Origin of the sequence: Halomonas pelophila (assembly GCF_040196315.1) — a bacterium.
Classification (GTDB): domain Bacteria; phylum Pseudomonadota; class Gammaproteobacteria; order Pseudomonadales; family Halomonadaceae; genus Halomonas; species Halomonas pelophila.
Genome location: NZ_JBEGCI010000012.1, coordinates 1 through 111,168, shown reverse-complemented (window position 1 = coordinate 111,168; position 111,168 = coordinate 1). Strand labels below are relative to the sequence as shown.

At 68.0% G+C, this 111,168-nt stretch carries 105 protein-coding genes and 1 tRNA gene (1 of these 106 only partly in view); 58 read left to right on the top strand and 48 right to left on the bottom strand.

The features are described 5' to 3' along the window. The 8 genes from rplO to rplQ all read left to right on the top strand — a co-directional run. Positions 1-354, top strand: partial view of a 50S ribosomal protein L15 gene (gene rplO, locus ABE957_RS13950; protein ID WP_349759283.1) — the 3' portion only. Its footprint begins 81 nt before the window's first position; the window shows 354 of its 435 coding nt (coding positions 82-435); its start codon lies off the left edge, out of view; it ends in the stop codon at positions 352-354. Next, on the top strand, positions 355-1,686 hold the full coding sequence (gene secY, locus ABE957_RS13945) for a preprotein translocase subunit SecY (protein ID WP_071943836.1): 1,332 nt from the start codon (positions 355-357) through the stop codon (positions 1,684-1,686). Between the two features lie 29 nt (positions 1,687-1,715). Continuing rightward, complete coding sequence (gene rpmJ, locus ABE957_RS13940; RefSeq protein ID WP_008959154.1) at positions 1,716-1,829, top strand: 50S ribosomal protein L36; 114 nt, start codon at positions 1,716-1,718, stop codon at positions 1,827-1,829. 124 nt (positions 1,830-1,953) lie between these two features. Then, a complete protein-coding gene (gene rpsM, locus ABE957_RS13935) occupies positions 1,954-2,310 on the top strand; it encodes a 30S ribosomal protein S13 (RefSeq protein ID WP_089714381.1) in 357 nt (118 codons plus the stop codon). Between the two features lie 39 nt (positions 2,311-2,349). Continuing rightward, positions 2,350-2,736, top strand: a complete 387-nt coding sequence (gene rpsK / locus ABE957_RS13930) for a 30S ribosomal protein S11 (RefSeq protein WP_013331014.1) — start codon at positions 2,350-2,352, stop codon at positions 2,734-2,736. A gap of 12 nt (positions 2,737-2,748) precedes the next feature. Beyond that, on the top strand, positions 2,749-3,369 hold the full coding sequence (rpsD, locus tag ABE957_RS13925; RefSeq protein WP_089848224.1) for a 30S ribosomal protein S4: 621 nt from the start codon (positions 2,749-2,751) through the stop codon (positions 3,367-3,369). Positions 3,370-3,452: 83 nt separating this feature from the next. After that, the gene (locus ABE957_RS13920) at positions 3,453-4,451 is read left to right on the top strand and encodes a DNA-directed RNA polymerase subunit alpha (protein WP_138181610.1); all 999 of its coding nucleotides are present in this window, start codon (positions 3,453-3,455) and stop codon (positions 4,449-4,451) included. 39 nt (positions 4,452-4,490) lie between these two features. Then, a complete protein-coding gene (rplQ, locus tag ABE957_RS13915; RefSeq protein WP_349759282.1) occupies positions 4,491-4,874 on the top strand; it encodes a 50S ribosomal protein L17 in 384 nt (127 codons plus the stop codon). Between the two features lie 85 nt (positions 4,875-4,959). On the opposite strand, the gene ABE957_RS13910 is transcribed toward rplQ, so the two are convergent. Further along, on the bottom strand, positions 4,960-5,739 hold the full coding sequence (locus ABE957_RS13910) for a hypothetical protein (RefSeq protein ID WP_349759281.1): 780 nt from the start codon (positions 5,737-5,739) through the stop codon (positions 4,960-4,962). Between the two features lie 155 nt (positions 5,740-5,894). After that, positions 5,895-8,750: an excinuclease ABC subunit UvrA gene (uvrA, locus tag ABE957_RS13905; protein WP_349759280.1), complete on the bottom strand. Its 2,856-nt coding sequence runs from the start codon at positions 8,748-8,750 to the stop codon at positions 5,895-5,897. Positions 8,751-8,909: 159 nt separating this feature from the next. Between uvrA and ABE957_RS13900 the strand changes: the two genes are divergently transcribed. The 4 genes from ABE957_RS13900 to ABE957_RS13885 all read left to right on the top strand — a co-directional run bounded on the left by ABE957_RS13900 (position 8,910) and on the right by ABE957_RS13885 (position 12,648). Beyond that, on the top strand, positions 8,910-10,304 hold the full coding sequence (locus ABE957_RS13900) for an MFS transporter (protein ID WP_349759279.1): 1,395 nt from the start codon (positions 8,910-8,912) through the stop codon (positions 10,302-10,304). 80 nt (positions 10,305-10,384) lie between these two features. Further along, positions 10,385-10,996, top strand: coding sequence for a single-stranded DNA-binding protein (gene ssb / locus ABE957_RS13895; protein ID WP_349759278.1), 612 nt, complete (start codon positions 10,385-10,387; stop codon positions 10,994-10,996). 24 nt (positions 10,997-11,020) lie between these two features. Next, the gene (locus ABE957_RS13890) at positions 11,021-11,896 is read left to right on the top strand and encodes a sugar nucleotide-binding protein (RefSeq protein ID WP_349759277.1); all 876 of its coding nucleotides are present in this window, start codon (positions 11,021-11,023) and stop codon (positions 11,894-11,896) included. Beyond that, the gene (locus ABE957_RS13885; protein WP_349759276.1) at positions 11,893-12,648 is read left to right on the top strand and encodes a lysophospholipid acyltransferase family protein; all 756 of its coding nucleotides are present in this window, start codon (positions 11,893-11,895) and stop codon (positions 12,646-12,648) included. The genes ABE957_RS13890 and ABE957_RS13885 overlap by 4 nt, the downstream gene beginning before the upstream one ends. 114 nt (positions 12,649-12,762) lie before the next feature. On the opposite strand, the gene fabB is transcribed toward ABE957_RS13885, so the two are convergent. Then, the gene (fabB, locus tag ABE957_RS13880; RefSeq protein ID WP_349759275.1) at positions 12,763-13,980 is read right to left on the bottom strand and encodes a beta-ketoacyl-ACP synthase I; all 1,218 of its coding nucleotides are present in this window, start codon (positions 13,978-13,980) and stop codon (positions 12,763-12,765) included. Between the two features lie 13 nt (positions 13,981-13,993). Continuing rightward, entirely contained in the window at positions 13,994-14,509 is a 516-nt protein-coding gene (fabA, locus tag ABE957_RS13875; protein ID WP_089848204.1) for a 3-hydroxyacyl-[acyl-carrier-protein] dehydratase FabA, read from the bottom strand. A gap of 329 nt (positions 14,510-14,838) precedes the next feature. Here fabA and ABE957_RS13870 point away from each other — a divergent pair, with 329 nt between their 5' ends. Continuing rightward, positions 14,839-16,707 carry a putative bifunctional diguanylate cyclase/phosphodiesterase gene (locus ABE957_RS13870; RefSeq protein WP_349759274.1) on the top strand — a complete coding sequence of 623 codons (1,869 nt, stop codon included), beginning with the start codon at positions 14,839-14,841 and terminating at the stop codon, positions 16,705-16,707. Here the strand turns inward: ABE957_RS13870 and ABE957_RS13865 are convergent. The 10 genes from ABE957_RS13865 to ABE957_RS13820 all read right to left on the bottom strand — a co-directional run bounded on the left by ABE957_RS13865 (position 16,657) and on the right by ABE957_RS13820 (position 25,705). Then, the gene (locus tag ABE957_RS13865; RefSeq protein ID WP_349759273.1) at positions 16,657-17,187 is read right to left on the bottom strand and encodes a DUF2878 domain-containing protein; all 531 of its coding nucleotides are present in this window, start codon (positions 17,185-17,187) and stop codon (positions 16,657-16,659) included. The two genes, ABE957_RS13870 and ABE957_RS13865, sit on opposite strands and share 51 nt — an antisense overlap. Further along, positions 17,184-18,371 (bottom strand): class I SAM-dependent methyltransferase, encoded by a 1,188-nt coding sequence (locus ABE957_RS13860; protein WP_349759299.1) that lies wholly within the window; start codon positions 18,369-18,371, stop codon positions 17,184-17,186. The genes ABE957_RS13865 and ABE957_RS13860 overlap by 4 nt, the downstream gene beginning before the upstream one ends. A 77-nt stretch (positions 18,372-18,448) precedes the next feature. Continuing rightward, positions 18,449-19,228 carry a DUF1365 domain-containing protein gene (locus ABE957_RS13855; protein WP_349759272.1) on the bottom strand — a complete coding sequence of 260 codons (780 nt, stop codon included), beginning with the start codon at positions 19,226-19,228 and terminating at the stop codon, positions 18,449-18,451. Beyond that, positions 19,225-20,619, bottom strand: a complete 1,395-nt coding sequence (locus ABE957_RS13850; RefSeq protein ID WP_349759271.1) for an NAD(P)/FAD-dependent oxidoreductase — start codon at positions 20,617-20,619, stop codon at positions 19,225-19,227. Before ABE957_RS13850 ends, ABE957_RS13855 begins: the two co-directional genes overlap by 4 nt. After that, positions 20,616-21,410, bottom strand: a complete 795-nt coding sequence (locus ABE957_RS13845) for an SDR family NAD(P)-dependent oxidoreductase (RefSeq protein ID WP_349759270.1) — start codon at positions 21,408-21,410, stop codon at positions 20,616-20,618. The genes ABE957_RS13850 and ABE957_RS13845 overlap by 4 nt, the downstream gene beginning before the upstream one ends. Before the next feature lie 25 nt (positions 21,411-21,435). Continuing rightward, a complete protein-coding gene (locus ABE957_RS13840) occupies positions 21,436-21,870 on the bottom strand; it encodes a nuclear transport factor 2 family protein (RefSeq protein ID WP_349759269.1) in 435 nt (144 codons plus the stop codon). A gap of 27 nt (positions 21,871-21,897) precedes the next feature. Beyond that, on the bottom strand, positions 21,898-23,316 hold the full coding sequence (phrB, locus tag ABE957_RS13835; RefSeq protein WP_349759268.1) for a deoxyribodipyrimidine photo-lyase: 1,419 nt from the start codon (positions 23,314-23,316) through the stop codon (positions 21,898-21,900). A 13-nt stretch (positions 23,317-23,329) separates the two neighbouring features. Next, a complete protein-coding gene (locus ABE957_RS13830; protein ID WP_349759267.1) occupies positions 23,330-24,244 on the bottom strand; it encodes a MerR family transcriptional regulator in 915 nt (304 codons plus the stop codon). Continuing rightward, entirely contained in the window at positions 24,241-24,621 is a 381-nt protein-coding gene (locus ABE957_RS13825; protein ID WP_349759266.1) for a sirohydrochlorin chelatase, read from the bottom strand. The genes ABE957_RS13830 and ABE957_RS13825 overlap by 4 nt, the downstream gene beginning before the upstream one ends. Before the next feature lie 25 nt (positions 24,622-24,646). Then, complete coding sequence (locus tag ABE957_RS13820; protein WP_349759264.1) at positions 24,647-25,705, bottom strand: NAD(P)/FAD-dependent oxidoreductase; 1,059 nt, start codon at positions 25,703-25,705, stop codon at positions 24,647-24,649. A gap of 119 nt (positions 25,706-25,824) precedes the next feature. On the opposite strand from ABE957_RS13820, the gene ABE957_RS13815 reads away from it, so the two are divergent. Continuing rightward, positions 25,825-26,730: a TIGR01777 family oxidoreductase gene (locus ABE957_RS13815; RefSeq protein WP_349759263.1), complete on the top strand. Its 906-nt coding sequence runs from the start codon at positions 25,825-25,827 to the stop codon at positions 26,728-26,730. A 156-nt stretch (positions 26,731-26,886) separates the two neighbouring features. On the opposite strand, the gene rapA is transcribed toward ABE957_RS13815, so the two are convergent. Both rapA and ABE957_RS13805 read right to left on the bottom strand, forming a co-directional pair. Beyond that, positions 26,887-29,835, bottom strand: a complete 2,949-nt coding sequence (gene rapA, locus ABE957_RS13810) for an RNA polymerase-associated protein RapA (RefSeq protein WP_349759262.1) — start codon at positions 29,833-29,835, stop codon at positions 26,887-26,889. A 424-nt stretch (positions 29,836-30,259) separates the two neighbouring features. Continuing rightward, positions 30,260-31,060, bottom strand: coding sequence for a TlpA family protein disulfide reductase (locus tag ABE957_RS13805; protein ID WP_349759261.1), 801 nt, complete (start codon positions 31,058-31,060; stop codon positions 30,260-30,262). 115 nt (positions 31,061-31,175) lie between these two features. On the opposite strand from ABE957_RS13805, the gene ABE957_RS13800 reads away from it, so the two are divergent. The 14 genes from ABE957_RS13800 to phnP all read left to right on the top strand — a co-directional run bounded on the left by ABE957_RS13800 (position 31,176) and on the right by phnP (position 42,202). Then, a complete protein-coding gene (locus ABE957_RS13800) occupies positions 31,176-31,403 on the top strand; it encodes a hypothetical protein (protein ID WP_349759260.1) in 228 nt (75 codons plus the stop codon). 288 nt (positions 31,404-31,691) lie between these two features. Then, complete coding sequence (gene phnC, locus ABE957_RS13795; protein WP_349759259.1) at positions 31,692-32,516, top strand: phosphonate ABC transporter ATP-binding protein; 825 nt, start codon at positions 31,692-31,694, stop codon at positions 32,514-32,516. A 35-nt stretch (positions 32,517-32,551) separates the two neighbouring features. Beyond that, positions 32,552-33,571 (top strand): phosphonate ABC transporter substrate-binding protein, encoded by a 1,020-nt coding sequence (gene phnD, locus ABE957_RS13790; RefSeq protein WP_349759258.1) that lies wholly within the window; start codon positions 32,552-32,554, stop codon positions 33,569-33,571. Positions 33,572-33,624: 53 nt separating this feature from the next. Next, the gene (phnE, locus tag ABE957_RS13785; RefSeq protein ID WP_349759257.1) at positions 33,625-34,416 is read left to right on the top strand and encodes a phosphonate ABC transporter, permease protein PhnE; all 792 of its coding nucleotides are present in this window, start codon (positions 33,625-33,627) and stop codon (positions 34,414-34,416) included. 23 nt (positions 34,417-34,439) lie between these two features. Beyond that, positions 34,440-35,195 carry a phosphonate metabolism transcriptional regulator PhnF gene (phnF, locus tag ABE957_RS13780; RefSeq protein WP_349759256.1) on the top strand — a complete coding sequence of 252 codons (756 nt, stop codon included), beginning with the start codon at positions 34,440-34,442 and terminating at the stop codon, positions 35,193-35,195. Further along, entirely contained in the window at positions 35,192-35,659 is a 468-nt protein-coding gene (gene phnG / locus ABE957_RS13775; protein WP_349759255.1) for a phosphonate C-P lyase system protein PhnG, read from the top strand. Before phnF ends, phnG begins: the two co-directional genes overlap by 4 nt. A gap of 2 nt (positions 35,660-35,661) precedes the next feature. Next, positions 35,662-36,288 (top strand): phosphonate C-P lyase system protein PhnH, encoded by a 627-nt coding sequence (gene phnH, locus ABE957_RS13770; RefSeq protein ID WP_349759254.1) that lies wholly within the window; start codon positions 35,662-35,664, stop codon positions 36,286-36,288. After that, a complete protein-coding gene (locus ABE957_RS13765) occupies positions 36,273-37,394 on the top strand; it encodes a carbon-phosphorus lyase complex subunit (RefSeq protein WP_349759253.1) in 1,122 nt (373 codons plus the stop codon). The genes phnH and ABE957_RS13765 overlap by 16 nt, the downstream gene beginning before the upstream one ends. Further along, positions 37,391-38,224, top strand: coding sequence for an alpha-D-ribose 1-methylphosphonate 5-phosphate C-P-lyase PhnJ (locus tag ABE957_RS13760; protein WP_349759252.1), 834 nt, complete (start codon positions 37,391-37,393; stop codon positions 38,222-38,224). Before ABE957_RS13765 ends, ABE957_RS13760 begins: the two co-directional genes overlap by 4 nt. Then, positions 38,221-39,009 carry a phosphonate C-P lyase system protein PhnK gene (gene phnK, locus ABE957_RS13755; protein WP_349759251.1) on the top strand — a complete coding sequence of 263 codons (789 nt, stop codon included), beginning with the start codon at positions 38,221-38,223 and terminating at the stop codon, positions 39,007-39,009. The genes ABE957_RS13760 and phnK overlap by 4 nt, the downstream gene beginning before the upstream one ends. 10 nt (positions 39,010-39,019) lie before the next feature. After that, positions 39,020-39,766 carry a phosphonate C-P lyase system protein PhnL gene (gene phnL / locus ABE957_RS13750; RefSeq protein ID WP_349759250.1) on the top strand — a complete coding sequence of 249 codons (747 nt, stop codon included), beginning with the start codon at positions 39,020-39,022 and terminating at the stop codon, positions 39,764-39,766. Next, the gene (locus tag ABE957_RS13745) at positions 39,766-40,914 is read left to right on the top strand and encodes an alpha-D-ribose 1-methylphosphonate 5-triphosphate diphosphatase (protein WP_349759249.1); all 1,149 of its coding nucleotides are present in this window, start codon (positions 39,766-39,768) and stop codon (positions 40,912-40,914) included. Before phnL ends, ABE957_RS13745 begins: the two co-directional genes overlap by 1 nt. After that, a complete protein-coding gene (gene phnN / locus ABE957_RS13740; protein ID WP_349759248.1) occupies positions 40,914-41,456 on the top strand; it encodes a ribose 1,5-bisphosphokinase in 543 nt (180 codons plus the stop codon). The genes ABE957_RS13745 and phnN overlap by 1 nt, the downstream gene beginning before the upstream one ends. After that, entirely contained in the window at positions 41,453-42,202 is a 750-nt protein-coding gene (phnP, locus tag ABE957_RS13735; RefSeq protein ID WP_349759247.1) for a phosphonate metabolism protein PhnP, read from the top strand. The genes phnN and phnP overlap by 4 nt, the downstream gene beginning before the upstream one ends. A gap of 107 nt (positions 42,203-42,309) precedes the next feature. Here phnP and ABE957_RS13730 read toward each other — a convergent pair whose 3' ends face one another. Both ABE957_RS13730 and aptA read right to left on the bottom strand, forming a co-directional pair. Beyond that, positions 42,310-43,800, bottom strand: a complete 1,491-nt coding sequence (locus ABE957_RS13730) for a CoA-acylating methylmalonate-semialdehyde dehydrogenase (RefSeq protein WP_349759246.1) — start codon at positions 43,798-43,800, stop codon at positions 42,310-42,312. Positions 43,801-43,995: 195 nt separating this feature from the next. Further along, positions 43,996-45,339: an omega-aminotransferase AptA gene (aptA, locus tag ABE957_RS13725; protein ID WP_349759245.1), complete on the bottom strand. Its 1,344-nt coding sequence runs from the start codon at positions 45,337-45,339 to the stop codon at positions 43,996-43,998. A 171-nt stretch (positions 45,340-45,510) separates the two neighbouring features. Here aptA and ABE957_RS13720 point away from each other — a divergent pair, with 171 nt between their 5' ends. Then, positions 45,511-46,431, top strand: coding sequence for a LysR family transcriptional regulator (locus ABE957_RS13720; RefSeq protein ID WP_349759244.1), 921 nt, complete (start codon positions 45,511-45,513; stop codon positions 46,429-46,431). Positions 46,432-46,474: 43 nt separating this feature from the next. Here ABE957_RS13720 and ABE957_RS13715 read toward each other — a convergent pair whose 3' ends face one another. The 6 genes from ABE957_RS13715 to ABE957_RS13690 form a co-directional block, all read right to left on the bottom strand. After that, positions 46,475-46,861, bottom strand: coding sequence for a RidA family protein (locus ABE957_RS13715; protein ID WP_349759243.1), 387 nt, complete (start codon positions 46,859-46,861; stop codon positions 46,475-46,477). A gap of 27 nt (positions 46,862-46,888) precedes the next feature. Next, complete coding sequence (locus ABE957_RS13710) at positions 46,889-47,656, bottom strand: DUF3726 domain-containing protein (protein WP_349759242.1); 768 nt, start codon at positions 47,654-47,656, stop codon at positions 46,889-46,891. After that, positions 47,653-49,404, bottom strand: a complete 1,752-nt coding sequence (locus tag ABE957_RS13705; RefSeq protein ID WP_349759241.1) for a hypothetical protein — start codon at positions 49,402-49,404, stop codon at positions 47,653-47,655. The genes ABE957_RS13710 and ABE957_RS13705 overlap by 4 nt, the downstream gene beginning before the upstream one ends. Continuing rightward, complete coding sequence (locus tag ABE957_RS13700) at positions 49,397-50,986, bottom strand: BCCT family transporter (RefSeq protein WP_349759240.1); 1,590 nt, start codon at positions 50,984-50,986, stop codon at positions 49,397-49,399. Before ABE957_RS13700 ends, ABE957_RS13705 begins: the two co-directional genes overlap by 8 nt. A gap of 65 nt (positions 50,987-51,051) precedes the next feature. Next, positions 51,052-52,059: a dipeptidase gene (locus ABE957_RS13695; RefSeq protein WP_349759239.1), complete on the bottom strand. Its 1,008-nt coding sequence runs from the start codon at positions 52,057-52,059 to the stop codon at positions 51,052-51,054. A 22-nt stretch (positions 52,060-52,081) separates the two neighbouring features. Then, on the bottom strand, positions 52,082-53,524 hold the full coding sequence (locus ABE957_RS13690; RefSeq protein WP_349759238.1) for an aldehyde dehydrogenase family protein: 1,443 nt from the start codon (positions 53,522-53,524) through the stop codon (positions 52,082-52,084). A 112-nt stretch (positions 53,525-53,636) separates the two neighbouring features. Here ABE957_RS13690 and ABE957_RS13685 point away from each other — a divergent pair, with 112 nt between their 5' ends. The 3 genes from ABE957_RS13685 (at position 53,637) to ABE957_RS13675 (ending at position 56,279) form a co-directional block, all read left to right on the top strand. Continuing rightward, the gene (locus tag ABE957_RS13685) at positions 53,637-54,530 is read left to right on the top strand and encodes a LysR family transcriptional regulator (protein ID WP_349759237.1); all 894 of its coding nucleotides are present in this window, start codon (positions 53,637-53,639) and stop codon (positions 54,528-54,530) included. A 217-nt stretch (positions 54,531-54,747) separates the two neighbouring features. Further along, a complete protein-coding gene (locus ABE957_RS13680) occupies positions 54,748-55,200 on the top strand; it encodes a universal stress protein (protein ID WP_349759236.1) in 453 nt (150 codons plus the stop codon). A 149-nt stretch (positions 55,201-55,349) separates the two neighbouring features. Next, on the top strand, positions 55,350-56,279 hold the full coding sequence (locus ABE957_RS13675; protein WP_349759235.1) for a DUF808 domain-containing protein: 930 nt from the start codon (positions 55,350-55,352) through the stop codon (positions 56,277-56,279). Positions 56,280-56,328: 49 nt separating this feature from the next. On the opposite strand, the gene ABE957_RS13670 is transcribed toward ABE957_RS13675, so the two are convergent. The 10 genes from ABE957_RS13670 to ABE957_RS13625 all read right to left on the bottom strand — a co-directional run bounded on the left by ABE957_RS13670 (position 56,329) and on the right by ABE957_RS13625 (position 67,446). Then, the gene (locus ABE957_RS13670; RefSeq protein ID WP_349759234.1) at positions 56,329-57,288 is read right to left on the bottom strand and encodes a LysR substrate-binding domain-containing protein; all 960 of its coding nucleotides are present in this window, start codon (positions 57,286-57,288) and stop codon (positions 56,329-56,331) included. A gap of 77 nt (positions 57,289-57,365) precedes the next feature. Continuing rightward, positions 57,366-59,387, bottom strand: coding sequence for a CocE/NonD family hydrolase (locus tag ABE957_RS13665; RefSeq protein ID WP_349759233.1), 2,022 nt, complete (start codon positions 59,385-59,387; stop codon positions 57,366-57,368). A gap of 2 nt (positions 59,388-59,389) precedes the next feature. Beyond that, a complete protein-coding gene (locus ABE957_RS13660; protein WP_349759232.1) occupies positions 59,390-60,967 on the bottom strand; it encodes a BCCT family transporter in 1,578 nt (525 codons plus the stop codon). 342 nt (positions 60,968-61,309) lie between these two features. After that, on the bottom strand, positions 61,310-61,663 hold the full coding sequence (locus ABE957_RS13655) for a RidA family protein (protein WP_349759231.1): 354 nt from the start codon (positions 61,661-61,663) through the stop codon (positions 61,310-61,312). A gap of 1 nt (position 61,664) precedes the next feature. Beyond that, positions 61,665-63,074 carry an FAD/NAD(P)-dependent oxidoreductase gene (locus ABE957_RS13650; RefSeq protein WP_349759230.1) on the bottom strand — a complete coding sequence of 470 codons (1,410 nt, stop codon included), beginning with the start codon at positions 63,072-63,074 and terminating at the stop codon, positions 61,665-61,667. Continuing rightward, entirely contained in the window at positions 63,061-63,393 is a 333-nt protein-coding gene (locus ABE957_RS13645) for a (2Fe-2S)-binding protein (protein WP_349759229.1), read from the bottom strand. The genes ABE957_RS13650 and ABE957_RS13645 overlap by 14 nt, the downstream gene beginning before the upstream one ends. Next, entirely contained in the window at positions 63,371-64,495 is a 1,125-nt protein-coding gene (locus ABE957_RS13640; RefSeq protein WP_349759228.1) for an NAD(P)/FAD-dependent oxidoreductase, read from the bottom strand. The genes ABE957_RS13645 and ABE957_RS13640 overlap by 23 nt, the downstream gene beginning before the upstream one ends. 64 nt (positions 64,496-64,559) lie before the next feature. Continuing rightward, positions 64,560-65,558, bottom strand: a complete 999-nt coding sequence (gene dctP, locus ABE957_RS13635; protein ID WP_349759227.1) for a TRAP transporter substrate-binding protein DctP — start codon at positions 65,556-65,558, stop codon at positions 64,560-64,562. A 30-nt stretch (positions 65,559-65,588) separates the two neighbouring features. Continuing rightward, positions 65,589-66,887, bottom strand: a complete 1,299-nt coding sequence (locus ABE957_RS13630) for a TRAP transporter large permease (RefSeq protein WP_349759226.1) — start codon at positions 66,885-66,887, stop codon at positions 65,589-65,591. After that, positions 66,880-67,446, bottom strand: a complete 567-nt coding sequence (locus ABE957_RS13625; protein ID WP_349759225.1) for a TRAP transporter small permease — start codon at positions 67,444-67,446, stop codon at positions 66,880-66,882. Before ABE957_RS13625 ends, ABE957_RS13630 begins: the two co-directional genes overlap by 8 nt. 136 nt (positions 67,447-67,582) lie before the next feature. On the opposite strand from ABE957_RS13625, the gene ABE957_RS13620 reads away from it, so the two are divergent. Then, positions 67,583-68,521, top strand: a complete 939-nt coding sequence (locus ABE957_RS13620; protein WP_349759224.1) for a LysR substrate-binding domain-containing protein — start codon at positions 67,583-67,585, stop codon at positions 68,519-68,521. Positions 68,522-68,632: 111 nt separating this feature from the next. On the opposite strand, the gene hdhA is transcribed toward ABE957_RS13620, so the two are convergent. The 8 genes from hdhA to speB form a co-directional block, all read right to left on the bottom strand. Further along, positions 68,633-69,400 (bottom strand): 7-alpha-hydroxysteroid dehydrogenase, encoded by a 768-nt coding sequence (gene hdhA, locus ABE957_RS13615; RefSeq protein WP_349759223.1) that lies wholly within the window; start codon positions 69,398-69,400, stop codon positions 68,633-68,635. Positions 69,401-69,506: 106 nt separating this feature from the next. Then, positions 69,507-70,958 (bottom strand): aldehyde dehydrogenase family protein, encoded by a 1,452-nt coding sequence (locus ABE957_RS13610; protein WP_349759222.1) that lies wholly within the window; start codon positions 70,956-70,958, stop codon positions 69,507-69,509. Between the two features lie 31 nt (positions 70,959-70,989). Beyond that, positions 70,990-71,733 (bottom strand): MBL fold metallo-hydrolase, encoded by a 744-nt coding sequence (locus ABE957_RS13605; RefSeq protein WP_349759221.1) that lies wholly within the window; start codon positions 71,731-71,733, stop codon positions 70,990-70,992. Continuing rightward, the gene (locus ABE957_RS13600; protein WP_349759220.1) at positions 71,730-72,512 is read right to left on the bottom strand and encodes a carbon-nitrogen hydrolase family protein; all 783 of its coding nucleotides are present in this window, start codon (positions 72,510-72,512) and stop codon (positions 71,730-71,732) included. The genes ABE957_RS13605 and ABE957_RS13600 overlap by 4 nt, the downstream gene beginning before the upstream one ends. A 5-nt stretch (positions 72,513-72,517) precedes the next feature. Continuing rightward, a complete protein-coding gene (locus ABE957_RS13595; RefSeq protein WP_349759219.1) occupies positions 72,518-73,852 on the bottom strand; it encodes a purine-cytosine permease family protein in 1,335 nt (444 codons plus the stop codon). Between the two features lie 53 nt (positions 73,853-73,905). Further along, on the bottom strand, positions 73,906-75,543 hold the full coding sequence (locus ABE957_RS13590; protein WP_349759218.1) for a 5-guanidino-2-oxopentanoate decarboxylase: 1,638 nt from the start codon (positions 75,541-75,543) through the stop codon (positions 73,906-73,908). A gap of 10 nt (positions 75,544-75,553) precedes the next feature. Beyond that, positions 75,554-76,939, bottom strand: a complete 1,386-nt coding sequence (locus ABE957_RS13585) for a YjiH family protein (RefSeq protein WP_349759217.1) — start codon at positions 76,937-76,939, stop codon at positions 75,554-75,556. Between the two features lie 93 nt (positions 76,940-77,032). Continuing rightward, positions 77,033-77,983 (bottom strand): agmatinase, encoded by a 951-nt coding sequence (gene speB, locus ABE957_RS13580; protein ID WP_349759216.1) that lies wholly within the window; start codon positions 77,981-77,983, stop codon positions 77,033-77,035. 173 nt (positions 77,984-78,156) lie between these two features. On the opposite strand from speB, the gene ABE957_RS13575 reads away from it, so the two are divergent. Then, the gene (locus ABE957_RS13575; protein WP_349759215.1) at positions 78,157-79,596 is read left to right on the top strand and encodes a sigma-54 interaction domain-containing protein; all 1,440 of its coding nucleotides are present in this window, start codon (positions 78,157-78,159) and stop codon (positions 79,594-79,596) included. Between the two features lie 121 nt (positions 79,597-79,717). Here ABE957_RS13575 and ABE957_RS13570 read toward each other — a convergent pair. Next, positions 79,718-79,794: transfer RNA gene (locus tag ABE957_RS13570), tRNA-Pro, on the bottom strand. Between the two features lie 93 nt (positions 79,795-79,887). Then, a complete protein-coding gene (ispB, locus tag ABE957_RS13565; RefSeq protein WP_349759214.1) occupies positions 79,888-80,892 on the bottom strand; it encodes an octaprenyl diphosphate synthase in 1,005 nt (334 codons plus the stop codon). Positions 80,893-81,184: 292 nt separating this feature from the next. Between ispB and rplU the strand changes: the two genes are divergently transcribed. The 16 genes from rplU to ABE957_RS13485 all read left to right on the top strand — a co-directional run bounded on the left by rplU (position 81,185) and on the right by ABE957_RS13485 (position 96,333). Beyond that, positions 81,185-81,496, top strand: coding sequence for a 50S ribosomal protein L21 (rplU, locus tag ABE957_RS13560; protein ID WP_349759213.1), 312 nt, complete (start codon positions 81,185-81,187; stop codon positions 81,494-81,496). A gap of 34 nt (positions 81,497-81,530) precedes the next feature. Then, entirely contained in the window at positions 81,531-81,788 is a 258-nt protein-coding gene (gene rpmA, locus ABE957_RS13555) for a 50S ribosomal protein L27 (protein WP_089714316.1), read from the top strand. An 85-nt stretch (positions 81,789-81,873) separates the two neighbouring features. Next, entirely contained in the window at positions 81,874-83,061 is a 1,188-nt protein-coding gene (gene cgtA, locus ABE957_RS13550) for an Obg family GTPase CgtA (RefSeq protein WP_349759212.1), read from the top strand. A 47-nt stretch (positions 83,062-83,108) separates the two neighbouring features. Then, positions 83,109-84,248 (top strand): glutamate 5-kinase, encoded by a 1,140-nt coding sequence (gene proB, locus ABE957_RS13545; RefSeq protein WP_349759211.1) that lies wholly within the window; start codon positions 83,109-83,111, stop codon positions 84,246-84,248. A 280-nt stretch (positions 84,249-84,528) separates the two neighbouring features. Further along, positions 84,529-84,795, top strand: coding sequence for a 30S ribosomal protein S20 (gene rpsT, locus ABE957_RS13540; protein WP_349759210.1), 267 nt, complete (start codon positions 84,529-84,531; stop codon positions 84,793-84,795). 91 nt (positions 84,796-84,886) lie between these two features. Next, the gene (murJ, locus tag ABE957_RS13535; RefSeq protein WP_432765421.1) at positions 84,887-86,512 is read left to right on the top strand and encodes a murein biosynthesis integral membrane protein MurJ; all 1,626 of its coding nucleotides are present in this window, start codon (positions 84,887-84,889) and stop codon (positions 86,510-86,512) included. A gap of 148 nt (positions 86,513-86,660) precedes the next feature. Then, the gene (gene ribF, locus ABE957_RS13530) at positions 86,661-87,776 is read left to right on the top strand and encodes a bifunctional riboflavin kinase/FAD synthetase (protein ID WP_349759209.1); all 1,116 of its coding nucleotides are present in this window, start codon (positions 86,661-86,663) and stop codon (positions 87,774-87,776) included. Positions 87,777-87,786: 10 nt separating this feature from the next. Further along, positions 87,787-90,648 (top strand): isoleucine--tRNA ligase, encoded by a 2,862-nt coding sequence (gene ileS, locus ABE957_RS13525; RefSeq protein WP_349759208.1) that lies wholly within the window; start codon positions 87,787-87,789, stop codon positions 90,646-90,648. A 21-nt stretch (positions 90,649-90,669) separates the two neighbouring features. Then, positions 90,670-91,221: a signal peptidase II gene (gene lspA, locus ABE957_RS13520; RefSeq protein WP_349759207.1), complete on the top strand. Its 552-nt coding sequence runs from the start codon at positions 90,670-90,672 to the stop codon at positions 91,219-91,221. Between the two features lie 102 nt (positions 91,222-91,323). Continuing rightward, positions 91,324-91,785 (top strand): FKBP-type peptidyl-prolyl cis-trans isomerase, encoded by a 462-nt coding sequence (gene fkpB / locus ABE957_RS13515; RefSeq protein WP_349759206.1) that lies wholly within the window; start codon positions 91,324-91,326, stop codon positions 91,783-91,785. Between the two features lie 99 nt (positions 91,786-91,884). Next, on the top strand, positions 91,885-92,853 hold the full coding sequence (ispH, locus tag ABE957_RS13510) for a 4-hydroxy-3-methylbut-2-enyl diphosphate reductase (RefSeq protein WP_349759205.1): 969 nt from the start codon (positions 91,885-91,887) through the stop codon (positions 92,851-92,853). A 264-nt stretch (positions 92,854-93,117) separates the two neighbouring features. Beyond that, positions 93,118-93,573: a type IV pilin protein gene (locus ABE957_RS13505; RefSeq protein ID WP_349759204.1), complete on the top strand. Its 456-nt coding sequence runs from the start codon at positions 93,118-93,120 to the stop codon at positions 93,571-93,573. Continuing rightward, entirely contained in the window at positions 93,560-94,054 is a 495-nt protein-coding gene (locus ABE957_RS13500) for a GspH/FimT family pseudopilin (RefSeq protein ID WP_349759203.1), read from the top strand. Before ABE957_RS13505 ends, ABE957_RS13500 begins: the two co-directional genes overlap by 14 nt. Continuing rightward, on the top strand, positions 94,041-94,520 hold the full coding sequence (pilV, locus tag ABE957_RS13495; protein ID WP_349759202.1) for a type IV pilus modification protein PilV: 480 nt from the start codon (positions 94,041-94,043) through the stop codon (positions 94,518-94,520). The genes ABE957_RS13500 and pilV overlap by 14 nt, the downstream gene beginning before the upstream one ends. Further along, positions 94,517-95,059: a PilW family protein gene (locus ABE957_RS13490; RefSeq protein ID WP_349759201.1), complete on the top strand. Its 543-nt coding sequence runs from the start codon at positions 94,517-94,519 to the stop codon at positions 95,057-95,059. The genes pilV and ABE957_RS13490 overlap by 4 nt, the downstream gene beginning before the upstream one ends. A gap of 20 nt (positions 95,060-95,079) precedes the next feature. Beyond that, a complete protein-coding gene (locus tag ABE957_RS13485; RefSeq protein WP_349759200.1) occupies positions 95,080-96,333 on the top strand; it encodes a PilX N-terminal domain-containing pilus assembly protein in 1,254 nt (417 codons plus the stop codon). Between the two features lie 11 nt (positions 96,334-96,344). Here the strand turns inward: ABE957_RS13485 and ABE957_RS13480 are convergent, their stop codons facing one another. Both ABE957_RS13480 and ABE957_RS13475 read right to left on the bottom strand, forming a co-directional pair. Further along, positions 96,345-96,893: a GspH/FimT family pseudopilin gene (locus tag ABE957_RS13480; protein WP_349759199.1), complete on the bottom strand. Its 549-nt coding sequence runs from the start codon at positions 96,891-96,893 to the stop codon at positions 96,345-96,347. A gap of 207 nt (positions 96,894-97,100) precedes the next feature. Continuing rightward, positions 97,101-97,373, bottom strand: coding sequence for a PP0621 family protein (locus ABE957_RS13475; RefSeq protein ID WP_349759198.1), 273 nt, complete (start codon positions 97,371-97,373; stop codon positions 97,101-97,103). Positions 97,374-97,474: 101 nt separating this feature from the next. Here ABE957_RS13475 and ABE957_RS13470 point away from each other — a divergent pair, with 101 nt between their 5' ends. Beyond that, a complete protein-coding gene (locus ABE957_RS13470) occupies positions 97,475-99,106 on the top strand; it encodes an NAD+ synthase (protein WP_349759197.1) in 1,632 nt (543 codons plus the stop codon). Positions 99,107-99,223: 117 nt separating this feature from the next. Here ABE957_RS13470 and ABE957_RS13465 read toward each other — a convergent pair whose 3' ends face one another. Further along, positions 99,224-100,036 (bottom strand): outer membrane protein assembly factor BamD, encoded by an 813-nt coding sequence (locus ABE957_RS13465; protein ID WP_349759196.1) that lies wholly within the window; start codon positions 100,034-100,036, stop codon positions 99,224-99,226. Positions 100,037-100,161: 125 nt separating this feature from the next. Between ABE957_RS13465 and rluD the strand changes: the two genes are divergently transcribed. The 5 genes from rluD to ilvN all read left to right on the top strand — a co-directional run bounded on the left by rluD (position 100,162) and on the right by ilvN (position 107,655). Next, entirely contained in the window at positions 100,162-101,121 is a 960-nt protein-coding gene (gene rluD / locus ABE957_RS13460) for a 23S rRNA pseudouridine(1911/1915/1917) synthase RluD (RefSeq protein ID WP_349759195.1), read from the top strand. A gap of 23 nt (positions 101,122-101,144) precedes the next feature. Then, positions 101,145-101,900 carry a peptidoglycan editing factor PgeF gene (pgeF, locus tag ABE957_RS13455; protein WP_349759194.1) on the top strand — a complete coding sequence of 252 codons (756 nt, stop codon included), beginning with the start codon at positions 101,145-101,147 and terminating at the stop codon, positions 101,898-101,900. A 355-nt stretch (positions 101,901-102,255) separates the two neighbouring features. Continuing rightward, positions 102,256-104,838: an ATP-dependent chaperone ClpB gene (gene clpB / locus ABE957_RS13450; RefSeq protein WP_349759193.1), complete on the top strand. Its 2,583-nt coding sequence runs from the start codon at positions 102,256-102,258 to the stop codon at positions 104,836-104,838. 601 nt (positions 104,839-105,439) lie between these two features. Then, on the top strand, positions 105,440-107,164 hold the full coding sequence (locus ABE957_RS13445; protein ID WP_349759192.1) for an acetolactate synthase 3 large subunit: 1,725 nt from the start codon (positions 105,440-105,442) through the stop codon (positions 107,162-107,164). Next, positions 107,164-107,655, top strand: coding sequence for an acetolactate synthase small subunit (ilvN, locus tag ABE957_RS13440; RefSeq protein ID WP_089852090.1), 492 nt, complete (start codon positions 107,164-107,166; stop codon positions 107,653-107,655). Before ABE957_RS13445 ends, ilvN begins: the two co-directional genes overlap by 1 nt. 131 nt (positions 107,656-107,786) lie before the next feature. On the opposite strand, the gene ilvY is transcribed toward ilvN, so the two are convergent. After that, positions 107,787-108,677, bottom strand: coding sequence for an HTH-type transcriptional activator IlvY (gene ilvY / locus ABE957_RS13435; RefSeq protein ID WP_349759191.1), 891 nt, complete (start codon positions 108,675-108,677; stop codon positions 107,787-107,789). Between the two features lie 137 nt (positions 108,678-108,814). Here ilvY and ilvC point away from each other — a divergent pair, with 137 nt between their 5' ends. Both ilvC and pssA read left to right on the top strand, forming a co-directional pair. Continuing rightward, positions 108,815-109,885 (top strand): ketol-acid reductoisomerase, encoded by a 1,071-nt coding sequence (ilvC, locus tag ABE957_RS13430; protein ID WP_349759297.1) that lies wholly within the window; start codon positions 108,815-108,817, stop codon positions 109,883-109,885. Positions 109,886-110,023: 138 nt separating this feature from the next. Beyond that, entirely contained in the window at positions 110,024-110,860 is an 837-nt protein-coding gene (gene pssA, locus ABE957_RS13425) for a CDP-diacylglycerol--serine O-phosphatidyltransferase (protein WP_349759190.1), read from the top strand. The last annotated feature ends 308 nt before the right edge of the window (positions 110,861-111,168 follow it).

Below are 111,168 nucleotides of genomic sequence, written 5' to 3'. Positions count from 1 at the left end.
GGCAAGACCGGCGGCCGTGGCCACAAGGGCCTGAAGTCGCGCAGCGGCGGCAGCGTGAAGCCCGGTTTCGAGGGCGGTCAGATGCCGCTGCAGCGGCGCCTGCCGAAGTTCGGCTTCACCTCCGCGAAGTCGCTGGTTTCCGAGGAAGTCCGCCTGGCCGAACTGGCCCGGGTCGCGGGTGACGACGTCACCCTGGACACCCTCAAGGAAGCCAACGTGCTCAAGGATGCCACCAAGCATGCCAAGGTGATCCTTTCCGGCGAACTGAACAAGGCGGTCACGGTCCGCGGCATCAAGGTCACCAAGGGTGCCCGTGCCGCAATCGAAGCCGCCGGCGGCAAGGTAGAGGACTAAATGGCTAAGTCAGGAAACATGCCGGCGATGGGTAGCGGTCTGGGTGAACTCTGGGCGCGTCTGCGCTTCGTGCTCCTCGCCATCGTGGTCTACCGTATCGGTGCCCACATCCCCGTTCCCGGTATCAATCCTGACCAGCTTGCTGCCTTGTTCAGGGAGCAGCAGGGCACCATCCTGGGCATGTTCAACATGTTCTCGGGCGGTGCCCTGGAGCGCATGAGTATCATGGCGCTGGGCATCATGCCCTACATCTCGGCGTCGATCATCATGCAGCTGATGACTGCGGTCTCGCCTCAGCTCGAGCAGCTGAAGAAGGAGGGTGAGGCCGGCCGTCGCAAGATCAGCCAGTACACCCGCTACGGTACGGTACTGCTGGCTCTGGTCCAGGCCACCGGCATGTCGGTGGGTCTCGCCAGCCAGGGGATCGCCTACTCGGCCGACTTCAGCTTCTATTTCACCGCCATCGTGACCTTCGTCACCGGGGCGGTGTTCCTGATGTGGCTGGGTGAGCAGATCACCGAGAAGGGCATCGGCAACGGCATTTCGCTGCTGATCTTCTCGGGGATCGTCGCCGGCCTTCCGGGCGCCGTGGGGCAGGCCTTCGAGCTGGCCCGCAACGAGGGTGCCTGGAACGTCCTGCCGCTGCTGGCCCTGACCGTGCTGGGCATCGCCACCGTGGCCTTCGTGGTGTTCATCGAGCGCGGCCAGCGTCGCCTCACCGTGAACTATCCGCGTCGCCAGGTGGGCAACAAGATGTATGCCGGCCAGAGCAGCTACCTGCCGCTCAAGGTCAACATGGCGGGCGTGATCCCGGCGATCTTCGCCTCGAGCATCCTGCTGTTCCCGGCCTCGCTCGGGCAGTGGGTCGGGGCCGGTGATGGCATGGAATGGCTGCAGAGCGCCTCTCAGGCCCTGGGCCCGGGGCAGCCGCTCTACATCTTGCTTTTCGCCGCGGCGGTGGTATTCTTCTGCTTCTTTTACACAGCGCTGGTCTTCAACCCCAAGGATGTCGCTGACAACCTCAAGAAGTCAGGGGCCTTCCTGCCGGGCATCCGCCCCGGCGAGCAGACCGCTCGCTACATCGACAAGGTCATGACCCGCTTGACCCTGTTCGGCGCGCTTTACATCACTGCGGTTTCCCTGATGCCCCAGTTCCTGATCGTGGCCTGGAACGTGCCGTTCTTCTTCGGCGGTACCTCGCTGCTGATCGTGGTGGTGGTCATCATGGATTTCATGGCCCAGGTGCAGTCGCACCTCATGTCGCACCAGTACGAGTCGGTGATGAAGAAGTCCAACCTGAAAGGCTACGGTAGCGGCGGCATCATGCGCTGAGGCGCGCCGCTGGCGATTTGGAGAGAACGATGAAAGTTCGAGCTTCCGTGAAGAAAATGTGCCGCAACTGCAAGATCATTCGTCGCAATGGCGCCGTGCGCGTCATCTGCAGCGAGCCGCGGCACAAGCAGCGCCAGGGTTAATACCCGACGCTGCACTGAACCGGGTGCCGGCATGCCCCTTGTCCTCGAGCGAGGAAAGGGGTATGCTGTTGCGCCTTTTGTAGATGATTAATCGAGCAAGCCGCTCAAATTTCGGAGTAAGCTGATGGCCCGTATTGCAGGCGTCAATATCCCGGACAACAAGCATGCGGCGATCTCGCTGACCTATATCTTCGGGATTGGCCGTACTCGCGCACAGGAAATCTGTGCCGCGACCGGCATCGCGCCGACCACCAAGGTCCAGGAACTGTCCAGTGAAGATCTGGATAGCCTGCGGTCTGAAGTCGGCAAGTACACCGTGGAAGGCGACCTTCGTCGTGATGTGACGCTGAACATCAAGCGTCTCATGGACCTGGGTTGCTATCGTGGTCTGCGTCATCGTCGTGGTCTTCCGCTGCGTGGTCAGCGTACCAAGACCAATGCGCGTACCCGCAAGGGCCCGCGCAAGCCGATCCGCAAATAACACGCACGTTCTGGCGTAAAGACAGGAATAGACATCAACATGGCTAACCCGCGTAGCAACCGTAAAAAGGTTAAAAAGCAGGTTGTGGATGCCGTTGCGCATATCCATGCCTCTTTTAACAACACGATCATTACGATCACAGACCGCCAGGGCAACGCCCTTTCCTGGGCGACTGCCGGTGGTTCGGGTTTTCGTGGTTCTCGCAAGAGCACCCCGTTCGCTGCTCAAGTGGCAAGCGAGCGTGCAGCGACCGCTGCAGCCGAGTATGGTGTGAAAAACGTCGACGTGCTGGTCAAGGGCCCCGGTCCTGGCCGTGAATCTGCCGTGCGCGCGCTTAATGCCGCCGGCTTCCGCGTGCAGAGCATCACCGACGCGACGCCCATTCCCCACAATGGCTGCCGTCCGCCGAAGAAACGCCGCGTTTAAGGAGACAGATTCATGGCTCGTTACATTGGACCGAAGTGCAAACTGTCTCGTCGTGAGGGGACCGACCTCTTCCTCAAGAGCGGTGTCACTCCCTTCGAGAAGAAGTGCAAATCCGAGCAGATCCCGGGTGTGCACGGCCAGCGCCGTCAGCGTCTTTCCGACTACGGCTTGCAGCTTCGCGAGAAGCAGAAAGTACGTCGCATGTACGGCGTACTCGAGAAGCAGTTCCGCAACTACTACAAGGAAGCGGCCCGCCTGAAGGGCGCGACCGGCGAGTTGTTGCTGCAGCTTCTCGAATCCCGACTGGACAACGTCGTCTACCGCATGGGCTTCGGCTCCACGCGTTCGGAGTCACGTCAGCTGGTCAGCCACAAGGCGATCTCCGTCAACGGCAAGACCGTCAACGTGGCGTCCTACCAGGTCAAGCCGGGTGACGTGGTCTCCGTCCGTGAGAAGGCGAAGAACCAGGCGCGCATCCAGACTTCCCTGGCCATCGCCGCCAACCGCGGCGACGTGGTCTGGGTCGAGACCGATGCCAAGAAGATGGAAGGCACTTTCAAGGCCCTGCCTGAACGCGGTGACCTGTCTGCCGACATCAACGAAAACCTGATCGTCGAGCTGTACTCCAAGTAAGCGGCGCCCGCGTCGTGCCGCCCTCGTCCGCGGGGGCGGCCTGGAGTACCGACAATCCGTTTGGCAGCCTGATAGGTGTTCATATGCAGCGTTCAGTGACAGAGTTTCTCCGTCCTCGCGACATCAAGGTCGAAGAGATCAGCGCACACCACGCGAAGATCGTGCTCGAGCCCTTCGAGCGTGGCTTCGGCCACACGCTGGGGAATGCCCTGCGTCGCATCCTGCTCTCGTCCATGCCCGGCTGTGCCGTGGTGGAAGCCGAGATCGCCGGCGTCGAGCATGAGTACAGCGCGATCGAGGGCGTCCAGGAAGATGTCATCGAAATCCTCCTGAACCTCAAGGACGTGGCGCTCCGGATGCATAGCCGCGACGAGGCAGTGCTCTCGCTGAACAAGCAGGGGCCGGCCGTCGTGACGGCAGGGGACATCGCGCTCGACCACGACGTCGAGATCGTCAACCCCGAGCATGTCATCGCCCACGTCAACGAGGGATCCGAGCTGAAGATGCAGCTCAAGGTCGCTCGCGGCCGCGGCTATGAGCCCGCGGACGCCCGTGGCGAGGCCGACGACGAGTCCCGCGCCATCGGTCGCCTGCAGCTGGATGCTACCTTCAGCCCCGTGCGCCGGGTTTCCTACTCGGTCGAGGCCGCGCGTGTCGAACAGCGCACCGACCTCGACAAGTTGATCATCAACCTGGAAACCGACGGCACCCTGGATCCGGAAGAGGCGATCCGTCGCAGCGCCACCATCCTGCAAGAGCAGCTGGCCGCGTTCGTCGACCTGGAAGCCGACAAGGAACAGGAAGTGGTGGAGGAAGAGGATCATATCGATCCGATCCTGCTGCGCCCCGTAGACGATCTCGAGTTGACCGTTCGCAGCGCCAACTGCCTGAAGGCCGAGAACATCTACTACATCGGGGATCTGATCCAGCGCACCGAGGTGGAGCTGCTGAAGACCCCCAATCTCGGCAAGAAGTCCCTGAATGAGATCAAGGACGTGTTGGCCGCCCGCGGGCTTTCTCTGGGCATGCGGCTGGAGAACTGGCCGCCGGCAAGCCTGAAGGACGACAAGGCCTCCGCGTGAGCCTCGACTCGAGTCCCAGTTTGGTAAGGAATCACAACCATGCGTCATCGTAAGAGTGGTCGTCACCTGAATCGTACCAGCACGCATCGTCAGGCCATGTTCAAGAACATGTCTGTCTCGCTGGTCGAGCACGAAGTGATCAAGACAACCCTGCCCAAGGCCAAGGAGCTGCGTCGCGTCATCGAGCCGCTGATCACCCTGGCCAAGCAGGATAGCGTCGCCAACCGTCGTCTGGCCTTCAGCCGCACCCGCTCCAAAGAAGCGGTCGGCAAGCTCTTCAACGAGCTGGGTCCGCGTTACGCCGAGCGTCCGGGCGGTTACGTCCGTATCCTCAAGTGCGGTTTCCGCACCGGCGACAACGCCCCCATGGCCTTCGTCGAACTGGTCGACCGTCCGGTCGTCGAGGAAGCCGCCGAGGAGTGATCCTCGTCCGGTGATCCTCGCGTCCCGAGACCCAAACCGGCTCCCCCAGGGAGCCGGTTTTTTTGTGCCTGGGTATCGGCAGGCCTCAGAAGCGGTAGCTGAAGGCCAGCAGCGGCCCCTCGTAGATGACCTGATCGAGATAGTCGCTGTCTTCGAGCTTCCACTTCATGTAGCGATAGGCCGCGGTCACGCTGCTGGGCCCCCAGTCGTACGAGAGGCCGGTGAAGGCGTGCAGGGTGGCCTCGGTGCTGCCGGTGCCGACATCGAGGATGAACGGCGAGGACCAGTGCGGGGTATAGGCATAATGCCCGCGCACGCCGAGGGTGGCATCGGTGAGGTTCTCCTCGGTCTCGAAGCGCTTGGCGAACCCGGTGTCGGTGTCCACGGTGAGCTCGGTCTCGAAGCGCGTGTAGCGAACGCCGCCCGTGGCGTAGATGGCCCAGTTGGGGTCGCGGTGCCACTCATGGCCGACGTAGGCGTGGACCAGGGTCGTCTTGCTGGTGAAGTCCAGCGCCGTGCCGATGCTGTCGGGCCCGTCGGGCTCGTCGTTCTGCACCGGCACGTCCACGTCACCGTCCTTGCCGACGTCGGCATAGAGCGCGTCGAAGCCGTAAAGCCATGGGCCGCGGCGATGCACCAGGGCGCCCATCAGGCCGAATTCCAGGTTCTCGATCAGCGTCTTGCTGCTGGTCTCGAGCCGCGTGCCGCCCACGAGCTTCTGGTCGACATCGTTGGCCCAGAGGAAGAACGTGGCCGTCGTCTCGGCGGCGGCGACCTGGGTGGCCGGCAGGGCCAGGCAGAGAGCCGTCCCGGCGAGCAGTCGCGAGGCTGGAGCGAAGCGGGAGAGGAAGGCGGCGGGGGGCATGAGCATTCTCCAGGAGCGCGCAGGACAGGCGGTGACCGCGTCTGACCTCAAGCTAGCACATCCTGGCGCTTTCGCCGCGGGGCGGGGCCTGCGGCGGGTACCCGGGGCGCGACCACCCGTCGCGAGGGGCGATGGGCGGCCGCGCGAGGCCGGGGTCAGGCCGGGACGGTGTCGTCGCCGGCCTTGCTGCGCTCGAGCAGCGGCTTCAGGAAGCGGCCGGTATGTGACGCCTCGTGGCGCGCCACCTGCTCCGGCGTGCCCTCGGCGACGATCCGCCCGCCGCCGGAGCCGCCCTCGGGACCGAGGTCGATCAGCCAGTCCGCGGTCTTGATCACGTCCAGGTTGTGCTCGATCACCACGATGGTGTTGCCGTGGTCGCGCAGGCGGTGCAGCACCGTGAGCAGCTGGCGGATGTCCTCGAAGTGCAGGCCGGTGGTCGGCTCGTCGAGGATGTATAGCGTCTTGCCGGTATCGCGCTTGGCCAGCTCGCGGGCCAGCTTGACCCGCTGGGCCTCGCCGCCGGAGAGCGTGGTGGCGCTCTGCCCCAGGCGGATGTAGGAGAGCCCGACGTCGAGCAGGGTCTGCAGGCGGCGCGCGATGGCCGGCACCGGCGAGAAGAACGCCAGCGCCTCCTCGACGGTCATCTCCAGCACCTCGTGGATGCTCTTGCCCTTGTAGGCGATCTCCAGGGTCTCGCGGTTGTAGCGCTTGCCCTTGCAGACGTCGCAGGGCACGTAGATGTCCGGCAGGAAGTGCATCTCCACCTTGATCATCCCCTCGCCCTGGCACGCCTCGCAGCGACCGCCCTTGACGTTGAAGGAGAAGCGGCCGGGCTTGTAGCCCCGGGATCGCGCCTCCTGGGTGCCGGCGAACAGTTCGCGGATCGGCGTGAAGATGCCGGTGTAGGTGGCCGGGTTCGAGCGCGGCGTGCGCCCGATGGGGCTCTGGTCGATGTCGATGACCTTGTCGAGATGCTCGAGACCCTCGAGGCGATCGTGGTCCGCCGGGCTCAGCGAGGTGGCGCGGTTGAGCTCCCGGGCGGCGATGGGCATCAGCGTCGCGTTGATCAGCGTCGACTTGCCGGAACCCGAGACGCCGGTGATGCAGACGAACAGCCCCAGCGGCAGCGTCAGGGTGACCTCCTGGAGGTTGTTGCCCCGCGCGCCGGAGAGGCGCACCACCTTCTCCGGGTTGCCGGGAATGCGCCACGGCGGCACCTCGATGCGCCGGCTGCCGGCGAGGTACTGGCCGGTGAGCGAGCCGGGGGTCGCCATGATGTCCTGGGGCGTGCCCTGGGCGACGATCTGCCCGCCGTGGACCCCGGCCCCGGGGCCGATGTCGAGCACGTGGTCGGCGGCGCGAATGGCATCCTCGTCGTGCTCGACCACGATCACGGTGTTGCCCAGGTCGCGCAGCCGCTCCAGGGTCTGCAGCAGGCGGTCGTTGTCGCGCTGGTGCAGGCCGATGGAGGGTTCGTCGAGGATGTACATCACGCCGACCAGGCCGGCGCCGATCTGGCTGGCCAGGCGGATGCGCTGGGCCTCGCCGCCGGAGAGCGTCTCGGCGCTGCGCTCGAGATTCAGGTAGTCGAGCCCGACGTTGACCAGGAACTCCAGGCGCGCGTGGATCTCGTTGACGATCTTCACGGCGATCTCGCCGCGGCGCCCCGGCAGGCTGAGCGCACCGAAGTAGGCCAGCGCCTCGCCGATGGGCAGTCGGACGAGCTGTGGCAGGGTGTTGTCGTCGATGTAGACGTGTCGCGATTCCCGGCGCAGCCGCGAGCCGTGGCAGGTCGGGCAGGGCTGCACGGCGATGTGGCGGGCCAGGTCCTCGCGCACCATGCTCGACTCGGTCTCGCGATAGCGGCGCTGCATGTTGGGCAGCACGCCCTCGAAGGGGTGCTCGCGGGTGACCTTGCGGCCGCGGTCGTTGACGTAGTGGAAGGCGATGTCGTCGCTGCCGCTGCCGTGGAGAATGACCTCGCGCTCGTGGCGGGCCAGGTCCTGCCAGGGCGTCTCCAGGGTGAAGCGATAGTGGTCGGCGACGGCCTGCAGCTGGTTGAAGTAGTAGACGCTGCGCCGATCCCAGCCCTTGATCACGCCCTCGGCCAGGGAGAGCTCGGGGTGGCTGATCAGCTTGTCGGGATCGAAGAACTGTTGCACGCCCAGGCCGTCGCAGGTCGGGCAGGCACCGGCCGGGTTGTTGAAGGAGAACATGCGCGGCTCGAGCTCGGCGATGGAGTAGCCGCACACCGGGCAGGCGAAGCGTGCCGAGAAGGCCAGGTCCTCCGCCTCGCCGTCCATGAAGTGGATCATGGCGGTGCCGTCGGCGAGGTTCAGCGCCGTCTCGAAGGATTCCGCCAGGCGCTGGGCCAGTCCCTCACGGACCTTGATGCGATCGACCACCACGCTGATGTCGTGCTTCTTGTTCTTGTCCAGCGGGGCGATGTCGTCGAGCTCCAGCACCTGGCCGTCGACCATGGCGCGCACGAAGCCCTGGGCGCGCAGCTCGGCCAGCAGCTGCAGGTGTTCCCCCTTGCGCCCCTTGACCACCGGGGCCAGCAGCATCAGCTTGCTGCCCTCGGGCAGGGCCAGCACCTGGTCGACCATCTGCGAGACGGTCTGCGCCTCGAGGTCCTCGCCGTGCTCGGGGCAGCGCGGGGTGCCGGCCCGGGCGAACAGCAGGCGCAGGTAGTCGTAGATCTCGGTGATGGTGCCCACGGTGGAGCGCGGGTTGTGGGAGGTGGACTTTTGCTCGATGGAGATCGCCGGCGACAGCCCTTCGATGTGGTCGACGTCGGGCTTCTCCATCATCGACAGGAACTGGCGCGCGTAGGTGGAGAGCGACTCCACGTAGCGGCGCTGGCCCTCGGCATAGAGGGTGTCGAAGGCCAGCGACGACTTGCCCGAACCGGACAGCCCGGTGACCACGATCAGCCTGTCACGGGGCAGTTCGACGTCGATGTTCTTCAGGTTGTGGGTGCGCGCACCCCTGACCAGAATTGTGTCCATTCCCACCTCGCCGGACGCGGCAAAACCTCGATTATACGGGGCGGGTCGCACCGGCGGCAAAGCGCCTCCGCCCTCGGCTTTCCCTGGGGGGTGGCGAGCCGCTAGAATATGCGGTCCACCTCCGGGCCCCAGGGCCCGCCCACGGAATATCGAATCGCTATGCGAAAGGTCTCAGGACTGCTGTTAGCCACCGAGCGTCGAGCCATCACCGGGCTGGCCGGGCTCTACGCCACGCGCATGCTCGGACTGTTCATGGTGCTGCCGGTGCTGGCCCTGTATGCCGACGACCTCGCGGGGGCCACGCCGCTGCTGGTCGGTCTGGCGCTGGGCATCTACGGCCTCACCCAGGCCATACTGCAGATCCCCTTCGGACTGCTCTCCGACCGCCTGGGGCGCAAGCCGGTGATCGCCGTCGGCCTGCTACTGTTCATGCTCGGCAGCCTGGTGGCCGCCCAGGCCGACTCCATCGGCGTGGTGATCCTGGGGCGCTGCCTGCAGGGCAGCGGTGCCGTGGCGGCGGCCATCATGGCGCTGCTCGCCGACCAGACCCGCGAGGAGGTGCGCACCGCCGCCATGGCCACCATCGGGCTCTCCATCGGCGTGGCCTTCGCCGTGGCCATGGTGCTGGGGCCCTGGATCGCCGCGGATTACGGCCTGTCGGGCGTCTTCTGGTTTACCGCCGCCCTGGCCCTGCTGGGGCTTTTCGTGCTGTGGAAGCTGGTGCCGCCGGCGCCGCGCCGCGTGCGTCACCGCGATGTCGGCATGGACCGCGAGCAGCTGCGCGGCATCCTCGCGCGCAGCGACCTGTGGCGCATGGATCTCTCGATCTTCGCCCTGCACCTGGTGCTGATGGCGATCTTCGTCGCCGTGCCCTTCCGGCTGGTGGAGGCGGGGATCGCCGTCGAGCAGCACGGCCTGACCTATCTCGGCGTCATGCTGCTGGCCTTCGTGGCCATGGTGCCGCTGGTGATCGTCGCCGAGAAGCGGCGCCGCATGAAGACCATGTGCCTGTCCGCGATCACCGGCATCACCCTGAGCCTGTTCGGGCTGGCCGGCCTCGGCGAGGGGATCTGGGCGCTGTTCGGCTGGCTGCTGCTGTTCTTCATCGCCTTCAATCTGCTCGAGGCCACGTTGCCCTCGATGCTCAGCAAGCTGGCCCCGGCCGGCGCCAAGGGCACCGCCATGGGCGTCTACTCCACCAGCCAGTTCCTGGGCGCCTTCCTCGGCGGCGTGCTCGGCGGCTGGCTCGCCCAGCAGTGGGGCCTCTCCGCGGTCTTCATCGGCTGCGGCCTGCTGGGCCTGGCCTGGCTGGCAGCGATGGCCGGCATGACGCCGCCTCGGCATCTTTCCAGCGAGGTGGTGGCGCTCGATGACAACGAACAGGATGACGCCCTGGAGACGCTGATGGCGCGCTTCGCCGACGTGGCCGGGGTAGAGGACGTGCTGGTCGTTCCCGAGGAGCGCCTGGCCTACCTGAAGGTCGACCGGCAGCGCCTCGACGAGCAGGCCCTGGCGCGTCTCACCGGGTCCGGTAATCCCCACAGCGGCGGCTGAGCCGCGTATGATCCGGAAAGGGCGCCCTGGGTGCCGCTCGATCGCCGTATAACGCATTTCATGACAGCAAGGAGTTCCCCATGGCCCGTGGCATCAACAAGGTCATCCTCATCGGCAACCTCGGCCAGGACCCGGAAGTGCGCTTCACGCCCTCCGGCACCGCCGTTGCCAACCTCAACCTGGCCACCACGGACACCTGGATGGACCGCCAGAGCGGCCAGCGCCAGGAGCGCACCGAGTGGCACCGGATCGTGCTGTTCAACAAGACCGCCGAGATCGCCCAGCAGTACCTCAAGAAGGGCAGCAAGGTCTACATCGAGGGCCGCCTGCAGACCCGCAAGTGGCAGGACCAGAACGGCCAGGACAAGTACAGCACCGAGATCGTCGCCAACGACATGCAGATGCTCGACGGTCGCGGCGACGGCGGCCAGGGCGGCGGCTTCGGCGGCGGGCAGCAGGGCGGCGGTCGTCCCCCGCAGGGTGGCCAGTATGGCGGCCAGCCCCCGCAGCAGGGCGGCAACTTCGGCGGCGGCCAGCAGCCGCCTCAGCAGGGCGGTCAGTACGGGGGCGGTCAGCCCCAGCGTCCGGCCCCGCAGCCGGCCCCTCCCCAGCAGGGTGGCCAGCAGGGCGGTAACTACGGCGCCCCGGATCCGGGCAGCTTCGACGATTTCGACGACGAGATCCCGTTCTGATCGGGCGTTAGCCGAGGAGATGCCGTGAAGCTGCTGATTCTGGAAGCCGGGCACTGCCTGAGCCTGGCGATGGCTCGCGAGGCCAACCGGCGCAGCGACACCGAGCTCACCATCGAGCCGGCGTTGCAGACCACGCCGGCGCGGCTCGAGACGCTGCGCCCGGATGCGCTGGTGATCCCGCCGCTGTCCCGGCCGCTCAGCGCCGAGCCGGCGGCCGTCACGGCGCACGCCGAGGCGGTCGAGGCCTGCATGGAGACCTGCCGCGAGGCGGACATCCCGCTGGTGTGGTGCGTCTCCGACCAGCTCTACGAGGACGGCTTCGACGTCCCCATCGACGAGCACGTGATCCCCGAGCCCCGGGACGACGGCCTGCGACGGCTGGTGCGCACCGGCGATCGCATCCGCGCCGAGCTGCCGCACCATCTGATCGTGCGCCTGGGGCCGCTGTTCGCCCTGGAAGGCAGTCATGCCTGGCTCGGCGAGCTGCTCGATACCTTCATCGGGGGCGGCGAGGTGCGCGCGGAGTCCGACGTGATCTTCTGTCCGACCTCGGCGGATGCCGTGGCCATGGCGCTGATCGGCATGCTCCAGCAGCAGCACTGCGGCGCCGACGCCTGGGGCAGCTACCACCTGGCCGGCACCGAGCCGGTGAGCGCCTACACCTTCGTCTCGATGGTGCGCACCCAGCTCGACACGCGCCTCGAGGGGCGCGGCGAGCGGGTCGCGCTGGGCACTGCCAAGGCGCTCAATCACCACCACGACCAGCCGCTGCGCCGGGTGCTGAACTGCCGGCGGGTGCTGGACGTGTTCGGGGTCCATCAGAAGCCCTGGCGCCTGGAGGTCGGCCGCATGCTGGATGCCTGGTGCCTGGTCAGGGCCGAGGAGTCCACGCCGCAATGAACGTGATCCGCAGCCTGATCTTCTACGTCGGCTATGTCCTGGCCATGCTGGTCTGCGGGGTGCTCTTCCTGCCCCCGGCTCCCTTCCTGCCGCTGCAGTCCCGCTATCGGCTGCTCAACCTCTATAACCACTTCATCATCGCCTGGTTCCGCCTGATCTGCGGCGTGCGTTACGAGTTCCGCGGCTTCGAGCGCCTGCCGGACGGCCCCTGCGTGATCCTCTCCAACCACCAGTCCGAGTGGGAGACGGTCTACCTGCAGCTGCTGCATCCGCCGGTCTGCACGGTGCTCAAGCGCGAGCTGCTGAACATCCCGATCTTCGGCTGGGCGCTGCGCCTGCTGCACCCCATCGCCCTGGACCGCTCGCGGCCCGCCCGGGCCATGAAGCAGGTGCTCACCCAGGGCAAGGCGCGCCTCGAGGAAGGGCTCTCGGTGCTGATCTTCCCCGAGGGGACCCGCGTCTCGCCGGGGACGCGCGTGCGCTACAACAAGAGCGGCGCGGTGATCGCCTGTCGCGCCGGGATGCCGGTGGTGCCGGTGGCTCACAACGCCGGGGAGCGCTGGCCGGGACGCCACTGGGTCAAGAAGCCGGGACGCCTGACGCTGGAGGTCGGTCCGCCGATCGAGACCGAGGGGCGCACGGCGGAAGAGGTGATGGCGGAGGCGGAGGCCTGGATCGAGGCGCGCCTGGCCGAGATCTCCGAGGTGCCGCGGCCCGAGGCGGCCGCCGAGCCGGTGAAGCGCCCGGCCTGAGCCGGGCTCGCACCCGCGTGTCTAGCGCACCTAGCAACGCAAGAAGGCGCCCCTCGGGGCGCCTTCTTGCGTTCTTGCGTCGTTCGATGTGCCGCGCTGGATCAGTGACTGAGCTCAGTCCTTGAACTTCTCCAGCACCAGGCAGGCGTTGGTGCCGCCGAAGCCGAAGCTGTTGGACAGCACGCGATCGACCGTCACGCCATCGCGGCGCTCGGTGACGATGTCGAAGCCGGCCGCCTGCTCGTCCAGGTGCTCGATGTTGGCCGAGGCGGTGATGAAGTCGTTCTCCATCATCAGCAGCGAGTAGATCGCCTCCTGCACGCCGGTGGCGCCCAGCGAGTGACCGGTCAGCGACTTGGTCGAACTCATCGCCGGAGTCTGGTCGCCAAACACCTCACGGATCGCCTTCAGCTCCGCGACATCGCCCACCGGGGTGGAGGTGCCGTGGGTGTTGACGTAGTCGATGTCGCCATCGACCGTGGCCATGGCCTGACGCATGCAGCGCGCCGCGCCCTCGCCGGACGGGGCGACCATGTCGTAGCCGTCGGAGGTGGCGCCGTAGCCGACGACCTCGGCGTAGATCTTGGCGCCGCGGGCCTTGGCGTGCTCCAGGTCCTCGAGCACCAGCATGCCGCCGCCGCCGGCGATGACGAAGCCGTCGCGGGCCTGGTCATAGGGGCGCGAGGCCTTGTCCGGCGTCTCGTTGTACTGAGTCGAGAGCGCGCCCATGGCGTCGAACAGGCAGGAGAGGGTCCAGTGCTCTTCCTCGCCGCCGCCGGCGAACACCACGTCCTGCTTGCCCAGCTGGATCTGCTCGACGGCGCTGCCGATGCAGTGCGCCGAGGTGGCGCAGGCCGAGGAGATCGAGTAGTTGACGCCCTTGATCTTGAACGGCGTCGCCAGGCAGGCCGAGACGGTGCTGCCCATGGTGCGCGTGACCCGGTAGGGACCCACGCGGCGCAGGCCCTTCTCGCGCATGACGTCGGCGGCCTCGACCTGGTTGGCGCTGGAAGCGCCGCCGGAGCCGGCGATCAGGCCGGTACGCTCGTTGGAGACCTGCTCCGGCGTGAGGCCGGCATCCTCGATGGCCTGGGCCATGGAGACATAGGCGTAGGCCGCGGCGTCGCCCATGAAGCGGCGCAGCTTGCGGTCGATCAGGGTGTCCAGGTCGATGTCGACGCTGCCGGCTATCTGGCTGCGGAAGCCGCGCTCGGCATACTCTTCCTTGAAGCGAATGCCCGAGCGCCCGTTCCTGAGCGCTTCCAGAACCTGCTGTGCGTCGTTGCCCAGGCAGGACACGATGCCCAGGCCGGTGACTACCACTCGTCGCATGGGAGCCTCCTGTTCAGAAATTCGCGGTGGAGGTGAACAGGCCGACGCGAAGGTCGTTGGCCTGATAGATGTCGCGGCCGTCGACGCACACGGTGCCGTCGGCAATGCCCAGGATCAGGCGCCGGGTAATGATGCGCTTGATGTTGATGCGGTAGGTGACCTTCTCGGCCTCGGGCAGGATCTGGCCGGAGAACTTGACCTCGCCGCAGCCCAGGGCACGGCCGCGACCGGGGTGGCCGAGCCAGCCCAGGTAGAAGCCGACCAGCTGCCACATGGCATCCAGGCCCAGACAGCCCGGCATCACCGGATCTCCGGGGAAGTGGCAGTCGAAGAACCACAGGTCGGGGCGGATATCCAGCTCGGCGATCAACTCGCCCTTGCCGTGATCCCCACCTTCCTCGTGGATGTGCATGATGCGATCGAGCATCAGCATGTTGGGGGCCGGCAATTGCGCATTGCCCGGACCGAACAGCTCGCCGCGCGAGCAGGCCAGCAGTTCTTCGCGATCAAAGGAGTGTTGCTTGGTCACTGAATCGTTCCGAGTGTCGGGATTATTGTCTGCCGAAAGCGGCCTGAGGCCGCCGGGCGGCTGTGCCTAGTCTACTGTCCACACTCGACGAATGCACGCCGAGCGGGTCGCCAGGCCGCCTCGGGGCCCGAGGCAGCGCCGCGCGCGGCCGGCCCAGGAGCGAGGCGCGTCGCGGCGGGCTTGCCCGCAGGGAGGCGTGGCGATCGCCGCCGGCCCGGGGGCATCGCCCGTCGAGGAGGGGTTCAGCTCCCGCCAGAACGGCCGATAACTCCTTCAAAGCCCCGGCGCGCGCCGCGGCGTCACTCCATCCACCCAGTGAGCGTCCGCCCATGTGGCCAGCCTTCTCTCTCAACCGACCGATGATCTGGATGGCCCTCTCGGCCTTCTCGGCCAGCATCTGGCTGCCCGGCATTCCGCTGCGCCTGGCCGCGGCCGTGCTGGTGGCGCTCGGTCTGCTGGATGCCTGGCGCCAGGTGCGCCTGGAGCACCAGCGCTCACGCCTGGGGGAGGAGGCGCTCTCGCTCTCGGACGAGGGCGTCATCATCACCGACGCCACCAACCGCATTCAGGCCGTCAATCCGTCGTTCACCCGCATCACCGGCTACACCCTCGAAGAGGTGCGCGGCCGCGTCGCCAGCTCCCTGTCGGCCCCGCGCCACGACAAGGCGTTCTACGAGCACTACTGGCAGGTCCTGCACAGCACCGGCCGCTGGGAGGGGGAGATCTGGAGCCGGCGCAAGCAGGGCGACGAGTATCCCGAATGGCTGCGGGCCCGGGTCGTGGCGGACGAGGGGGGGCGCATCACCCACCACGTCTGCCTGTTCACCGATATCTCCGTCCACAAGGCCCGCGAGCGGGACCTGCAGCGCATCGGCTTCGAGGACCCGCTGACCGGCCTGCCCAACCGTCGGCGGCTGAACGACCTGCTAGGCTCGCGGCTTCGTCACCTGCGGGCGGGCGAGAACCTCGACATGGCGCTGATCGACATCGACGGCTTCAAGGAGATCAACGACGGCATCGGGGTGGAGCTCGGGGATCGGCTGCTCGCGCGCTTCGGTCAGCGGCTGGCCCGGCACGTGGCGGGGGGCGTGGTCGGGCGACTGGGCGGCGACGAGTTCATGGTGATCCGCATCACGACCCACGACGACCACGACCATTGGATCAAGGGGCTGCAGGAGCATCTCGGGCAGCCCTTCGAGATCGACCGGCACAGCCTGCGCCTGGGGCTGACCATCGGCAGCTGTCGCTGCCCGGAGGACGGCCGGCAGTCCGGGGAGCTCTTCCAGCGGCTGGAATCGGCGCTGTTCAGCGCCAAGCGCAACGGTCGCAACCACAGCCAGCGCTTCCGGCCCGCCCTCGACGTCCAGGGCAGTCCACAGCTGGGCCTGCTCAACGACCTGCGCCAGGCGCTGGCCGTCGGCGGTCAGCTGGAGCTGCACTACCAGCCGCAGTACCGGCTGGCGGACGGCCGCCTGGTCGGGCTGGAGGCCCTGCTGCGCTGGCGCCACCCCCGGGACGGCATGATCTCGCCCGGCGATTTCATCCCGCTGGCCGAACGCCACGGCCTGATGTCGACGCTCGGCGACTGGGTGATCGACCAGGCGCTGGCCCAGCTGGCCCACTGGCAGCGCAAGGGGCTGCCGGAGGCGGTGGTATGGATCAACATCTCGGCCATGCAGCTGTTCCAGGGCGACCTGGAGACGGCGCTCGCCTCCGGGCTCGCCCGGCATCGAGTGCCGGCGCGGCGGCTGGGGCTTGAGCTGACCGAATCGGTGCTGCTCGACGAGCGGGCCGGTGACGTCGCCCCGCGGCTGGAGCGCCTGCGCGGCCAGGGCCATCGCGTGGCCATCGACGACTTCGGCACCGGTTACTCGTCGCTGGGCTACCTCAAGCACCTGCCGCTGGACAAGCTCAAGCTCGATCGCGCCTTCATCCGCGCGTTGCCCGACGACCGCGCCGATGCTGCCATCGTCTGTGCCGTGCTGGCCATGGCCGAGGGGCTGGGGCTTACGGTCGTGGCGGAGGGCGTGGAGACCGAGGCGCAGCGCGACTTCCTGCTGGCTCAGGGCTGCGCCGAGGTGCAGGGCTTCCTCTATGCCAGGCCCCGGCCGGCGGCGCGGCTGGAGGCCGAATGGCAGGCCGAGGCCTCAGCGGGGGCGCTCCTCCAGGGCCAGCGCGTGGCCGAGGCGACGGCTTAGCGTCAGGCAGATCAGCGCCCAGGCCATCGCCTCGACGGGCAGCAGCCAGGGAGCCAGCTCGACCCCGGCGAGTCGGGCGCCGGCGTAGTAGGAGAGTGGGCCGCTGGTCGCGCCGCCGAGCGCGGCCAGCCAGGGGAGCGACCAGAGCCAGGCCAGCGAGTGGTGGATCAGGGTGGCGAACAGCGGCCAGAGCAGCCACAGCCAGGGTGGCATGCCGGCGATGGCGAACGTGCCGTCGGGAAAGGCGAAGCCGCCGGCCAGCGCCAGGGTGCCGTCGATGGCGAGCCCCAGCGCGGCGAAGGCCGCCAGCCAGCGCCACTCCCCGGGGCGACCCAGCCAGGCGAGGTGCAGCGTGACGATCAGCGCCACCACGAGCCCCCCGATCAGCGAGCCGCCCAGCACGCAGGCGAACCAGCCCGCCTGGAAGGCGGCCAGGTTGTAAAGCAGCCGGCCGGCGCCGTCGGGCAGGTTGAGCCTCACAGGTCCCCCGTCAGCGGCGCCGGCCGAGCGCCGGGCTTGGCCAGCAGCAGCTGGCAGGTGCCGATGCTGCGCTCCATGAAGCCGCCCTCGCAGTAGCAGAGGTAGTAGCGCCACATGCGGATGAAGCGCTCGTCGTAGCCGAGCTTGCGCACGGTATCGAGGCTCGCCTCGAAGCGGTGGCGCCACTCGCGCAGGGTGCGGGCGTAGTGCAGGCCGATCTCGTCCAGGTCGGTCAGGTTGAGCGAGGTGTAGCGGGTCACGCCGTCGAGGATGGCGCGATGCGAGGGCAGGAAGCCGCCGGGGAAGATGTAGCGCTTGATGAAGTCCATCTCGCGCTTGGCCTCCTCGTAGCGCTGGTCGCGGATGGTGATCGCCTGCAGCATCGCCTGGCCGTCCTCGGTGAGCAGGCGATCCAGCGTCGCCAGGTAGGTGCCGAGGTACTGGTGGCCCACCGCCTCGATCATCTCCACCGAGATCAGTCGGTCATAGCGCCCCTCGAGCTTGCGGTAGTCCTGCTGCAGCAGGGTGATACGATCGCCGAGCCCCTCCTCCTCGATGCGCTTTGCCGTGAAGGCGTGCTGCTCCGCGGAGATGGTCGTGGTGGTGACCCGGCAGCCGCGCGTCTTCGCCGCGTGGATGGCGAGCCCGCCCCAGCCGGTGCCGATCTCCAGCAGGTGGTGGTGGGCCTGGACGTCGAGCTTCTCGAGCATCAGGTCGAGCTTGTGGGTCGAGGCCTCCTCGAGGCTCGCCTCGGCGTGGGGAAAGACCGCGCTCGAGTACATGCGGTGGTCGCGGTCGAGGAAGGTCGAGAACAGCGCGTTGCCGATGTCGTAGTGGGCGGCGATGTTGCGCTTCGAACCGCTCAGGCTGTTGCGCTGCAGGCGGTAGAGCCCGCCCAGCAGCCAGCGGCCGAGTCGGGCGGTGCCGTTCTCCATCTCGCCGTTGACCCGCTCCAGATTGGCGGCGAACAGCCGCACCAGGGCCACCGGGTCGTCGGCGTCCCAGTCGCCGTCCATGTAGGCCTCGGCGGCGCCCACGGTGCCGCCCAGGGCCAGGCGCTTCCAGGCGCGATGGTGGCGGACCACCAGCGTCACGCGCAGCGCGCCGCCCTGGCCCAGGCGATGGCGCTGGTGGCCGTCGGTCAGGATGATGGTGCCGCCCTCCAGGCGGTCGAGCTGGGCCATTACCCGCGGCTTGAGCCAGCGAGTCAGGCGATCACCCTCGGCGGCCAGGGGACGGGCGGTGGCGGAGCGAAGCGTGTTCACGGCGAGCTCTCCTCACGGGAAGGGTGGTCTTGTCCGGGGTGGTCATGGACCGGGATGCGCTTCAGCCACAGCCGCAGCGCCTCGAAGTGGATGCCGGCCAGCGTCTTCAGGCTCATCCAGGGCTGGCGCGCCAGGGTGGCGAGCAGCACGCCGCGGGTCGCCGGGCGACCCTCGAGGGTCAGGGTGGCGTCGAAGTGGCGCTCGCCCTCCTTCCAGTTCTCCATGTGCATCGACAGCGACTCGCCGGGCGTATCGAAGCGCCAGCGATAGGTCATGTCCATGGGATTGAAGGGCGAGACGTGCATGGCCTTGTCGAACTCGGCCGTGTGGCCATGGCGCCGGGGCTCCACGGCGCAGGCGTAGCGGGTGCGCTCGCCCCAGGGTGTATTGCTCACCTCGCCGAGCAGGGCGCGCAGCTCGCCGCGGGCATCGAAGGCGTAGTAGAGCGAGACCGGGTTGAAGCCGAGTCCCAGGGTGCGCAGCTGGGTCAGCACGCAGATGCGACCGTCCGGGGCGCTGCCGAGCTGGCGCTCGAGCTCCTCGCGCACGGCCTGCTTCAGCGGGCGATCGTGGGGGCCGAGGTAATCCTTGCGGCGAAAGCGCGCCAGGGCCGGCCGCCGCGCGCTGAAGGCGGGCACGCCGTCGAACAGCTCGGGCAGCTCGTCCAGGTCGAGCCAGGCCATCCACAAGCCGTACTCGAAGGCGTGGGGACGCGGCAGGAAGCGGCGATGGCGCAGGCTGCCGCGATAGATCCGCGAGCGCGGTGTTCGCCTCATGCCGGGCTCTCCTCGGCCGCCTTCGACCGGGTGGCGGGGCGCTCGGCGCCCGGGCCCTGCTCGTCGCAGCCCAGGCTCCGGGCCACCCGCAGGGCGCTCCAGACGCCGTCCTCGTGGAAGCCGTTGCGCCAGTAGGCCCCGCAGTAGTGGGTGCGCGCTACGGGGCCCGAGATCTCGTCGTGGCGCGCCTGGGCCGCCTGGCCAGCCAGGGTGAACTGGGGGTGGGCGTAGGTGAAACGGCCCAGCACCCTGGCGGGGTCGATGGCGTCGCTGTCGTTGAGCGTCACGCAGAAGGTGTGGGGCGCGCTGAGGCGCTGCAGGATGTTCATGTCGTAGGTAACCGAGACGCGGGCGTCGTCGCCGCGGCCGTCGAGCCGGTAGTTCCAGCTGGCCCAGGCGCGCGGCCGACGCGGCAGCAGGCGGGTGTCGGTGTGCAGTACCACCTCGTTGTCCTGGTAGGGCATGGCGCCGAGGATCTCGCGCTCGGCATCGCTCGGGTCGTCAAGCAGCGCCAGGGCCTGATCGGCATGGCAGGCCAGCACCACCTGATCGAAGACCTCCACGCCGCCGTCGCTTTGCACCTCGACCCGGTCGGCGTGGCGGCGGATGCCGCGCACCGGGGTGGCGAGACGAATGCGCTCGGCGTAGGGGGCGGTCAGGGCCGGGATGTAGGCGCGCGAGCCGCCGATCAGGGTGTACCACTGGGGGCGGTCGTTGATCGACAGCAGGCCGTGATGGCGGAAGAATCGCACGAAGAACAGCAGCGGGAAGTCGCGGAGGTCGCGGATGCTGGCCGACCAGATGGCCGCGCCCATGGGCAGCAAGTAGCGCTGCTGGAAGTCGGCGTCGTAGCCACCGGCGTCGAGCCAGGCGCCCAGCGTCATGGCCGGGTCGAGCCGGCCCTCCTCCAGCGCTTGGGTCGCCTCGCGGTTGAAGCGCAGGATGTTGCGCAGCAGCCGGTAGAAGCGCGGGCGCAGCAGGTTGCCCCGCTGGGCGAAGAGGCTCGCCAGGGTGTGGCCGTTGTACTCGAAGTCACGGGCCGTCTCGTGCACCGAGAAGCTCATCTCGGTGGGCTGGGCGGCGATACCGAGGCGCCCCAGCAGCTGCTGGAAGTGCGGGTAGGTCCAGTCGTTGAAGACGATGAAGCCGGTGTCGATGGCATAGCCCCGGCCCTCGAGCGAGACGTCGATGGTCGCGGTGTGGCCGCCGAGACGCTCGTTGGCTTCGAAGAGCGTCACCTCGTGGCGGCTCGACAGGTACCAGGCGGCCGCCATGCCGCCGATGCCGCTGCCGATCACGGCGATGCGTTGGGCGGCGCTCCGTTGGGCGTCAACCCGTCTGGCGGCGCTCCGTTGAGAAGCCTCGTGAGGGGGGCGGATCGGGGCGTTCATCGGCGGGCCTCCACGGGCGAATCCTGGCGGGTCATGCGCAGGCCCAGGCGGTAGCGCAGGCCGGGGGGCAGGATGCCCATCAGCCGCACCAGCAGCGTGAAGCGGCGCGGGAAGTGGATGTCCAGGCGGCGGCGCGCGAGGCCCTCGAGGATCGCCTCGGCGGCGTCGTCGGTGGAGATGCGCATGGGCATGTCGAAATCGTTGCGGTCGGTGAGCGGCGTCTTCACGAAGCCGGGATGGATCAGGCTGACCCCGATGCCCTCGCTCGCCAGGTCCAGGCGCAGCGACTCCATGAAGTGGCTCAGCGCCGCCTTGGAGGCCCCGTAGGCCTCGGCCCGGGGCAGCGGCAGGTAGGCCGCGGCGCTGGAGGTGGCGGCCAGCAGCGGATGGCCGCCCTCCGCGCGGGCCCGGCGCAGCAGCGGCAGGGCCGCATCGACGCAGTAGACGGTGCCGAAGAAGTTGGGGGCGAAGACCCGCTCGACGAGGTCGACCTCGAAGTCGCGAGCGTCCAGGTACTCGCAGGTGCCGGCATTGAGGATCGCCAGGTCCAGGCCGCCGAAGGCCTCGGCCAGGCGCTCGCCGGCCCGCTCGACGGCCTGGCGATCTGCCACGTCCAGGGGCAGTGGCAGGGCATTGTCATGGCCCTCGCAGAGCTCGGCCAGGGCCGACTCGCTGCGCGCGCTCAGCGCCACCCGGTGGCCCTGCGCGAGCAGGCGTTCGGCCAGGGCGCGACCGATGCCCGAGGTGGCCCCCGTCAGCCAGATGCGCTGTATGTCGCTCGCGTTGGTCATGCGCTATCCCCGTCGTCAATGGCCGTCACTGGCCCAGTTGTCGCTTCACCCGGCGTATCACGCCACCCAGCAGGGGCAGCCGCTCGTAGAGCAGGGCGCCCGCATCGAAGTAGTCGCGATGCCTGGCCACCCGGCCATCCGGGGCGAAACGCAGGTGTGAGCAGCCCTCGACCTCGATGCGCCGTCCCCCGTCGAGCCTGGGGTGCTCCAGCTGCATGGTCCAGGTGACGAAGGCCGTCTCTTCCTGCTGCCACCGCTCGTGGAAGGTGAAACGGCACGATGTCACGTTGTCGTACAGGTTCTGGAAGTACCCCTCGAGCGCCTCGAGGCCCTCGATGTGGTGCAGCGGGTCGGTGAAGCTCACTTCCGCAGTGTATACCTCGCTGAGTTGATTTGTACAGGTCTTGTCAAGCTTATTGAAGAAGGCGCAGAAGGCCTCCAGATCCGCCGTCGGGTGCATCCAGGGTCTCCCGCGGTGAGTGGATGATCAGTCCGTCTTCAGGGCCTTGAAGGCCTCGAGGGCGCGTGCCCGGGCGGCCCGGTGATCGACGATGGGCGCCGGGTAGTCGACTCCGCCGAGCAGGTCGCTTGCGGGCGCGTGGCGGGCCTTCTTCGGCAGCTCGGCCAGCGCCGGCAGCCACTCCGCCAGGAAGGTGCCGTCGGGATCGAAGCGCGTGGACTGGGTGGTGGGGTTGAAGATGCGAAAGTAGGGCGCGGCGTCGGTGCCGGTGGAGGCCGCCCATTGCCAGCCGCCGTTGTTGGCGCAGAACTCGCCGTCCACCAGGTGGCGCAGGAAGAAGGCCTCGCCGCGGCGCCAGTCGATCAGCAGGTGCTTGGTGAGGAACATGGCGGTGACCATGCGCAGCCGGTTGTGCATCCAACCGGTCGCTACCAGCTGGCGCATGGCGGCATCGACGAGGGGGTAGCCGGTGCGCCCCTCGCACCAGGCGGCGAAGCCCGCCTCGTCGTCGCGCCAGGCGAGCGCCTCGGTATGCTGCTGGAAGGCACGATGGCGACAGACCCGCGGGAAGCCGACGGCCACGTGGCGGTAGAACTCCCGCCACACCAGCTCGCTGACCCAGGCCGTGAGTCCGGCATCGCCCTCGGCCAGGGCGCCGTCGTTCTCGGCGAGCACCGCCTGCAGGCACTGGCGGTGGGAGATCATGCCCAGCGCCAGGTAGGGCGACAGCTCGCTGGTGCCGCGGATCGCCGGGAAGTCACGCTGGCGCTGGTAGTGGCGGCCGCGAAAGCGCAGGAAGCGCTCCAGGCGATCGGCGGCAGGGCCTTCGCCGGCGGGCCAGATCCGCCCGTCGATCGGGGTGTCGTCCAGTTCGGGGAGCGCGGGCAGCGGGTCGGCGGCGATGTCGAGCGGTGCCTGGGGCGCGGGGGCGTCATGCAGGGCGAGGCGCTCCGCGCTCAGCTGGCGATGCCAGGCCTTGGCGAAGGGAGTGAAGACCCCGTAGTAGTCGCCCTTGCCGGTGAGCAGCTCGCCGGGGGCGAAGGCCACGGCGTCGTGGTGGCCGGTGGCTGCCATGCCCGCCTCCTGGAAGGCGGCGATCACGTCGCGGTCGCGGCGCTGCTCGTCCAGCGGGTACTCAAGATTGAAGTGCAGGGCGCCGGCGCCCGTCTCCCGGGCGATCGCGAGCAGGGTGGCCGGGGCCTCGCTGAAGTCGTCGATGTCGCGGTGCAGCAGCGGGATGCCGAGGCCCGCCAGGCTCTCGCCCAGGGCGGCCACGCCGCGGCTCCAGAAGTCGAGCTTGTTGGCGCCGTGGCCGTGGCGCTGCCAGTGGGGCAGGCAGCGCAGGAAGACGGCGATCACGGGGCCCTGGCGAGCGGCCGCGGCCAGGGCGGTGTTGTCGTGGAGGCGCAGGTCGCTGCGAAACCAGACGATCGCGGGAGTGGGCATGGACGGCTCCGGGTCAGCGGGCGGGGAGTCGGGCCTGGAGGCGCTGCATGGCCTCGTCGAGATCGTCGCCGAGCAGCTCGACCCGGGTCTCCTCCAGGTCGCTCTCGCGGATGCGCGCCATGGGGCCGCAGGCCATCAGCGGCACCTCGAGCTGCTCGGCCAGCCGCGGCAGCTGGCGGCGGATCAGCTCGGCCTTCTCGGCCTTGCCGCTGGCCAGCAGCAGGCCGGCGGCCTGGAAGCGCTCCACCGCCAGCGGCACCTCGCCGAAGGGCAGCGGGGCGTCGAAGAGCCGGATGCGATAGCCGCGGTCGCTGGCGGCCAGCGCTGCGAGCAGCACCCAGAGCGGCGAGGGGTCGTCCGGCAGCGGGGCGACGAGCAGCGTCGGCCCGGCGCTGAGCCGGTTGGCGTGCAGCAGCCGGGTGCCGATATGGGTGCGCAGGAAGGCCTCCAGGGTGCGGCGCTGCAGGATGTCGCCCAGCTGCTCACCCCAGCCCTCCTCGAGCTGGCGCACCACCGGCTGCCACAGCTCGGCCAGGCAGATCGGCACCGGGTAGAGGGCCAGCGACTGGTTGAACAGCGCCTCGAGGCGGTCGAGGTCGAGCGCCTGGAGGGCGCCGATCAGCTGGCGGCGCTGGCCCGGCCAGTCGCCGGCCGCCGGCGCCGGGGTCTCGGCCGTCTCCGGCTGGTCGAGCAGCTCGCGCACCTGGCTGACCGGCACGCCGCGGTTGAGCCACTGCAGGATGCGCTCGACGCGCTCGATGTCCTCGCGGGCATAGAGACGATGTCCCTTGGGGGTCCGCTGGGGCTGGATCAGCCCGTAGCGACGCTCCCAGGCGCGCAGGGTCACGGAGTTCACGCCGGTCAGCCGGGAGACTTCGCGGATCGGGTAGAGCGGGGTGTCGGCCGGGCGCCGTGCCTCGTCGTTCATGAGCGTGCCGACTCCCCCGCCTGCTCGGCGACCACCGCCGCCAGCGCTTCGACGAAGGCCGGGTGCTCGCCGACCGGCGACAGCAGGGTCAGCTCGAGGCTCGGATGGGCGGCGGTCAGCGCCTCGACCTGGCCGGGCACGTCGCGCCGCAGGTGACGACCGGCGGCGAAGAACAGCGGCAGGATCTCGGCGCGCTCGATTCCGGCCTCGGCCAGCTCGGCCACCGTGGACTCGAGCGACGGCTCGCTGAGCTCCATGTAGGCCAGGCGCAGCGGCGTCGACAGCCGCTCGGTGAGGGCCTTGGCGAAGTGTTCGAAGGGGGCTCGCCAGTTCGGGTCGCTGGAGCCGTGGGCGAGCAGGATCAGGGCGTAGGACATGGAAGTCTCCAGTCGCGAAGAGGAGTCAGGAAGCGTCGGCCGCCAGGGCCTCGCCGAGATGGTGACCGGAGAGCCAGGCGTCCTCGACCCGCGGCCCGCGCCAGGCGTCGCCGCACAGCGAGAGCCCGTTGGGCGAGCGGCGGTGGTCGAGGTTGACCGCCTCGCCGCCGGCGAAGACGTCGGGCTGGGCGTAGCGCCAGCGATGGGCGCCCAGTGAGGTCGGCTCGGGCAGCGTCACGCCCGCCGGCAGCTGCGCGCGGAAGGCCTCGAGCAGGTCCCGGGCAACGCTCTTGGCGTCGCGCTCCAGGTGCGCCTCGCTCCACTCGAGCCGCGCCAGCAGGCTCAGACTTTCGCCTTGGCCGTGGCGGCCGGGCTTGTGATCGTTGCGGCTGACGAAGCGCAGCGGCTGCTCGGCCGGCGGCCGGTTGGGGTCGGGGGCCAGGCGCACCGCCTGCCAGTCGTCGTCGACCCCCGGCAGGGCGGGCAGCGGCGCCTCGAAGCAGGCCCAGGCGGCCCAGCAGGGACGCTGGATGACCGCCTCGCAGGCGGACGCGAGGGTCGGCTCGTGGGGTTCGATCAGCGCCTGGGCCTGGGGGGTGGGCAGGGCGAGCACGACGCGGGCGAAGGGGCCGTGGCGCACGTCATGCTGGTCCACCAGCCACCATGCACTGCCTTGGGGCTCGAGGCGTACGATGCGGGTCTGGGATGCCACCTCGAGGCCCTCGGCCAGGTGGCGGGAGACCGCACTCATGCGGGGCGCGCCGATCAAGCGCTCGACGTCGTCGCGATGGCGCTGCCAGTCCGATGCGCTCGCCTCCCACAGGGAGTCGGGCCAGGGGGCGACGATGCCGGCCTTGCGCCAGGCCGTGACCCGGCGGCGGAAGGCCGGATCGCGCACGCTGAAGAACTGGGCCCCCAGCTCGACCGCCGCCTCGTCGAGGCGGCGGCTGGACATGCGTCCCCCGGGGCCGCGGGCCTTGTCGTAGAGGCGCACCGGCAGGCCGTGCGCCTGCAGGGCCTGTCCACAGGCAAGGCCGGCGATGCCGGCACCGATGATGGCGGTGGAATCGGGGGAGTGGGGCATGGGCCTCTCGTGCAGTCAACGGCGTTCATCGCTAGACTAGCAGAAGTGTACAACGGCTGTATAACTCATGATGGCTGGCCACACGGGCTTGTCATCGTTGGCTTGGGGAGGGATTCCGGATGCGAGTGCTGATCACGGGCGGCAGCGGGTTTGTCGGGCAGCGTCTCTGCCGACGGTTGAAGGAGGCGGGGCACCAGCTGCTGGTGGTGTCACGATCCCCCGATGAGGTGCGCGACCGCCTGCCGGAGGGCAGCGACATCCGGCGCTCGGTGCTGGACTTCGTCGACACCCCGCCGGACGCCATCGTCAACCTGGCCGGCGAGCCGATCGCCGCCAAGCGCTGGAGCGAGGAGCAGAAGGAGCGGCTGATCGACTCCCGGGTCAACGTCACCGGCGACCTGGTGATGCTCTGCGAGCAGCTGAAGGCCAGCCAGGGGCGCATGCCGAAGGTGATGGTCTCGGCCTCGGCCATGGGCTACTACGGCGATCAGGGCGATCGCGAGGTCACCGAAGAGACCCCGCCCCACGACGAGTTCGCTCACCGGCTCTGCAAGCGCTGGGAGGAGGTCGCCGGCGAGGCGGCAGACTTCGGCGTGCGGCTCGCCCTGTTGCGCATCGGCCTGGTGCTCGACGTGGGCGGCGGCAGCCTCGAGAAGATGCTGCCGCCCTTCAAGATGGGGCTGGGCGGGCGCTTCGGCGACGGCAAGCAGTTCATGCCGTGGATCCACCGCGAGGACCTGGTGCGCGCCATCCTGTTCCTGCTCGAGCGCGACGATCTGGAGGGCCCCTTCAACGGCAGCGCCCCCCACCCGGTCACCAACGCCGAGTTCTCCCGCACCCTGGCCAAGCAGCTGGGGCGCCCGGCGCTGATGCCGATGCCGGCCCTCGCCCTGGAGATCGCCTTCGGCGAGATGTCGCGGCTGCTCTTGACCGGCGCCGACATGCGCCCGGCGCGGCTGCTGGAGGCCGGCTTCGAGTTTCGCTTCCCGACCCTGGAGAAGGCCCTGGCCGATATCCTGGGATGACCCTTCCCGACGCCCACTGAGGGGCGCCGGGGGCAGGCCGAAGAGGAGGTCCGATGCCAGGGATGGCATCGGTAGCGCCCAAGGAAGGGTTCACAGCGCCTCCTCGACGGTCCTGCTCACCGGGGCCTTTCCCGAGTCAGCCTCGACTCACCGGCATCAGCGCGCGTCGTCACCCACCGTGACGATCACCCGCACCGCATCCAGGCGCAGCCGCGTGGCCTCGATGGCGGCATCCAGCTCGGCGCGCTCACGGCGCAGCGCCTCGAGCTCGTCGGCGCGCACCGCGGGGTTGAGCCGCGAGAGCGCCTCGAGGCGAGCGAGCTCGGCGTCCAGCTCGGCGCGCATGCGCCCCTGGGCGGCCTCGACGATGCTCGGCAGCTCCCGCTGGGCCTCGGTCTCGGCGCCGTCGAGCAGCTCGCGCAGCTGGTCGTGGCGGCTCTTGATCAGGTCACGGGCGACCGCCTTCTTGACCTTCTGTACCGCCTTGGAGAGCCCGGTGAAGGAGATCTTGGCGGTCAGGTTGGCCCCCGACTCGTCGAGCAGCACGCGCACCGCGGTGGGCGGCAGGAAGCGGTTGAGGTGCAGTCGCTTCGGCGCCGGGCAGTGGGTGCGGAAGACCAGCTCGACCATCAGCCGGCCGGCCGGAATGGCCGGGTGCTTGAGCAGCGCCAGCGCGGTGTTGCCCATGGCGCCATCGAGGATCCGGCCCATCATCTCGCGCAGCAGCGGGTGCTCCCAGGAGAGGCGCTGGACGTCGTCCCGGGCCAGGGCGCGCTCCCGGGAGTAGGTGGCCGAGAAGCCTTCTTCGCCCTTCACCAGGCCCGGCAGGCCGTCGAGCATCTGCGGGCTGGGCTGCAGGTGCTGGATGCCACCGCCGATGTCCTGGCTGTCGACCCCGAAGATGTCCAGCGCCTGGTCCAGGTAGCGGGCCAGGGCCTTGTCGGCGTCGAGCTCGCGGATCGCGGCGGTGACCGCCTCGGCGCGTTCATGGCGGCAGGCGTTGAGCTCGAGCAGGCGATTGCGGCCGGCGTCACGCTCCTTGAGCTTGGCATCGAACAGGGCGCGGGTCTCCGCGATCACCTCGTCGAGGTCCTCATCGTCGAGCAGGCTGTCGGCCAGGGTGTCGCCGAAGGCGGTATGGATCTCGCTGCCCAGGCCGTGCGGAGCGCTGAAGGCGTCCATGCCCTCATGGTACCAGCGCAGCAGCTTCTCGCCGGGGCTGCCGGTGAACACCGGCGCGTGGATCTCGATGGCGTGGCGCTGGCCGATGCGATCGAGGCGGCCGATGCGCTGCTCGAGCTGGTCCGGGTGCAGCGGCAGGTCGAACATCACCAGGTGACGGCAGAACTGGAAGTTGCGCCCCTCGGAGCCGATCTCCGAACACACCAGCACCTGGCAGCCTTCCTCCTCGTCGGCGAAGGCCGCCGCGGCGCGGTCGCGCTCGATCAGCGAGAGCCCCTCGTGGAACACCGGGGCCTGGTAGCCGCCGAGCACCCGCAGGCCCTCGGCGAGCCCCGTGGCGGTCTCGCGATCGTGGGCGATCACCAGCACCTTGTCGCCGGCGAAGCCGGCCTCGCCGTCGTCGGCGAGGCGCTCCAGCAGCCAGCTCACGCGCGGATCGAACTGCCACCAGGGCTCGGTGTTGAGCGGGTCATCGGTCATCTCCCGATACATGGCGTCGGGATAGATCAGCACCTCGGGGTGATCCAGGCCGGTTGCGATCAGCAGCTCGTCCAGGTAGTCCTCGTCTCGATCCAGGCGGCGAAATACGCGCCGGTAGGCGGAGGGCGCTTCGAGCTCGGCGATGTGCAGGCGACGCTCCGGGAACCCGCCCACGTGGCGCCGGCCGTTGCGAAACATCACCCGGCCGGTGCCGTGGCGGTCGAGCAGCTGGTCGCGCAGCTGGTCCCGCGCCGCGGCGCGCTGGTCATCGCCGCGCTCCGGGTCGGCCAGGGTATCGAGCAGCGCCAGGCTATCGGGCTCATGGATCACCGCGGCAACCCGCTCGCGGTCGGCCGCCTCGCCGGGCAGCCGGTCGAGGGCATCGATCGCCTCGGCGACCTCGACGTAGTGGGCCTCCTCCTCGCGGAAGGCCTCGAGGCTCTGGTAGCGGTCCGGGTCGAGCAGGCGCAGGCGGGCGAAGTGGCTGGCCAGGCCCATCTGCTCCGGGGTGGCGGTGAGCAGCAGCATGCCGGGCACCTGGGCGGCCAGCTGCTCCACGCAGGCGTAGCCGGGCCCGCTCTGCTCGGGGCTCCAGTCCAGGTGGTGCGCCTCGTCGACGATCAGCAGGTCCCAGTCGCAGGCCTGGGCCTGCTGCTGGCGATGGGCGTTGGCGAACAGCCAGTCCTGGCTCGCCAGCACCAGCTGGCCGGCCTCGAAGGGGTTGGCGTCGCCGTGGGCGAGGCTCTGCTGCTCATCGAGCAGGGTGACCTCCAGGGCGAAGCGGCGCAGCAGCTCGACCAGCCACTGGTGGGTCAGGCTCGCCGGCACCAGGATCAGCGCCCGCTCGGCGCGGCCGGTGAGCAGCAGCCGATGCAGGATCAGCCCGGCCTCGATGGTCTTGCCGAGCCCCACCTCGTCGGCCAGCAGCACGCGCGGCGCGTGGCGGCGCGACACCTCGTCGGCGATGTAGAGCTGGTGGGGGATCAGGTCGATACGCGGCCCGGCCAGGCCCAGCGCCGGGTTCTGCTCGATCCGGTGATGGTGATGCAGGGTGCGAAAGCGCAGGTCGAACCAGTCGTTGCGATCGACCTGGCCGGTGAGCAGGCGGTCGCGGGCCTGATCGAACTGCATGGTGTCGGCGAGTCGCGCCTCGGGTAGCTCGCACAGCGCGCCGGCGTCGTCCTCGCCGATATAGACGATCAGGCCGCCGACCTCCTTGCTGTCGTCGACGGTCATCTGCCAGCCCTCGGTGGACTGGATGCGGTCGCCGCTGCCGAAGGCCACGCGCGTCAGGGGGGCGTTACGGCTGCTGTAGGTGCGGGTTTCCTGACTGGCGCCGAAGAGCACGGTGACGCTGCGGGCGTCGACGTTGAGGATAGTGCCCAGGCCGAGTTCGGCCTCGCCGTCGCTGATCCAGCGCTGGCCGGGAGAGAAGTCGCTCATGGTGCCTCGGGGGGATGCTTGGGATCGGTTCGTTGCCGCGGGCCACACCCGGCTCGGCGGCGACAGGGCGCGGTATCTTACAGCAAAGCCCGACGCGGCTTAAGCGTCCAGGCAACGATCACCGGGCTATCGCAGATAGTTTGACAGCTCGGTAGGTCGGGGCTGACCTGGCGACTCGCCCCGAAATGTCGGACCAGCAAGGAGCTGCTGTGAACCCCTCCCTGGGCGCTACCGACGTCCTGCGGCGCTCTCGCATCCTGCTTCGCCGGCAGGACCGGTGCTGGCCATCCATGGCCAGCCCGTTCGGAGCAATCGTCCTCACCCCTGGCGTAGGACCTTCTCTTCGGCTTGTCCCCAGCGCCCCTGGATTCCGGTAACGGCGATAGCCCAGGCACCGATCAGCAGACGATCCCCCCGAGGTCGCTCAGCGATCGTCCAGCCAGGCCGAGAGCTGGGCGCGGGTGAGCTCGCCCACGTGCTGCTCGCGGGCGCGCCCCTCGGCATCGAACAGCAGGGTAGTGGGCAGGCCCGGGGACTCGGCCAGCACCATCAGCTGCTGGCGCGGGTCGAGCAGCGCATGGCGGAAGTCCAGGCCCTGCTCATCCAGGTAGCGCACCGCCTGCAGCAGCGTCTCGCCCTGGTTGACGATCACCACGCTCACGTCCTCGCGGGCATCGGCCTCGGCGAGGATCGGCATTTCGCGCCGGCAGGGCGGGCACCAGGTGGCCCAGAGGTTGATCACCACCGTCTCGCCATTCAGCGAGGCGAGGTTAACAGGCTCCCCCTCGAGGTTCTCCAGGGCGAGATCCGGCAGTTCGCGGATCGCCATGCCGCCGCCCAGCGGCGCCAGGGTCACCAGCGCCAGCCACGCAAGCGAGGCGCCGAGTGCCAGGCCCATGCCGCCCACCATGGCGCCCAGCCGGTCCCTCAGCGTCCAGGCCGTCCAGGCCAGCGCGGCCAGAAGGCCCCAGAGGCCGTGGTAGCCGGGCTGCCAGAACTTGAGCGCGTCCAGCGGGGCCTCGCTATAGGCCCCCGCGTTCATCAGCACATGGCCCAGGCGGGCGCCGACCAGCCAGGCCACCAGCAGGCCGTTGAACCAGCGGGCGTGGCGGCGTCGCGGCAGGCCTAGGAGGACGACGCTGGCGCCCAGCAGGAGCAGGGCGGCGAGGAGGGCATAGAGGCGCGGCAGCGCGATCAGCACGGGCCCCAGGGCGATGGCATCCATGTCGTGGCGGTGACTCCGGGAGGTCGGCGGCGGGGGCCGCAGCGGGTACACTGGGCGGATTCGTTTCGCCAAGCCTACTGCCGGCGGGCAGGGCTGTCATCCAGCGGGAGCATTCATGTCACGACCGGCCTTCGATACCCTGCGCGCCCTGGCCATCGCCAGCCAGGCCCTGGGCTTCATCCTGATCCTCACCCTCGAGACCGTGATGGGCGATGCGGCGCGGCCCTGGCAGGGCTGGACCCTGGCGGCCATGGTCGTTTTCGCCCTGGGCATCGCCCTGGTGCGGCTCTACCGGCGCAACAAGGCGCGCAAGGCGCTGGCCCGTCAGCGCGGCGAGGAGTAGCCGCCGCTCGCGTCCCCCCTCCGGCCCGCGAGTCCCACGGCCGTACCAGGCCTTTCTCCGCCCCTTATCCCCCCGAGACCGTTCGCCGTTTCATGACGGCGCGGTGTCATCGGCGTGTCGGCTGCATGACACGCCTTGCTAACCCTTTGATTATACAAGCTTCTCTTCGCCGGCTTCGGTCCCACTGCCGGCGCGGGCGGTCGAAATTGTCACCAGACTGCCATTGTCTAGACAAGTGGCCTTCATCTGCCGCCGCGACACTGATGCCATTCCAAGAGGAGAGGCGTCATGTCGATTCCCAGCATCATCGTCGAACGACTGAGCAAGACCTTCGGGCAGCATGCGGTGCTGCGCGACATCGACTTCGAGATCCACCCCGGCGAGATGGTGGCCCTGATCGGGCCGTCCGGTTCCGGCAAGTCCACCCTGCTGCGCCACCTGATCGGCCTGACCCGTAGCGACCGCCACGGCGGCCGCGTCCGCCTGCAGGGGCGCGAGGTCCAGGTCGGCGGCCGGCTGGCGCGGGCCACCCGCCCCGAGCGCTGCCGCACCGGCTACATCTTTCAGCAGTTCAACCTGGTGGGGCGCTTGAGCGTGCTCACCAACGTGCTGGTGGGGCGCCTGGGCTCGATGCCCCGCGGCCGTGCCCTGCTCGGGCGCTTCAGCGAGGAGGAGCGGGCCATGGCGCGCCGCGCCCTGGCCCGGGTCGGCATCGAGGCGCTGGCCGACCAGCGCGCCAACACCCTCTCCGGCGGCCAGATGCAGCGGGTAGCGATCGCCCGGGTGCTGATGCAGGACGCCAACGTGATCCTCGCCGACGAGCCCATCGCCTCGCTGGACCCGCGCAGCGCCCAGGAGGTGATGCAGATCCTCGCACGCATCAACGAGGAGGACGGCCGTACCGTGGTGATCACCCTGCACCAGGTCGAGGTCGCGCGGCGCTTCTGCCGGCGCGCCATCGCCCTCAAGGATGGCCGCCTCTACTTCGATGGCCCCATCGAGGCGCTCACCGATGCCCGACTCACCGCCCTCTACGAGAACGCCGGGCTCGACGAGCTGAAGACGCGTACCCCCTCCATCGACCTCACGGCGCCCGTCGGCGCCCTGGGCTGATTTCCGCCACGTCCCATCACCCGAGGAGATCCACCATGTCCTTTGCTTCCTTTCGTCGCCTGTCCCTGCCGCTGATCGCCGGCGCGACCCTGCTGGCCAGCCCCTTCGTGGCCGCCGAGGAGCCGCTGAAGTTCGGCATCATCTCCACCGAATCGAGCCAGAACATGGCGCCGCTCTGGGCGCCCTTCCTGGATGACCTCTCCGATGCCCTGGACCGTGAGGTCGAGCCCTTCTTCGCCACCGACTACGCGGCGGTGATCCAGGCCATGCGCTTCGACCAGATCGACATGGCCTGGTACGGCAACAAGTCCGCCATGGAGGCCGTGGACCGCGCCGGCGGCGAGATCTTCGCCCAGACCGTGGCCGCCAACGGTGCGCCGGGCTACTGGAGCCTGATGATCACCCACCGGGACAGCGACCTCGAGAACGTCGACGACGTGCTGGCCAACGCCGACGAGCTGATCTTCGGCAACGGCGACCCGAACTCTACCTCGGGCTTCCTGGTGCCGGGCTACTACGTCTTCGCCCAGAACGGCGTCGATGCCGCCACCGCCTTCAAGCGCACCCTGAACTCCAGCCACGAGACTAACGCCCTGTCGGTGGCCAACGGCCAGGTCGACGTCGCCACCTTCAACACCGAGAGCATGGAGCGCCTGGAGGCCGTCCACCCGGACAAGGCCGAGCAGCTCAAGGTGATCTGGAAGTCGCCGCTGATTCCCTCCGACCCGCTGGTGTGGCGCAAGAACCTCTCCGAGGAGCTCAAGGGCGAGCTGCGCGACTTCCTCTACGCCTACGGCGAGACCGAGCAGCAGCAGGCGATCCTCGAGGCCCTGCAGTGGTCCGGCTTCGATCCCTCGACCAACGACCAGCTGCTGCCGATCCGTCAGCTCGAGCTGTTCAAGGAGCGCGCCCAGGTGGCCGCCGACGAGAGCCTCTCCGCCGAGGAGCGCGAGGCCGCCCTGGCCGAGTTCGACGCGCGCCTTGATGAGCTGAATGAGCGTCTCGAGGCGGCCGAGGCCGCCAAGGCCGACGCCTCCCTCGCCCAGGCCAGCTGAGCCGATCCACCGGAAGCGGGGAGGGCAGACCCTCCCCGCGGGAGCCACGCGATATGAGTCATTCTTCCACCCTGAGCGACGCTGCGGCTGGCAAGCGCGGCTGGACCACCCTGCTGGGCTGGGCCATCACCCTGGGGGTGCTCTCCTGGGCCTGGCAGGGCGCCGAGATGCAGCCCTCCCTGCTGGTCACCAACGCCGACAACATGGGCGAGCTGCTTGGCGATTTCTTCCCGCCGCAGTTCGGCAACCTCGGCCACTACGTCGACCAGATGATGGTGACCATCCAGATCGCCATCTGGGGCACCCTGCTGGCGGTGCTGGTGGCCATCCCGGCCAGCCTGCTGTCGTCGGAGAACCTCACCCCCTGGTGGGTCCACCAGCCCGTGCGCCGGCTGATGGACGCCTGCCGCGCCATCAACGAGCTGGTCTTCGCCATGCTCTTCGTGGTGGCGGTCGGCCTCGGCCCCTTCGCCGGCACCCTGGCGCTGTTCATCCACACCACCGGCGTGCTCGCCAAGCTCTTCTCCGAGGCCGTGGAGGCCAGCGAGGCCGGCCCCATGGAGGGCATCCGCGTCACCGGGGCGGGGCGCATCGAGGAGATCGTCTTCGGGCTGATCCCCCAGGTGCTGCCGCTGTGGATCTCGGTGAGCCTCTACCGCTTCGAGTCCAACATCCGCTCGGCCACCGTGCTCGGCATGGTCGGCGGCGGCGGCATCGGCGTGGCGCTGTGGGAGACCATGCGCGGTTTCCAGTACGCCGAGACGGCCACCATCATGCTGGTGATCATCGTCGCCGTGACGCTGCTCGACATGGCCTCCCAGTTCGTACGCAAGCGCTTCATCTGAAGCGCTTTTTTCCAGGAGTCGACATGTCTAGACAAGTCGTCCGTGAGCCTCGCTACCGCACCCTGGCCGAGACCCTGGCCCGGGAGGTGCGCGCCGACTACGCCCCCGGCGAGCTGCTGCCCGGCGAGGCGCAGCTGGCCCGGCGCTTCGGCGTCAATCGCCACACCGTGCGCCGGGCCCTGGACGAGCTGGTCGCCGCCGGCATGGTCACCCGCCACCAGGGGCGCGGCACCCAGGTGGTCGACCGCCGCCTGGACTACGCCCTCACCGCCGGCAGCAAGGTCACCCACAACCTCGCAGAGCAGGGCCTGGCCAGCGAGACCCGCTGCCTCGCCCAGGGCCTGCGCGAGGCGCCCGAGGCGATCGCCCGGCGCTTCGCCCGGGCCCCCGGCGAGCCCCTGCTCTGCGTGGAGACGCTGCGCCACGTCGACGGCGCCCCGCTGCTGCGGATTCGCCACTGGTTCGACCCGGCGCGGGTGCCGGGCTTCAGCGAGCGCTACCGCGGCGGCTCCACCCGGGCGCTGCTCGCCCAGCACTACGGCCTGCACCTGAGCCGCCGCCGGGTGCGCATCGAGGCGCTCGCCGCCGACCCCGACGACAGCCGGCTGCTGCAGTGTGCCCATCGCGCGCCGCTGCTGGCGCTGACCAGCGACAACGTCGATGCCCAGGGCGCCCTGGTGGAGGTCTCCGAGGGCCGCGCCCGGGCCGACCGCCTGGCCTACCACATCGACTTCGACGCTCCCCCTTCTTCGATGACCCCCGACGAGGTTTTTCCATGAAGCAGACGCCCTCCCGACGGACCCCGGCCGAGCGCCAGCGCGTCATGGCGCTGACGCCCCGCGAGCGCCTCGAGGCGCGCTGGGCCGCGCTGGCCCTCACCGCCGACCACCGCTGCGTGCGCGGCCCCGAAACCGGCATGGCCATGGTGCGCGGCCGCATGGGCGGCACCGGCAACGCCTTCAATCTCGGCGAGATGACCCTGAGCCGCGCCAGCGTGGCGCTGGATGACGGCGCCCCGGACGGCGGCCCGTTGGGCCACGGCTGGGTAGCCGGCCGCGACCACCGCCACGCCGAGCTGATCGCGCTGGTCGACGCCTGCGCCCAGCGCCCCGACTGGGCCGCGCGCATCGACGCCGAGCTGATCGACCCGCTGGCCGCCTCGCTGGCCGAGGGTCGCGAGGCGGCCTCGCGCACGGCGGCGGCGACCCGCGTGGACTTCTTCACCCTGGTAAGAGGCGAATGACGATGCGCTGGAAGGCTTTTCCCGATCCCGTCCACGACGGCCAACGCCAGTTCCGCCGGGTGCTCGCCGCCATGGCCGAGCCCGGCACCCTGCAGATCGCCGAGGCGCCGGCGGTGCCCGATGACGCCGCCATCGGCGCCGCCCTGTGGGGCACCCTGCTGGCGCTGTGCGACCTCGAGACCCGGCTGTGGATCGCCCCGGGCCTCGAGGCCGGCGGGCTCATCGAGGCGCTCGGCTTCCATACCGGCTGTCGGGTCACCGCGGCCCCCGAGGAGGCCGACTTCGCCCTGGTCACCCCGGCGACCCTGAGCGCAGCGGCCCCGGCCTTCGCTGAGGGCAGCGATGCATACCCCGATCGCAGCACCACCCTGCTGGTGGTGCTCGACGCCCTCGCCGAGGAGGGCCCCTGGCGGCTCGCCGGTCCCGGTATCCCCGGCACCCGCACCCTGGAGGTCGGCGCGGCGGCGCCGCTGATGCGGCGCCTGGCCGCCAACCGGGCCCGCTTCCCCCGCGGCCTGGACGCCATTCTCACCTGCGGCGAGCGCCTGGTGGCGATTCCCCGCAGCACCCGACTCGAGGCCCCGGCCCTCGGTCAGCCACAGGAGGACAGCGCATGTATGTCGCAGTGAAGGGCGGCGAGCAGGCCATCGCCAACGCCCACCGCTGGCTGGCGGATCGCCGCCGCGGCGAGCGCGCCCGGCCCGAGCTTTCGGTCGACCAGATCGCCGGCCAGCTCAACCTGGCCGTGGACCGGGTGATGGCAGAGGCCTCGCTCTTTGATCCCGAGCTCGCCGCCCTGGCCCTCAAGCAGGCCAGCGGCGACCTGGTGGAGGCGGTGTTCCTGCTGCGCGCCTACCGCACCACGCTTCCGCGCCTGGCCGAGACCGTGCCCGTCGACACCGACGCCATGCGCGTCGAGCGGCGCATCAGCGCCACCTACAAGGACATCCCTGGCGGCCAGGTGCTCGGCCCGACCTACGACTACACCCATCGGCTGCTGGATTTCATGCAGCTGGCCGAGGGCGAGACCCCCGAGCCCGCCCGAGCCGAGCAGGCCCTGGAGGCCTGCCCGCAGATCCTCGAGCTGCTCGACGACGAGGGGCTGGTCGAGCGCGAGGTGGACGACGGCGCCGCGCCATATGACATCACCCGCGACCCGCCCGACTTCCCGGTGGATCGCGCTACACGCCTGCAGATGCTGGCGCGGGGCGACGAGGGCTATCTCCTGGCGCTGGGCTACTCGACCCAGCGCGGCTATGGCCGCAACCACCCCTTCGCCGGGGAGATCCGCATCGGCGGCGTGGAGGTGGAGATCGTCGTTGAGGAGCGCGACGAGCCGGTCTGCCTGGGCGAGATCACCCTCAGCGAGTGCCAGATGATCAACCAGTTCGGCGGCTCCCGGGAGGCCGCCCCGCAGTTCACCCGCGGCTACGGCCTGGCCTTCGGGCGCAACGAGCGCAAGAGCATGGCCATGGCGCTGGTCGACCGGGCGCTGCGCGCCGAGGAGCTCGGCGAGCCGGTGGAAAGCCCCGCCCAGCAGGCCGAGTTCGTGCTGGCCCACGCCGACAGCGTCGAGGCCTCGGGCTTCGTCTCCCACCTCAAGCTGCCGCACTACGTCGACTTCCAGTCCGAGCTGGAGCTGCTGCGCCGGCTGCGCCGCGCCCACGCCGAGCGGACAGCGACCGACGACAGCGAAGCCCGCGCCGCGACGCCAGCAGAGGAGCAGCAGGCATGAACGGTTATAACTTCGCCTACCTGGACGAGCAGACCAAGCGCATGATCCGCCGCGGCCTGCTCAAGGCCGTGGCGATCCCCGGCTACCAGGTCCCCTTCGGCGGCCGCGAGATGCCGATGCCCTACGGCTGGGGCACCGGCGGCATGCAGCTCACCGCCAGCATCCTCGGCGAGGACGACACTCTCAAGGTGATCGACCAGGGCGCCGACGACACCACCAACGCGGTGAGCATCCGCGCCTTCTTCGAGCGGGTGGCCGGGGTCGAGACCACCACCGCCACCGCCGCGGCGGACGTCATCCAGACCCGCCACCGCATCCCCGAGACGCCGCTCGCCGCCGGGCAGATCCTGGTCTTCCAGGTGCCGATCCCCGAGCCGCTGCGCTTCATCGAGCCGAGCGAGGAGGAGACGCGGATGATGCACGCCCTGGAGGAGTATGGGGTCATGCACGTCAAGCTCTACGAGGACATCGCCCGCCACGGCCATATCGCCACCACCTACGCCTACCCGGTGAAGGTCGACGGCCGCTACGTGACCGATCCCTCGCCGATCCCCAAGTTCGACAACCCTAAGCTGCATATGAGCGAGGCGCTGATGCTGTTCGGCGCCGGGCGCGAGAAGCGCCTCTACGCCATCCCGCCGCACACCCGTGTGGAGAGCCTGGACTTCGAGGACCATCCCTTCGAGATCCAGGCGTGGGACGCCCCCTGCGCGCTGTGCGGCGCCCGGGACAGCTTTCTCGACGAGGTGATCACCGACGACCGCGGCGGGCGCATGTTCGTCTGCTCGGATACCGACTACTGCCAGAACCGTCAGGAGGAGGTGGCATGAAGTGCCCCCAGCTCGATCGTCCCACCCTGCTCGAGGCGCGCGACCTCACCCGCCTCTATGGCCCCGGCAAGGGCTGTGAGGGCATCGACTTCGCGCTGCGCAGCGGCGAGGTGCTGGGCATCGTCGGCGAGTCCGGCTCCGGCAAGTCGACCCTGCTGCGCACCCTGTGCGGCATGGAGGCCCCGGACGCCGGCCGAGTCGTCTACCACTCGCATGAGGGCGAGCTCGACCTCTACGCCATCGGCGAGGCGCGCCGCCGGGCGCTGCTGCGCATGGAGTGGGGCCTAGTCCACCAGAACCCCCGCGACGGCCTGCGCCTGGGCGTCTCCGCCGGCGCCAATATCGGCGAGCGGCTGATGGCCCTGGGCGAGCGCCACTATGGCCAGCTGCGCGCCGCCGGCCAGGACTGGATGGGCCGCGTCGAGCTCGACCCGGGCCGCATCGACGACGCCCCCCAGCACTTCTCCGGCGGTATGCAGCAGCGCCTGCAGATCGCCCGCACCCTGGTCACCCGGCCGCGGCTGGTGTTCATGGACGAGCCCACCGGCGGGCTGGACGTCTCGGTGCAGGCGCGGCTGCTCGACATGCTGCGCACCCTGGTGCGCGAGCTCGGCCTCTCGGTGGTGCTGGTCACCCACGACCTGGCCGTCGCCCGGCTGCTCGCCGACCGGCTGATGGTGATGCGCCGCGGCCGGGTGGTGGAAGCCGGCCTGACCGACCAGATCCTCGACGACCCGCAGCACGCCTACACGCAGCTGCTGGTGTCGTCGGTATTGACGCCCTGAGGAGCCCGAGATGACCGCGATGACCCAACCCTTCCTGAGCGTCGAATCCCTCGACAAGACCTTCGTGCTGCACGGCCAGGACGGCCTGCGCCTGGAGGTGATGCGCGACCTCTCGCTGACCCTGTCGCCGGGCGAGTGCCTGGTGCTGGCCGGGCGCAGCGGCATCGGCAAGAGCACCCTGCTGAAGATGCTGCACGGCAGCTACCGCGTCTCTGGAGGTCGCCTGCGCCTGCAGTTCGATGATGGAGAGCTTGCCCTCGAGGCGCTGCCGGCCCACGCCTGGCACCCGCTGCGTCGCGACGTGATCGGCTACGTCAGCCAGTTCCTGCGGGTGGTGCCCCGGGTGCCCGCCGTGGAGGTGGTGATGGAGCCGCTGCTGGCCCGCGGCGGCGATGCCACCGAGGCCCGCGCGAAGGCCGAGGCGCTGCTGGCGCGCCTCAACCTGCCCGAGCGGCTCTGGTCGCTGCCCCCCGGCACCTTCTCCGGTGGCGAACAGCAGCGCGTGAACATCGCCCGGGGCTTCATCGGCGAGCACCCGCTGCTGCTGCTCGACGAGCCCACCGCCTCGCTCGACGCCGCCAACCGCGACGTGGTGGTGGCGATGATCCAGGAGGCCAAGGCCCGCGGCACCGCCATGCTCGGCATCTTCCACGATGACGACGTGCGCGAGCGGGTCGCCGACCGCCTGCTGCCGCTGGACCGCCACATGTCGGCGCGCACCCGGGCCGCCGAGACCGATCCCCAGGAGACGCCGTGATGAGTGCCAACGAACAGATCCTGACCAACGCCCGCCTGGTGCTCGAAGACGAGGTGGTCACCGGCAGCCTGGTGATGCGCAACGACCTGATCGCCGGCCTCGACGCGGCGCCGAGCCGCGCGCCCGGGGCGATCGACTGCGACGGCGACTATCTACTGCCGGGGCTCGTCGAGCTGCACACCGACAACATGGAGAAGTACTTCCAGCCGCGCCCCAAGGTGGCCTGGCCGAGCCGCCAGGCGGCGCTCGCCCACGACGCCCAGATGGCCGCCAGCGGCATCACCACGGTGTTCGATGCGGTCTCGATCGGCGACGTCGACGAGCAGAGCATGCGCCACGGCGCCCTGCACGAGATGGTCGGGGCACTCTCCGGCATCGTCGATGACGGCCTGGCGCGGGTCGATCATCGCCTGCACCTGCGCTGCGAGGTCTGTCACCCCGAGACCCTGGCGCGCTTCGATGAGCTCGCCGACGCGCCGCTGCTGGGGCTGGTCTCGCTGATGGACCACGCGCCGGGCCAGCGCCAGTTCGTCAGCCTCGACGCCTATCGCACCTACTACCAGGGCAAGCACGGCCTCGATGATCGGGCGCTGGAGGCCTTTATCGCCAACCAGCTTTCCAACAGCGAAAGCTACAGCGCCGAGCACCGCCGCCTGATCGCCGAGCGCTGCCGCACCCGCGGCCTGGCGCTGGCGAGCCACGACGACGCCACCATCGCCCACGTGGCGGAGAGCCTCGAATACGGCACCCGGGTGGCCGAGTTCCCGACCACCCGCGAGGCCGCCGAGGCCTCCCACCGCCACGCCATGGCGGTGATGATGGGCGCGCCCAACGTGGTGCGCGGCGGCTCCCACTCCGGCAATATCGCCGCGGCCGAGCTGGTGCGCCTGGGCGTGCTCGACATCCTCTCCTCGGACTATTATCCGGCGGCGCTGCTCGACGCGGTGTTCCGGGTCGCCGAGATGGACGGCGGCTATTCACTGCCCCGCGCCGTGGCCACGGCCACCCGCAATCCCGCCGCCGCGGTGGGCCTGGAGGACCGCGGCCGGCTGGCCCAGGGGCTGCGCGCCGATCTTTTACGCACGCGGCTGGTGGATGGCCACCCCCTGGTGCAGCGGGTGTGGAGCGCTGGCAGGCAGGTGCACTGATGGGCCGCCTGGTCTACCTGATGGGGGCCAGCGGCGTCGGCAAGGACTCCCTGCTCGACGCCGCCCGGGCCCGCCATCCCGACTGGCTGGTGGCGCACCGCTACGTGACCCGCGACAGCGGCGGCAGCGAGAACGGCGTGGCGCTGACCCCCGACGAGTTCGCCTCGCGGCGGCGCCTGGGACTGTTCTGCCTGACCTGGCAGGCCCACGGGCTCGACTACGGCCTCGGCCTCGAGCTCGAGGCCTGGCTGGCCCGGGGCCAGACGGTGCTGGTCAACGGCAGCCGTCGGGCCCTGCCCTCCGCTCGGGCGCGCTTCGGCGCGGCGCTTTACCCGATGCTGGTTACCGCCCCCGAGGCGGTGATCGCCGAGCGGCTGCGCCGGCGTGGGCGCGAGGACGAGGCGCAGATCGAGGCTCGACTGGCGCGCCATCGCGAACTCGCCGCCGCACTGCCCGAGGTGGCCCGGGTCGACAACGGCGGCGCCCTGGCCGAGACCCTGGCGGCGCTGCGCACGCGGCTGAGCGAGGAGTGCCGGGCATGAAGTTCCGCTTCGTCGGCACCGGCGACAGCGCCCAGGTGCCGCGTTTCGGCTGCGACTGCCCGGCCTGCGCCCGGGCCCGGGTGCTGACCAGCCACCGGCGCGGCGCCTGCTGCGCCGAGGTGCGCCTCGACGGCCGGCGCATCCTGCTCGACGCCGGGCGCACCGACCTGGCCGACAGTTGCGAGGCCGAGCGGCCCGCGGCGATCCTGGTCACCCACTACCATGCCGACCACGTGCAGGGGCTCTTCCACCTGCGCTGGGGCACCGGCGAGCCGATCCCGGTCTACGGTCCCAAGGATGCCCACGGCTGCGCGGACCTCTACCGCAACCCCGGCGTGCTCGACTTCCGGCCCGGGCTCAAGCCGTTCCGGCCGCTCGCGCTCGAGGGCCTGACGGTCACGCCGGTGCCGCTCAACCACAGCAAGCCGACCCTGGGCTACTGCCTGGACGACGGCGACCGGCGGCTCGCCTACCTCACCGACACCCTGGGGCTGCCCGTCGAGACCGAGCGCTTCCTGCGCGACTGGCGGCCCGACGTGGTGATGCTCGACGCCACCCATCCCGCGTCCCACCAGGCGCCGCGCAACCACAATAACCTGCCCCTGGCGCTGCAGATCCTCGAGCGGCTCGCGGCGCCCTGCGCCTACCTGACCCATATCGGCCACGACCTGGATGCCGAACGGCTGGAGGCGACCACGCCGCTGCCCCCCGGCGTCCACTTCGCCCACGACGGCCTGGCGCTCTAGGTCGGGCGAGGGAGGCGAGATGCCGGTTCGTCCTCAACGCCAACTGCCGAACCGGGAGGCCCGGTTCGGCTGTGGAGAGGCGGGGGCGCCTGCTGCCGGTCAGGGCATCAGGAGGGGAAGGAGAACTGCGCCCCCTCGCGGATCCCGGCCGACGGCCAGCGCTGGGTGACGGTCTTGCGCTTGGTGTAGAAGCGCACGGCGTCCGGGCCGTAGGCGGCGAGGTCGCCGAACAGCGAGCGCTTCCAGCCGCCGAAGCTGTGGTAGGAGACCGGCACCGGCAGCGGCACGTTGATCCCCACCATGCCCACCTGGATGCGGTCGCTGAAGTAGCGGGCCGCCTCGCCGTCGCGGGTGTAGATGCAGGTGCCGTTGCCGTACTCGTGCTCGTCGATCAGCCGCATGGCCTCTTCCATGGTCTCGACCCGCACCACCAGCAGCACCGGGCCGAAGATCTCCTCGAGGTAGCAGGTCATGTCCGGAGTCACGCGGTCGATCAGGGTGCCGCCGACGTAGAAGCCCTGCTCGTGGCCCGGCACCTGCACGCCGCGACCGTCGACCACGATCTCGGCGCCCTGGGCCTCGGCGCTGTCGATGTAGCCGCACACCTTCTCCTGGTGGGCCTTGGTGATCACCGGGCCGAAGTCGTTCTCGACGTCATGGAAGGGGCCGACCTTCAGGGTCTTCATCTGTTCCTGCATCTTGGTGATCAGGGTGTCGGCGGCAGCGTCGCCCACCGCCACCGCCACGGAGAGTGCCATGCAGCGCTCGCCGGAGGAGCCGAAGGCCGCCCCGGTCAGCGAGCTGACCACGTTGTCCATGTCGGCATCGGGCATCACGATGGCGTGGTTCTTGGCGCCGCCCAGCGCCTGGCAGCGCTTGCCGTTGGCGCTGGCGCGGCTGTAGATGGTTTCGGCGATCGGCGTGGAGCCGACGAAGCTGACGGCCTTCACGCGCTCGTCGTCGAGCAGGGTATCGACGGCCTCCTTGTCGCCGTTGACCACGTTTAGCACCCCGGCGGGCAGGCCGGCCTCCAGCGCCAGCTCGGCGATGAAGAGCGAGGAGGTGGGGTCGCGCTCGGAGGGTTTCAGCACGAAGGTGTTGCCGCAGGCGATGGCCATGGGATACATCCACAGCGGCACCATGGCCGGGAAGTTGAACGGCGTGATGCCGGCGACCACGCCGAGCGGCTGGAACTCGCTCCAGGAGTCGATGCCGGGGCCGGTGTTCCGGCTGTGCTCGCCCTTGAGCAGCTCCGGGGCGCCACAGGCGTACTCGACGTTCTCGATGCCGCGCGCGAGTTCGCCCTGGGCGTCGTGGACGATCTTGCCGTGCTCCTGGCCGATCAGCCGGCAGATCTCATCGGCATGCTGCTCCAGCAGCGTCTTGAAGCGGTACATGACGCGAGCCCGCTTGGCGGGCGGCGTGTCACGCCAGGCCGGGAAGGCGGCCTGGGCGGCGGCGATCGCCGCCTCGACGGTGGCCTGGCTGGCCAGGCCGACCTGGCTTCCGACCTCGCCGGTGGAGGGGTTGAAGATGTCCTGGGTGCGCCCGTCGGCGTCGACGCGGGTACCGTTGATCAGGTGGCCAAGGGTGGTCATGTTGGTTCTCTCCAGAGATAGATATCGGGTGTTGATGCGGTGAGCCTGCGATAACGAGCATCGGGAACAAGACAGAGCGAGGGTCTTTTGCCAGGGATGGCAAAAGTAGCGCCCAGGGAAGGGTTCACAGCGCCCTCGCGGCGTCTTGTTGCCGAGTGCGCCCACTCCGCTTCGACGAGGGGCGCAGACAAGGCGTCAGTCCAGCTCGCCGAGGGCGTCGCCCAAAGCGTTGATCAGTCGGTCGATCTCCTCGTGCTCGACGATGAAGGGCAGGCCGAGCTGGATGGTGTCGCCGCCGTAGCGTACGTAGAAGCCCTTCTCCCAGCACTTCATGGCGATCTCGAAGGGGCGACGGGCCGGCTCGCCGGGGTAGGGCTCGATCTGCAGGGCGCCGGCCAGCCCGTAGTTGCGGATGTCGCTGACATAGCGGCTGCCCCTGAGAGAATGCAGGGCATCCTCGAAGATCGGCGCCATCTCCTGGACGCGCTCGATCAGGCGCTCATTCTCGAGCACGTCCAGGGCGGCCAGGGCCGCGGCACAGGCCACCGGGTGCCCCGAGTAGGTGTAGCCGTGGGGCAGCTCCATCATGTAGTCGGGGCCGCCCTGCTCCATGAAGGTGTGGTAGATCTCGCCCTGCACGATGACCCCGCCCATGGGTACCGCCCCGTTGGTCAGCTGCTTGGCGACGTTCATGATGTCCGGGACCACGCCGAACTCCTCGGCGCCGGTCATCGATCCCATGCGCCCGAAGCCGGTGATCACCTCGTCGAAGATCAGCAGGATGTCGTTGGCATCGCAGATCTCGCGCAGCCGCTTGAGATAGCCCACCGGCGGCGGAATCACCCCGGCGGAGCCGGCCATGGGCTCGACGATCACCGCGGCGATGTTGGAGGCGTCGTGCAGGGCGATCAGCTCGAGCAGCTCGTCGGCCCGCTCGGCGCCGCGCTCGGGCATGCCGCGGGTGAAGGCGTTCTCCTTGAGCAGGGTATGGGGCAGGTGGTCGGCATCGATGCCCTGGCCGAACATCATGCGGTTGGCGCCGATGCCGCCCAGGCTGATGCCGCCGAAGTTGACGCCGTGATAGCCCTTGGCGCGGCCGATCAGCTTGGTCTTGGTGGGCTTGCCCTTCTTGCGCCAGTAGGCACGGGCGATCTTAAGCGAGGTATCGGCGCTCTCGGAACCGGAGCCGGTGAAGAACACGTAGTCGAGGCCCTTTGGGGTCAGCTCGCGAATGCGGTGGGCCAGTTCGAAGGCCTTGGGGTGGCCGTACTGGAAGGCCGGGGCGTAGTCCAGCTGGCGCAGCTGTCGGGAGACCGCCTCGGCGATCTCCGGACGGCAGTGGCCGGCACCGCAGGTCCACAGGCCGGAGAGGCCGTCGTAGATCCGGCGACCGTCGGCGTCGGTGTAGTAGCTGCCCTCGGCGCCGACGATGATCCGCGGATCGCGCTTGAACTGGCGGTTGCCGGAGTAGGGCATCCAGTAGGCATCCAGCTGCGCATCGGTCAGGCCCGCGGTCTGCCGGGAAGAATGATCTGACATGGCACACCCCTTTGTGGTCGTTGTCTTTTTGGTGGCGGTATAGGGGCAGCTTGGGTCAGGATCGCGATCAGTTAAAGCCATACATGTTGAATTTCATGTAATCATTTCCTTAACTTTTCGGTTCGTCCGGCATAGCCTGTGAAAGGCATATCACCGCGAGGGGGAGAGGCAATGGCACGTCGCAAGGAGGCCCTGTCGGGACAGCTCAGCGATGCGGACCTGCGGCTGCTGCGCATCTATCGCAAGGTCGTGGAGTGCGGCGGCTTCTCCGCCGCCGAGGTGGAGCTCAACATCAGCCGCGCCGCCATCAGCATGGCGATGAACGACCTGGAGACGCGCCTGGCCTTGAGGCTCTGCCAGCGGGGGCGCAGCGGCTTCGCCCTGACCGACGAGGGCGCCGAGGTCTATGAGGCCGCACTGCAGCTGCAGGCGGCCACGGAGGGATTTCGCACCCGCGTCAACGGCCTCCACGCCTGGCTCAAGGGCGAGCTGAACATCGGCATCACCGACAACCTGGTGACCATGCCACAGATGCACATCACTGATGCCTTGAGCGCCCTGAAGGCGCGTGGTCCCGAAGTGCGCATCAATATCCGCATGATCCCGCCCCATGACATCGAGCTCGGCGTGCTGGACGGGCGCCTGCACACCGGCGTGGTGCCGGCGATCAAGACTCTGCCCGGGCTGCACTACCTCTCGCTCTACGAGGAGACGTCGCAGCTCTACTGCGCTCGCGGTCATCCACTGTTCGACGCCGAGACCGTGACGGAGGAGCAGCTGGCGAGCAGCGATGCGGTGACGCCGGCCTATGCCCAGAGTCCGGAGATCAAGGCCCAGCACGAATCGCTCACGGCCACCGCCTCGGCCACGGATCGGGAGGGCATCGCCTTCCTGATCCTCTCCGGCCGCTACATAGGCTACCTGCCGACGCACGTCGCCGAGCGCTGGGTGCGCGACGGCAGGATGCGTGCCCTGAGGCCGCACACCTGCCGCTACGTGACCCATTACAGCGCCATCACCCGCAAGGGCGCGCCGCCCAACCGGGTGCTGGAGGGCTATCTCGAGGAGTTGGGGAGGAGGGTGGAGGGCTGACGACGTGGCCGCCCTCCGTGGGGTGATGGGGTGCTGGTGGGGCTCAGGAAGCGTCGGCGTCCACGGCGGCGTAGGCCACCATCTCGACGAGCATCTCTTCCCGGGCGAAGCCGGAGACGATGATGGCGGCGCGGTTGGGGTAGGGCTCGCGCACGTATTCGGCGTAGACCTTGTTGACCGTGGCCAGGTCCTCGCGGGCGGTGACGTAGATCAGTACCTGGGTCAGCGCCTCCACGCCGGCGCCGGCCTTCTCCAGGGTGTGGGCGAGGTTGTCCAGGGTCTGGCGGGTCTGGGCCTCGATGCCGCCCTGGACCACCTGGCCGTCGGCGCCGATGGGGATCTGGGCGGTGAACAGGATGCCGTTACCGACGACGGCCCATTCCAGGGGCGCCTTGGAGGCGAAGAGGTCGGTGCGTACGGGGTGAATCATGTCGTTGGTCTCGTCTCTGTCTCAGGGTCAGTCGTTATCGTTGGTGCCAGCGCCGGCCCCTTCCCGGGAGGCCTCGGTGGCCTCCACCAGCATGCGGGTGGCGAGGTGCTTGAGTCGCTCCCAGACGGCCTCGTCGACCTCGATGCCCTCGGCCAGGGACTGGTTGCGGCAGGCCAGCAGGTCTGATTCGTTGTGGCGTGCCAAAACGTCGTAGCGATAGTCCGAGCGCATCGCCGGCAGCAGGTCGACGTGGTTGGCCATCACCAGGGTGATGCCGTCGTTGGGCTCGTGCTCCTCGGGGACTTCCTTGACCGCGTAGACGCGGATCTCGGGGACCGAGCTGTTGGCCTGGAAGCCGACGACCTGCTCGGTCGGCGGATGCTCGGCGTTACGCCAGAAGGCGGTGACGTTCATGCCGCGCCCGGCCAGTCGCGCCAGGTAGCCCATGATCAGCTGGCGATTGTGACAGTGGCGGATCTTGATCACCGAGAGGCCGCGCGCGCGGGCCTTGGCGAAGCCGAGCTCCAGCGCCAGGGTGGAGCTTCGCAGCACGCTCTGGCCATGGCCGTCGACCACCGCCAGGTCGCCGTCCTGGTAGAGCACGCTGGGCAGCTCGTCGGGGTCGTCCGTGAGCAGGAAGTCCAGGCCGCGGTTCAGGGCGGCCAGGCCGCCCAGTCCGAAGCACTGCATCCAGGCGACCATGTCGGCGGCGTCGGCCGCGTCGCCTTCCTCGAAGCCCATGCCGATGAACGCCTTGCGGCACAGGCCCTGCAGCTCGTTGTAGGACGCCTTCATGATGTTTCTCCTACCTCTTGTCGTTGTGCGTGCATGATCCCCTCAGGCTCCAGCGGGAAGCTCCAGTCATCGACCTCGGCCAGATCCCGGGGCTCGGCGTTGAGCTCCTCGACCAGCGGCGCGCCCTGGAAGAGGGTGATGCGCACCCAACGGTCGGACTTGGGGTCGAAGCGCCCGGCGCCGAAGAACGCCAGCTTGGTGCGCAGCAGGTGCATGGGTTTCATGTCGCGATGCCAGAGGTTGGCGCGGATCTCGCCGTAGGGCGTCTCGGCCATGGTCTGGATCCGCCGCACGATATCCTTGTGGCGCGGATGGGCGATCAGGAACTCCACCACCAGGGCGCGGGGGTTGGCCTCGAGGAACTCGGAGAGCACCCCGTGGGTGTGATGGACCCGCGGCGCGATGGCCAGCGACAGCTCCTTTTCGGCCCCCGGCTCCTGGCCGCGCACGCCGAGCCGCGGCTCCTCCTTCTCGGCGGAGCGGTACCAGAACCAGTAGCGCGCCTCGGGTTGCTCGAAGTCCTCGGCCAGGGCCCAGTCGTAGTGGGTCTCGATCAGCTGCTTGAGGCGCACCAGCGGCATGTCCGGCGTCATCTCGAGGCGCTCCTCGATGCCCATCTGGTCCTCCAGCGGATCGACCTGCTCGGGGTAGAGCTCGATCAGCAGGGTGTTGACCAGCTCCTGGGCCTCCAGCGGCAGAGTGCGCGCGCTCCAGGCCGCCAGCTGCGGCCAGAGGGTCTCCTCCAGCGGCACCTCCTCGAGCCAGGCGATCACCTCCGGCAGCGCCGCGACGACGGCGGCATTGCGCTCGCCCTGCTCGGCGTCCTCGGTGACCGTCTGGTCGAGGTGGCGCATGGCGCGGTGGGTCAGCGCGATCAGCCGCTGGCGACGCTCCTCGTCGGGCGTCTGGCCGAGCGCCAGGGCCAGCGCGGTCTCCCGGCAGGTCACCCACTGCTGGATCAGCTGGGGGTGGTTGATCAGGAAGGGCGCCATGCCGAGCCCGGTGGAGTTGCCGATGCCCAAGTAGCGGCGCAGCTCGGTGGCCATGGGCACCGCCTGCTCGGGCGCCTGGCAGCGGGCGATGTGCTCCACCTGTTCGATGGAGAAGTGGCGCAGCAGGTAGACCGCCAGCATCTGGGCCGAGAAGGGGCGGTGGAAGTCGGGGTTGTCCTGCAGGCGCACGAAGTCGGCGATGCCGAACTTGCCGTTGCCGTAGACCGCCGTGGTCCGGTAGAGGTAGCCGACCCGGGTCAGCCAGGCGGGATCGGGCTGCTGACCGGCGGACAGCGACTCCACGAAGTGGGCGAAATTGCGCAGGCTGCGATTGGCGCGAGAGAGCACCAGCAGCCGCGGGTGCTGGCGGCCGGCCTCCTGCAACGGCACGTTGGCGGCCATCTGCTCGAGCAGGGCGTCGTCGACGTCGCCCTCGACCACGCCGAAGGTCACGTCCCAGGCCTGGGCGATCACCCGGTCGGAGCGCTGATCGTCGGCCAGCTGCTGGGAGAAGATCACCCCGTGATAGCGGCCCTGGGGCGTCTGCAGGCGATAGATGGCGACGCCGTGCCCCCGCTCATCCAGGTCGAAGCGAGCGGTGCTGATCTGCCAGCGCTGGCGCGCCATCTGGCGGACCAGGCTGCGCACGAAGCTCAGGCGGCTGGCCGGCAGGCTGCCCAGCCGCTCGAGGTCCATGACTTCGCCGGCGTTGCGCAGCGGCACCGTGCCGGCGATCGGGTAGCGGTACTCAAGCATCGTGGGACTCCACTGGGCGGCGGGCGAGCAGGCCCTGCTCGCGGGCCATGGCATAGGCGGCCTGGGGGCCGGTCCACAGCGAGGGCAGCAGCACCAGCGAGACCGGAATGGCGGTGATCACGATGAACTGCTGCAGCACGCTGATCTGGCCGGCGCCCATGTAGAGCAGGATGCCCGCCATGATGGCCATGGCGATGCCCCAGAAGGCGCGAATCAGCGAGCTGGGGCGATCGTGGCCGGAGCCCACCACGGCGATGGCGTAGCTCATCGAGTCGCCGGTGGTGGCGACGAAGATGGTGGTCAGCATCAGGATGGCCACGGCCATCAGGGTGCCACCGGGCAGCGCCTGCGCCACGGTGAGGGTGGCCACGTCGAACTGGAAGTTGTTGAGCGCCTCGGTGAGGTCGATCACCCCGGTCAGCTGGTAGTGGATCCCCGAGCCGCCGAGCAGCGTGAACCAGATGGTGGTGGCGATCGGCGCCAGCACGGCCACGGCCAGGATCATCTGGCGGATGGAGCGCCCGCGCGATATGCGCGCCACGAAGATCGCCATCAGCGGCCCATAGCCGATGAACCAGGCGAAGAAGAACACCGTCCACCACTGCATCCACCAGTCTGGCGCCGTCTCGGCGGTCATGGTGGCCATCGAGAAGAACGAGGTCAGGTAGGTGCCGAAGCCCTGGGTGAAGGCGTTGGTCAAGAACAGCGTCGGACCGAAGACGAAGATCGCCGCGGCGATGACCAGCGCCAGAAAGACGTTGAACCGGCTGAGGATCTGGATGCCCTTGTGGATGCCGGTCACCGCCGAGGTGACGTAGACCACGGCCAGCGCCACCAGGATGGCGAGCTGGGTGCCGTAGCCCTCGGAGACCCCGAACAGCTCGTGCAGGCCGAAGCTGACCTGGGTGGCCAGAAAGCCGATGGGGCCGACGGTACCGGCGACCACGGCGATCACGCACAGGGCGTCGATCACGCCGCCGAACCAGCCTTGGATGATTCGCTCGCCGAGGATCGGAGTGAGCAGGGTGCGCGGCTGCAGCGGCTGGCCCTTGTCGTAGTGGGCATGCGCCAGCACCACCGCGGTCAGCGAGCCGAGCACCGCCCAGGCCAGAAAACCCCAGTGCATGAACGACTGCGCCAGGGCGCCGGCCACGGCGTCAACCGTGCCGGCTTCGGTGTCGAAGGCCGGCGGGGTGACCACGAAGTGATAGACCGGCTCGCCCGCGGCGAAGAAGACGCCGCCGCCGGCCAGCAGGGTGCACATGATGATCGACAGCCACTTGAAGGTGCTGATCTCCGGCGTGGCGAGGTTGCCGATCCGGGCGTTGGCGGCGGGGGTGAGGGCCACGCCGATGCCGATGAAGAAGGTCAGCAGCAGCAGCAGCTGGAAATAGGAGCCGAGGGTGGCGGCGGTCCAGGCGAAGCCGGCGCCGATCACCTCGGCCACCCCGTCGATGTCGTACAGCGACAGGGCGATGAACAGCAGGATGAAGCCGACGCTGAGCACCAGGACGACGGGGTCGCCCAGGCGGTGCTCGCGCCGCGTCGGCGCGGCGGACTGAGTGGCGTGATGTTGTGTCATGTCGTTGGCCTTTACATGGGGGCCCCTGAGGGGCCCTTATTATTGTCCCGAAGCGCGCGGCGATGTCAGGCGGCGGCCTCCTCGGCCTGGGCTGGCGTGGCAGCCCGCTCCAGCAGCTCGACCCAGTTCTGGCCCATGATGCGCGCGACCGAGGCCTCGTCGAAGCCGCGCTGGCGCAGCCCCGCGACCAGGTTGGGGAAGTCGCGGCTGTCGCGCAGCCAGGCGAGCGGCCGCGGCCAGCCGGCGTTGCCCTTGCTGCCCTCGCCGTAGTCCATCTCCTTCGACCAGCGACCGTTGCGCATCCACTCCAGCACCGAGGTCGGCTGTTCCTGGCACAGGTCGGTGCCGATGCCGATATGCTCGATGCCCATCAGGTCGGCGGTGCGGGCGATCATGTCGCAGTAGTCCTCGAGGCTGCAGTCCGGCCCGTTCTTCAGGTGGAAGGGGTAGGCGGAGAAGCCCAGCAGGCCGCCGGACTCGGCGATCGCCTCGAGCACCTTGTCCGACTTGTTGCGCTTGGCCGGATGGAAGGAGCTCGGGTTGGCATGCGAGATGATCACCGGCCGCTCGGAGAGCTCGATGGCCTCGAGTGTTGAGCGCTCGGCACTGTGCGACATGTCGATGACCATGCCCACCCGGTTCATCTCGCGGATCACCTGGCGACCGAAGCGGGTGATGCCGCTGTCCTCGGCTTCATAGCAGCCGCAGGCCAGCAGGCTCTGGTTATTGTAGGTCAGCTGCATGATCAGCAGCCCCAGGTCGCGCATCACCGCGACCATGTCGATGTCGTCCTCGATGGGCGAGCAGTTCTGGGCGCCCAGGAAGATCCCCACCTTGCCGGCCTGGCGGGCGCGCTCGATGTCGCCCGCGTGGCGTACCGGCATGATCAGGTCGCCATGGGCCTCGAAGCGGCGGTTCCACTCGCCCAGGCGAGTCAGGGTCTCGCGGATGTTCTCGTGATAGACGAGCGTGGCGTGGACGGCATCGACGCCGCCCTCGCGCATCTGCTCGAAGATCTCCCGCGACCAGTTGGAGTACTGCAGGCCGTCGACGATCAGCATCTCTTTTGACATGACGCTCTCCTCAGGCTTCGGCTCAGCCGGCCTTCACATAGCAGGTCTTGACCACGGTGTAGAACTCGCGGGCGTAGCGGCCCTGCTCGCGGGGACCGAAGCTGGAGTTCTTGCGACCGCCGAAGGGCACGTGATAATCGGTGCCGGCGGTGGCCAGGTTGACCATCACGCAGCCGGTCTCGGCGCGGGCCTTGAAGTCGCTGGCGAGCTTCAGGGAGTCGGTGATGATGCCGGCGGTGAGGCCGAAGTGGGTGTCGTTGAGGGTGGCGATGGCCTCCTCGGCGTCACGCACCTTGATCACGCAGGCGATCGGCCCGAAGACCTCCTCGCGGTTGATGGCCATGTCGTTGGTGGTGTCGACGAACAGCGCCGGGGCCATGTAGAAGCCGTCGGTGGCGCGCTCGAGGCGCTCGCCGCCGAAGGCCAGGGTCGCGCCGTCGGCCTTGCCACGCTCGATCCAGGCCAGGTTGGACTCCAGCTGGCGGGCGTCCACGGCCGGGCCGATGTGCACGCCGTCTTCCAGGGCGTGGCCGACGCGGATGGTCTCGAGCTTGGCGATGAGCTTCTCGACGAAGGCGTCGTGCACGGCCTCGGTGACGATCAGGCGCGAGGAGGCGGTGCACTTCTGGCCGGTGCCGGAGTAGGCGCCGGCGAAGGCGGCCTCCACGGCCAGGTCCAGGTTGGCGTCATCGGCGACGATCAGGGCGTTCTTGGAGCCCATCTCCAGCTGGCACTTGACCAGGTTGCCGGCGGTGGCGGCGGCCACGCGGCGGCCCACGTCCAGCGAGCCGGTGAAGCTCAGGGCGTGGATGTCAGGGCTGGAGATCAGCGCATCGCCGACGCTGGAACCCGGGCCCATCAGCAGGTTGAAGGTGCCGGCGGGCAGCGCCTGGCGGCTGATGATCTCGGTCAGCGCCCAGGCGCTGGCCGGCACCAGGTTGGCCGGCTTGAAGATCACGGCATTGCCGAAGGCCAGCGCCGGGGCGATCTTCCACACCGCGGTGGCCATGGGGAAGTTCCAGGGGCTGATGATGCCCACCACGCCGACCGGCTCGCGGCGCGTGTCGACCTCGACGCCCGGGCGCACGGAATCGACCCGCTCGTCGATCTGGCGCAGCACCTCGGCGGCGTAGTAGTGGAAGAACTGCCCGGAGCGGTAGACTTCGCCCACGCCCTCGGCCAGGGCCTTGCCTTCCTCGCGGGCCAGCAGGCGGCCGAGCTCGTCCTTGCGGGCGATCAACTCGTCGCCGATGGCCATCAGCACGCCGTAACGCTGCTCCAGGCCGCTATGGCGCCACTCGTTCACGCCGCGCTGCGCCGCGGCGATGGCCACGCCGACCTGGTCGACGCCGGCCTGGGCGTAGTGGCCGATCACGTCGCTGGTGTCGGACGGATTGAGGTTGGCGATGCTGTCCTGGCCGTCGACCCAGCTGCCATCGATGTAGAGGGAATGAACGTGTGACATGGAGACCTCCTTAGTGACGTTGCCGTCATCCTAGGCGAGGGCCCAAGATAAGCATAATCAATAAAAAAGATCCGATGATCAGTCTTTCTTACCACAAGGCCGGGAGGTGGCCATGCTGCCGGAGCTCAAGATTCAACCGCTGCGCTATGTGCTGGCCATCGTCGATGAGGGCGGCTTCCACGCCGCGGCGCGCCAGCTGCACCGCACCCAGCCGGCCGTGTCCATGGCGGTGCGCGAGCTGGAGCAGCGGCTGGGCGAGCCGCTGTTCGAGAAGGGCGGCAAGGCGGCCCTCACGCCCTTCGGTCGCTACTGCCTGCCGCGCTTCCGCGAGCTGATCACCCAGCACGACCGCCTGAGCCGCGAGCTCTGGGCGCAGGTGCAGAAACAGGCGGGGCACGTAGACATGGCCGCGGTGCCCTCGGTGGCCAGCCGGCTGATGCCGCGGCTGCTCAGCGACTTCATCCTGCGCTATCCCGACCTGCGGGTGAGCCTGCAGGACGGCAGCGCGGACTTCGTCAGGCGCCTGGTGGCCGGCGGCGAGGTCGAGCTGGGCTTCACCAGCCTGTGGCGGGAGGATGACGAGCTCTCCTTCACGCCGCTGATGCATGATGACGTCGGCGTGGTGTGCCGGGATGATCATCCCCTGGCCGAGCGGGCCGAGCTCGGCTGGGAGGCGCTGCAGGGCCAGGTGCTGATCCGTAACGGCACCTCGCGGCTGCTGGAGGGCACCGAGGCCGAGCCGCTGCTGGCCGAGAGCGCCTTCGACATCTCCAACATGATCTCGCTGACCGCCATGCTGGTGGCGGGGATCGGCATCACCACCCTGCCGCGGCTGGCCTTCCCCCAGGAGTACGCTCGGCTGCGCTTCATCCCGCTGGTGGACCCGCTGGTGGAGCGCGAGCTGGGCCTGTTGCGCCCCGGACAGCGCAGCCTCTCCCCGGCGGCCCAGGCCATGGAGGCCTTCGTCATCGAGTCGCTTCGCTCGGAGGCCTTCGTCACCCCCTGAGGCCCGGGTCGCCCCGTGAGGCGACGAGCGCGCGCGAGGCAGCGGCTGACGAGTACACCGCGCTCGCTCCACGCGACCCGGCGCCCTCGCCTCGCTTCCGGCCGGCCACCCGGGCGCTTTATATATCGGTATTTGCCGAAATGTGGGTAGCGTCTAGTCTTGAGGGTAAAGGGCCGCCCGCGGCCCGCTTCCCACCCGTACAGGACCGAGACCCGCCATGTATTCGTCAATCCTTGTCCCGCTCGATGGATCCACCCATGCCGAGAAGGCGCTCACCGTGGCGGCCCAGCTGGCCCGCGGCGCGGGGGCGACCCTGCACCTGATGACCGTGGCCGAGTTTCCGCCCGACAACATTGGCCTGTTCACCGGCGGCACCGCCGAGCCGTTCTCCGAGGAGGATCGCGAGAAGCTGGCCGCCGGCATGAAGGACGAGGCGCAAAAGATCATCGAACAGGCCCGCAGTGCGGTCGACCTCGAGGGCATCGAGGTCGAGGAGGTGGTGCACCAGGGCCGTCCGGCCCAGCTCATCAACGAGGCGGCCGAGACCCTCGGCGTCGATGCCATCATCATGGGCAGCCGCGGGGTCAGCGACATGCGCGGCTTGGTCTTCGGCAGCGTCTCCCACAAGGTCAGCCATACTGCCGGCTGCACCGTGGTCACCGTGACCTGACGGGGCCGGCCGATCAGGGGGTGTTGATAACGGCCTGTTGATAAGAGCCCTCTTCCAGCGTCTTCCTCCGGGGCCTGCCTCATCTGCGGCCCCCACCCTCCGGCAGTGCACTTCCGCACTGCCGACCCACCTCTCAAGGAGTCACCGCGTTGGCCGGCAGCAGCCTACTGACCCTGATCGACGACATCGCTACGCTCCTCGATGACGTCTCGCTGATGACCAAGGTGGCGGCCAAGAAGACCGCCGGCGTGCTGGGCGACGACCTGGCGCTCAACGCCCAGCAGCTCACCGGCATCCAGGCCGACCGGGAGCTGCCGGTGGTCTGGGCGGTGGCGCGGGGTTCGCTCATCAACAAGCTGATCCTGATCCCGGCGGCGCTCGCGATCAGCGCCTTGATCCCCTGGGCGGTCACCCTGCTGCTGATGCTCGGTGGCGCCTACCTCTGCTTTGAAGGCGTCGAGAAGCTGGCGCACAAGTTCCTGCAGGGCGAAAAGGCGCAGGAGGAGCACCGCCGTCGCCTCACGGCCGTGGCCGACGAAACGGTCGACATGCGCGCCTTCGAGGCGCAAAGGATCAAGGGCGCGGTGCGCACCGACTTCATCCTTTCCGCCGAGATCATCGTGATCACCCTGGGAACGGTGGCCGGCGCGACCCTGGGCATGCAGGTCGCGGTGCTGGTCGGGATCGGCCTCGCGATCACCGTCGGCGTCTACGGGCTGGTCGCGGGGATCGTCAAGATCGACGACCTGGGCCTCTACCTGAGCCGTCGCGAGGGGCTGTCGGCGTCGATAGGGCGAGGCCTGCTGGCCGGGGCGCCCTACCTGATGAAGGGCCTGTCGGTGGTCGGCACCGTGGCGATGTTCCTGGTTGGCGGCGGCATCCTCACCCACGGCATTCCCGCGGTCCATCACCTGGTGCAGGGCGTGGCCGAGGCTCGACTCGACGTCCCGGGGCTCGATGCCGTGGTCCATGGCCTGGGGCCGTCGCTGCTCAACATGCTCTTCGGCCTGCTGGTCGGCGCGCTGCTGCTGGGCGCGGTGAGTCTGGGGCAGCGGCTATGGGCGAGCAGGGCAGGGTGAGGGCGTGCGGGAGTCAGGCCTCTCGGCGCGGTCTTTCGGCAAGGTGATGTCAGGTGCGAGGGGCGGCGTCCATCGAGCAGCCCTTGCGTCCGGCGCTGCCTTGCTCCTCCAATAGCCAGTCGCGGAAGGCACGCGGGGCGGGGCGCAGATGGCGGTGCTGCGGGGTCAGCAGCGAGAGTGTGCCGGGGCTCGGCAGCGACAGGGGCAGCGCCTGCACCAGGGTGCCCTGACGCAGGTCGGCCTCGAGCAGCTTGGCCCAGCCGAGCGTCACGCCCTGGCCAGCCAGGGTGGCGTTCATCAGCAGCTGAAAGCTGTTGGCTCGCAGGCGATGGGCCGGAGGGTGCCAGTCTAGTCCCTGGGCGCGATACCAGACCTCCCAGGTCAGCCAATCGTTATAGTGGTCCTCGACCACCAGCAGGGTGTGTCGCGCCAGCAGGTCGTCGGCGTCGTGGATCGCGCCGTGACGCTCCAGGTAGGCGGCGCTGCACACGGCGATTACCTCCTCGCCGCCGAACAGCGGCTCGGCCAGCAGGCCGGGCGGGTCGACCTCGCCCTTCAGGTGGTAGTAGAACGCCAGGTCGAACTCATCGAGATCGAGGCGGTAGGGGTCCTCAACGGTCAGGATGCGGATCTCGATCTCGGGATGGGCGCGCTGGAAGTCGGGTAGACGCCTCGCCAACCAGTGGGAGGCGATGGTTGGGCTCGAGGCCAGAGTCAGCTGTTGATCGTCACCGTGGCGGCGCAGCCGGGCGGTCTCGTCGCCGAGCTCGCGAAGCAGCCGCTGCACTACCCGGAAGTAGTGCGCGCCGGCCGGCGTCGGCCGCAGTCCTTCGGCGGTGCGTTCGAACAGCGGGCGCCCCAGGTCCTTCTCGAGGCGCTTGATCTGGCGGCTGATCGCGCTCTGGGTGAGGCTGAGCTCACCGCCGGCCTGGGTGAAGCTGCCGTGCCTGGCGGCCGCCTCGAAGGCGCGCAGGCACGTCAGGGGCGGCAGGGCATCACGACTCGGCATTGGGCTCTCGCTAAAGGGCAACAGGGCATTGCTGCCGAGAATACCATGCCCGCCCTGTTGCTCCGCCATGCCAACCCTCAGACCGCGCCGCGCGGCACTTCGGCCTTCCAGCGCCGGCGATGCACCTCCTCGCCTTCGTCCCGGGCCACCTGCTCGGCCTCCAGGAAGAAGGTGTCGGCATCCGCGCTCAGCCAGTAGCGGCTGTCTACCTCCACCGCGAACTGGCCCTCGCCCTCGTCGCGGCCGGCGCGATAGTGCCAGACGATCTCGGCGCGGGTGAGGTCCGCATCCTCGGGGTGGGCGGTGTAGGTCTCGCGGCAGCGCTGGTCGACCCACAGGCCGTGGTCGAGCAGGCGCACCGCTCCGAGGTCGTCCTCGACGATGGTGGTGACCGCGCCGCTGGCCACGTCTTCCTGCACCGTGCGCCGCGGTACCGGCTGGCGCAGTGTCTCGAGGCGAGCCTGGGGTGCCGACTCCGGCGGTGCGAAGGGGTTGGCGATCGTTTCACCGTGGAACACCGGCAGATCCAGGCGCTGCGCGCCGGGTATCAGGGTTAGAGCGGTGCGCCGGCGGCTGGGCCACAGCAGCGGGAAGTTGGCCGATGAGACCGAGACTCGCAGCCGGTGACCTACCGGCAGGCGGTAGCCCACCATGTCGAGCTCCAGTTCGACGTCGAGGGGCTCGCCCGGGGTCGGCGGATCGAGCCGGCCAAGGTCCTCGCGCAGCGCCAGGTTGAGCACCCCGTAGGTGATCATTGCCACCCGCCCGTCGGGGCCGATGTCGTTGAGGCGTACGGTGAGTTGGCCGCCGGCCTGGTCGCTTTCGAGCCTCAGGCGGACCCGCGGCTTGCCGAGGATCGATAACGGCTCGGCGACAGGCGCGCCGTCGAAGATCTGGGCGTAGGCGTCGTCGCGGCTCTGCTCAGCCGGCAGGTCGGGACCGAACCAGATGGCGCAGTACTCGCCCTGCTGGCTGCCGGCGGTCAGCGGCGAATCCACCACCCGCGGGCGCTCCAGGGCGGCCTCGCCCTCGACCAGGCCGGCATTGGTCAGCGAGTAGCGGTGCGGCTCGACCTGGCGGCTCGGCCAGCCCTCGGTGCGCACCCAGTCGCCGGGGCGTTCGCGATGCATGGGCTTGGGCGGCAGGCCGTCCTGCAGGTAAAAGGTGCCCGCCGGCTCGTCCATCACTCCGGTCTCCTCGCCCTTGAGCCAGTGGTCCCACCAGCGCAGCGCTTCCTGGAGGAAGCCGATCGCCGGGTCGGGCACGGCGAAATGCGGGTACTTGTGGATCCAGGGGCCGATCAGGGCCTTCTTCGGGCCATGCAGCTGCTCCATCAGCCGCGGGATGCTGTTCTTGTAGGCGTCGCCCCAGCCGCCGACGCAGTAGACGGCGGCCTCGATATCGGCGTAGTTCACCGCCACCGAGCCGTGCCGCCAGTAGGCGTCGCGGGTCTGGTGGCTAAGCCAGGTCTCGGCCATCAGCGGCATGTTGTCCAGGCGGTGCTTCCAGCGCTCCCGCCAGTCGTCGCCGACCAGCGCCGGGTCGGGGACCGCCGCCGAGAAGCTGAGCATGGTCGCCGCCCAGCCGAGGTTCTCGAGCAGCAGGTTGCCGCCCTTGTAGTGGATGTCGTCGGCGTAGCGATCGTCGGTGGAGCACAGGGTGATGATCGCCTTGAGCGGCTCGGGCCGATGCGCGGCGATCTGCAGCGAATTGAAGCCGCCCCAGGAGATGCCCATCATGCCGACCTTGCCGTTGCACCAGGGCTGGCGGGCCAGCCAGTCGATCACCTCGAGGCCGTCGGCCTGCTCCTGGGCCAGGTACTCGTCCAGCATCAGGCCGTCGGACTCGCCGTTGCCGCGGATGTCGACCCGCAGGCAGGCGTAGCCGTGGCCGGCGAAGTAGGGATGGGTCAGCTCGTCGCGCACCACGGTGCCGTCACGCTTGCGGTAGGGCAGGTACTCGAGGATCGCCGGCACCGGCGCCTGCTCGGCGCCTTCTGGAAGCCACAGCCGGGCCGCCAGGCGGGTGCCATCGGCGAGCGGAATCTCGAGGTGCGGGATCTCGCGCACCGCGTGGGGAAAGTCGTGCTTCACGTGCATGGTCAATGAGCGTCCTGTGCGGAGAGTGAGGGTGTGACAGTGGTGGTTGGCTGTGGCGCGGTCTGGGGCGCGTTCAGGGACTCCGGCGCCTTGAGCCAGACCCACAGCGAACCGCTGGCCAGCAGGATGATCAGCATCGCCGGCAGGCCGCCGAGATTGGAGAGCATCTTGACTCCGTCGATGCCGACGAAGCTGACCATCACCCAGGAGACGATGCCGACGATCACGCCCCACACCACCTTCATGCGCAGGCCGGCGTTGAGGTCGGAGTCGGCGGTCAGTCCGCGAGTGCAGAGGTTGCCGATGGCATCGGTCTGGGAGTCGGCGGCGGTGACGTAGGAGACGTAGGCGATGAACAGCAGCAGAGGAATCCAGATCCCGGCCAGCGGCAGCTCGCGGAACAGGGTGTAGAGCACGTGCTCGACCCCGCGCTCGTCGAGTACCGCGTGCAGGTCGATGCCGGTGCGCAGCTGGAAGTAGAGCGCCGCGCCGGAGAAGATCGTGATCCACACCGCGGCGAACAGCGCCGGATAGAGCAGGTTGACGCGCAGGAACTCGCGCACGGTGTAGCCCAGTGAGATCTTGCCGAGGAACAGCGCCGCGACCGGGGCCCAGGCGAACCAGATCGCCCAGTAGAAGATCGACCACCAGTAGGGCCACTGGTCGTTCCCGGCGGCGCCGGTGAACAGGCTGCGAGTGAAGAAGTTGTCCAGGAAGACGCCGAACGACTCGGTGCCGATCTGCAGCATGAACACCGTGGGGCCGAAGACGAATACGAACAGGCCCAGTGCCAGCAGCAGCCAAGCGTTGAGCGCCGAGAGCCGCGCGATGCCCTTCTTCAGGCCGCTGGCCGCCGAGAGCACGAAGGTCACCACGATCACCGCGATGATCACCCCGAGGCGCAGTGGGCTGGTGTCTCCGTCCAGGTACTGACCGGTCCCGCCGGCCAGGGTCAGCGCGCCCGTCCCCAGGGTCGAGGCCATGCCCGCCACCAGCGAATAGAGCGCCAGGGCATCAATGATCCCTGCATAGCGCAGGATGCGCGGCCCGAATACCGGCTCGAGCATGCTCGAGATCGAGAACTTCAGGCGACGGTTGTAGAAGGCCAGGGCGAAGATCAGCGCCGGCACCGCATAGATGGCGTAGGGAGTGAAGGTCCAGTGCAGGAACATCGTCGACATGGCGAACAGCGCCGCTTCGCTGGACTCGGCCTCGATGCCCAAGGACTCCGGCGGCCCCATCAGGTGATAGAGCGGCTCGGCGGTGGTCCAGAACAGCACCCCCACGGCGAGGGTGGTGCACAGGGTGATCGAGAACCAGCGCAGCTTGGAGAGTAGCGGTACGGCGTGCTCACCGCCGATGCGCAGCCGGCCCAGTGGCGAGACGTAGACCACCACGGCCAGCACCAGCAGGTAGAGGCTGCTCAGGCTGAACAGCCAGGAGAAATGGTCGAGGATGGCGTCATTGAGCGCGCTGGTGGTGGCCAGGAAGGACTCGAGGTCGAGATAGCTGGCGATCACGGCGCCCATCAACACCAGAAAGGTCGGCCAGAACACCAGTGGCCGAATCGAATTCCGCATAGTCATCGCTCCCGTTATCGTTATTTCCCGGCGATGCACCGGGTGCATGGCTGCGTACCTTAGCGGCTTATGTAGGCCTACCGGCAAGCGCTATCTGGGAATGGGGGTATGCGTGAAGGGAATGCGGCAGGTCGAGCAGCGGCGCTGCGCCATCTCAGTCATCGACTGCGGGGCGGGAGTGCGTGTGAGGGTAAAGTCATCGACGACGGTGGCAAGTGGATGCTGTACAGATGCCTACGGAGATCGCCGTCAAGGCGGCGCGGGCCTCGCATCGGCGAGCAATGCAAAGGGCCCCGCGATCTCTCGCGGGGCCCGATGGAGGAGCCGATGCGCCCGGCTAGTTCAGCTTGCCAGGGCGGCCACCACGGAGATCTCGACCAGCAGTTCCGGGCTCGCCATGCGGGCCTCCACGCAGGCCCGGGCCGGGGCCTTGCCCTCGGGCACCCAGGCGTCCCAGACGCGGTTCATCTCGTCGAACAGCGCCATGTCCTTGAGGTACAGGGTGGCGGACAGCAGGTGGTCACGGTCGCTGCCGACACTCTCCAGCAGGGCATCGACCTTGGCCAGCATGGTCGCTGTCTGGCCTTTGATGTCGGCGTGACGGTCCTCGGCCACCTGGCCGCACAGGTAGACGGTGTCGTGATGGACGACGGCGCGGCTCATGCGCACGCCGGTCTCGAAGCGTTGCAGGGTCATCTCAGTTCCTCGTCGGGGTGTCAGGGTCGTTCAGGCTGGCCAGCTCGCCCAGGCTGAGCGGTTTGATCGGGGGGCGGATGTGGTAATAGCCAACGGCGTCGACCGGCTCGCCGCACTGATCGGCGATTACCTGGGAGACCGTCAGGCCGCAGAGCCGCCCCTGGCAGGGCCCCATGCCGGCCCGGCAGAAGGCCTTGGCCTGGTTGGGGCCGCGACAGCCGGCATCGGCGATGCGCCGCAGCTCTCCCGCCGTGACCTCCTCGCAGCGGCAGACGATGGTGTCGTCCTCAGGCACCAGGAAACGCCGAGCCGGCTGGTAGAGCACATCCAGGAAGGGGCGGATGGCCAGCTGGGGCGCCAGTCGCTGGCGCAGCGGGGAGGCGAGGCGGTCGCGCGCCGAGGCGGCGATGTAGTCGAGCTGTTCGGCGATGGCCAGGGCGGACAGGCGTCCGGATTGCTCGGCGGCCATGGCGCCGGCAATGCCGCCGGAGTCGCCGGCCACGAAGATCCCCGAGCGCGACGTCTCGCCCCAGGCATCGAGGCGGGGGCGCCAGCATTGCTGGGCTTCGTCCCAGTCGTGCTCGAGCTCCAGTGCCCGGGTCAGCTGGACGTTGGGCACCACGCCCTGATGCACCAGCAAGGTCTGGCACGGTGTCTCGTGCCACTGCCCCGCTTGCCGGTAGCGCACTTGGGTCAGGCGCTCGCCATCGCCGCACTGGGCCTCCAGGCTCTCTACCCCCTTGAGGTGGGGAATGCCGGCGCGACGAATCTCCCTGAGCAGCCCCAGGCCCTTGGCCAGAAGCCGCGGGTTGCGCAGCGCGCCGGCAAGATGGCGCGCCGCCCGGCGCCAGTTGCTGCGTGGTGTCGTGTCGAGCAGCGCCTCGACGGTCACCCCGGCACGTGCCAGCTGAGCGGCGATCAGCAGCAGCAGGGGGCCGCTGCCGGCCAGAACGATGGGACCGGGAGGGGCCATGGCGCTGCTCTTGAGCAGGATCTGGGCGGCGCCGCCCGTCATCACGCCCGGCAGGGTCCAGCCCGGGAAGGGAACCGGACGCTCCTGGGCGCCGGTAGCCACCAGCAGTCGCCGGGTGCGCAGCCGCTGGCTGACGCCCCGGCGGGAGACGTAGAGGCTCAGGTCGTCTTCGACGCCCCAGACGGTGGTGCCCGGCCGGAAGTCCACGCCGGCCTGTTCGACGGCCTCGAGAAGGGCGCGGCCGTGATAATAGTCCTCGCCGAGGATGGCCTCGTTGGCCAGGGGCGTGCGGCCAATCGCCCGGTAGATCTGGCCGCCGGCCTCCTCCTGCTCGTCGAGCAGGGCGCAGCGCAGTCCCCGCTGGCCGGCTTCCGCGGCGGCGGCCATGCCGGCCGGGCCGGCGCCGATGATGATCAGGTCGTAGTCAGGCGACGCCATGGTGGTCCTCCCCGTGCATGTCGCGCGCTCCGCATTGCCGGCGAATCCGCATGCCTTCGCGCACGGGAATCATGCAGCCCTGCTGGTTGGGCGCGCCGTCGATCTCGATCAGGCACTCGAAGCACACCCCCATCAGGCAGTAGGGCGCTCGCGGTGCCTCGCTCGCCGGGGTGGTGCGGGAGGGCAGCAGGCCGGCGGCCAGCACCGCGGCGGCGGCGCTGTCGTGCTGACTCACCTCGATGGGGGTGTCCTCCACGAACACCGTCACCGTGGCCTGCGGCCGGCAGGGCAGGCGCTCAAAGGGCGAAGCGTTGGGCATGGAACACCTCCAGAGGCAGGTCGGTTTCATCGCGGGCGATCCAGTCCGCCAGCGGGCCTTCATGCAGGGCGCCGAGCGTCACGCCGCTGTGGCAGGTGACGAGATAGGCGCCGGGACAATCCCGGGAGGCCTCGTAGACCGGGTAGCCATCGGGCGTCATGACGCGCAGGGCGCCCCAGGCCCTGACCATCCTGACGTCGCGCAGCAGCGGGAAGAGGCGTACGGCGCGGTGGGCGATGTGTGCCATGACATCGGTGGTGGTGCCGCTGTCGAAGCCGACGTCCTCCTTGGAGTCGCCGATCTGCACGGTGCCCTCGCCGGTCTGGCGAACATGGCCGGTGGGATAGTGAAGGAAGGGCCGGACGCGTTCGGCGATCAGCACCTGGCCGCGATTGGGGAAGACCGGCGCCGACAGGCCGACCATCGGGGCGAGCTCGCGATTGCCGAGCCCCGCGGCCAGCACGACCTTGGCGCAGGACCAGTCGCCGGACGGGGTGGTGACCCGGAAGGCCTCGCCCTGGCGTTCGATGCCCTGGACGCGCCCGCCGTTCTCGATCACGCCGCCCTGGGCGCGGAAGCGCTGGGTCAGCGCGCGCAGCAGCAACAGTGGATTGAGGTGGCCGTCCTCGGGGCACCAGGTGGCGCCGGCGACCTCGTCACCGATGTCGGGGAAATAGTCGCGCACCTGGGCGAGATCCAGCGTCTCGTGGGGATAGTCGCCGCCCGCGGCGTCGCGCATCTTGGCCAGCATTTGTCGCCTGGCCTCGAGTTCTTCCTCGGTGAGGCACAGATAGAGCCCGCCGCGCTGCTGGAGCTGGACATCGATGCCGGTCTGCTCCTGCAGGCGCCGGGCGAGGTCCGGCCACAGTCGGGCCGAGCGGCGGGTGATGCTGGCATAGGCGGGCTGGGTATCGCCCTTGCCCTGGACCCACACCAGCCCGAAGTTGCCGCGAGAGGCGCGCAGGGCGACGTCGCCCTCGTCGAGCACGGCGACATCCAGACCATGGCGCTGGAGTCCCAGCGCGATGGCGATGCCGACGAGCCCGCCGCCGATCACGCATGCGTCGGCGCTACGCGAGCCGTTTGGTGGCCTTGGCGTCATCGTCGTTACCTGAATGATGGTCGAGAGGGGAAGGAGGCCCGGCCGGTTGGCCGGGCCGGGGTGTTCAGCGAATGGCCTCGTCGAGCACGGAGTTCGCCCATTCGGCACCGATGTCATCGAGGATGACCGGCCAGACGTTCTCGCGGACGAGCTTGGCGTGGCCGGCGATCTGCTCGTCGGAGACCGGCACGATGGTGGCGCCGGCGTCGGCCAGCAGCTGCTCGTTGCGTGCCTGGTCGGCCTCGGCCCCTTCCCAGCGCGCCGCCTCGAAGCGCTGCGCGGCGTCCTGGAGCGCTACCTGCTGCGCCTCGTCCAGCTCGTTGTAGATGTCCTGATTGATCAGCAGGTACCACATCTCGAAGTGGGTGTTGAGCGGCAGGTAGTACTCGGTGACGTCGCGGAACGAGGCGTAGTAGCCCTCGGCTCCCGAGCCCATCACGCCGTCCACCACGCCGGTCTGGACGGCGGTGAAGGCGTCGGAGAACGGCAGCGGCGAGCCGATATAGCCGATGTTGTCGGCCATCAGCTGGAAGGACTTCATGGGCGGCACGCGCAGCTTGGCGCCCTTGTCGGCGTTCGGGTCGGCGGCGTTCTCCACCTCGCTGTTCAGTGCCACGCCGCCGAAGTAGACCGGCCAGGCGCCCAGCACCTGGATGTTCTGTTCCGCATAGATCTTCTCGACCTCTTCGCGAAGCGGCGCGCCGTCCTGGAACACCTGCTGAGCGTCTTCCCAGCTCTGCACGAGATAGGGCAGGTAGGCCAGCTGGAAGCGCTTGTCGGCACCGGACGCCGGCGGCTGTACCGCCATGTCGACGGCGCCCAGGCCCACGCGCTCCTGCACCACCGTGTAATCGCCCAGGGCGTTGGCCGGGAAGAGGCGCACGTTCAACTCGTCGTCGGTGGCCGCCGAGACGTCCTCGGCGAAGGCCTTGGCGGCGTCGTCGATGGCCGTGTCCTGGGGGCGCACATGGGAGAGCTTCAGGGTGGTGGCCTCGGCGGCCGAGGACACGACGGCCGCGAGGGCGACGGCGCTAACAAGAGTTTTCATCTTGAGGGTTTTCATTGTTGTCTCCTGATGAGAGCGGATTGACGATCAATAGCCGAACAGGCCGGGCAGGAACTCGGACAGGTCGGGCCAGGCGGATACCAGCACCACCACCGGGATGTAGCCGAACAGGATCAGCGTCATGGCAGGCTTCACCACCTCGGTGAAGCGCACCTTGCCGATTCGGGAACCCAGGTAGAGGATGCTGGCGTAGGGAGGCGTCACCCCGCCCATGGCGGTGTTGACGCCCATGATGGCGGCGAACTGCACGGGGCTGACGCCCAGCGCTTCCATCAGCGGAAGCAGCAGCGGCGCCGTGAGGATGATGGCGGTGATGTCGTTGACGATCATGCCGATGAAGAACAGCAGCAGGTTGATCAGCAGCAACAGCACCAGCTTGTTGTCGGTGATCTGGAAGATCATGTCGACCAGCGCCTGGGGAATGCTCTCCATGACGTAGATCTGGCTGAGCATCAGGCTGAACAGGATCATGATCAGGATGGCGCCGATGGCGGTGGCCGATTCCTTGCCGGACTCCAGCAGGGTCCGCCAGGTCAGACCGCGGTAGATCCAGAACCCCACCGGCAGCGCATAGATGACCGCCACGGCAGCGGCCTCGGTCGGCGTCATTATGCCGCCGTAGATACCGCCGAGGATGATCACCGGCATCAGCAGGGCCGGCAGGGCATGGCCCGTGCGACGCCCGGCATCCCGCATCATCTGGTCGAAGGGCAGGGGCTCGTCCAGGACCAGGTCGAACTTGCGCGACATCACCATGTTGACGAGACAGAAGTTGAACATGATCAAAAGGCCGGGCCCCAGAGTGGCCAGGAAGCTCGCCAGGATCGAGGTGTCCGTGACCCAGCCATAGACGATCATGGTGACGCTGGGGGGAATCAGCAGGCCGAGGATCGACGAGTTGGCAATCAGGGCGGTGGAGTAGGCGCGCGGATACCCCTTGCGCTCCATCTCCGGGATCAGGAGCGGACCGATGGCGGCGATGCCGGTCAGGCCGCTGCCGGAGATCGCGCCGATGATGGCGCAGCTCACGGCCGCCACGGCGCCCAGGCCGCCACGGATACGCCCGACGAAGACGTTGACGAACTTCAGCAGGCTGCCGGCGATGCCGCTCACGCTCATCAGGGTGCCGGCGAAGACGAACAGCGGGATAGCCAGCAGTATCGGGTTCGTCAGCTGACTGAAGCCCCATACCATCATGCCGCGCATGGTGGCTTCGCCGACCAGGGTCATCACCATCAGGGCGGCGCCGAAACAGAAGGGCAGGGGGACGCCGATGGTCAGCAGGAGAATCAGTACGGCAAAGGCCAGCAGGGCGATCTCAATCATGGGAGGTGTCCTTCTGGGAATCGGTAAGTACCCGGAACTCGTGCACCTCGGAGGTCTCCGGATAGTCGGGATCTGCGGGAGCGTGATCCGGGCGCTGGCGGAAGCCGAAAAGGAAGGCGAGATTGCGCAGCAGATGCCAGAGGGTAAAGGCGATCATCAGCACCAGGCCGAGGAACAGAGCCGATTCATAGAGAATCGTGGGCAGGTAGAGGGTGGGGGTCTCCTTGTCGACGCGCAGCGCGTAGGTGAAGTAGTCCCAGGCCCAGAGCGTGAGCCAGATCGAGACCACGATGCTGACGGTGTCGGCGATGGCCTGCAGCAGCGCACGAGCGCGATCGGACTTGAGGAAGATATCCAGGACATTGGCGCGGATCTGGGTGTCTTCCCGTGACGCGTTGACGCTGCCGAGGATGTAGAGCCAGATCGTGGGAATGATCGCGACCTCCTCGAGCCCCATGATCGGCGTCTCTAGGAGGTAGCGGGTAATGACCTGGATGAACTGGCAGATCGCGACGGTGCTGATCAGCAGGGTAAGGGTGTAACGAAAGAGTCGTTCCATAGGACCGTTCTCGCTTGTTGTGGTTGTCTGCCGGGGCCGTGCGGCATACCCGCCAATGTTGGGTGGGGCGATATATAACATCAAATCGTTTATATGTATGATTTGATAACACTGTGTTGTTATCTGCGGGGCCGGCATGCCGAAATTGACCTATCGCCAGATCGAGGCGTTTCGCGCGGTGATGATCAGCGGTACCACCAGCGGGGCCGCCGAGATCCTGTGCGTCTCCCAGCCGGCCGTGAGTCGCCTGCTCGCCGATTTCGAGAGCACGGTAGGGGTGGCGATGTTCGAGCGGCGTCGACGTCGTCTCCATCCGACGCCCGAGGCACGGTTCTTCTTCGAGGAGGTAGAGCGCGCCTTCGTCTCCCTCGAGCACCTGTCGCGCGCCGCCGAAGAGCTAAGGGAGTTCCACCTCGGCTCGTTGAGGATCGCGTCCATGCCGGCGGCATCGGTCGAGTTCCTGCCCGATCTGACGGATCGGTTCAGCCAGCAGCATCCGGGGGTGTCGATCTCCCTGCAGGTGCGCAGTACCCAGCAGGTGGTCGATCTGGTGGCCACGCAGCAGTTCGACCTGGGGGTGATATCGGGCATCCCGCTCGATGACCCCGCCGTGGAGGAGCGCACCCTGGCCGACAGTCGGCTGGTGTGCGTCTTGCCGTCGGGGCATCGCCTGGCCGACAGGGAGGTCATCGTGCCGGAGGATCTCGAGGGCGAGGTGTTCGTCTCGCTGGGGTCGGAGCAGAGCCTTCGCTACACCATCGATGGCGTCTTCGAGCGGGCCGGCGTCAGGCGCCAGTTGCTGATCGATACGCAGCTACACTATGCCGCCTGTGCCTTCGTGCTGGCGGGGTCGGGGGTGTCGCTGGTGGACCCCATCACGGCCTGGCACTATCGACGGCTGGGGCTCGTCGTCCGGCGCTTCGAGCCGCGGGTGCAGTATCGCTACAGCGTGATCTTGCCGCGGCAGAGGGGAATTTCGGGCCTGACCCGCTCATACCTCGCCCTGCTGGACGAGTCGCTGCAGAGGCTCGAGATCGAGTCGGAGGGGCTGTTCGAGGTGGGGGCGCGCCGTTAGGAGCGACCCTCACTCGGTCGCGGCGCTCGGCGTGATCGTCCCCTCACTGGGAAGCCCTGTATCCAGCCGCCGCGCGACCGCGCCGTCGCCGTGTCTCTCGACGGCTCGCTGTCAATCCAGCTCCTGCACGCCGCCGCCGGAGACGGTGAGGATCTGGCCGCTGATCCAGCTCGACGCCGGCGCGCACAGGAACAGCGCCGCGTTGGCCATGTCCTCGGGTTCGCCGAGGCGCTTGAGCGGGGTGTGAGTGAGCATCCGGGCTTCGATCTCGTCATTGAGCACGGACATCAGGGCCTCGGTGCGGGTCGCACCCGGGGCGATGCCGTTAACCCGGATGTTCTTCGGCCCGAGGTCGAAGGCGATGTTGCGCACCAGGTGGCTGGCCGCTGCCTTGGAGGAGCCATAGGCGGCCATGCGCCGGTTCTTGTTCTCGGCCGACATCGAGGTGATGGCGAGGATCGCGCCGCCCCCGGCCTTCTCCATCTCGGGGGCGGCCAACTGGGCCAGGCGGAACAGCGAGAAGACGTTCAGGTCGTAGGCGCGGCGAAACTCCTCCATCGGCATGTCGAAGGGCTTGGGGCCGCCGCCGCCGGCGTTGCTGACCAAGAGCGTCAGCGCGCCGAACTCGGCGACGGCCTGTTCGACGATGGTCGCCAGGTCCGCCTCGCGGGTGACGTCGCAGGCGGCGCCCACCGCGCGCCCGCCGCCGTCGGTGATCTCCCTGGCCACCTGCTCGGCGGCCTCGGCGTGCAGGTCGGTGACCAGCACCGCGGCGCCGGCCTGGGCGAAGGTCTCGGCGATGGCGCGGCCGATCCCGCCGCCGGCACCGGTCACCAAGGCGACCTGGCCGTCCAGGCGGAAATTCTGTGGATCAAACATCGGCGTGACTCCTGTCGGGGCGCGAGTATCCACAGATTAGAATGGCGGTCGGACGTTCCCTCCCGGCCGTCTCGGTATGCTGGCGGCCCACTTGCCCGGGGTCGGTTCAGGTCGCGGAGGGGCCGATCAGGTGCTTGACCTCGAGGTAGGCGGAGAGCCCCCAGGGACCCAGCTCGCGGCCGATGCCGCTGATCCCGAAGCCGCCCCAGCTGACTTCCGGCATCACCAGCTGCTCGCTGTTGAACCAGATGCTGCCGGCGCGCAGGGCGCGCCCCACCCGCCTGGCGCGCTCGGCATCGCCCGAGATCACCGTGGCGGCGAGGCCGAAGGCCGAGTCGTTGGCCAGCGCGATGGCCTCGGCCTCGCTCGCGACGCTGCGCGCGCAGAGCACCGGGCCGAAGATCTCCTCGCGCCACAGGCGGCTGTCGACGGGCACGTCGCGATAGAGCGTCGGGGCGACGAACTCGCCCTGGCGCGGCAGATCGCGATGGCGGGCGTCGCGCACGGCGCTGAGTCCCTCCTCGGCGGCGATGGCCAGATACCGCTCCACGGCCTGGCGCTGGCGGGCGCTGGTCATGGGGCCCATGTCGGTGGCCTCGTCCAGCGGGTCGCCCAGGCAGATGGCGTCGATGCGCGTGGCCAGCGCCGCGTAGAGCGGCTCGGCCAGGGAGGCATCGACGATCAGCCGCGAGGTGGCGGAGCAGATCTGCCCGGAATTGAAGTAGATGCCGGCCATCACCCAGTCGGCGGCCGCCTCCACCTCGGCGTCGTCGAGCACCAGGATCGGCGACTTGCCGCCAAGCTCCAGCGACACGCCGCGGGCGCCCTCGGCGGCGGCGCGCATGACCTGCTCGCCCACGGCGTTGCTGCCGGTGAAGGAGAGCTTGTCGATGCCGGGATGAGCGGTGAGGGGCGCGCCGATGCCTTCGCCGTCGCCATGCACCAGGTTGAGCACGCCGGCGGGCAGGCCGATCTCCAGGGCGATCTCCGCCACCGCCTGCTCGGGCAGCGGCGTCACCTCGGAGGGCTTGAAGACGACGCTGCAGCCGGCGGCGAGCGCCGGGGCGATCTTCCAGGCGCTGGTCACCAGTGGAAAGTTCCAGGGGGTGATCAGGCCGACGACCCCGGCGGGATCCTCGTAGGTGCGCGCCTCGACGCCGGCCATGCCGTGCTCGACGAGGCGTCCCTGGCGCGCCTCGAGCGCCCGGGCCTGGCCGGCGTAGTAGCGGTAGCAGGCGATGGCATCGTCCAGGTCGATCGCGGTCTCGGCCAGCGCCTTGCCGTTGTTGCTCGCCGAGAGCCGCATCAGCGCCTCGCGGCGCTCGCTCAGGGTCTCGGCGAAGGCGTCCAGGTAGGCGCCGCGACGCTCGCCGCCCAACGCCTGCCAGGCGGGCTGGGCGCGACAGGCGGCGGTCACCGCGGCGTCGACGTCGGCCGGGTCGCCGGCGGTGAGCTCGGCGATCGGCACCTGGCGATAGGGGTCGGTGACCGTCAGGCGCCGCGCGCCCTGGCTCTCGACCCAGTAGTTGTCGATGAACTGCTTGATCAGTCGTTGCACGCGAGGCTCCAGAAAGGGGTGGGCGAAGGGGCTAGCGTCCGTGGGCACGCAGCCAGTCGTCGATCAGGGTGGCGAGGCGGCGGCCCGAGAAGCTCGGGAAGTGGCCACCGTGAACGGTGCGTACCGGCAGGGCTCGCAGGCGGCGAAGGCTGGCCGCATAGTCGTCCAGGTCGCTGTGGTAGGCGTCCTCGATCAGTTCGCCGTCGTAGATGACATCGCCCGAGATCAGGGTGGCCGTCGCGGCTTCCCAGAGGGCGATGCCGCCCGGCGAGTGTCCCGGGGTGTGAATCACCTCGAAGCGTCGGTCGCCGAGGTCGAGCGTATCGCCGTCCTCGAGCCGGGCGATCGTCGCCGGCGCGGGAATGCGGTAGCCCGCGTGGGCGTAGGGCGCCGGCGGCAGGGCATCGAACATGTCGTCGTTCAGGAAGGACTCGGCCAGGGTGCGACGATGGTCCGGGGCGGCCAGGATATCGGCCTCGGCGGCATGCACATGGCAGCAGCCGAACTCGTGGGCGGCGCCGATGTGGTCGAAGTGGGTATGGCTCGCCACGGCGACGATGTCCCGTTCGGCGAGCCGGGCGACCTGTTGGCGCAGCGGCACGGCGCCGAGGCCGAAGTCCACCACCAGATCGCGATCGCGACCGCGGACATGCCAGATGTTGCAGCGGTAGAACGGCTTGATGGCGGGCTCATCGATGAGCGTGATCTGGTCCGCCAGGGAGGTGGTGCGATACCAGCTCGTGGCCTCGCCTCGCGGCAGGGAAAAGCGGCTCATGGCGTGATCTCCGGCGTGGGTCGCAGGTCCTTCAGGTAATCCTGATTGGCTCGGCTCTCGCCGAGGCGGCCGCGGTCGAGGTCGACCACCAGGCTGCCCGCGCCGGCCCCCAGCTGGCCCAGGACCTCGCCATCCGGGCCGGCGACCAGGCTGTTGCCGCAGTAGTGGAGCTCGGCCTCGGTCCCGGCGCGGTTGATGCAGGCGACGAAGCACTGGTTGTCCAGGGCGCGGGCGCGGATCTGCAGGACCTGACGCTCGGCGTTGGGCACCATGTTGGCGGTGGGCGAGAGGATGACCTCGGCGCCGCCCCGGGCGAGGGCCCGTGCCATCTCGGGGAACTCGTTGTCGTAGCAGATCATCAGCCCCAGTCGGCCGAGGCGGGTGTCCTCCACGCAGCAAGCGTCGCCGGCGGCGAAGACGGCATGCTCACGGTCCCACAGCTGGCGCTTGTGGTAGGTGGCAAGACGCTCGCCGTGATCGTCGATCAGTAGGGCGGCGTTGGTCATTCGTCCGTCGGCCTGGCGCTGGGCCAGGCCGACGAGCAGGAAGAGCCCGTAGTCGGCGGCCAGCTCACCAAGCCGCCGAGCGATCGGGCCGCCCACCGGCTCGGCGAACTCTTCCAGCCGCGCGAAGATGTTGTAGCCGCTCAGGGCGAGCTCGGGCAGGGCCAGCAGGTCGGCACCGGCGGCCGAGGCCTGCCGGCACAGGGCCTCGAGGGTGACCAGGTTGGCGGGCACGTCGCCCCATTGGGGGGCGGTCTGGGCCAGCATCAGTCTCATCGGCGTTACTCTCCTGTCGCCTGCGAGGCGGTCGCACGCGGTCGGGTCATCAGCACGGCGCCCAGCCAGTAGAGGCCGCCGGTGATCAAAAAGACCGGCAGCGAGGCGCCGAAGGCCAAGGGGGCGACCAGCGACCAGTAGGCGGCGAGGCCGGCGCCGATCAGGTAGGCGCCGATGGCCACCGGCGCGGTGGGGCGGCCCAGCTGATGGCGCGCCTCGAGCAGCTCCGGGCCATAGCCCTCACGGCCCACCAGGTAGTAGTCGGCGATCATCACCGAGAAGGCCGGGATGAACAGCGCGCCGATCAGCAGCAGGAAGTTCTGGAACTGGTCGAGGATGCCGGGGATCAGGGCACCGAAGACGGTGACGATACCGATCACCAGGGCCGGCTTCCAGAACGACATGCCGGGCGACACGTTCATGCAGGAGAGGGTGGCGCTGTAGACGGCCATGACGTTGGTGGTCATCACCGAGAAGAAGATGACCAGGGCCGCCGGCAGGCCGAAACCGAAGCCGGACAGCAGCCGGGTCGGATCGTAGGTTTGCTCCATGCCGTTCAGGACCGAGAGCCCGGAGACGGCGGCGCCGAGGCCCATGGCAATCATCGCCGCCAGCACATAGCCGAGGTAGGTGCCCCAGACGGCGATGGCGCCGCTCTTGCAGTTGCGGTTGTAATCCGCCGAGGAGGAGATCCACGAGAAGGCGGTGGCAATCACGATGTCGAAGGCGATGCCCAGGGTGATGCCGTTGCGCGCCTCGACCGGCATGTCCAGCAGCGCCGAGACATCGTAGTGGAGGTTCAGCTGGTAGAGCACCACGGCGGCCAGGCCGACCATGGCCATCGCCGCCCAGCGCTCGACCCGCTCGATGCCCAGGTGGCCGCGCAGCACGATCAGCACCACCACGCTCTCGCAGAGGATGGTCATCAGGGGCAGGTTGGAGTAGCCGGTGGTCGCCTGGATGGCGTAGTTAAGGCTCATGCCGGCGAGCAGGGCCTGGATCCAGCTCCAGGCGATCAGCACGCCCATGTTGACCAGCGAGATCAACCGGCTGCCCAGCGGCCCGTAGGCGCGTCGGGTCATCGCCATCGAGGGCAGGCCGGTGCGCTGTCCCATCAGTCCGACCAGCAGCAGCGGGATGGCGCCGATCAGCGAGCCGATCAGCACAGTGCCCATGGCGGTCGCGAAGGGCAGGTCGGGCACCAGCAACATGCCCGTGAGGATGGTGGTCACCACCACGTTGGCGCCGAGCCACAGGGCGACCGTGCCGAAGGCACCGAGGCTCTTGTGCTGGTGGTCGTCGAGGGTGTCCTGGCCGAGCAGTCGGTCGAGGAAAGCCATGGTCATATCCTTGTGTTGTTGATTGTTGTTGGTGGAGCGGATCGTCGCAGGCCTCAGCGCAGCCTGGCCTGCCAGGCGTCCGCGTCGATCTCGATCAGCAGGGGGCCATCGGTGGGGCGAGTGGCCAGGGCATGCGCCAGCTCGGCGGGCGCGCCGATGCGGGTGGCCAGGCAGCCGAAGCCCCGGGCCACGGTCAGGAAGTCCGGCGCCGTCAGGTCGACGCCCAGGCGGGTGACGCCGGCGTCGTCCATGAAGCGGCGGATCTCCTCATAGCCCCGGTTGTGCCAGAGCAGGATCACCACCGGCAGCTGCTCTGCCACCGCGCAGGCCAGTTCGCTGAGGGTGAACATGATGCCGCCGTCGCCGACCAGCGCGACCACCGGCAGGTCGGGCCGGGCGAGGCTGGCGCCCAGCGCCGCCGGCAGGCCGTAGCCGAGGGTGCCGTAGCCGGTGGAGGCGTTGAAGAAGCGCCGCGGGGCCGGCTGGGCGACCAGGTGGTTGGCGGCGTAGGTGGTGGCGCAGGAGTCGCCGACCAGGATCGCCTCGGGCAGGGCCTCGCGCAGGGTCGCGAACAGCGGCACGTAGGCGGCGAAGGCCGGGTCTCGCGCCAGGTCCAGGGCCTCGAGGGTGGCGCGGGTGCACACCGCGCCGCCACGCGCCAGGCGCTCTCCGGCGAAGTGCGCCGCCAGGGCCTCGAGGGCCTGGCCGGCGTCCGCCACCAGGGCCAGGTCGGCGGCCTGGTTGCGGGCCAGCTGCTGGGGGTCGACGTCCACTCGGATCAGCCGGCCGTCGAGATGGAAGCCATCGTCGAACACCACATCGTAGTCGGTCTCGCCGAGCTCGGTGCCGATGGCCAGCACCACGTCGGCCTCCCGGGCCAGCGCCCGCACCGCGGGCAGCGAGGCGTTGGCGCCCAGGTCCAGAGGGTGGTCGCGGCCGAGCAGGCCCTTGGCGTTGATGGTGGTGACGGTGGGCGCGTCCAGCGCCTCGACCAGGGCGCGGGCGGCCTCGGGCGCCGCGACGCAGCCGCCACCCAGCAGCACCAGCGGACGCTCGGCGCCGACGAGCCAGTCGCCGGCCCGGTGCAGCGCCGCGGGGTCGGGCGCGGCCTTGGCTAGGGCCGCGCGATGCCAGTGCCTTGGCGCGCGTACCGGAGCAGCGAACAGGTCGATGGGGATCTCGATATGCACCGGCCCCGGGCGGGCCCCCTCGAACACCGCGAAGGCTCGGGCCAGGGTCTCCGGCAGGGCGCCCGGGTCGAGCAGCGTATGGCTGAAGCGGGTGACCCCGGCGATCAGCTGCTGCTGGCTCGGCAGCTCGTGCAGCCGGCCCTGGCCGCGCCCCAGGGTGTCGCGGCGGCTGACGCTGGAGATCACCAGCATCGGGATCGAGTCGGCGAGCGCCTGGCCCATGGCGGTGGCGATGTTGGTCATGCCGGGCCCGGTGATGATGAAGCACACCCCGGGCTTGCCGGTGGCCCGGGCATAGCCGTCGGCCATGAAGCCGGCGCCCTGTTCGTGGCGCGGCGTGACGTGGCGAATGCCGCTCGCCTCGCCGCCCGCCAGGCCGCGATACAGCTCGATGGTGTGCACCCCGGGAATGCCGAACACGGTGTCGGTGGCGTAGGTGTCGCGCAGCAGGCGGATCAGCAGCTCGGCGCAGGTCATCGGTGTCTCTCCATAAAGCGGCATCGAGCTTTCCTCAGCCCACCAGCCAGTGGGCCATGAGCACGATGATCGGCAGGGTGATGGCGGTGCGCAGCAGGAAGATTGCCACCAGTTCCCAGAGCTTGAGCGGGATCTTGGATTTCATCAGCAGGGCGCCGATCTCGGACATGTAGATCAGCTGAGTCAGCGACAGGCAGGCGATCACGAAACGCGTCAGCTCGCTCTCGATGTCGCTGGCCAGTACCGCCGGCAGGAACATGTCGGCGAAGCCGACCAGGGTCGCCGGCGCCGCCGCCGCGGCCTCGGGAATCTGCATCCACTCGAGCACCGGCACCATCGGATAGGAGAGCCAGGTGAACAGCGGCGTGAACTCGGCCAGCACCAGGGCCACGGTGCCGATGGCGATCACCAGCGGCAGCAGGCCGAAGAAGATGTCGGCGACGTTATACAGCGCCAGTCTGGCCAGCCTGGCCGGCCCCGGCGCCTTCTCGGCGCGGGCCACGGCGACGCCCAGGCTGTAGCGCAGCAGGTTCTGGTTGCCGGTGTTCTCCTCCTGGATCTGGCAGCCGACCGGCTCGTAGTAGGTGTTCGGCTTGCGCGACAGCGGCGGCAGCCGCGGCACGATGACGGCGGCGACGAGGCCGGCGACGACCACGGTGAGGTAGAAGGGCACGAACAGGTGGTTGATGCCGATGAAGCTGGTGACCAGCAGCGCGAAGGCGATGGAGACGATCGAGAAGTTGGTGGCGATCGCCGAGGCCTCGCGGCGGTTGTAGAAGCCCTGCTCGTACTGCTGGGTGGTGATCAGCACGCCGACCGTGCCGGAGCCCATCCAGGAGGCCGTGGCGTCGATGGCGCTGCGCCCCGGCAGCCCGAAGATGATCCGGAACGGCGTGCGCACCAGGCTGCCGATGAACTCCATGAAGCCGAAGTCGACCAGGAAGGGCAGCAGGATGGCGGCGAAGAAGAAGAAGGTCAGCAGCACCGGCGCCAGGTCGTTGAGCATCACGCCGCCGGTGAAGGAGGCGGTGATGAATGCCGGGCCGACCTGGAAATAGGTCATCAGCGCGAACAGCGCGCCGAGGGCGCGCATGATCACCCACAGGGGGGCCACGTCGAAGAGCTCATGCAGCATGCCCGCGCGGGCCCACGTCGGCCTGGCCAGCTTGACGATGGCGGTCAGCAGCACCGACAGGCAGAGCACCAGGGTGGCGATGGCGGGCAGCGCCTCGCCGAGCAGGGCCTTGAGGCCGTCGGCCATCAGGCCCATGCCGATGTTGATGGTGTCGCCGGTCGAGAAGGGCACCAGGAACAGCAGGACGCCCAGGATGGACGGCACGAGGAACTTGATCAGGCCGTGGGTGCTGAGCGGCGCCCCCTCGGTGTTGATGTTATCGGCGGATCGCAGATGGGAGGACATGGGGTACTCACTATTGGTGTTGTAGTCGTGGTCGATGGTAAGCGCCCGTGACCGGGCGCTGGCGCTGGCGACGCTGCCCGCGGCGCGGGTCTGTCAGTCGCGGCGCCGCACGCCGGGCAGCACGCAGAGCATCTCGTAGAGCAGGGTGGCGCCCATCAGCGCGGTGTTGCCGCTGGGGTCGTAGGGCGGCGCGACCTCCACCAGGTCGCCGCCGACCACGTTGAGCCCCCAGGCGCCGCGGACGATCTCCAGGCCCTGCTGGCCGGTGAGTCCACCCATCTCGACGGTGCCGGTGCCGGGCGCCACGGACGGATCGAGGCCATCGATGTCGAAGGAGATGTAGACCGGGGCGTCGCCCATCTGCTCGCGCACCTCGGCCATCAGCGGGGCCAGCGAGGTGTACCAGCACTGCTCGGCGGTGACCACCCGGAAGCCCTGGTCGCGGCACCAGTCGAAGTCGTCGGCGGCGTAGCCGGTGCCGCGCAGGCCAATCTGCACCACGCGGTTGGCGTCGAGCAGTCCCTCTTCCTGGGCGCGGCGGAAGGGACAGCCGTGGGCGACCTCCTCGCCGAACATCTGCTCGTTGACGTCGGCGTGGGCATCGATATGGATCAGCCCGACCGGGCCGTGCTTCTTGGCGATGGCGCGCAGGATCGGCCAGGTCAGGGTGTGATCGCCGCCGAGCGTCAGCGGCACGCAGTCCTCGGCGAGCACCCTGTCGTAGAACTCGCTGATGATGTCGAGGTTCTTGGGCAGGTTGAAGGTGTTGATCGGCACGTCGCCGATATCGGCGACCTGCAGGCTGTCGAAGGGCGCGGCGCGGGTCGCCATGTTGTAGGGGCGCAGCATGCGCGACTCATCGCGGATCTGGCGCGGCCCGAGGCGGGTGCCGGGGCGATTCGAGGTGCCGATGTCCATGGGCACGCCGATGAAGGCGGCATCCAGGCCGGCGGCACTCGCCTGGGTGGGCAGGCGCATCATGGTGGCGGGGCCGCCGAAACGCGGCATCTCGTTGCCGCCCAGGGGTTGGTTGAAGTCGCTCACGAAAGGCTCCGTCTCGCATGGGGTGTCCGGTATTTCTAAGCAGGAAACGTGCCAATTTCTAACGCGTTGATATTGTGTGCGTTGCCGAGCCGTTGATGCAGAAGTGGATCGCCGGTGCGGTCGCGATGATACACTCCTGCATCAATGATCCATTTCTGTATCGAGAGAGTCGCATGGGCGAGATCGACAGCGATATCCTGCGCACCATCATCGACACCGCCCACGATCACTTCTTCGTGGTCGACGCCGACGGGCGCGTGCGGGATGTCAGTCCGGCGGCGGCGGCGGTCTACGGCATGTCCCGGGAGGACTTGTGTCGAACCACCGTCCAGGCCCTCGAGGCCCAGGGCGTGCTCAGGCCCTCGGTGAGCCTGGAGGTCATCCGCACCGGCAAGCCGGCGCAGCTGATGCAGGTGACGGGCACCGGACGGCGGGTCATCGCCCAGGCCCATCCGGTGTTTCGGGATGGCCGGCTGGCCGCCGTGGTCAGCCGCTCCATGGACCTGACCGACCTGCAGCTGCTCCAGGAGGAGTATGCCCTGCTGCAGCGGCGCTTCAGCGATCATCTCCGGCGCAGTGGCATCGCCGACGAGCCCGGCTTCGAGGCCGAGCTGGACGACCTGGAGGTGCGCAGCGAGGTGATGCGCGAGGTGGCGCTGCTGCTCAAGCGGGTGGCGCCGACCGATGCCGCCGTGCTGATGCTCGGCGAGTCCGGCGTCGGCAAGACCGCCTTCGCCCGCCAGCTGCATCGCTGGGGACCTCGCCAGAAGGGGCCCTTCATCGAGGTCAATTGTGGGGCGATCCCGGAGAGCCTGTTCGAGTCCGAAATGTTCGGCTATCGGCACGGCGCCTTCAGCGGTGCCGCGCCGGGCGGCAAGGCGGGGCTGATCGAGCAGGCCGAGGGCGGCACGCTGTTTCTCGACGAGATCGGCGAGCTGCCCCTGGCGGTGCAGGCCAAACTGCTCAAGGTCATCCAGGACAGCAGCGTCACGCGGCTCGGCGATACGCGCCAGCGGCGCGTCGACTTCCGCCTGGTGGTGGCGACCAACCAGGACCTGGCGCGTCGCGTGGAGGCCGGGGAGTTCCGCCTGGACCTCTACTATCGCGTCAATGTCATCCCGGTGACGCTGCCGCCGCTGCGCGAACGCCGCGAGGATATCCCGGGGCTGGTCGAGCGTCAGCTCAAGCGCCTCAATGGCCGCTATGGCCGCGACAAGATCATGGCGCGGGACGTCTGGCAGCAGCTGATGGGGCGGGACTGGCCCGGAAACGTGCGCGAGCTGGAGAACTGGCTCGAGCGGGCCTGGCTATCGGCGGCGGACGATGTCATCCGGGTCGACGCCCCTGGCGGCTACTCGGGCGTCTCGAGTGGCGCGTGGACCGGACCGGCCGGAGGTGACGCGAGGCGCGACGCCCCCATCGGCGAGGGCGTGCATGACGGCGAGTCGCTCAAGGCGGCCCTGGCACGCACCGAGCGCGCGATCCTGGCTGAGCAGTGCGGCGAGTGCACCTCGACTTACGCCATCGCCGAACGCCTGGGCATCAGCCAGCCCAGCGTGGTGCGCAAGCTTCGTCGGCACGGGCTGCGGATCGGCGCGGAGGTTCCGTCGTGAAGAGGGCCCTGTCGTGAAGAAAGCCCTGCCGTGATGGCGGCCCGCGTCTGACCGAGCTCGCCGCACAACGAAAAACGGCCACCGCTCCGAGGAGCTAAGTGGCCGTTTTTACTGATGTTCTTGGTCGGAGTAGCAGGATTCGAACCTACGACCTCTGCCTCCCGAAGGCAGCGCTCTACCAAGCTGAGCTATACTCCGATGTTCGCCGTATCTCTTGGCGACGGATCGGCATTATACGCAAACCGCGCCGGGGTGCAAGCCCTTCGCGCGGCTTTCCGTCGTGGCCGCCGTTCAGCTCTGGCGATCCACCGCCAGGCGGGCGAGGTGGGCCATGCTGTCGCGGTAGAGGCTCTCGGGCAGGGCGTCGAGCTGCGCCAGTGCCTTGTCGGCCATCTCCTCGGCGCGGGCCCGGGTGTACTCCAGCGCACCGGTGTCGCGCACGATCGCCAGTACTTCCTCCAGGTGATCGAGGCCGCCCTGGCGAATCGCCCGCCGGATGAGCGTGCGCTGCTCCGGCGTGCCGGTCGCCATGGCCTGGATCAGCGGCAGGGTCGGCTTGCCCTCGGCCAGATCGTCGCCGACGTTCTTTCCCATGGCCTCGGCGTCGCCCTGGTAGTCGAGCAGGTCGTCGATCAGCTGGAAGGCGAGGCCCAGGTAGCGGCCGTAATGCTGCAGGGCGGCCTCCTGCTCCGGGGTGGCGTCGGCGAGGATGGCGCCGCTGTGGGAGGCCGCCTCGAAGAGCATGGCGGTCTTGCCCTGGATGGTCTCGAAGTAGTCGGCCTCGTCGGTATCGGGGTTGCCGACGTTGGTCAGCTGCTGCACCTCGCCCTCGGCGATGGTGCAGGTGGCCTGGGAGAGCACCTCCATGATGCGCATGGAGCCGACCTCGACCATCATCTGGAACGAGCGCGAGTAGAGGAAGTCACCCACCAGTACCGAGGGCGCGTTGCCCCAGGAGTCATTGGCCGTGGCCTTGCCGCGCCGCATGTGCGACTCGTCGACCACGTCGTCGTGCAGCAGGGTCGAGGTGTGCATGAACTCGACCAGAGTGGCGAGCGTCACGTGCCGGTCGCCCTCGAAGCCAAGCGAGCGCGCCGCCAGCAGTACCAGCAGCGGGCGCAGCCGCTTGCCGCCGCTCTCGATGATGTACTGGCCGATGGTCTCCACCAGCGGGACGCGCGAGGCGAGCTGGTCCAGGATGGTCCGGTTCACGGCGGCGAAGTCGTCGGCGACCACCGCATGAAGCGACGAGTTGGCGGTGGCGCTGGGCGACGGGGGCGGGGCGTTGGCTGGCATGGAGGCGGTATCGACGAGTAGGTGGGGCCGGGGCGAGATAGCCCTGGTGGCCTTGGGTTGCCGGTCATGCTATGGGCCCCCCATGGGGGCGTCAAGGCGCGGCGGCGGCGGGGCTTGAGCGGGTCGCGGCGGAGCGTGGAGGCGCGCGCGGTGCGGGTTGTGTGCGGTCTCGCGCGCGGTTATAATCCGCGACCCCACTCATCACGCTCCCTGTCAGATGGCTGCCAAGAGCGGCGCCACTCGCAGCAGGCCGATGAAGAGCCAACACCCGATGAGTCCTGGAGAGAAAAGCATGTACGCAGTGATCAAGAGCGGTGGCAAGCAGTACCGCGTTCAGGAAGGCCAGACTCTCAAGCTCGAGAAGCTGGAAGTGCCGACCGGCGACACCATCGAGTTCGATGAGGTCCTGCTGGTGGGTAACGATGAGGACGTCAAGATCGGCGCCCCGCTGGTCGAGGGCGCCAAGGTGGCGGCCGAGATCGTGTCTCACGGCCGTGGCGACAAGGTGACCATCATCAAGTTCCGTCGCCGTAAGCACAGCATGAAGCGTCAGGGCCACCGTCAGTGGTTCACTGAAGTCAAGATCACCGGGATCTCCGCGTAAGCGGCTGACCCCCTGAACGAGCGAGGTATTTGCAATGGCTCATAAGAAGGCAGCGGGCTCCACACGTAACGGTCGCGATTCCGAATCCAAACGCCTTGGCGTGAAGCTCTTCGGCGGCCAGGTCGTCAACCCGGGCAACATCATCGTGCGTCAGCGCGGCACCAAGTTCCACGCCGGCACCGGCGTCGGTATCGGCAAGGACCATACCCTGTTCGCCCTGGACGAAGGCGTGGTCAAGTTCGAGACCAAGGGCCCGAAGAACCGCAAGTTCGTCAGCATCGTCTCTGCCTGAGACGACCGGCACTTGCAGCAAGAAGGCCCCGCCCAGGCGGGGCCTTCTTGTATCATGGCGGCACAGGCCGCCTGGAGAGTGACAGATGCAGTTCGTCGACGAAGCCTCGATCATCGTGGAAGCCGGCAATGGCGGCAATGGCTGCCTGAGCTTCCGCCGCGAGAAGTACGTGCCCAAGGGTGGCCCCGACGGGGGTGACGGCGGCCACGGCGGCAGCGTCTACCTGATCGGTGACGACGCCCTCAATACCCTCATCGACTTCAAGTACCAGCGCTTCTACAAGGCGCAGAACGGTCAGCCCGGCATGGGTCGGCAGATGAGCGGGCGCGCCGGCGAGGACCTGCACGTCAAGGTGCCGGTGGGCACCACGGTGATCGACGAGGACACCCTCGAGGTGATCGCCGACGTCACCGAGATCGGTCAGGTGGTGATGGTGGCCCAGGCGGGGCGCCGCGGGCTCGGCAATATCCACTTCAAGTCCTCCACCAATCGCGCGCCGCGGCGCACCACGCCGGGCACCGAGGGGGAGCGGCGCAACCTGCGCCTGGAGATGAAGGTGATGGCCGACGTGGGCCTGTTGGGCCTGCCCAATGCCGGCAAGTCGACGCTGATCCGCTCGGTGTCGGCGGCCAAGCCCAAGGTCGCCAACTATCCCTTCACCACCCTGGTGCCCAACCTCGGCGTGGTGAAGCTCGGCCTGCATGAGCACTTCGTGATGGCCGACGTGCCCGGCCTGATCGAGGGGGCCTCCGACGGCGCCGGCCTCGGGCTGCGCTTCCTCAAGCACCTGACCCGCACCCGGCTCCTGTTCCACGTGGTGGACGTCGCGCCCTTCGACGAGTCCGATCCGGTGCAGGCCGCCGAGGCGATCATCCACGAGTTGGGCGAGTTCTCGCCGGCGCTGGCCGAGCTGCCGCGCTGGCTGGTGCTCAACAAGCTCGACCTGCTGCCGGTTGATGAGCGCGAGGCGACGGTCGATGAGATCGTGCGCCGGCTCGGCTGGCAGGGCCCGGTGTTTCGCGTCTCGGCGATCTCAAGCGACGGCACCGATGCCCTGGTGCAGGCCGCCTACCGCTGGCTCACCGAGCAGCGCCGGCTGGAGCACGAGGACGAGGAGGCCGCCGAGCGGGTCCGCGAGATGCGCTCGCGCATGGAGGAAGAGGCCGTGGCGCGCACCGAGGCCCGCCTGGGTCGCAAGCGCCCGCACGTTGATGATGACGACGACTTCGATGACGACGACGATCACGACGTCGAGATCGAGTACGCTCCCTGAGGGCAGCATGCAGGCCGAGTGCCTGTCGACGGTGAACCGAGGGTCGGATGGAACACAACGAGCAGGTGATCGGTCGCGAGGCGCTCAAGCGCGCCCGCCGGGTGGTGGTGAAGATCGGCAGCGCGCTGCTGACCAACGACGGTCGCGGCCTCGATGAAGCGGCCATCGGCGGCTGGGTCGACCAGATCGCCGAGCTGCATCGTCGCGGCATCGAGGTGGTGCTGGTCTCCTCCGGCGCTGTGGCGGCCGGCATGGTGCGCCTGGGCTGGCAGGTGCGGCCCTCGGCGGTGCACGAGCTTCAGGCTGCGGCGGCGGTGGGGCAGAACGGCCTCACCGAGTGCTATGAAGGCCACTTCGCCCGCCACGACCTGCTGACCGCCCAGGTGTTGCTCACCCACGACGATCTCTCCAACCGCAAGCGCTATCTCAATGCGCGCTCGGCGCTGCGGACCCTGGTCGGCCTGCGGGTGGTGCCGGTGGTCAACGAGAACGACACCGTGGTCACCGACGAGATCCGCTTCGGTGACAACGACACCCTCGGCGCCCTGGTCGCCAACCTGCTCGAGGCGGATGCCCTGGTAATCCTCACCGACCAGGAGGGGCTGTTCGATGCCGACCCGCGCAGCAACCCCGAGGCGACGCTGATCGCCGAGGGGCGCGCCGACGATCCGAGCCTGGCCGCGGTGGCCGGCGGCGGCGGGGCGCTGGGGCGCGGCGGCATGACCACCAAGGTGCGAGCCGCGCGGCTGGCGGCCCGCTCCGGGGCGGTCACGGCGATCGCCAGCGGGCGCCAGCCGGCGGTGCTCACGCGGCTGGCCGAGGGCGAGCGGCTGGGCACCCTGCTGCTGCCGGAGCAGGCGCCGATGGCGGCGCGCAAGCGCTGGCTGGCGGGGCAGCTGCAGGTGCGCGGCAGCCTGGTCCTGGACGCCGGGGCGGTGAAGGTGCTCCAGGGCAGCGGCTCCAGCCTGCTGGCGGTGGGCGTGACCGGCGTCAGCGGCGAGTTCCGCCGTGGCGACATGGTGCTCTGCGTCGACGAAGGCGGTCATCGCGTGGCCAAGGGGCTGGTCAACTACGGCGCCGACGAGGCCCACCTGCTGGTCGGCAAACCGAGCCACCAGATCGAGGCCATCCTCGGCTACATGGAAGCGCCGGAGCTGATTCACCGCGATAACCTGGTGGTGCTCTAGGGCCGCTCCAGGGTGCCGTCAGTTGATCAGGCGCTCCGCCCGGGCCGCGCGCGGTGCGGGCTGGCGGCGTCCGGGCTCCGGCGTTCAGGGCTGGCAAGCCCTGGGGGCGCATGATAGGATACGCCATCCTCTCAGACACGGCCCGTAGACGATGGCGCTCCAGCGCGCCGTCGGGAAAGATGGCCAGGCCGGCGGGGATTTTTTATTTCCCTGTTGGATCAAAACGTTATCAAATGCCACCCGCAGTCGGTGGCAACAACTTTCTCCAAGGAGACAGTCAGTGGCTAACAGCAAGCAAGCCCGCAAGCGTGCCCGTCAGGCAGAAGGTCGTCGTGTACTGAAGGCGAGCCAGCGCAGCATGGTTCGTACCTACGTCAAGCGCGTCATCAAGGCCATCCAGAGCGGTGACCACGCCGAGGCGATGGGCGCCTTCAAGGCGGCGCAGCCGGTCATCGACCGCATCGCCGACAAGGACGTGATGTCCAAGCGCAAGGCCGCGCGCATGAAGAGCCGCCTGAACAAGCGCATCAAGGCACTCGCGGCGTAAGCCAGCCGAGCGCCAGCAGAAAAACCGGCTGCGGCCGGTTTTTTTGTGTCCGCTATTCTTGCCGAGCGCACCGCACGAGGAGCAGACGGTGATGGATCACGAACAGCCCCCCGAGTCCCGGGACGACAAGTCCGACGCTACACCGGTGGTCGCCGACGACGATCGTGCCGTGGCGCCCAAGGCGGGCGGCCTGATGCGCTCCGGCCTGGTGGTCAGCGTGATGACCATGCTCTCGCGGGTCATGGGACTGGTGCGCGACGTGGTGATCGCGACCCTCTTCGGGGCCGGCGACGGTGCCGATGCCTTCTTCGTCGCCTTCAAGATCCCCAACTTCCTGCGCCGGCTGTTCGCCGAGGGCGCCTTCAACCAGGCCTTCGTGCCGGTGCTCTCGGAGTACGCCACCCGCGGCAGCAAGCGCGAGGTGAAGGAGCTGCTCGATGCGGTGGCCGGCAGCCTCACGGCGGTGCTGGCGCTGATCACGGCGCTCGCGATGCTGGCCGCGCCGTGGCTGGTGTGGGCCTTCGCGCCGGGCTTCGGCCGCGACCCGGAGAAGCTGGCGCTGACCGCCGACATGCTGCGCCTGACCTTTCCCTACCTGCTGCTGATCTCGTTGACGGCCTTCGCCGGCAGTACGCTCAATACCTGGAACCGCTTCGCCGTGCCGGCCTTCACGCCGGTGCTGCTCAACCTGTCGCTGATCGGGGCCGCGCTGCTGCTGACGCCGCTGTTCGCCGAGCCGGCCATGGCGCTGGCCTGGGGCGTGCTGATCGCCGGTGGCGCCCAGCTGGCCTTCCAGGTGCCGTTTCTGGCGCGGCTGGGGCTGCTGCCGCGGCCCTGGCCCGACTTCGCTCACAGCGGAGTGCGACGCATCCTCAGGCTGATGGCGCCGGCGCTGTTCGGCGTCTCGGTGTCGCAGATCAACCTGCTGCTCGACACCGTGCTGGCCTCGCTCTTGGCCGCGGGCAGCGTCTCCTGGCTCTACTACTCGGATCGCCTGGTGGAGCTGCCGCTGGGGGTGTTCGGCATCGCCATCGGCACGGTGATCCTGCCGGCGCTCTCCCGCCGCCACGCCGAGCAGTCCGGCGAGCACTTCGCGGCGATGCTCGACTGGGCGCTGCGCACCGTGCTGCTGCTCGGCCTGCCCGCCGCCGTGGCGCTGTCCGTGCTGGCCGAGCCGCTGTTGATCTCGCTGTTCCACTACGGCGCCATGACCGAGCGCGACATCACCATGGCCGCCATGAGCCTGCGCGCCTATGCCGTCGGGCTGGTGGCGTTCATGCTGATCAAGGTGCTGGCGCCGGGCTTCTTCGCCCGCCAGGACACCAAGACACCGGTCAAGGTCGGCATCATCGCCATGGTCGCCAACATGGTCTTCAACCTGATCCTGATCTGGCCGCTGGCCCACGCCGGCCTGGCGCTCGCCACGGCGCTGTCGGCCTTCCTCAACGCCGGGCTGCTCGGCTGGCTGCTCAAGAAGCAGGGCGTGCTGGTCTTCCAGCCGGGCTGGGGGCGCTACGCCGTGCAGCTGCTCGGCGGCTGCGCGGTGATGGGGGGCGGGCTTGCCTGGCTCGCACCGGACTGGCAGGCCTGGCTCGGCTGGAGCGTCTGGACCCGCGCTGCCTGGATGGCGGGGCTGGTGGCGGCCGGCGCGGTAGTCTACTTCGCCTGGCTGGCGGCCTTCGGCCTGCGTCTTCGCCACTTCCGGATGCGGGGGTAACGGTTCGGGCCGTGCCGGGAACGCCGTCAATCGCCGTGCCAGCACGGCGCCAAACATAGACAGTGGGGAAAGACCAAGCCGCGCCGGCTGTCAAGGGGCCCTCGGTCCGTTATAATCGAACACTTTATTTCCCAGCGTGATGACGCCCATGCGAGTGATTCGAGGTCTGCACAACCTGCGCGACGAGGATCGCGGCTGCGTGGCCACCATCGGCAACTTCGATGGCGTGCACCGCGGGCATCAGGCGATCCTCGAGCAGTGCCGCGAGCAGGCCGCCCGGCTCGGTCTGCCGGTGACCGTGGTGGTCTTCGAGCCCCAGCCGCGGGAGTTCTTCGCCGGCGCCCAGGCGCCGCCCAGGCTGACCCGGCTGCGCGACAAGGTGGCGCTGCTCGGCGAGTGCGGGGTCGATCGCATCCTCTGCCTGCCCTTCAACGACGCCCTGCGCAGCCTCACCGCCGGCGAGTTCATCGACCGGGTGATGATCGACGGGCTGGGCGTGCGCCACCTGGTGGTGGGGGACGACTTCCGCTTCGGCTGCGATCGGCGCGGCGACTTCCACCTGCTGACCGAGGTGGGGCTGGAGAGGGGCTTCGGCGTCGAGCACACCCGCACCTTCACCATCGCCGACGAGCGCGTCTCCAGCACCCGGGTGCGCACCCTGCTGGCCAGCGGCAACTTCGCCGCCGCCGCGCGCCTACTGGGCCGTCCCTATCGGCTGGGCGGCCGGGTGGTGCCGGACCGCCAGCTCGGCCGTACCATCGGCGTGCCCACCGCCAACCTGCCCCAGCCGACTCACTCGCTGGCCCTGCAGGGCGTCTATGCGGTGGTGACCGAGCTGCCCGACGGTCGCCGGCTGAATGGCGTGGCCAACATCGGCTGGCGTCCCACGGTGGGCAGCGAGCGGCCGGTGCTCGAGGTGCACCTGTTCGACTTCGATGGCGACCTCTACGGCGAGCGCCTGACGGTGTTGCCCTGCGCCAAGCTGCGCGGCGAGGTGAAGTTCGCGCACTTCGAGGCGCTGAAGGCGCAGATCCGCAGTGATCTGGCCCGGGCCCGGGACTACTTTCGACAGCACCCCGCTGCCGGTGCCTACGATCTACAGCACCCCGCTGCCGGTGCTCATGCCGCGGCCGACGCGGCCTCGAACGACGCGGCGGGCGACACGCACAATGATTCTCTTCCTCTGGCATCGGCGCCGCTGGCGCGCGAGGCCGTGACTTCCGATTCCTCGGCGGGTGAGCCCGCCGACCACGACGACGGCTGACCCCCAGGATATGAGCGACTACAAGCACACTCTGAACCTGCCAGAAACCGACTTCCCCATGCGCGGCATGCTGCCCAAGCGCGAGCCTGCACGGGTGGCACAGTGGAAGGAGATGGATCTCTACCATCGCCTGCGCGAGGAGCGCCAGGGCAGGGAACTCTTCGTGCTCCACGACGGCCCTCCCTACGCCAACGGCAGCATTCACCTGGGGCATGCGCTCAACAAGATCCTCAAGGACATCATCGTCAAGTCGAAGAACCTGGCCGGCTTCGACGCCCCCTACGTGCCCGGCTGGGACTGCCACGGCCTGCCCATCGAGCACAAGGTCGAGACCACCCACGGCAAGCACCTCGAGCCCGAGCAGGCCCGCGCGCTGTGCCGCGAGTACGCCGCCGAGCAGATCGAGGATCAGCGAGCGGGCTTCATCCGCCTGGGCGTGATCGGCGACTGGGACAACCCCTATCGCTCCATGGACTTCGTCAACGAGGCGGGCGAGATCCGCGCGCTGGCCGACATGGTCGAGGCGGGCTACGTCTTCAAGGGCCTGAAGCCCGTCAACTGGTGCTTCGACTGCGGCTCGGCTCTGGCCGAGGCCGAGGTGGAGTATCAGGACAAGAAGTCCGACGCCATCGACGTCGCCTTCCCGGTCGAGGACGCCGGCCGCCTGGCCGCCGCCTTCGGCCTCGAGGCGCTGCCCAAGGCAGCCGCCATCGTGATCTGGACCACCACCCCCTGGACCATCCCGGCCAACCAGGCGCTGAATGTCCATCCCGAGTTTACCTACGCCCTGGTGGATACCGGCGAGCGGCTGCTGGTGCTGGCCGAGGAACTGGTCGCGTCGTGCCTGGATCGCTTCGGGCTCGAGGGCGATATCATCGCCACGGCCACCGGCGAGCGACTGGACGGCGTCGACTTTCGCCACCCCTTCTACGATCGCCTGTCGCCGGTGTACCTGGCCGACTACGTGGAGTCCGAGGTGGGCAGCACCGGCATCGTCCACTCGGCTCCGGCCTACGGCGTCGACGACTTCGTCACCTGCCGCGCCCACGGCATGTCCTTCGACGAGATCGAGAGCCCGGTGCAGGGTAACGGCGTCTATGTCGATGACCTGCCCTTCTTCGGTGGCCAGATGATCTGGAAGGCCAACCTGCAGATCGTCGCCAAGCTCGACGAAGTAGGCGCGCTGATGGCCCACGAGACCATCACCCACAGCTACATGCACTGCTGGCGCCACAAGACGCCGGTGATCTACCGGGCCACCGCCCAGTGGTTCGTGGGCATGGACGTCCAGGGCAAGGACGGCCGCACCCTGCGCGAGCGGGCGCTGGACGGCATCGAGTCCACCGCCTTCACCCCCGCCTGGGGCAAGGCGCGCCTGCACAGCATGATCGCCAACCGTCCGGACTGGTGCATCTCGCGCCAGCGCAACTGGGGCGTGCCGATCCCCTTCTTCCTGCACAAGGCCACCGGCGAGCTGCACCCGCGCACCGTCGAGCTGATGGAGGAGGCCGCCAAGCGCGTCGAGGCCGAGGGTATCGACGCCTGGTTCCGCCTCGATCCCGCCGAGCTACTGGGTGAGGAGGCCGCCGACTACGACAAGGTCACCGACACCCTGGACGTCTGGTTCGACTCCGGCACCACCCACCGCCACGTGCTGCGCGGCTCGCACCCGCATGGCCACGCCGAGGGGCCGATCGCCGATCTCTACCTCGAGGGCTCCGACCAGCACCGCGGCTGGTTCCACTCCTCGCTGCTCACCGGCGCCGCCATCGACGGCCACGCGCCCTACCGGCAGCTGCTCACCCACGGCTTCACCGTGGACGAGAAGGGTCGCAAGCAGTCCAAGTCGCTCGGCAACGTGGTGGCGCCCCAGGCGGTGATGGACAAGCTGGGCGCCGACATCCTGCGCCTGTGGGTCGCCTCCACCGACTACTCCGGCGAGATGGCGGTCTCCGACGAGATCTTGAAGCGCACCGCCGACGTCTACCGGCGCATCCGCAACACCTCGCGATTCCTGCTGGCCAACCTCAATGGCTTCGAGCCCGAGCGCGACGTGCTGCCCTTCGACGAGATGCTGGCCCTGGACCAGTGGGTGGTCGATCGCGCCGCTCAGCTGCAGGCGCGCATCGAGGTCGCCTATGAGGAGTACCGCTTCCTCGACGTCTACCAGCAGGTGCACGGCTTCTGCGCCCGGGAACTCGGCGGCTTCTACCTGGACGTGATCAAGGATCGCCAGTACACCACCCAGGTCGACTCCGTGGCGCGTCGCAGCGCCCAGACCGCGCTCTACCACGTGGTCGAGGCGCTGGTGCGCTGGGTGGCGCCGATCCTCTCCTTCACCGCCGAGGAGATCTTCGAGAACATCCCCGGCAAGGGCGGCGATAGCGTGCTGCTCGAGGAGTACTACACCGGCCTCGACACCCTGGCGGATGACGCCGCCATGGGTCGCGACTTCTGGGAGCGGGTGCTCGAGGTCAAGCAGGCGGTCAACAAGTGCCTGGAGGATGCCCGCAACGCCAAGGCGATCAAGGGAAGCCTGGCCGCCGAGGTCACCCTCTACGTCGACGATGAGCTGCGCCAGACCCTGGCCCGGCTGGGCGACGAGCTGCGCTTCGTGATGCTGACCAGCGACGTGCGCCTGGCACCCTTGTCCGATAGCGAAGAGCGCGAGGCGAGCGAGGCGAGCGAGGCGGCCGAGGCCACCGAGCTCGAAGGGCTGAAGGTGGCCGTGGCCGAGAGCGCCAACGCCAAGTGCGAGCGCTGCTGGCACCATCGCCAGGACGTGGGCGCTCACGCCGAGCACCCCGACCTTTGCGGGCGCTGCATCAGCAACCTGCCGGACGGTGCCGGCGAGACGCGCTACTTTGCCTAAGGCTCACGCAGGAGAAGTTCGATGTCCCAGCAAGGCGAGGCGCGCATGAACGACCGGCAGACGGGCCAGGATCACACGGCCCCCATGCACCAGCCGCTGCGCTGGCTATGGCTGGCCGTGGCGGTGATCGTGCTGGATCTCGGCACCAAGACCCTGGCCAGCGGGATGCTCGAGTATGCTCGGCCGGTGGAAGTGTTGCCGTTCTTCAACCTGACGCTGCTGCACAACACCGGCGCGGCCTTCAGCTTTCTCGCCGGCCACCCCGGCTGGCAGCGCTGGCTGTTCGCCGCCATCGCCGTGGGGGCGAGCATCGGCCTGACGCTGTGGATGCGCCGCCTGAAGGCCGACGAGACGCTGCTCGGCGTCTCGCTCGGGCTGATCATCGGCGGCGCCCTGGGCAACCTCTACGACCGGCTGGTGCATGGCTACGTGGTGGATTTCCTCTCCTTCCACGTGGCCGGCTGGTACTACCCGGCCTTCAACGTGGCGGACATCGGCATCACCCTCGGCGCCATCGGGCTAATCTGGGAATCGCTCTTCGCGGAGCGGCGCCGGGCGCGGCGGCGCGGTTGAGAAGCCGGCCCGGCGCCCCGATATCCCGATCATCGACACGCAGACGACCGCTTCGACCACGCTGCGCCCGTACCCAGTGCACGAACACCAGAGAGACACGCCATGAGTAACCAGGAATCCCCGGGACTTCGCATCGACGAGGGCATGGAAGTGACCCTTCACTTCACCCTCAGCCTGGAAGACGGCACCGTGGTGGATTCCACCCGTGACAAGGCGCCCGCGACGTTCCAGGTGGGCGATGGCAACCTGCCGCCCGGCTTCGAGCACCCGCTCAAGGGGCTCTCCAGCGGAGAGAGCGGCACCTTCGAGATCACCCCGGAGCACGCCTTCGGACAGCACAACCCGCAGAACATCCAGCTGCTCAAGCGTGATGACTTCGAGAGCGACGAGCCGGAAGTAGGCATGGTGATGTCCTTCGCCGATGCCGCCGGCGGCGAGCTGCCGGGCGTGATCAAGAGTATCGAGGGCGAGCAGGTGGAGGTGGACTTCAATCACCCGCTGGCGGGGCGTACCCTGACCTTCGAGGTGGAAGTGCTCGACGTGAAGCCCGCCACCACCCACTAGGGAACACACGGACCTCCTACTGCGCGTTTCGCTCGCGACGGAATTCAGCGCTTTCCCGCTTTTCACAGGCAGATGCTCGAGCATCAAGGCAAGGCCCACATGCAACGCAATCCCATCCAGATCAAGCTGGCCAACCCGCGCGGTTTCTGCGCCGGGGTCGATCGTGCCATCGAGATCGTCAACGGCGCCTTGGACGTCTTCGGTCCGCCGATCTACGTGCGCCACGAGGTGGTGCACAACCGCTTCGTGGTGGACAGCCTGCGCGAGCGGGGCGCGGTGTTCGTCGAGGAGCTCCACGAGGTGCCCGACGACGTCATCGTGATCTTCTCCGCCCACGGCGTCTCCCGTGCCGTGCAGCAGGAGGCCGAGGCGCGTGGTCTGAAGGTGTTCGACGCCACCTGCCCGCTGGTCACCAAGGTGCACATGGAGGTGCTGCGCTACGCCCGTCGCGGCCAGGAGTGCATCCTGATCGGCCACGAGGGACATCCCGAGGTGGAAGGCACCATGGGGCGCTACGACACCTCTTATGGCGGGCAGATCTACCTGGTCGAGGACGAGACGGACGTCGCCAAGCTCGAGGTCAAGGACCCGGGCCGGATCGCCTTCGTCACCCAGACCACGCTCTCCATGGATGACACCGCCCGGGTCATCGATGCCCTGCGCGCCAAGTTCCCCGAGATCGAGGGGCCGCGCAAGGATGACATCTGCTACGCCACCCAGAACCGCCAGGACGCGGTGCGTGAGCTGGCCGCCGGTAGTGACCTGGTGCTGGTGGTGGGCAGCCCCAACAGCTCCAACTCCAACCGCCTGCGAGAGCTCTCCGAGCGGGTCGGCACCCCAGCCTACCTGATCGACAGTGCCGACCAGGTCGACCCGGCCTGGCTCGAGGGTGTCGGCGCCATCGGCGTGACCGCCGGCGCCAGCGCGCCGGAGGTGCTGGTCGAGGGTGTGATCGAGCGGCTGCAGGCGCTTGGGGCCACCGCGCCCGAGGAGCTCGCCGGCCGCGAGGAGACCATCACCTTCTCCATGCCGCGGGAGCTGCGCGAGCGGGTGATCGCCAGCGAGTAGCGAATCCCTCCCCGCGCCGAGACAGAAACGCCGCCGTCATAAGAATGATGGCGGCGTTCTCGTTTCAGTCGTTGCAGCGCGACCGCCGCGTTGCAATGGTGATGCTCAGTAGCCAGCGACTCTTCAGCGCCAGGCCAGTTTGGGTAGACGTGGAGGAAGCCGCTCACCCCGGCCACATGGCATTTTTGGTCCCGCACCCTACCCGAGACTCACGTCTTGATACATACTGAAACAAATGTATCGTCCCACAGGGAGACGTCACGCGTGACCTTCGACACCCCCCAACGCAGGCCCCGGCGCCTGACAGAACCCACCCGGCCAAGCGCTGGCTTCACCCTCATCGAGTTGATGATTGTTGTAGCTGTTATCGCTATTCTCGCCTCTATCGCTTACCCCAGCTACACGCGCTATGTCCAGGAAGCCAGGCGTACGGATGCAATGTCCGCGCTGAACAGCGTTGCCGGGCAGCTGGAACGCTGCTATACGGTGTCCAGCGACTATACGGACGATGGCAGTGGGGCGGCTTGCGTCACTTTTCCTGTTACTTCCGACGAGGAGTTTTATCAGGTCACAGCTAGCGATGGAGCGGGTAATGGCACTGTACCGGGTGTCAGCAGTTATATCTTGAAAGCCACTCCGCAGGCGCCTCAGGACACTGATAGCTGCGGCAACTTCACACTAAACCACCAAGGTTTGAGGAGTCCGGATGGCTGCTGGTAATAATAAACACAGCGGCTTTACACTAATTGAGCTGCTGGTCACGATTGCGGTCGCCGTAATATTGGCGACTATTGCTGTGCCGAGTTTTCAGAGTATGATAGCAACCAACCGCTTGGCTGCCGATTATAACGCAATGCTTGCGGGGCTTAACTACGCTCGAAGTGAAGCCGTAGCACATCGAGAGAAGGTGACAGCGGTTCTAAGTCAGGTTGTTGGAGGTGGCTGGAGGCTGGAGGTTAAGCTGGATGATGGATCTGGTTTAGGCAGTATAGACTGCTCGGATCCAATGGATGCGAAGTGTCTCCAGGTGCGCGATAAATCGAGTTCGCCTGTTAGTATCGATAGTAGTAATGTGGTGACGTTCACTTCGCTGGGACGTTTGGCTGGAATAGCCTGTAAGAAGATCGATGTAAGCCATGACGGTAAAACTGAATCTATCCGTGTAGGTTTGGCAGGGAAGATAGGGAATGATTGTGCCTAGCCTGTATAGTAAGAGGGTGGGGCAGCGAGGCTTCACTCTGCTGGAGGTGTTGATAGCTGTGCTCGTTCTCTCGACTGGACTGCTTGGTGTTGCGGCGATGCAACTGAAGGCTATGAAGAGCGTTCAGGTCTCCTATCAGCGTTCCATCGCCTCGCTCGCTGCTCAAGATGCGGTCGAGCGGCTATGGATTGAGTTGGGATCGGCCAGCAACTTTTGTCCATGGGACACCACCTCTCCTACACTCTCGGCTATCACGAGTGACTGGATTACTCACTGGTCAGACAAGCTCCCGGGTGTGCAGGAAAATAGTAGCATTGAGTCAGACCCAAATGGGACTGGTGTGCGATGTGAGTACAAGGTAACCGTCGACTGGAATGATGATAGGTTTCTCGAATACGGTACAGCGAACACAGAGAATGTTTCTCAGCTGTCTTATACTTTTCAGCTTCCGGGGCGTCAGCCATGAGAAGTAAAAGATCTTACTATCATGAAAGTGGCTTCACCTTGGTTGAGTTGATGGTGGCTTTAGTGCTTGGGCTGCTCGTAGTGCTTGGAGCAACCCAAGTTTTTTTAGCAAGCAAGCAGTCCTTCAATAGAATGGATGAGCAGGCCAGTCGGCAAGAGTCATTAAGATTCTTCGCTGATGTTGTCTCGTTGGATATTCGTAGCTCGGCGGCGAATAAGATAGACGACACCGGAGATAAGGTGCTTGTTCTGGAGTATACTAAAAGAACGAAGGATCCTTATTGCTCCTCTTCCACTTCCGATCTTGTGAGTGTGATTTATTCGTATAACTCAGGTGCTGTCTATGTCAATTACGATTGCGGAGACGGTTTAGTAGGAGAGCAGGCAGTAGTAGATGGCCTGGTTGATGCTGATTTTGACTTTATTAGTAGCGATGGTTATGTGGCTGTAGATATAGAGTTTGCTCCAATAGGAGCAGAGTCCGTGGCTGATAAGAGGTTCTCGTTTCGCGTAGCCAATCGGGAATCCGTGGCCAGGTAAGTCTGGCAGGGAGGTAGGGTATGCATAAGACACAAGCTGGCGCAGCTCTCATCGTAAGCTTAGTGCTATTGACAGTGGCACTGCTGCTTGGTGTTTCCAGCATGCAAGCCTCGCGTCTTCAGGAGGCGATGGCGGGTAATCAGCGAGCTTTGGAAACGGCACAGATGGCCTCGGAGTCAGGCACTTCTAAGTTCTATTCCTGGCTTAGAGGTCAAACAAGCTGGCCTTCAGACTTGAGCTCTGTTCCCTGGAATAATGGCGATGTAGGTACTGTCGGTGACTATGCTATGTATCAGGCAGAAGCGATATGCTGGGGGCCGGAGTCGGATGATACTATATGTGGTTCCCTTAGTGCTGAGCACGTTAAAGTTACCATGCAGGGGTATCCAAGAAACAGGCCTGAGATTTCTGCAACGATAGTTTCTAGGTATAAAAAGTTGCCTACACCTCCATATAGTGCTGCTTACACATGTTTTGATATTTATTGCTCGGATACCGTCAGTGGTAACGCGGAGCTTACGGGTGAAGATTATCATGTGCCGGAAGTTTTTGATTGTCAGGGTAACGCTTGCATAGCCAGTCCTGATAGCGATGGAAAACTTGAGTACGATGCCTATTATCCCGATGTGCATTCAGATGATCATCCGTCATCGGATGAGTGCTTAAGCTACGAGTCTGGTACGGCAAGCGATGGAACTGCATATACAGTTTGCGATAATCAGTATTATGGAAGTAATGAGTTGTATGGAGGGCAGGCCCAGTGGTATGATTTTTTGGATTTTGTAAGCTCCTCTGGATACGACGTTGAACTTCACGATGGGGATTCGCTGGATTTCAACGTGGGAGGTAGGGGTGATTACGATTCTACTATGTCTGATTCTCAACTCGAAGATAGCGGTTTTTGGGGTACTGTTACTCCTAGGTTTATAGAGGTCATTGATGGCGCTGAAGTGACTGTAAGTGCTAGTACTAATACACTAGGTGTGATCGTCGTGCGGGATGGGGCAGTGCTTGATTACCATGGTACGAGCACTCATGAAGGGGTGATTATTATCGAGCCAGGTGGGACTTTGAAGTTTAGTTCCGGAAATCCTCAGGTCTATGGCGGTATTGTGGCGCTTCAAAGTGTCAACTCGGAAGGCGAAATCGTTACTGGAAGTCTCGAGCTCAGTGGTAATATGGGTGTGCATTATAGTAGCGCGGCATGGAAGCTCCTATATCAAGGGGGTAAGGGCGTTCGCTTAGTCGCATGGTACGAAGATGTTTCCCAGTAGCCCGCTGATTGCTAACAAGTTCCAGAGCTGCTGGCCTTGATACGTGCTCTTCCAGCATTGTTGAGAACGACAGTTGGGTTGCTCGTAACTTTTCCACAAATACTGAAAGTGCCGTTATAGCCTTTTGACCAGCCCAGTGCGGAAAAACGTACGGGGCGGTCATCTCGATTGAAGCTGACCTGGACCCGATCCGAGGCCTCCAGCACACGCAGGACTGTTTCTCCCGCCAAGCTGCCGTCAGTTGCTTCACCCTCTACGATGACCCAGTCATTGTTCCAGTTATTGAATGTACAGGTCTCGTAAGGCGGTCCTGAGCTGGAGCAGACCGATATTGTGGTCCGCCTCGTCACCGCCGTGTTCCTCGCCAGTGCCAATGCCGTCCTGATGCGCATCACCTCCGCGGCGACCTCGTTGCGGGCGGTGAAGTTCTGGAAGTTAGGCAGGCCAATCGTGACCATGATGGCCAGCATGGCGATGGCGACGAGCAGCTCGATCAGCGTCAGGCCTTGCTGGAGGGAAAGAGAGGTTCGACGATAAGCAGAGCGGACGGCAGGGCGCATGGGGCCTCCCGGCGATGGCCTGAGCGATAGATTCACTCTTGAGGCTAGCCGGGCGGTCTATCTCCGCCGTAGGCGATCTCGGACAGGCGCTGTGCGCTAAGAAGACGAGGAGAGCGACGTGTTCCTCTATAAGTGACGTATTTCTCGTCGCTGTGATGGCGGCCGATCGTGGGGGGAGGAAGGGCCAGCGACCGGCCTGGCTTGTCCCTAGTCGTCCTTGTTCTGTTCTTCCGTCTGCTCCGACAGGTACTTGTCCCGGTGGTCACCGGAGCAGAACCAGTCACCGTGTACACGCAGGGCATCGTCTTCGGGCAGGTGCACCTGGCACCAGCGACAGCGCACCATGCGGTTGCCCGTCTCGTCGCCTTCCGGCTGCGGGCCGTCCCGGTCCAGTTTCCATTCCCGGTACATGCAGTAGAGCTTGAGGCCGGCGACGAACAGCACGGCGAAGATGATCAGGCGAATCAGCAACAGGTTCATTCCTTGTAGGACTCCCAGGTGGAGGTGGCCGGCTTTGCCACTCGGCCGCCCTTGCGGGACAATGGCGACTGTCCATCGATTCTCGAGAGATTTCCAAGCCCATGCAAGACCTGACCCTGGTGATGGCTCAGCTCGACCCGCTGGTCGGTGATGTTCCCGGCAATGCCGACCGAGCCATCGAGACGGTACGCGAGGCACGCATCGAGCATGGTGCCGACATCGTGGTGCTGCCCGAGCTCTTCCTGACCGGCTACCCGCCGGAGGACCTGCTGCTGCGCCCCTCCATGGAGACCCGCCTGCGCCACGCCCGCGCCCGCATGGCCGAGAAGATGGCCCGCGATGTCATGGTCATCGTCGGCTACCCGGGGCGCCGGGAGGGGCAGAACTGGAACCTGGCTGGGGTGCTCTACAACGGCGAGTGGCTGGGCGAGTACGCCAAGCAGGCGCTGCCCAACTACGAGGTGTTCGACGAGCAGCGCTACTTCGCCACCGGCAGCCAGCCGCTGGTGATCGAGCACAAGGGCGCCAAGCTTGGCATCCTGATCTGCGAGGACATCTGGAGCGAGGCGCCGGTGCGCCAAGCCCGCGACGCCGGTGCCGAGATCCTCGTCACCCTGAATGCCTCGCCGTTCCACCAGGACAAGCCCGCCGAACGCCTGGCGCTGCTCGAGGCTCGGGCCCGCGAGGTAGAGCGGCCCATCGTCTACGTCAACCAGATCGGCGGCCAGGACGAGCTGGTCTTCGACGGCGGCTCGGCCTGCGTGAACGCCGACGGTGAGCTGATGGTGCAGGCGCCCCACTGGGCGGTGGGCCTGATGCCGGTGCAGTTCGTGCGCGAGCAGCAGCGCTGGGTGCCGCGCTCCGGCGAGACCGAGCCCGAGGTGGCGCCGGAGGAGAACCTCTACTGCGCGCTGGTCACCGGCCTTCGCGACTACGTCAACAAGAGCGGTTTCGAGGGCGTGGTGCTGGGGCTCTCCGGCGGCATCGATTCGGCGCTGTCGCTCGCCATCGCCGTCGATGCCCTGGGCCCGCAGCGGGTCCACGCGGTGATGATGCCCTATCACTACACGGCGGACATCTCCAAGCAGGACGCCGCCGAGCAGGCCGAGCTGCTGGGAGTGGGCTACGAGGTGCTGCCCATCGAGTCGATGGTCGAGGCCTTCATGTCGACGCTGGCCGAGAGCTTCGCCGGCACCGAGCGCGACACCACCGAGGAGAACCTGCAGTCGCGCTGTCGCGGCGTGCTGCTGATGGCGCTCTCCAACAAGAAGGGCCTGATGGTGCTGACCACCGGCAACAAGAGCGAGATGGCGGTCGGCTACGCCACCCTCTATGGCGACATGGTCGGCGGCTACAATGCCATCAAGGACGTCTACAAGACTTGGGTCTATCGCCTGGCCCGCTGGCGCAACACCGAGTCGCCGGCGATCCCGGAACGCGTCATCGAGCGGCCGCCTTCCGCCGAACTGGCCCCCGACCAGCAGGACAGCGACAGCCTGCCGGACTACGACGTGCTCGACGCTATCCTGGTGCGCTATATCGAGGGCGACATGAGCGCCGAGGCGATCATCGCGGCGGGCTTCGACCGCGAGGATGTCTACAAGGTGGTCCAGCTGGTCGACCGCTGCGAGTACAAGCGTCGCCAGGCGCCGGTGGGGGTTCGCGTCACCCGTCGCGGCTTCGGTCGCGATCGTCGCTACCCCATCGTCAACGGCTGGCAGCCCGGCGACTAGCCATCAAGGCCATTCAATTCGAGTAGGGCCCGCCAAAACAACGCCGCCACCCGAGAGGGTGACGGCGTTGTGGGTTCTGGCATCTAACGGAGAGAGCCGGCGACGGTCAGGTGCGGCTCAGGCCGACAGCGACTCGGCCTTGACGTGCTGCGGCCGGAAGGTGCGGCCGCGCAGCCGGTCATGGTTCGGGGCGTTGTCGATCAGCACCTGCAGGGTCTCGCCGGCGCGGTCGCGCATCCCCAGGCCCAGGTAGCCTTCGACCATCACGGCCAGGGCGTCGCGGCTGGCTTCCGTCTGGGGGTAGTTCTCCAACACCCAGCGGCCGCGCTCCACGGCGGCGAGATAGGCGCCCTTGCGCAGGTAGAAGTCGGCCACGTGCAGCTCGTGGCGCGCCAGCACGTTGCGCAGGTAGACGATGCGCTGCTGGGCGTCCGGGGCGTACTGGCTGCTCGGGTAACGCTGGATCAGCTCGCTGAAGTCGGCGTAGGCGTCGCGGGTGGCGCCCAGGTCGCGCTTGGAGATGTCGATGAGGCGCAGGCGCTCCAGGCTGAAGCGACCCGCCTGCCAGGCGGCCAGGCCGCGCATGTAGTAGGCGTAGTCGACCTGGGGATGATCCGGATGCAGGCGGATGAAGCGGCTCGCCGCGGCCCGGGCGTTCTCCCAGTCGTCGGTCTGGTAGTAGGCGTAGATCAGTTCCAGCTGGGCCTGCTCCGCGGTATCGCCGAAGGGAAAGCGAGTGTCGATGGCCTCGAGCCGATTGATCGCGGTGGTGTAGCTGCTCGTTTCGAGGGCCTCGCGTCCCTCCTCGTAGAGCTGGCGTTCGGCGACGCCATCGAGCTCCTCTTCCTCGGGGGTGCCGGCACAGCCGGCCAGCAGGGCACCGGCCAGCATCAGAACGGCCAGGCGAGCGGGGGAGGTGATAACGCGCATCGTGATCCTCGTGTCTAACAACCCGGGCGGCCGTGATAGAATCGGCCGATATCCGCCCACTATAAAGCACCTTGCGGCGAAACGCAGTCATCGCACCCGGTGCGCACGGAGCCCCGTTCCGACCCATGTCCCAGACCCTCGAAGCCCAGCACCGAGTTCCCGAACGCATGGCGGGTCAGCGCCTCGACCAGGCCGCCGCCGAGCTCTTCGCCGACTTTTCCCGGGAGCGGCTCAAGTCCTGGATCAAGAGCGGCGCCCTGACCCTCGATGGCCAGCCGGCCAAGCCCAAGGACAAGGTCTACGGCGGCGAGGCCCTGGCCCTTGCCGCCGAGATCGAGGACGACACCCGCTTCGAGCCCGAGGACATCCCGCTGACGGTGGTATACGAGGATGAAGAGGTGCTGGTGATCGACAAGCCGCCTGGCCTGGTGGTCCACCCCGCGGCTGGCAATCCCGACGGCACCCTGCTCAATGCGCTGCTACACCATGACCCCCAGCTGGCGACGATCCCCCGGGCGGGCATCGTGCATCGCCTGGACAAGGACACCAGCGGCCTGATGGTGGTGGCCAAGACCTTGGCCGCCCAGACGGCGCTGGTCGAGCAGCTGCAGGCGCGCAGCGTGTCGCGGGAGTACGATGCCGTGGTGGTCGGCGTGATGACCGCTGGCGGCACTGTGGATGCCCCCATCGGCCGCCATCCGCGGGATCGCAAGCGCCAGGCGGTGAACGCCTCGGGCAAGCCGGCGGTGACCCACTACCGGGTGGTCGAGCGCTTTCGCGCCCACACCCATGTGCGCTGCAAGCTCGAGACCGGTCGTACTCACCAGATCCGCGTGCACATGTCTCACGTGCGCTATCCGCTGATCGGCGATCCGGTCTACGGCGGACGCCTCAAGCTGCCGGCCGGCGCGGACGACCGGCTCAAGGAGATCCTGCGTGACTTCCCGCGCCAGGCGCTGCATGCCCGCAAGCTGGCCTTCGTGCACCCGGCCAGCGGCGAGCGGATGGCCTTTCGCGCGCCGCTGCCGGATGACCTGCTGATGCTGCTCGACTTCCTGCGCGAAGACGGCGAGACCATGCGCTAAGGCTTCGTGCCAAGGACCCCGTGATGAGCGATACCTTCGACCTGCGCCCGACGCCGATCCTGCCCGACTGGCCCGCCCCGGAGAGCGTGGGAGCCTTCGTCACCACCCGCGAGACCGGCCCCAGCCAGGGCGCCTTCGCCGCCTTCAATGCGGCCGATCGCGTGGGCGACAACCCGGACCACGTGGCGCTGTGCCGTCGTCAGCTGGAGAAGGAGGTCGGCGGCGACCGGCCGCTCTTGTGGCTCGACCAGGTGCACGGCGCTCGGGTACAGCAGTCTTTCTCCGATGCCAGGCCCGAGGCGGATGCCGCCGTGGCGATGAGCCGCGACTATGCCTGCGTGGTGCTCACCGCCGATTGCCTGCCGGTCTTCCTCTGCGACCGCCACGGCACCCGCGTGGCGGCCATCCATGCCGGCTGGCGTGGGCTCGCCGGCGGCGTGATCGAGGCGACGGTAGGAGCGATGGGGCTGCCCCCGGAGGCGCTGATGGCCTGGCTGGGCCCGGCGATCTCCAACGCCCAGTTCGAGGTCGGGCCCGAGGTGCAGCAGGCCTTTGTCGGCGTGCACCCCGAGGCCGAGGCGGCCTTCGACCCGAGCCCCTACCGGCTCGGTCACTACATGGCCGACCTCTACAAGCTCGCCCGCCTGCGCCTGGAGCGCCTCGGCGTGTCGCACATCAGCGGCGGCCACTTCTGCACCGCCTGCGAGCCGCGCTTCTACTCCCATCGCCGCGACGACGGCGTCACCGGCCGCATGGCCAGCGTGATCTGGTTACGCTGAAGCGAGCCACAAGCTTCAAGGAGCAAGGTCCAAGGAAAACCCGAGGCCTTCGACCGGTGACAAGAAAATAGCCTCTCGCGGCTTTCTGCCAGATAAGGATGCTGCCTTGCCCCTTGCCCCTTGCCCCTTGCCCCTTGCCCCTTGCCCCTTGCCCCTTGCCCCTTGCCCCTTGCCCCTTGCCCCTTGCCCCTTGCCCCTTGCCCCTTGCCCTCTTGATCACCGTCAACTCCCGCCCTCCTTTCCCTGGCCGGTGACTTGAAAGCCGACCACGCTGACTCCATTGAAGCCCTCAAGACACATTGACAGGGTCACGCGGCGCGTCCGAACGCGCCGCCACCCCGATGGAGGAACACCCATGCGATTCGACAAGTTCACCGCCAAGCTGCAGAACGCCGTGGCCGATGCCCAGTCCCTTGCCGTGGGCCGCGGTCACAACCAGCTGGAGCCCGGCCACCTGCTGCTGGCGCTGCTGGAGGCCACCGATACCGGCGTCAAGGCGCTGGTGCAGAAGGCCGGCGCCGACGCCGCGCGGCTGCGCGACGGCCTGGTGGGCCATCTCGACGACCTGCCCAAGGTCGCCAACTTCGACGGCGAGGTGCAGCCCTCCCGCGATCTGATCAAGCTCTTCAACCTCACCGACCGCGAGGCCCAGAAGCGCGGCGACCAGTACATCGCAAGCGAGCTGGTGCTGCTCGCCGCGCTGGAGATGGGCGGCGCTGTGACCAAGCTGCTGACCCAGGCCGGGGTGACCCGCAAGGCGCTTGAGACCGCCGTCAACGGCGTGCGCGGCGGCGAAACGGTGGATGATCCCAACGCCGAGGATCAGCGCGAGGCGCTGGAGAAGTACACCCTGGATCTCAACGAGCGGGCCGCCAGCGGCAAGATCGACCCGGTGATCGGCCGCGACGACGAGATCCGTCGCACCATCCAGGTGCTGCAGCGGCGCACCAAGAACAATCCGGTGCTGATCGGCGAGCCCGGCGTCGGCAAGACGGCCATCGTCGAGGGGCTCGCGCAGCGCATCGTCGACGGCGAGGTGCCGGAGGGCCTCAAGGACAAGCGCGTGCTGTCGCTGGACATGGGCGCGCTGCTGGCCGGCGCCAAGTTCCGCGGCGAGTTCGAGGAGCGCCTGAAGTCGGTGCTCAAGGAGCTGGCTCAGGAAGAGGGGCGGGTGATCCTGTTCATCGACGAGCTGCACACCATGGTCGGCGCCGGCAAGGCCGAGGGCTCCATGGACGCCGGCAACATGTTGAAACCGGCCCTGGCCCGCGGCGAGCTGCACTGCGTGGGCGCCACCACCCTCGACGAGTATCGCAAGTACATCGAGAAGGATGCGGCCCTGGAGCGCCGCTTCCAGAAGGTGCTGGTCGACGAGCCCTCCGAGGAGGACACCGTGGCGATCCTGCGCGGCCTCAAGGAGCGCTACGAGGTGCACCACGGCGTCGATATCACCGACGGCGCGATCATCGCCGCGGCCAAGCTCTCGACCCGCTACATCACCGATCGCCAGCTGCCCGACAAGGCCATCGATCTGATCGATGAGGCCTCCTCGCGCATCCGCATGGAGCTCGACTCCAAGCCCGAGGAGATGGATCGTCTCGATCGCCGGCTGATCCAGCTGAAGATGGAGCGTGAGCACCTCAAGAAGGAGACCGACGAGGCCTCGAAGAAGCGCCTCGAGGGGCTGGAGGGACAGATCGAGGAACTCGAGCGCGAGTATGCCGACCTCGACGAGATCTGGAAGGCCGAGAAGGCCAGCATCCAGGGGGCGGCGCAGTTCAAGGACGAGCTCGATCGCGCGCGCATCGATCTGGAGCAGGCCCGCCGCCAGGGCGACCTGGCGCGCATGTCCGAGATCCAGTACGGGGTGATTCCCGGCCTGGAGAAGAAGATCGCCGAGGCCGGCGAGGCCGAGGCCGACACGGCCAAGCACCAGCTGCTGCGCTCCAACGTTACCGAGGAGGAAATCGCCGAAGTGGTGTCGCGCTGGACCGGCATCCCGGTGGCCAAGATGCTCGAGGGCGAGCGCGACAAGCTGCTGCGCATGGAAGAGGCGCTGCACGAGCGGGTGATCGGCCAGGACGAGGCGGTCACCGCCGTGGCCAACGCGGTGCGCCGTTCCCGGGCCGGGCTCGCCGACCCCAACCGCCCCAACGGCTCCTTCCTGTTCCTCGGCCCGACCGGTGTGGGCAAGACGGAGCTGTGCAAGTCGCTGGCGAACTTCCTGTTCGACACCGAGGAGGCGATGGTGCGCATCGACATGTCGGAGTTCATGGAGAAGCACTCCGTGGCCCGGCTGATCGGCGCGCCTCCCGGCTACGTCGGCTACGAGGAGGGCGGCTACCTGACCGAGGCGGTGCGTCGCAAGCCCTACTCGGTGCTGCTGCTCGACGAGGTGGAGAAGGCCCATGCCGATGTCTTCAACATCCTGTTGCAGGTGCTGGAGGACGGCCGACTCACCGACGGTCAGGGGCGCACCGTGGACTTCCGCAATACGGTGATCGTGATGACCTCCAACATGGGCTCGGACATCATCCAGCGCATGGGCGGCGATGACTCGGACTACGCCCAGATGAAGGAGATGGTGATGGCCGTGGTGGGCGATCACTTCCGCCCCGAGCTGATCAACCGCATCGACGAGGTGGTGGTGTTCCACGCCCTCGGCCAGGAGCAGATCCAGGCCATCGCCGGCATCCAGCTCGACCGCCTGCGCGCACGGCTCGCCGAGCACGAGCTGTCGCTCGAGGTCAGCGATGCGGCCCTGGCCCAGCTGGCAGTCGTGGGCTTCGATCCGGTGTTCGGCGCCCGGCCGCTCAAGCGGGCGATCCAGAGCCGCATCGAGAATCCGCTGGCCCAGGACCTGCTGGCCGGCAAGTTCTCGCCCGGCGACGTCATCCATGTGGAGGCGGAAGGCGACCGGCTGGTGTTTCAGAGCTGAGGAGCGGGGCCCGACGAGCCCCGATAACCGGGCCTCGTCGAGCGCCACAAACCGCCACAAACCGCCACAAAGCGTTACCATCGTCGCCCGGCGCCCGGGCGACGACGGACTAGAATGATTATCAGGTTGCGTCCTGTAACCCCCATTGCCCGTCGCTCCCTGCGAGCCGACGGGCTCTTTTTTGGGCGCCATGCAATAGGGGCCATGGTGGTACCAGCGTGATCTCCTCGACTTGCCGAATGGCCCTGCATGGGCTACCCACGTGGTTTCCGCGGTTGACACGCCAACAACGCTAATGGAATCTTGAGCGTTCCTGATAACGGGCGCGGATGCCAGCGGGCCACCCCCCATCCCCGCGCGAAGGGTAGGCCGAGTGCCTCTACCCGCCGAAGGACTTCCGGGTCCGGGCCAACCGCCCGGCCTGGCCAACGCCCCGACGCGGCAATCCGCCGTGATGAGAGTGCAGGCCCCAACAGGGCCCTTACTGCCAGGGTTTGGCATCAGGTGCCGGCACGGCCGGCAGCGGCATACCGCCGCACTCGACTTCGTGTCCCCACGGCGGACACGGATCGCACTCGAGACCTCCAGGGGAGATACATCTGTGGAACTGCTTTCCGGCGCAGACATGATTGCCCGCTTCCTCCAGGATGAGGGCGTCGAATATATCTATGGGTATCCCGGCGGGGCGGCGCTGCACATCTACGACGCGCTGTTTCGTCAGGACAAGGTCAAGCACATCCTGGTGCGCCACGAACAGGCCGCCACGCATGCCGCCGACGGCTATGCACGGGCCTCCGGCAAGCCCGGCACGGTGCTGGTGACCTCCGGGCCCGGGGCGACCAACGCGGTCACCGGCATCGCCACCGCCTACATGGACTCGATTCCCATGGTGGTGCTGTGTGGCCAGGTGATGAGCCACTTGATCGGTGACGACGCCTTCCAGGAAACCGACATCGTCGGCGTGACTCGGCCGATCGTGAAGCACAGCTTCTCGATCCGGCACCCGAGCGAGATTCCCGAAGTCCTCAAGAAGGCCTACTACCTGGCCGCGACCGGGCGTCCCGGTCCGGTGGTGGTGGACATTCCCAAGGACATGACCGCGCCCACCGAACGCTACGAGTACGTCTACCCCAAGAAGGTCAAGATGCGCTCGTACAACCCGGTCACCCGCGGCCATACCGGCCAGATCAAGAAGGCCGTCGAGCTGATGCTCAAGGCTCGGCGCCCGGTGTTCTACACCGGCGGCGGCGTGGTCACCGGCAACGCCTGCGAGGGGCTGACCGACCTGGTGCGGCGGCTGGGCTATCCGATCACCACCACGCTGATGGGCATCGGCGCCTATCCGCAGAGCGATCGGCAGTGCCTGGGGTGGCTGGGCATGCACGGCTCCTACGAGTCGAACATGGCCATGCACCATGCCGACCTGATCATCGCCATCGGTGCCCGCTTCGATGATCGCGTCACCAACAACACCTCGAAGTTCTGTCCCACCGCCAAGATCGTCCACGTCGACATCGATCCGAGTTCCGTCTCCAAGACGGTGCGCGCCGACGTGCCCATCGTCGGACCGGCGAGCAGCGTGATCAACGAGATGATCAGCATGGTGCAGGGCCGGGAGATCGCTCACCCCGAGGAGCTGGCCGAGTGGTGGACGCAGATCGATGGCTGGCGCGAGGAGCGCCGGGGTCGACTCTACGAGCCGTCGAAGCCCGACGAGCCGATCAAGCCCCAGGAGGTCATCGAGGCGCTGTGCCGGTCGACCCGCGGCGAGGCCTACGTGACCACCGATGTGGGTCAGCACCAGATGTTCGCGGCCCAGTACTACAAGTTCGACAAGCCCAACCGCTTCATCACCTCGGGCGGGCTTGGCACCATGGGCTTCGGCTTCCCGGCGGCCATGGGCATCAAGCACAACTTCCCGGAGGAGCAGGTGATCTGCGTGACCGGGGAGGGCAGCTTCCAGATGATGATGCAGGAGCTGTCGACCTGTAAGCAGTTCGGGGGCGGCGTGAAGATCGTCAACCTCAACAACGCCTCGTTGGGCATGGTGCGCCAGTGGCAGGACCTGAACTACAAGTCCCGCCATGCGCACTCCTACATGGAGTCGCTGCCCAACTTCCAGCAGTTGATCGAAGCATATGGCTTCACCGCGCTGCGGGTGGAGACACTGGCGGATCTCGAGCCGGCACTGGAAAGGACCTTTGCCGACAAGCACGAGCTGGTGTTCCTCGATGTTCTCGTCGACCCGCACGAGCACGTCTATCCGATGCATGTGCCCCTGGGCTCCATGCGTGACATGCTGCTTTCCAAGACGGAGCGGACCTGATGCGCCATATCATCTCGATTCTGATGGAAAACGAACCGGGCGCCCTGTCTCGCGTGGTGGGGCTGTTCTCGCAGCGCAACTTCAACATCGAAACGCTGAACGTGGCGCCCACCGAGGACCCCAGCCTGTCGCGGCTGACCGTGACCACCGTCGGGGACGATCGGGTGATCGAGCAGATCACCAAGCACCTCAACAAGCTGATCGACGTGGTCAAGCTGGTGGACCTGACCGAGGGCAACCACATCGAGCGCGAGCTGATGCTGGTCAAGGTCAAGGCCCTGGGCGCGGCCCGCGACGAGGTGAAGCGCACCGTGGACATCTTCCGCGCGCAGATCGTCGACGTGACCCCGAGCCTCTACACGGTGCAGATCACCGGCGATGCGGGAAAGCTGGATGCCTTCCTGCAGGCCATGGCGCCGGTAGGCCTGCTCGAGGTGGCGCGCACCGGAGTCTCGGGCATCGCCCGGGGCGACAAGGTGCTCTCCCTCTAGCGCCTGCACGACCGCGAGTCGGGTGGCTCTCGCCACAAGCTCGACGCCTGACAGCGCCGCCCTTCGGGGCGGCGCTTTTGTATGTGGGGAGTCAGGTACCGTGTCCGACGGTCAGGCACGATGCCCGACGATCAGAAGCGCTCGGCGACCTCGTCCCAGAGCGCGGCGATCAGCGGACTCTTCAGTCGCCGTTCGAGCACGCAGAGGCCGACGTCGTAGTGGGGCAGCTCCGGCTTGACCGGCAGGATCCGCACGCGCTCCGCCAGCGGGCTGGTATCGAGCACGATCCGCGGCACCACGCCGAGGCCGAAGCCCAGCCCCACCATGCTGACAATGGCCTCGTGACCGGCTACCTGGGCGTAGATGCGCGGCGCCACGCCCAGCGCCCGAAACCAGGTGTCGCTGTACTGGCGGGACAGGCCGGCCTCGGAGAGGATCATCGGCACCTCGCGCCACTGCTCGGCAGACGGCGACTCGGGCGTGGTCGGGATCCAGTCGTGTGCCTCGTGGGGCGCGATGAACACCAGCGGCGAGCGAGTCAGCGACTTGAAGCCCAGCGCGTCGGGCGACTGGCGGGGGCGCGGGGTGATCGCCATGTCCTCGTTGCCGGCCAGCACCCGCTGGATGGACTGGGCCGGGTCGCCGGTGTGAAGCTTGAGCTCTATTCCTGGATAGCGGGTACGGAATTCGCTCAGCAGCTCATAGAGGAAGCTGTAGCTCGCGGTCACCGAGCAGTAGATGCTGATCTCGCCGGTCAGGGTACGCGCCTCGCTCATCAGCGACTGGCGCAGCCGCTCCCACTCCTCCAGCGCCTCCCGGGCATAGGCCAGGAAGGTGCGGCCCTGGCGGGTCAGCGCCACATGGCGGTTGTCGCGCTCGAAGAGGGGCACGCCCAGGCTCTCCTCGAGCTGGCGGATCGTGCGGGAGAGGGTCGAGGAGCTGACGTGGCACGTCTCGCTGGCGCGACCGAAATGCAGGGTCTCGGCCAGGGCGAGGAAGTGCTTGAGGGGGCGCATGTCCATGGAAGCTATTATTGCACAAATCGGGATATTGCATTGCAAATATAGCGTTTTACGCAACGCGAGGGCTGGCGTAAGGTGACTCCATCGGCTGCATCGAATCCCAGTGCCGCGACAGACGGCACGGGTGGCCATCAACGCTGAACGTCAACTTCGAATATCATCGACACCATTTTTCGCTTCAGGAGCACGTCATGCGCGTTTACTACGATAAGGATTGCGATCTCTCCCTCATCCAGGGCAAGAAAGTCGCCATCGTGGGCTACGGTTCACAGGGTCATGCCCACGCCAACAACCTCAAGGAGTCCGGGGTCGACGTCACCGTCGCCCTGCGCGCCGGCTCCTCCTCCGCCGCCAAGGCCGAGGCCGCCGGCCTCAAGGTTGCCTCCGTCGAGGACGCCAGCAAGAGCGCCGACGTCGTGATGCTCCTGGCCCCGGACGAGAACCAGAAGGCGATCTACGAGAACCAGATCGAGCCGAACCTGAAGCAAGGCGCCACCCTGGCCTTCGCTCACGGCTTCAACATCCACTACAACCAGATCGAGCCGCGCCAGGACCTGGACGTGGTGATGATCGCGCCCAAGGCCCCGGGCCACACCGTGCGCTCCGAGTTCGTGCGCGGCGGCGGTATCCCGGACCTGATCGCCATCCATCAGGACGCCTCCGGCAACGCCAAGGAGCTCTCGCTCTCCTACGCGGCGGCTATCGGCGGCGGGCGCAGCGGCATCATCGAGACCTCCTTCAAGGACGAGACCGAGACCGATCTGTTCGGCGAGCAGGCCGTGCTGTGCGGTGGCGCAGTGGAACTGGTCAAGGCCGGCTTCGAGACCCTGACCGAGGCGGGCTACGAGCCGGAGATGGCCTACTTCGAGTGTCTGCACGAGCTCAAGCTGATCGTCGACCTGATGTACGAGGGCGGCATCGCCAACATGAACTACTCCATCTCCAACAACGCGGAGTATGGCGAGTACGTGACCGGCACCGAGGTGATCAACGAGCAGTCCCGCGAGGCCATGCGCAACGCACTCAAGCGCATCCAGACCGGCGAGTACGCCAAGATGTTCATCAACGAGGGCAACACCAACTATCCCTCGATGACCGCGCGTCGCCGTCTCAATGCCGAGCACCCGATCGAGCAGGTCGGCGAGAAGCTCCGCGGCATGATGCCGTGGATCGCCGCCAACCAGCTGGTCGACAAGTCGAAGAACTGATCTGCGGATCCGTTTTGACCGACTCGAGGGCGCGGACATCCGCGCCCTCGCTGCGTTTGGGGCATGGCAGGGTCTTCGTGAGTCTTTTGTCACGGTGTGTGTAGAATGGGACGACACCCAAGGCGATGGAAGAGACAGATGAGTCGGGATCCGCACAGCAGCGAGCATGACCCAAGCCAGCCGGGCGAGGAGGATCTGGCGAGCACCTTCGTGCGTGAATCGGAGGTCATCGAGGAGGCCGAGGAGGGCGGCAAGAAGATTCGTCGCAAGGGCGTCTACCTGCTGCCCAACCTCTTTACCACTTCGGCGCTGTTCTCTGGCTTCTTCGCCATGGTGGCCGCCGTCAACGGAGACTTCACCACGGCGTCGATCGCCATCTTCATCGCCATGGTGCTGGATGGCCTGGACGGCCGGGTGGCTCGCCTGACCAATACCCAGAGCGACTTCGGCGCCGAGTACGACAGCCTCTCCGACATGCTCTCCTTCGGCGTGGCGCCGGGCCTGGTGGCCTTCATCTGGATCCTGCAGGACATCGGCAAGACCGGCTGGGTGGTGGCCTTCCTCTACGTGGCCTGTGCCGCCCTGCGCCTGGCGCGCTTCAACGTGCAGATCGGCAGCGTCGACAAGAAGTGGTTCATCGGCCTGCCGAGCCCCTCGGCGGCGGCCCTGGTGGCGGCCAGCGTCTGGACCTTCCACAGCTTCGATGCCGATGCCTTCGGCTTCAAGCTGCTGATGCTCTTCGTGGTGGGGGCCGCCGGGGTGCTGATGGTCAGCAACATCCGCTACTACAGCTTCAAGGACGTGGACCTCAAGGGGCCGGTGCCCTTCGTCTTCCTGCTGGCCATCGTGCTGGGCTTCGTGGTGATCTCCATCGAGCCCTCGGTGATGCTGCTGCTGCTGTTCGGCGCCTATGTGGCCTCCGGGCCGGTGCTGGCGCTGATGCGCAAGCTGAAGCATTCGCCCTCCGCCGGCTGAGCCGTTAGACTCGCCCCGTCAAAACGCCCGCCTCGCGCGGGCGTTCGCGTCTCTGGAGGGCGGGGGAATCTATCCACACCCGGTCGTCGCGCCGAAAGCTCGAAGGCGCTGTGGATAAGGTGGCGTCGGCGTGTCGGTCACCACCGCGTCACGGCCGGAACACGGCTCTGACATTTTTCTTCACGCAGGCCTTGCACGGCTCCGGGGAAATCCGTAAAGTACGCATCCGCTGCCGGCAACGGGCAAACGTTGCAGGCGGTGATGGTGGCAGAAGTGCTTGTTTCCACTTGGGTTTTTCGAAGACGCTT

Bases quoted from the DNA above. Each gene is read 5' to 3' on its own strand.
- ABE957_RS13685 (WP_349759237.1), top strand. From the start codon at position 53,637: ATGCTGCCGGAGCTCAAGATTCAACCGCTGCGCTATGTGCTGGCCATC.
- ABE957_RS13475 (WP_349759198.1), bottom strand. From the start codon at position 97,373: ATGAACCTGTTGCTGATTCGCCTGATCATCTTCGCCGTGCTGTTCGTC.
- phnG (WP_349759255.1), top strand. From the start codon at position 35,192: ATGAAGCAGACGCCCTCCCGACGGACCCCGGCCGAGCGCCAGCGCGTC.
- ABE957_RS13825 (WP_349759266.1), bottom strand. From the start codon at position 24,621: ATGTCCTACGCCCTGATCCTGCTCGCCCACGGCTCCAGCGACCCGAAC.
- fabB (WP_349759275.1), bottom strand. From the start codon at position 13,980: ATGCGACGAGTGGTAGTCACCGGCCTGGGCATCGTGTCCTGCCTGGGC.
- ABE957_RS13650 (WP_349759230.1), bottom strand. From the start codon at position 63,074: ATGGCGTCGCCTGACTACGACCTGATCATCATCGGCGCCGGCCCGGCC.
- phnP (WP_349759247.1), top strand. From the start codon at position 41,453: ATGAAGTTCCGCTTCGTCGGCACCGGCGACAGCGCCCAGGTGCCGCGT.
- ABE957_RS13730 (WP_349759246.1), bottom strand. From the start codon at position 43,800: ATGACCACCCTTGGCCACCTGATCAACGGTACCCGCGTCGACGCCGAC.
- ABE957_RS13480 (WP_349759199.1), bottom strand. From the start codon at position 96,893: ATGCGCCCTGCCGTCCGCTCTGCTTATCGTCGAACCTCTCTTTCCCTC.
- ABE957_RS13820 (WP_349759264.1), bottom strand. From the start codon at position 25,705: ATGCCCCACTCCCCCGATTCCACCGCCATCATCGGTGCCGGCATCGCC.
- ABE957_RS13830 (WP_349759267.1), bottom strand. From the start codon at position 24,244: ATGAACGACGAGGCACGGCGCCCGGCCGACACCCCGCTCTACCCGATC.
- ABE957_RS13600 (WP_349759220.1), bottom strand. From the start codon at position 72,512: ATGAGACTGATGCTGGCCCAGACCGCCCCCCAATGGGGCGACGTGCCC.
- ilvN (WP_089852090.1), top strand. From the start codon at position 107,164: ATGCGCCATATCATCTCGATTCTGATGGAAAACGAACCGGGCGCCCTG.
- ABE957_RS13640 (WP_349759228.1), bottom strand. From the start codon at position 64,495: ATGACGCCAAGGCCACCAAACGGCTCGCGTAGCGCCGACGCATGCGTG.
- pssA (WP_349759190.1), top strand. From the start codon at position 110,024: ATGAGTCGGGATCCGCACAGCAGCGAGCATGACCCAAGCCAGCCGGGC.
- ABE957_RS13695 (WP_349759239.1), bottom strand. From the start codon at position 52,059: ATGTCAAAAGAGATGCTGATCGTCGACGGCCTGCAGTACTCCAACTGG.
- ABE957_RS13465 (WP_349759196.1), bottom strand. From the start codon at position 100,036: ATGCGCGTTATCACCTCCCCCGCTCGCCTGGCCGTTCTGATGCTGGCC.
- proB (WP_349759211.1), top strand. From the start codon at position 83,109: ATGGAACACAACGAGCAGGTGATCGGTCGCGAGGCGCTCAAGCGCGCC.
- rapA (WP_349759262.1), bottom strand. From the start codon at position 29,835: ATGAGCGACTTCTCTCCCGGCCAGCGCTGGATCAGCGACGGCGAGGCC.
- ispH (WP_349759205.1), top strand. From the start codon at position 91,885: ATGCAACGCAATCCCATCCAGATCAAGCTGGCCAACCCGCGCGGTTTC.
- ABE957_RS13680 (WP_349759236.1), top strand. From the start codon at position 54,748: ATGTATTCGTCAATCCTTGTCCCGCTCGATGGATCCACCCATGCCGAG.
- ABE957_RS13845 (WP_349759270.1), bottom strand. From the start codon at position 21,410: ATGACCAACGCGAGCGACATACAGCGCATCTGGCTGACGGGGGCCACC.
- fkpB (WP_349759206.1), top strand. From the start codon at position 91,324: ATGAGTAACCAGGAATCCCCGGGACTTCGCATCGACGAGGGCATGGAA.
- rpmJ (WP_008959154.1), top strand. From the start codon at position 1,716: ATGAAAGTTCGAGCTTCCGTGAAGAAAATGTGCCGCAACTGCAAGATC.
- ABE957_RS13765 (WP_349759253.1), top strand. From the start codon at position 36,273: ATGTATGTCGCAGTGAAGGGCGGCGAGCAGGCCATCGCCAACGCCCAC.
- cgtA (WP_349759212.1), top strand. From the start codon at position 81,874: ATGCAGTTCGTCGACGAAGCCTCGATCATCGTGGAAGCCGGCAATGGC.
- ABE957_RS13715 (WP_349759243.1), bottom strand. From the start codon at position 46,861: ATGATTCACCCCGTACGCACCGACCTCTTCGCCTCCAAGGCGCCCCTG.
- phnH (WP_349759254.1), top strand. From the start codon at position 35,662: ATGCGCTGGAAGGCTTTTCCCGATCCCGTCCACGACGGCCAACGCCAG.
- ABE957_RS13760 (WP_349759252.1), top strand. From the start codon at position 37,391: ATGAACGGTTATAACTTCGCCTACCTGGACGAGCAGACCAAGCGCATG.
- rplU (WP_349759213.1), top strand. From the start codon at position 81,185: ATGTACGCAGTGATCAAGAGCGGTGGCAAGCAGTACCGCGTTCAGGAA.
- ABE957_RS13625 (WP_349759225.1), bottom strand. From the start codon at position 67,446: ATGGAACGACTCTTTCGTTACACCCTTACCCTGCTGATCAGCACCGTC.
- ABE957_RS13500 (WP_349759203.1), top strand. From the start codon at position 93,560: ATGGCTGCTGGTAATAATAAACACAGCGGCTTTACACTAATTGAGCTG.
- phrB (WP_349759268.1), bottom strand. From the start codon at position 23,316: ATGCCCACTCCCGCGATCGTCTGGTTTCGCAGCGACCTGCGCCTCCAC.
- ABE957_RS13815 (WP_349759263.1), top strand. From the start codon at position 25,825: ATGCGAGTGCTGATCACGGGCGGCAGCGGGTTTGTCGGGCAGCGTCTC.
- rpmA (WP_089714316.1), top strand. From the start codon at position 81,531: ATGGCTCATAAGAAGGCAGCGGGCTCCACACGTAACGGTCGCGATTCC.
- rpsD (WP_089848224.1), top strand. From the start codon at position 2,749: ATGGCTCGTTACATTGGACCGAAGTGCAAACTGTCTCGTCGTGAGGGG.
- ABE957_RS13850 (WP_349759271.1), bottom strand. From the start codon at position 20,619: ATGAACGCCCCGATCCGCCCCCCTCACGAGGCTTCTCAACGGAGCGCC.
- ABE957_RS13900 (WP_349759279.1), top strand. From the start codon at position 8,910: ATGCGAAAGGTCTCAGGACTGCTGTTAGCCACCGAGCGTCGAGCCATC.
- ABE957_RS13800 (WP_349759260.1), top strand. From the start codon at position 31,176: ATGTCACGACCGGCCTTCGATACCCTGCGCGCCCTGGCCATCGCCAGC.
- pilV (WP_349759202.1), top strand. From the start codon at position 94,041: ATGATTGTGCCTAGCCTGTATAGTAAGAGGGTGGGGCAGCGAGGCTTC.
- clpB (WP_349759193.1), top strand. From the start codon at position 102,256: ATGCGATTCGACAAGTTCACCGCCAAGCTGCAGAACGCCGTGGCCGAT.
- phnK (WP_349759251.1), top strand. From the start codon at position 38,221: ATGAAGTGCCCCCAGCTCGATCGTCCCACCCTGCTCGAGGCGCGCGAC.
- ABE957_RS13705 (WP_349759241.1), bottom strand. From the start codon at position 49,404: ATGCTTGAGTACCGCTACCCGATCGCCGGCACGGTGCCGCTGCGCAAC.
- murJ (WP_432765421.1), top strand. From the start codon at position 84,887: ATGGATCACGAACAGCCCCCCGAGTCCCGGGACGACAAGTCCGACGCT.
- ABE957_RS13485 (WP_349759200.1), top strand. From the start codon at position 95,080: ATGCATAAGACACAAGCTGGCGCAGCTCTCATCGTAAGCTTAGTGCTA.
- ispB (WP_349759214.1), bottom strand. From the start codon at position 80,892: ATGCCAGCCAACGCCCCGCCCCCGTCGCCCAGCGCCACCGCCAACTCG.
- rpsM (WP_089714381.1), top strand. From the start codon at position 1,954: ATGGCCCGTATTGCAGGCGTCAATATCCCGGACAACAAGCATGCGGCG.
- ilvY (WP_349759191.1), bottom strand. From the start codon at position 108,677: ATGGACATGCGCCCCCTCAAGCACTTCCTCGCCCTGGCCGAGACCCTG.
- ABE957_RS13870 (WP_349759274.1), top strand. From the start codon at position 14,839: ATGTGGCCAGCCTTCTCTCTCAACCGACCGATGATCTGGATGGCCCTC.
- ABE957_RS13910 (WP_349759281.1), bottom strand. From the start codon at position 5,739: ATGCCCCCCGCCGCCTTCCTCTCCCGCTTCGCTCCAGCCTCGCGACTG.
- aptA (WP_349759245.1), bottom strand. From the start codon at position 45,339: ATGTCAGATCATTCTTCCCGGCAGACCGCGGGCCTGACCGATGCGCAG.
- secY (WP_071943836.1), top strand. From the start codon at position 355: ATGGCTAAGTCAGGAAACATGCCGGCGATGGGTAGCGGTCTGGGTGAA.
- ABE957_RS13660 (WP_349759232.1), bottom strand. From the start codon at position 60,967: ATGCGGAATTCGATTCGGCCACTGGTGTTCTGGCCGACCTTTCTGGTG.
- ABE957_RS13690 (WP_349759238.1), bottom strand. From the start codon at position 53,524: ATGTCACACGTTCATTCCCTCTACATCGATGGCAGCTGGGTCGACGGC.
- phnN (WP_349759248.1), top strand. From the start codon at position 40,914: ATGGGCCGCCTGGTCTACCTGATGGGGGCCAGCGGCGTCGGCAAGGAC.
- ABE957_RS13575 (WP_349759215.1), top strand. From the start codon at position 78,157: ATGGGCGAGATCGACAGCGATATCCTGCGCACCATCATCGACACCGCC.
- ABE957_RS13665 (WP_349759233.1), bottom strand. From the start codon at position 59,387: ATGCACGTGAAGCACGACTTTCCCCACGCGGTGCGCGAGATCCCGCAC.
- phnC (WP_349759259.1), top strand. From the start codon at position 31,692: ATGTCGATTCCCAGCATCATCGTCGAACGACTGAGCAAGACCTTCGGG.
- ABE957_RS13620 (WP_349759224.1), top strand. From the start codon at position 67,583: ATGCCGAAATTGACCTATCGCCAGATCGAGGCGTTTCGCGCGGTGATG.
- rluD (WP_349759195.1), top strand. From the start codon at position 100,162: ATGTCCCAGACCCTCGAAGCCCAGCACCGAGTTCCCGAACGCATGGCG.
- ABE957_RS13490 (WP_349759201.1), top strand. From the start codon at position 94,517: ATGAGAAGTAAAAGATCTTACTATCATGAAAGTGGCTTCACCTTGGTT.
- pgeF (WP_349759194.1), top strand. From the start codon at position 101,145: ATGAGCGATACCTTCGACCTGCGCCCGACGCCGATCCTGCCCGACTGG.
- ABE957_RS13630 (WP_349759226.1), bottom strand. From the start codon at position 66,887: ATGATTGAGATCGCCCTGCTGGCCTTTGCCGTACTGATTCTCCTGCTG.
- dctP (WP_349759227.1), bottom strand. From the start codon at position 65,558: ATGAAAACCCTCAAGATGAAAACTCTTGTTAGCGCCGTCGCCCTCGCG.
- ABE957_RS13840 (WP_349759269.1), bottom strand. From the start codon at position 21,870: ATGCACCCGACGGCGGATCTGGAGGCCTTCTGCGCCTTCTTCAATAAG.
- ABE957_RS13855 (WP_349759272.1), bottom strand. From the start codon at position 19,228: ATGAGGCGAACACCGCGCTCGCGGATCTATCGCGGCAGCCTGCGCCAT.
- hdhA (WP_349759223.1), bottom strand. From the start codon at position 69,400: ATGTTTGATCCACAGAATTTCCGCCTGGACGGCCAGGTCGCCTTGGTG.
- ABE957_RS13720 (WP_349759244.1), top strand. From the start codon at position 45,511: ATGGCACGTCGCAAGGAGGCCCTGTCGGGACAGCTCAGCGATGCGGAC.
- phnD (WP_349759258.1), top strand. From the start codon at position 32,552: ATGTCCTTTGCTTCCTTTCGTCGCCTGTCCCTGCCGCTGATCGCCGGC.
- ABE957_RS13885 (WP_349759276.1), top strand. From the start codon at position 11,893: ATGAACGTGATCCGCAGCCTGATCTTCTACGTCGGCTATGTCCTGGCC.
- ABE957_RS13700 (WP_349759240.1), bottom strand. From the start codon at position 50,986: ATGACACAACATCACGCCACTCAGTCCGCCGCGCCGACGCGGCGCGAG.
- uvrA (WP_349759280.1), bottom strand. From the start codon at position 8,750: ATGGACACAATTCTGGTCAGGGGTGCGCGCACCCACAACCTGAAGAAC.
- lspA (WP_349759207.1), top strand. From the start codon at position 90,670: ATGTCCCAGCAAGGCGAGGCGCGCATGAACGACCGGCAGACGGGCCAG.
- rplQ (WP_349759282.1), top strand. From the start codon at position 4,491: ATGCGTCATCGTAAGAGTGGTCGTCACCTGAATCGTACCAGCACGCAT.
- ABE957_RS13645 (WP_349759229.1), bottom strand. From the start codon at position 63,393: ATGCCCAACGCTTCGCCCTTTGAGCGCCTGCCCTGCCGGCCGCAGGCC.
- ABE957_RS13590 (WP_349759218.1), bottom strand. From the start codon at position 75,543: ATGCCGCTTTATGGAGAGACACCGATGACCTGCGCCGAGCTGCTGATC.
- ABE957_RS13805 (WP_349759261.1), bottom strand. From the start codon at position 31,060: ATGGATGCCATCGCCCTGGGGCCCGTGCTGATCGCGCTGCCGCGCCTC.
- ABE957_RS13595 (WP_349759219.1), bottom strand. From the start codon at position 73,852: ATGGCTTTCCTCGACCGACTGCTCGGCCAGGACACCCTCGACGACCAC.
- ABE957_RS13745 (WP_349759249.1), top strand. From the start codon at position 39,766: ATGAGTGCCAACGAACAGATCCTGACCAACGCCCGCCTGGTGCTCGAA.
- ABE957_RS13860 (WP_349759299.1), bottom strand. From the start codon at position 18,371: ATGGCCCAGCTCGACCGCCTGGAGGGCGGCACCATCATCCTGACCGAC.
- ABE957_RS13585 (WP_349759217.1), bottom strand. From the start codon at position 76,939: ATGTCCTCCCATCTGCGATCCGCCGATAACATCAACACCGAGGGGGCG.
- phnL (WP_349759250.1), top strand. From the start codon at position 39,020: ATGACCGCGATGACCCAACCCTTCCTGAGCGTCGAATCCCTCGACAAG.
- phnF (WP_349759256.1), top strand. From the start codon at position 34,440: ATGTCTAGACAAGTCGTCCGTGAGCCTCGCTACCGCACCCTGGCCGAG.
- rpsK (WP_013331014.1), top strand. From the start codon at position 2,350: ATGGCTAACCCGCGTAGCAACCGTAAAAAGGTTAAAAAGCAGGTTGTG.
- ABE957_RS13920 (WP_138181610.1), top strand. From the start codon at position 3,453: ATGCAGCGTTCAGTGACAGAGTTTCTCCGTCCTCGCGACATCAAGGTC.
- ABE957_RS13655 (WP_349759231.1), bottom strand. From the start codon at position 61,663: ATGACCCTGCAACGCTTCGAGACCGGCGTGCGCATGAGCCGCGCCGTC.
- ABE957_RS13470 (WP_349759197.1), top strand. From the start codon at position 97,475: ATGCAAGACCTGACCCTGGTGATGGCTCAGCTCGACCCGCTGGTCGGT.
- ABE957_RS13710 (WP_349759242.1), bottom strand. From the start codon at position 47,656: ATGAAGGCGTCCTACAACGAGCTGCAGGGCCTGTGCCGCAAGGCGTTC.
- phnE (WP_349759257.1), top strand. From the start codon at position 33,625: ATGAGTCATTCTTCCACCCTGAGCGACGCTGCGGCTGGCAAGCGCGGC.
- ABE957_RS13605 (WP_349759221.1), bottom strand. From the start codon at position 71,733: ATGAGCCGCTTTTCCCTGCCGCGAGGCGAGGCCACGAGCTGGTATCGC.
- ssb (WP_349759278.1), top strand. From the start codon at position 10,385: ATGGCCCGTGGCATCAACAAGGTCATCCTCATCGGCAACCTCGGCCAG.
- ABE957_RS13670 (WP_349759234.1), bottom strand. From the start codon at position 57,288: ATGCCGAGTCGTGATGCCCTGCCGCCCCTGACGTGCCTGCGCGCCTTC.
- ileS (WP_349759208.1), top strand. From the start codon at position 87,787: ATGAGCGACTACAAGCACACTCTGAACCTGCCAGAAACCGACTTCCCC.
- ribF (WP_349759209.1), top strand. From the start codon at position 86,661: ATGCGAGTGATTCGAGGTCTGCACAACCTGCGCGACGAGGATCGCGGC.